At 46.3% G+C, this 115,343-nt stretch carries 103 protein-coding genes and 1 riboswitch (2 of these 104 running past the window's edge); of the genes, 58 read left to right on the top strand and 45 right to left on the bottom strand.

The window, feature by feature from the left end; genetic code table 11:
- Nucleotides 1-650, bottom strand: partial view of an aspartate kinase gene (locus GV030_RS19435; protein ID WP_159585018.1) — the 5' portion only. Its footprint begins 601 nt before the window's first position; 650 of the gene's 1,251 nt are visible here — the first part of the coding sequence; its start codon is at nt 648-650; the stop codon falls past the left edge of the window.
- A 71-nt stretch (nt 651-721) separates the two neighbouring features.
- Here GV030_RS19435 and fbp point away from each other — a divergent pair, with 71 nt between their 5' ends.
- Nucleotides 722-1,726, top strand: a complete 1,005-nt coding sequence (gene fbp, locus GV030_RS19440) for a class 1 fructose-bisphosphatase (protein ID WP_159585019.1) — start codon at nt 722-724, stop codon at nt 1,724-1,726.
- Nucleotides 1,727-1,843: 117 nt separating this feature from the next.
- Here the strand turns inward: fbp and GV030_RS19445 are convergent, their stop codons facing one another.
- The 5 genes from GV030_RS19445 to yihA all read right to left on the bottom strand — a co-directional run bounded on the left by GV030_RS19445 (nt 1,844) and on the right by yihA (nt 4,575).
- A complete protein-coding gene (locus tag GV030_RS19445; protein ID WP_159585020.1) occupies nt 1,844-2,203 on the bottom strand; it encodes a hypothetical protein in 360 nt (119 codons plus the stop codon).
- A complete protein-coding gene (locus GV030_RS19450; RefSeq protein WP_159585021.1) occupies nt 2,200-2,859 on the bottom strand; it encodes an alpha/beta family hydrolase in 660 nt (219 codons plus the stop codon). The genes GV030_RS19445 and GV030_RS19450 overlap by 4 nt, the downstream gene beginning before the upstream one ends.
- A 109-nt stretch (nt 2,860-2,968) precedes the next feature.
- Nucleotides 2,969-3,379 (bottom strand): thioesterase family protein, encoded by a 411-nt coding sequence (locus GV030_RS19455; protein WP_255465619.1) that lies wholly within the window; start codon nt 3,377-3,379, stop codon nt 2,969-2,971.
- Between the two features lie 29 nt (nt 3,380-3,408).
- On the bottom strand, nt 3,409-3,909 hold the full coding sequence (locus GV030_RS19460; RefSeq protein ID WP_159585023.1) for a DUF5606 domain-containing protein: 501 nt from the start codon (nt 3,907-3,909) through the stop codon (nt 3,409-3,411).
- 60 nt (nt 3,910-3,969) lie between these two features.
- Nucleotides 3,970-4,575, bottom strand: coding sequence for a ribosome biogenesis GTP-binding protein YihA/YsxC (gene yihA, locus GV030_RS19465; protein ID WP_159585024.1), 606 nt, complete (start codon nt 4,573-4,575; stop codon nt 3,970-3,972).
- 59 nt (nt 4,576-4,634) lie between these two features.
- Between yihA and ubiE the strand changes: the two genes are divergently transcribed.
- The 4 genes from ubiE (at nt 4,635) to GV030_RS19485 (ending at nt 8,231) form a co-directional block, all read left to right on the top strand.
- Nucleotides 4,635-5,357 carry a bifunctional demethylmenaquinone methyltransferase/2-methoxy-6-polyprenyl-1,4-benzoquinol methylase UbiE gene (gene ubiE, locus GV030_RS19470; protein WP_159585025.1) on the top strand — a complete coding sequence of 241 codons (723 nt, stop codon included), beginning with the start codon at nt 4,635-4,637 and terminating at the stop codon, nt 5,355-5,357.
- Nucleotides 5,306-6,079 (top strand): porin family protein, encoded by a 774-nt coding sequence (locus tag GV030_RS19475; protein WP_159585026.1) that lies wholly within the window; start codon nt 5,306-5,308, stop codon nt 6,077-6,079. The genes ubiE and GV030_RS19475 overlap by 52 nt, the downstream gene beginning before the upstream one ends.
- Nucleotides 6,076-6,831 carry an SDR family NAD(P)-dependent oxidoreductase gene (locus GV030_RS19480; protein ID WP_159585027.1) on the top strand — a complete coding sequence of 252 codons (756 nt, stop codon included), beginning with the start codon at nt 6,076-6,078 and terminating at the stop codon, nt 6,829-6,831. Before GV030_RS19475 ends, GV030_RS19480 begins: the two co-directional genes overlap by 4 nt.
- Before the next feature lie 71 nt (nt 6,832-6,902).
- The gene (locus tag GV030_RS19485) at nt 6,903-8,231 is read left to right on the top strand and encodes a saccharopine dehydrogenase family protein (protein ID WP_159585028.1); all 1,329 of its coding nucleotides are present in this window, start codon (nt 6,903-6,905) and stop codon (nt 8,229-8,231) included.
- Here the strand turns inward: GV030_RS19485 and GV030_RS19490 are convergent, their stop codons facing one another.
- From GV030_RS19490 to GV030_RS19500, 3 genes are read right to left on the bottom strand one after another with little or no spacing between them, the layout of a single operon-like run.
- Nucleotides 8,232-8,888 (bottom strand): tRNA1(Val) (adenine(37)-N6)-methyltransferase, encoded by a 657-nt coding sequence (locus GV030_RS19490; RefSeq protein WP_159585029.1) that lies wholly within the window; start codon nt 8,886-8,888, stop codon nt 8,232-8,234.
- Between the two features lie 49 nt (nt 8,889-8,937).
- Complete coding sequence (gene rnhA, locus GV030_RS19495; protein ID WP_159585030.1) at nt 8,938-9,396, bottom strand: ribonuclease HI; 459 nt, start codon at nt 9,394-9,396, stop codon at nt 8,938-8,940.
- A complete protein-coding gene (locus GV030_RS19500; RefSeq protein WP_159585031.1) occupies nt 9,393-9,965 on the bottom strand; it encodes a MarC family protein in 573 nt (190 codons plus the stop codon). The genes rnhA and GV030_RS19500 overlap by 4 nt, the downstream gene beginning before the upstream one ends.
- A 91-nt stretch (nt 9,966-10,056) precedes the next feature.
- On the opposite strand from GV030_RS19500, the gene GV030_RS19505 reads away from it, so the two are divergent.
- On the top strand, nt 10,057-11,370 hold the full coding sequence (locus tag GV030_RS19505) for a tol-pal system YbgF family protein (RefSeq protein ID WP_159585032.1): 1,314 nt from the start codon (nt 10,057-10,059) through the stop codon (nt 11,368-11,370).
- On the opposite strand, the gene GV030_RS19510 is transcribed toward GV030_RS19505, so the two are convergent.
- Nucleotides 11,348-12,412, bottom strand: a complete 1,065-nt coding sequence (locus GV030_RS19510) for an aminotransferase class V-fold PLP-dependent enzyme (RefSeq protein ID WP_159585033.1) — start codon at nt 12,410-12,412, stop codon at nt 11,348-11,350. The genes GV030_RS19505 and GV030_RS19510 overlap by 23 nt on opposite strands.
- Nucleotides 12,409-12,828, bottom strand: coding sequence for a type II 3-dehydroquinate dehydratase (gene aroQ, locus GV030_RS19515; protein WP_159585034.1), 420 nt, complete (start codon nt 12,826-12,828; stop codon nt 12,409-12,411). The genes GV030_RS19510 and aroQ overlap by 4 nt, the downstream gene beginning before the upstream one ends.
- Here aroQ and xerD point away from each other — a divergent pair.
- From xerD to GV030_RS19565, 10 genes are all read left to right on the top strand, one after another.
- On the top strand, nt 12,812-13,759 hold the full coding sequence (gene xerD, locus GV030_RS19520; protein ID WP_370519085.1) for a site-specific tyrosine recombinase XerD: 948 nt from the start codon (nt 12,812-12,814) through the stop codon (nt 13,757-13,759). The two genes, aroQ and xerD, sit on opposite strands and share 17 nt — an antisense overlap.
- On the top strand, nt 13,759-14,787 hold the full coding sequence (locus GV030_RS19525; protein ID WP_159585035.1) for a quinone-dependent dihydroorotate dehydrogenase: 1,029 nt from the start codon (nt 13,759-13,761) through the stop codon (nt 14,785-14,787). The genes xerD and GV030_RS19525 overlap by 1 nt, the downstream gene beginning before the upstream one ends.
- A gap of 37 nt (nt 14,788-14,824) precedes the next feature.
- On the top strand, nt 14,825-17,371 hold the full coding sequence (locus GV030_RS19530; RefSeq protein ID WP_159585036.1) for a DNA translocase FtsK: 2,547 nt from the start codon (nt 14,825-14,827) through the stop codon (nt 17,369-17,371).
- A 41-nt stretch (nt 17,372-17,412) separates the two neighbouring features.
- On the top strand, nt 17,413-18,042 hold the full coding sequence (locus GV030_RS19535; RefSeq protein ID WP_159585037.1) for an outer membrane lipoprotein carrier protein LolA: 630 nt from the start codon (nt 17,413-17,415) through the stop codon (nt 18,040-18,042).
- A 92-nt stretch (nt 18,043-18,134) separates the two neighbouring features.
- Nucleotides 18,135-18,956, top strand: coding sequence for an orotidine-5'-phosphate decarboxylase (gene pyrF, locus GV030_RS19540; protein WP_159585038.1), 822 nt, complete (start codon nt 18,135-18,137; stop codon nt 18,954-18,956).
- 57 nt (nt 18,957-19,013) lie between these two features.
- Nucleotides 19,014-20,285, top strand: coding sequence for a DUF2851 family protein (locus tag GV030_RS19545; protein WP_159585039.1), 1,272 nt, complete (start codon nt 19,014-19,016; stop codon nt 20,283-20,285).
- On the top strand, nt 20,282-21,487 hold the full coding sequence (locus GV030_RS19550; RefSeq protein ID WP_159585040.1) for a hypothetical protein: 1,206 nt from the start codon (nt 20,282-20,284) through the stop codon (nt 21,485-21,487). The genes GV030_RS19545 and GV030_RS19550 overlap by 4 nt, the downstream gene beginning before the upstream one ends.
- Nucleotides 21,488-21,523: 36 nt before the next feature.
- Nucleotides 21,524-22,165, top strand: coding sequence for an acetyltransferase (locus tag GV030_RS19555; RefSeq protein WP_159585041.1), 642 nt, complete (start codon nt 21,524-21,526; stop codon nt 22,163-22,165).
- Between the two features lie 94 nt (nt 22,166-22,259).
- Complete coding sequence (locus tag GV030_RS19560; protein WP_159585042.1) at nt 22,260-23,225, top strand: rhodanese-related sulfurtransferase; 966 nt, start codon at nt 22,260-22,262, stop codon at nt 23,223-23,225.
- 21 nt (nt 23,226-23,246) lie between these two features.
- Complete coding sequence (locus GV030_RS19565) at nt 23,247-24,104, top strand: nucleoside phosphorylase (protein ID WP_159585043.1); 858 nt, start codon at nt 23,247-23,249, stop codon at nt 24,102-24,104.
- 3 nt (nt 24,105-24,107) lie between these two features.
- On the opposite strand, the gene GV030_RS19570 is transcribed toward GV030_RS19565, so the two are convergent.
- Nucleotides 24,108-24,398 carry a hypothetical protein gene (locus GV030_RS19570; RefSeq protein ID WP_159585044.1) on the bottom strand — a complete coding sequence of 97 codons (291 nt, stop codon included), beginning with the start codon at nt 24,396-24,398 and terminating at the stop codon, nt 24,108-24,110.
- A gap of 95 nt (nt 24,399-24,493) precedes the next feature.
- Between GV030_RS19570 and GV030_RS19575 the strand changes: the two genes are divergently transcribed.
- The 6 genes from GV030_RS19575 (at nt 24,494) to GV030_RS19600 (ending at nt 29,713) form a co-directional block, all read left to right on the top strand.
- Nucleotides 24,494-26,059: a cell wall metabolism sensor histidine kinase WalK gene (locus GV030_RS19575; protein WP_159585045.1), complete on the top strand. Its 1,566-nt coding sequence runs from the start codon at nt 24,494-24,496 to the stop codon at nt 26,057-26,059.
- Complete coding sequence (locus GV030_RS19580; RefSeq protein WP_159585046.1) at nt 26,037-26,735, top strand: response regulator transcription factor; 699 nt, start codon at nt 26,037-26,039, stop codon at nt 26,733-26,735. Before GV030_RS19575 ends, GV030_RS19580 begins: the two co-directional genes overlap by 23 nt.
- A 98-nt stretch (nt 26,736-26,833) precedes the next feature.
- The gene (locus GV030_RS19585; RefSeq protein ID WP_159585047.1) at nt 26,834-27,181 is read left to right on the top strand and encodes a hypothetical protein; all 348 of its coding nucleotides are present in this window, start codon (nt 26,834-26,836) and stop codon (nt 27,179-27,181) included.
- On the top strand, nt 27,174-27,761 hold the full coding sequence (locus GV030_RS19590; protein ID WP_221413414.1) for a superoxide dismutase family protein: 588 nt from the start codon (nt 27,174-27,176) through the stop codon (nt 27,759-27,761). The genes GV030_RS19585 and GV030_RS19590 overlap by 8 nt, the downstream gene beginning before the upstream one ends.
- A gap of 240 nt (nt 27,762-28,001) precedes the next feature.
- A complete protein-coding gene (locus GV030_RS19595; RefSeq protein ID WP_159585049.1) occupies nt 28,002-28,574 on the top strand; it encodes a hypothetical protein in 573 nt (190 codons plus the stop codon).
- A 146-nt stretch (nt 28,575-28,720) separates the two neighbouring features.
- A complete protein-coding gene (locus tag GV030_RS19600; protein ID WP_159585050.1) occupies nt 28,721-29,713 on the top strand; it encodes a beta galactosidase jelly roll domain-containing protein in 993 nt (330 codons plus the stop codon).
- On the opposite strand, the gene GV030_RS19605 is transcribed toward GV030_RS19600, so the two are convergent.
- Nucleotides 29,710-30,738, bottom strand: a complete 1,029-nt coding sequence (locus tag GV030_RS19605) for a hypothetical protein (RefSeq protein ID WP_159585051.1) — start codon at nt 30,736-30,738, stop codon at nt 29,710-29,712. The genes GV030_RS19600 and GV030_RS19605 overlap by 4 nt on opposite strands.
- Before the next feature lie 50 nt (nt 30,739-30,788).
- Here GV030_RS19605 and GV030_RS19610 point away from each other — a divergent pair, with 50 nt between their 5' ends.
- Both GV030_RS19610 and GV030_RS19615 read left to right on the top strand, forming a co-directional pair.
- Nucleotides 30,789-31,337, top strand: a complete 549-nt coding sequence (locus GV030_RS19610; RefSeq protein ID WP_159585052.1) for an RNA polymerase sigma factor — start codon at nt 30,789-30,791, stop codon at nt 31,335-31,337.
- A complete protein-coding gene (locus tag GV030_RS19615) occupies nt 31,330-32,106 on the top strand; it encodes an anti-sigma factor domain-containing protein (protein ID WP_159585053.1) in 777 nt (258 codons plus the stop codon). Before GV030_RS19610 ends, GV030_RS19615 begins: the two co-directional genes overlap by 8 nt.
- Before the next feature lie 264 nt (nt 32,107-32,370).
- On the opposite strand, the gene murA is transcribed toward GV030_RS19615, so the two are convergent.
- The 6 genes from murA to GV030_RS19645 form a co-directional block, all read right to left on the bottom strand.
- Nucleotides 32,371-33,672 carry a UDP-N-acetylglucosamine 1-carboxyvinyltransferase gene (gene murA / locus GV030_RS19620; RefSeq protein ID WP_159585054.1) on the bottom strand — a complete coding sequence of 434 codons (1,302 nt, stop codon included), beginning with the start codon at nt 33,670-33,672 and terminating at the stop codon, nt 32,371-32,373.
- A complete protein-coding gene (locus GV030_RS19625) occupies nt 33,673-34,368 on the bottom strand; it encodes a DUF4290 domain-containing protein (protein ID WP_159585055.1) in 696 nt (231 codons plus the stop codon).
- 115 nt (nt 34,369-34,483) lie between these two features.
- Nucleotides 34,484-34,900 (bottom strand): RidA family protein, encoded by a 417-nt coding sequence (locus GV030_RS19630; protein WP_159585056.1) that lies wholly within the window; start codon nt 34,898-34,900, stop codon nt 34,484-34,486.
- A complete protein-coding gene (locus tag GV030_RS19635; RefSeq protein WP_159585057.1) occupies nt 34,897-35,337 on the bottom strand; it encodes a GNAT family N-acetyltransferase in 441 nt (146 codons plus the stop codon). Before GV030_RS19635 ends, GV030_RS19630 begins: the two co-directional genes overlap by 4 nt.
- Nucleotides 35,337-36,638, bottom strand: coding sequence for an aminopeptidase P N-terminal domain-containing protein (locus GV030_RS19640; protein WP_159585058.1), 1,302 nt, complete (start codon nt 36,636-36,638; stop codon nt 35,337-35,339). The genes GV030_RS19635 and GV030_RS19640 overlap by 1 nt, the downstream gene beginning before the upstream one ends.
- A gap of 207 nt (nt 36,639-36,845) precedes the next feature.
- Nucleotides 36,846-38,651: a hypothetical protein gene (locus tag GV030_RS19645; RefSeq protein ID WP_159585059.1), complete on the bottom strand. Its 1,806-nt coding sequence runs from the start codon at nt 38,649-38,651 to the stop codon at nt 36,846-36,848.
- Nucleotides 38,652-38,837: 186 nt separating this feature from the next.
- Here GV030_RS19645 and GV030_RS19650 point away from each other — a divergent pair, with 186 nt between their 5' ends.
- From GV030_RS19650 to GV030_RS19685, 8 genes are all read left to right on the top strand, one after another.
- Nucleotides 38,838-40,241, top strand: coding sequence for a S8 family serine peptidase (locus GV030_RS19650; RefSeq protein ID WP_159585060.1), 1,404 nt, complete (start codon nt 38,838-38,840; stop codon nt 40,239-40,241).
- 299 nt (nt 40,242-40,540) lie between these two features.
- Entirely contained in the window at nt 40,541-40,882 is a 342-nt protein-coding gene (locus GV030_RS19655) for a YciI family protein (RefSeq protein ID WP_159585061.1), read from the top strand.
- A 51-nt stretch (nt 40,883-40,933) separates the two neighbouring features.
- A complete protein-coding gene (locus GV030_RS19660; RefSeq protein ID WP_159585062.1) occupies nt 40,934-42,178 on the top strand; it encodes an RNA polymerase sigma factor in 1,245 nt (414 codons plus the stop codon).
- Nucleotides 42,179-42,257: 79 nt separating this feature from the next.
- On the top strand, nt 42,258-43,490 hold the full coding sequence (locus tag GV030_RS19665; protein ID WP_159585063.1) for a pitrilysin family protein: 1,233 nt from the start codon (nt 42,258-42,260) through the stop codon (nt 43,488-43,490).
- A 33-nt stretch (nt 43,491-43,523) separates the two neighbouring features.
- Nucleotides 43,524-44,162: an O-methyltransferase gene (locus GV030_RS19670; protein WP_159585064.1), complete on the top strand. Its 639-nt coding sequence runs from the start codon at nt 43,524-43,526 to the stop codon at nt 44,160-44,162.
- Complete coding sequence (locus GV030_RS19675) at nt 44,159-46,207, top strand: LysM peptidoglycan-binding domain-containing protein (RefSeq protein WP_159585065.1); 2,049 nt, start codon at nt 44,159-44,161, stop codon at nt 46,205-46,207. Before GV030_RS19670 ends, GV030_RS19675 begins: the two co-directional genes overlap by 4 nt.
- A 38-nt stretch (nt 46,208-46,245) precedes the next feature.
- Complete coding sequence (locus GV030_RS19680; protein ID WP_159585066.1) at nt 46,246-48,090, top strand: DUF3857 domain-containing protein; 1,845 nt, start codon at nt 46,246-46,248, stop codon at nt 48,088-48,090.
- The gene (locus tag GV030_RS19685; RefSeq protein ID WP_159585067.1) at nt 48,056-50,041 is read left to right on the top strand and encodes a DUF3857 and transglutaminase domain-containing protein; all 1,986 of its coding nucleotides are present in this window, start codon (nt 48,056-48,058) and stop codon (nt 50,039-50,041) included. Before GV030_RS19680 ends, GV030_RS19685 begins: the two co-directional genes overlap by 35 nt.
- A 4-nt stretch (nt 50,042-50,045) precedes the next feature.
- On the opposite strand, the gene GV030_RS19690 is transcribed toward GV030_RS19685, so the two are convergent.
- From GV030_RS19690 to GV030_RS19705, 4 genes are all read right to left on the bottom strand, one after another.
- A complete protein-coding gene (locus tag GV030_RS19690; protein WP_159585068.1) occupies nt 50,046-50,417 on the bottom strand; it encodes a LytTR family DNA-binding domain-containing protein in 372 nt (123 codons plus the stop codon).
- Nucleotides 50,418-50,537: 120 nt separating this feature from the next.
- The gene (locus tag GV030_RS19695; RefSeq protein ID WP_159585069.1) at nt 50,538-51,068 is read right to left on the bottom strand and encodes a hypothetical protein; all 531 of its coding nucleotides are present in this window, start codon (nt 51,066-51,068) and stop codon (nt 50,538-50,540) included.
- 62 nt (nt 51,069-51,130) lie between these two features.
- Nucleotides 51,131-52,243 (bottom strand): DNA polymerase III subunit gamma/tau, encoded by a 1,113-nt coding sequence (gene dnaX / locus GV030_RS19700; RefSeq protein WP_159585070.1) that lies wholly within the window; start codon nt 52,241-52,243, stop codon nt 51,131-51,133.
- A 100-nt stretch (nt 52,244-52,343) separates the two neighbouring features.
- Nucleotides 52,344-52,817, bottom strand: coding sequence for a hypothetical protein (locus tag GV030_RS19705; protein WP_159585071.1), 474 nt, complete (start codon nt 52,815-52,817; stop codon nt 52,344-52,346).
- Between the two features lie 90 nt (nt 52,818-52,907).
- On the opposite strand from GV030_RS19705, the gene GV030_RS19710 reads away from it, so the two are divergent.
- From GV030_RS19710 to GV030_RS19720, 3 genes are read left to right on the top strand one after another with little or no spacing between them, the layout of a single operon-like run.
- A complete protein-coding gene (locus GV030_RS19710) occupies nt 52,908-53,504 on the top strand; it encodes an RNA polymerase sigma factor (RefSeq protein ID WP_255465602.1) in 597 nt (198 codons plus the stop codon).
- Nucleotides 53,494-54,144, top strand: a complete 651-nt coding sequence (locus GV030_RS19715; RefSeq protein ID WP_159585072.1) for a hypothetical protein — start codon at nt 53,494-53,496, stop codon at nt 54,142-54,144. The genes GV030_RS19710 and GV030_RS19715 overlap by 11 nt, the downstream gene beginning before the upstream one ends.
- Before the next feature lie 26 nt (nt 54,145-54,170).
- Nucleotides 54,171-55,268, top strand: coding sequence for a hypothetical protein (locus GV030_RS19720; protein WP_159585073.1), 1,098 nt, complete (start codon nt 54,171-54,173; stop codon nt 55,266-55,268).
- Nucleotides 55,269-55,349: 81 nt separating this feature from the next.
- Here the strand turns inward: GV030_RS19720 and GV030_RS19725 are convergent, their stop codons facing one another.
- The 3 genes from GV030_RS19725 to GV030_RS19735 form a co-directional block, all read right to left on the bottom strand.
- Nucleotides 55,350-62,996 carry a cadherin domain-containing protein gene (locus GV030_RS19725; RefSeq protein ID WP_159585074.1) on the bottom strand — a complete coding sequence of 2,549 codons (7,647 nt, stop codon included), beginning with the start codon at nt 62,994-62,996 and terminating at the stop codon, nt 55,350-55,352.
- Nucleotides 62,997-63,140: 144 nt separating this feature from the next.
- A complete protein-coding gene (locus tag GV030_RS19730) occupies nt 63,141-63,482 on the bottom strand; it encodes a hypothetical protein (RefSeq protein WP_159585075.1) in 342 nt (113 codons plus the stop codon).
- Between the two features lie 3 nt (nt 63,483-63,485).
- Nucleotides 63,486-63,998, bottom strand: coding sequence for a hypothetical protein (locus GV030_RS19735; RefSeq protein ID WP_159585076.1), 513 nt, complete (start codon nt 63,996-63,998; stop codon nt 63,486-63,488).
- Between the two features lie 121 nt (nt 63,999-64,119).
- On the opposite strand from GV030_RS19735, the gene GV030_RS19740 reads away from it, so the two are divergent.
- From GV030_RS19740 to GV030_RS19750, 3 genes are read left to right on the top strand one after another with little or no spacing between them, the layout of a single operon-like run.
- Entirely contained in the window at nt 64,120-64,977 is an 858-nt protein-coding gene (locus GV030_RS19740; protein ID WP_159585077.1) for an SPFH domain-containing protein, read from the top strand.
- Between the two features lie 4 nt (nt 64,978-64,981).
- Nucleotides 64,982-65,521 carry a hypothetical protein gene (locus tag GV030_RS19745; protein WP_159585078.1) on the top strand — a complete coding sequence of 180 codons (540 nt, stop codon included), beginning with the start codon at nt 64,982-64,984 and terminating at the stop codon, nt 65,519-65,521.
- A 3-nt stretch (nt 65,522-65,524) separates the two neighbouring features.
- Nucleotides 65,525-65,689, top strand: a complete 165-nt coding sequence (locus GV030_RS19750; protein ID WP_159585079.1) for an Arc family DNA binding domain-containing protein — start codon at nt 65,525-65,527, stop codon at nt 65,687-65,689.
- Here GV030_RS19750 and GV030_RS19755 read toward each other — a convergent pair.
- Together GV030_RS19755 and GV030_RS19760 are read right to left on the bottom strand one after the other, a co-directional pair.
- On the bottom strand, nt 65,686-67,194 hold the full coding sequence (locus GV030_RS19755) for an alkaline phosphatase (RefSeq protein ID WP_159585080.1): 1,509 nt from the start codon (nt 67,192-67,194) through the stop codon (nt 65,686-65,688). The genes GV030_RS19750 and GV030_RS19755 overlap by 4 nt on opposite strands.
- A gap of 77 nt (nt 67,195-67,271) precedes the next feature.
- On the bottom strand, nt 67,272-68,366 hold the full coding sequence (locus GV030_RS19760) for a ferredoxin--NADP reductase (RefSeq protein ID WP_159585081.1): 1,095 nt from the start codon (nt 68,364-68,366) through the stop codon (nt 67,272-67,274).
- Between the two features lie 103 nt (nt 68,367-68,469).
- Between GV030_RS19760 and purB the strand changes: the two genes are divergently transcribed.
- Entirely contained in the window at nt 68,470-69,813 is a 1,344-nt protein-coding gene (gene purB / locus GV030_RS19765) for an adenylosuccinate lyase (RefSeq protein ID WP_185155842.1), read from the top strand.
- 175 nt (nt 69,814-69,988) lie between these two features.
- Nucleotides 69,989-71,722 carry a PAS domain-containing hybrid sensor histidine kinase/response regulator gene (locus GV030_RS19770; RefSeq protein ID WP_159585082.1) on the top strand — a complete coding sequence of 578 codons (1,734 nt, stop codon included), beginning with the start codon at nt 69,989-69,991 and terminating at the stop codon, nt 71,720-71,722.
- Here the strand turns inward: GV030_RS19770 and GV030_RS19775 are convergent.
- Nucleotides 71,719-74,154, bottom strand: coding sequence for a bifunctional aminotransferase class I/II-fold pyridoxal phosphate-dependent enzyme/GNAT family N-acetyltransferase (locus GV030_RS19775; RefSeq protein ID WP_159585083.1), 2,436 nt, complete (start codon nt 74,152-74,154; stop codon nt 71,719-71,721). The two genes, GV030_RS19770 and GV030_RS19775, sit on opposite strands and share 4 nt — an antisense overlap.
- Nucleotides 74,155-74,298: 144 nt before the next feature.
- Between GV030_RS19775 and GV030_RS19780 the strand changes: the two genes are divergently transcribed.
- A complete protein-coding gene (locus GV030_RS19780) occupies nt 74,299-74,673 on the top strand; it encodes a hypothetical protein (RefSeq protein WP_159585084.1) in 375 nt (124 codons plus the stop codon).
- 15 nt (nt 74,674-74,688) lie between these two features.
- On the opposite strand, the gene GV030_RS19785 is transcribed toward GV030_RS19780, so the two are convergent.
- The 3 genes from GV030_RS19785 to GV030_RS19795 form a co-directional block, all read right to left on the bottom strand.
- Complete coding sequence (locus GV030_RS19785; RefSeq protein ID WP_159585085.1) at nt 74,689-75,615, bottom strand: aspartate carbamoyltransferase catalytic subunit; 927 nt, start codon at nt 75,613-75,615, stop codon at nt 74,689-74,691.
- Complete coding sequence (gene pyrR, locus GV030_RS19790; protein ID WP_185155838.1) at nt 75,612-76,154, bottom strand: bifunctional pyr operon transcriptional regulator/uracil phosphoribosyltransferase PyrR; 543 nt, start codon at nt 76,152-76,154, stop codon at nt 75,612-75,614. The genes GV030_RS19785 and pyrR overlap by 4 nt, the downstream gene beginning before the upstream one ends.
- Before the next feature lie 84 nt (nt 76,155-76,238).
- Nucleotides 76,239-77,792: a hypothetical protein gene (locus GV030_RS19795; RefSeq protein ID WP_159585086.1), complete on the bottom strand. Its 1,554-nt coding sequence runs from the start codon at nt 77,790-77,792 to the stop codon at nt 76,239-76,241.
- Between the two features lie 154 nt (nt 77,793-77,946).
- Here GV030_RS19795 and GV030_RS19800 point away from each other — a divergent pair, with 154 nt between their 5' ends.
- Genes GV030_RS19800 through GV030_RS19810 form a run of 3 tightly spaced genes read left to right on the top strand, consistent with a single transcriptional unit; the run spans nt 77,947 to nt 80,298 of the window.
- Complete coding sequence (locus GV030_RS19800; protein ID WP_159585087.1) at nt 77,947-78,957, top strand: glycosyltransferase family 9 protein; 1,011 nt, start codon at nt 77,947-77,949, stop codon at nt 78,955-78,957.
- Between the two features lie 10 nt (nt 78,958-78,967).
- Nucleotides 78,968-79,459 (top strand): histidine phosphatase family protein, encoded by a 492-nt coding sequence (locus tag GV030_RS19805; protein ID WP_159585088.1) that lies wholly within the window; start codon nt 78,968-78,970, stop codon nt 79,457-79,459.
- A gap of 53 nt (nt 79,460-79,512) precedes the next feature.
- Nucleotides 79,513-80,298 (top strand): sterol desaturase family protein, encoded by a 786-nt coding sequence (locus tag GV030_RS19810; RefSeq protein WP_159585089.1) that lies wholly within the window; start codon nt 79,513-79,515, stop codon nt 80,296-80,298.
- Here the strand turns inward: GV030_RS19810 and hslU are convergent.
- The 3 genes from hslU to lon are packed head-to-tail and all read right to left on the bottom strand — an operon-like array spanning nt 80,293 to nt 85,144.
- Nucleotides 80,293-81,672, bottom strand: a complete 1,380-nt coding sequence (gene hslU / locus GV030_RS19815; RefSeq protein WP_159585090.1) for an ATP-dependent protease ATPase subunit HslU — start codon at nt 81,670-81,672, stop codon at nt 80,293-80,295. The genes GV030_RS19810 and hslU overlap by 6 nt on opposite strands.
- Nucleotides 81,673-81,676: 4 nt before the next feature.
- Complete coding sequence (gene porQ / locus GV030_RS19820; protein ID WP_159585091.1) at nt 81,677-82,672, bottom strand: type IX secretion system protein PorQ; 996 nt, start codon at nt 82,670-82,672, stop codon at nt 81,677-81,679.
- Nucleotides 82,673-85,144, bottom strand: coding sequence for an endopeptidase La (lon, locus tag GV030_RS19825; protein ID WP_159585092.1), 2,472 nt, complete (start codon nt 85,142-85,144; stop codon nt 82,673-82,675). It abuts the gene before it with no gap.
- A 158-nt stretch (nt 85,145-85,302) separates the two neighbouring features.
- On the opposite strand from lon, the gene GV030_RS19830 reads away from it, so the two are divergent.
- Nucleotides 85,303-87,285 (top strand): OmpA family protein, encoded by a 1,983-nt coding sequence (locus tag GV030_RS19830; RefSeq protein WP_159585093.1) that lies wholly within the window; start codon nt 85,303-85,305, stop codon nt 87,283-87,285.
- 8 nt (nt 87,286-87,293) lie between these two features.
- Here GV030_RS19830 and rseP read toward each other — a convergent pair whose 3' ends face one another.
- From rseP to GV030_RS19845, 3 genes are read right to left on the bottom strand one after another with little or no spacing between them, the layout of a single operon-like run.
- Nucleotides 87,294-88,601 (bottom strand): RIP metalloprotease RseP, encoded by a 1,308-nt coding sequence (gene rseP / locus GV030_RS19835; protein ID WP_159585094.1) that lies wholly within the window; start codon nt 88,599-88,601, stop codon nt 87,294-87,296.
- Nucleotides 88,602-89,768, bottom strand: a complete 1,167-nt coding sequence (locus GV030_RS19840) for a 1-deoxy-D-xylulose-5-phosphate reductoisomerase (protein WP_159585095.1) — start codon at nt 89,766-89,768, stop codon at nt 88,602-88,604.
- Nucleotides 89,768-91,264, bottom strand: a complete 1,497-nt coding sequence (locus GV030_RS19845) for a GH3 auxin-responsive promoter family protein (RefSeq protein WP_159585096.1) — start codon at nt 91,262-91,264, stop codon at nt 89,768-89,770. The genes GV030_RS19840 and GV030_RS19845 overlap by 1 nt, the downstream gene beginning before the upstream one ends.
- A gap of 200 nt (nt 91,265-91,464) precedes the next feature.
- Here GV030_RS19845 and GV030_RS19850 point away from each other — a divergent pair, with 200 nt between their 5' ends.
- Nucleotides 91,465-92,922, top strand: coding sequence for a trypsin-like peptidase domain-containing protein (locus GV030_RS19850; RefSeq protein ID WP_159585097.1), 1,458 nt, complete (start codon nt 91,465-91,467; stop codon nt 92,920-92,922).
- On the opposite strand, the gene dnaA is transcribed toward GV030_RS19850, so the two are convergent.
- The gene (dnaA, locus tag GV030_RS19855) at nt 92,919-94,325 is read right to left on the bottom strand and encodes a chromosomal replication initiator protein DnaA (RefSeq protein ID WP_159585098.1); all 1,407 of its coding nucleotides are present in this window, start codon (nt 94,323-94,325) and stop codon (nt 92,919-92,921) included. The genes GV030_RS19850 and dnaA overlap by 4 nt on opposite strands.
- Nucleotides 94,326-94,572: 247 nt before the next feature.
- Here dnaA and scpA point away from each other — a divergent pair, with 247 nt between their 5' ends.
- Complete coding sequence (scpA, locus tag GV030_RS19860) at nt 94,573-97,626, top strand: methylmalonyl-CoA mutase (RefSeq protein WP_159585099.1); 3,054 nt, start codon at nt 94,573-94,575, stop codon at nt 97,624-97,626.
- A 70-nt stretch (nt 97,627-97,696) separates the two neighbouring features.
- On the opposite strand, the gene GV030_RS19865 is transcribed toward scpA, so the two are convergent.
- Together GV030_RS19865 and GV030_RS19870 are read right to left on the bottom strand one after the other, a co-directional pair.
- Nucleotides 97,697-98,623 carry a hypothetical protein gene (locus tag GV030_RS19865; protein ID WP_159585100.1) on the bottom strand — a complete coding sequence of 309 codons (927 nt, stop codon included), beginning with the start codon at nt 98,621-98,623 and terminating at the stop codon, nt 97,697-97,699.
- 35 nt (nt 98,624-98,658) lie between these two features.
- Nucleotides 98,659-99,906, bottom strand: coding sequence for a CHASE2 domain-containing protein (locus GV030_RS19870; RefSeq protein WP_159585101.1), 1,248 nt, complete (start codon nt 99,904-99,906; stop codon nt 98,659-98,661).
- A gap of 143 nt (nt 99,907-100,049) precedes the next feature.
- Between GV030_RS19870 and meaB the strand changes: the two genes are divergently transcribed.
- Nucleotides 100,050-101,033: a methylmalonyl Co-A mutase-associated GTPase MeaB gene (gene meaB / locus GV030_RS19875; protein ID WP_159585102.1), complete on the top strand. Its 984-nt coding sequence runs from the start codon at nt 100,050-100,052 to the stop codon at nt 101,031-101,033.
- Here the strand turns inward: meaB and GV030_RS19880 are convergent.
- Entirely contained in the window at nt 101,026-102,063 is a 1,038-nt protein-coding gene (locus GV030_RS19880; protein ID WP_159585103.1) for a DUF5074 domain-containing protein, read from the bottom strand. The two genes, meaB and GV030_RS19880, sit on opposite strands and share 8 nt — an antisense overlap.
- 8 nt (nt 102,064-102,071) lie before the next feature.
- Nucleotides 102,072-103,931: a TonB-dependent receptor gene (locus GV030_RS19885; RefSeq protein WP_159585104.1), complete on the bottom strand. Its 1,860-nt coding sequence runs from the start codon at nt 103,929-103,931 to the stop codon at nt 102,072-102,074.
- Between the two features lie 98 nt (nt 103,932-104,029).
- Nucleotides 104,030-104,228, bottom strand: a riboswitch (cobalamin riboswitch).
- Between the two features lie 55 nt (nt 104,229-104,283).
- Here GV030_RS19885 and GV030_RS19890 point away from each other — a divergent pair.
- The 5 genes from GV030_RS19890 (at nt 104,284) to GV030_RS19910 (ending at nt 109,620) form a co-directional block, all read left to right on the top strand.
- Complete coding sequence (locus GV030_RS19890) at nt 104,284-105,354, top strand: ABC transporter substrate-binding protein (protein WP_159585105.1); 1,071 nt, start codon at nt 104,284-104,286, stop codon at nt 105,352-105,354.
- A complete protein-coding gene (locus tag GV030_RS19895) occupies nt 105,351-106,415 on the top strand; it encodes an iron ABC transporter permease (protein ID WP_159585106.1) in 1,065 nt (354 codons plus the stop codon). The genes GV030_RS19890 and GV030_RS19895 overlap by 4 nt, the downstream gene beginning before the upstream one ends.
- On the top strand, nt 106,412-107,392 hold the full coding sequence (locus GV030_RS19900; protein WP_159585107.1) for an ABC transporter ATP-binding protein: 981 nt from the start codon (nt 106,412-106,414) through the stop codon (nt 107,390-107,392). Before GV030_RS19895 ends, GV030_RS19900 begins: the two co-directional genes overlap by 4 nt.
- A gap of 144 nt (nt 107,393-107,536) precedes the next feature.
- Nucleotides 107,537-108,259 (top strand): DUF547 domain-containing protein, encoded by a 723-nt coding sequence (locus GV030_RS19905; protein WP_159585108.1) that lies wholly within the window; start codon nt 107,537-107,539, stop codon nt 108,257-108,259.
- A gap of 80 nt (nt 108,260-108,339) precedes the next feature.
- Entirely contained in the window at nt 108,340-109,620 is a 1,281-nt protein-coding gene (locus GV030_RS19910) for a carboxypeptidase-like regulatory domain-containing protein (protein ID WP_159585109.1), read from the top strand.
- Between the two features lie 129 nt (nt 109,621-109,749).
- Here GV030_RS19910 and GV030_RS19915 read toward each other — a convergent pair whose 3' ends face one another.
- Complete coding sequence (locus tag GV030_RS19915) at nt 109,750-110,454, bottom strand: DUF547 domain-containing protein (protein WP_159585110.1); 705 nt, start codon at nt 110,452-110,454, stop codon at nt 109,750-109,752.
- A 146-nt stretch (nt 110,455-110,600) separates the two neighbouring features.
- On the opposite strand from GV030_RS19915, the gene GV030_RS19920 reads away from it, so the two are divergent.
- Genes GV030_RS19920 through GV030_RS19940 form a run of 5 tightly spaced genes read left to right on the top strand, consistent with a single transcriptional unit; the run spans nt 110,601 to nt 114,817 of the window.
- Nucleotides 110,601-111,932, top strand: a complete 1,332-nt coding sequence (locus GV030_RS19920) for an NAD(P)/FAD-dependent oxidoreductase (protein ID WP_159585111.1) — start codon at nt 110,601-110,603, stop codon at nt 111,930-111,932.
- A gap of 1 nt (nt 111,933) precedes the next feature.
- The gene (locus GV030_RS19925) at nt 111,934-113,487 is read left to right on the top strand and encodes a 4Fe-4S dicluster domain-containing protein (RefSeq protein WP_159585112.1); all 1,554 of its coding nucleotides are present in this window, start codon (nt 111,934-111,936) and stop codon (nt 113,485-113,487) included.
- 19 nt (nt 113,488-113,506) lie between these two features.
- Nucleotides 113,507-113,944, top strand: a complete 438-nt coding sequence (locus tag GV030_RS19930) for a GNAT family N-acetyltransferase (protein WP_159585113.1) — start codon at nt 113,507-113,509, stop codon at nt 113,942-113,944.
- 8 nt (nt 113,945-113,952) lie between these two features.
- On the top strand, nt 113,953-114,279 hold the full coding sequence (locus GV030_RS19935) for a TfoX/Sxy family protein (protein WP_159585114.1): 327 nt from the start codon (nt 113,953-113,955) through the stop codon (nt 114,277-114,279).
- Between the two features lie 49 nt (nt 114,280-114,328).
- Nucleotides 114,329-114,817, top strand: coding sequence for a tetratricopeptide repeat protein (locus GV030_RS19940; RefSeq protein WP_159585115.1), 489 nt, complete (start codon nt 114,329-114,331; stop codon nt 114,815-114,817).
- Nucleotides 114,818-114,863: 46 nt separating this feature from the next.
- On the opposite strand, the gene GV030_RS19945 is transcribed toward GV030_RS19940, so the two are convergent.
- Nucleotides 114,864-115,343: the final stretch of a RagB/SusD family nutrient uptake outer membrane protein gene (locus GV030_RS19945; RefSeq protein ID WP_159585116.1), read on the bottom strand. 825 nt of this gene lie beyond the right edge of the window; 480 of the gene's 1,305 nt are visible here — the last part of the coding sequence; the start codon falls outside the window, past its right edge; it ends in the stop codon at nt 114,864-114,866.

Below are 115,343 nucleotides of genomic sequence, written 5' to 3' on the forward strand. Positions count from 1 at the left end.
TCTTTCCAAACAGTGAGGCTCTCTGCCTTCAGACAGTAGGCGAAAATAGCGCCGGTATAGTCAGATCCCTCTCGCCCGAGCGTGGTAGATTTTCCCGTGAGGTCTGAACCGATAAAACCCTGTGTGATCACAGGACCTTTTTTTAGTAACTCAGGAATCTCTCGCTCTATAAAATGCTCAGTGAGTTGCCACTCCACATTGGCCTCTGTGAAAATGCTGTTCGTTTTCACATATTTTCGAGCATCCGTCCAGGAACATTCCATTTGGCTCTGCAGCTGATGGTAAACAATGGAAGTAGACAACAACTCACCGTATGGGATCACACTGTCGTAAAACTGCCCCCAGGATGCTGTGCGATTTTCCAGAGATCTTTCCAGCTGAATGAGCCAATTGTTCACGTCATCCGGCACCGTACCGAATAGCTCCTGAGAAAGGGACTGATGAGAAGAAATAAACTCCCTCAACCCTTCTTCATAAGACTCCCCAGCAAATGCCTGTCTGGCAATATTTTCAAGTTGGTTGGTGGATTTTCCCATGGCCGAAACGACCACCACTAAGGGCCGATCCATGTATTTTTTAACAATCTCCACCAGGTTTTTCACGCCCTGACCGTCCCTTACTGAAGCACCACCAAATTTGAAGATTCGCATCCTTGCAAACGATTTAAATGAATAAAAAAGCCTATTTTTGCCAAATCGCTCAAAACGAATTGTACCAAAAGATGAACAAAAATAGTTTAGGTCTTCCGATCGGCACTACACTTGACCGCTTTATCAAAAAAAAGCAGGATGAATTTGAATTTGCCACGGGAGAACTCTCCCAATTGCTGCGGGATATTGCCCTTGCAGGAAAGATTATTAACCGTGAGGTCAACAAGTCCGGGCTGCTGGATATCACCGGTGCCTATGGATCCAAAAACGTGCAGGGAGAAGACCAGCAAAAACTGGATGTGATTGCCAACATTCGATTTATCAGGGCACTCAGAAATGGCGGGCAGGTATGCGCTGTAGTGAGCGAAGAAGACGAGGAGATCGTTCATCTCAATCCACATTGCCGCTACATTGTAGCCATTGATCCACTGGATGGCTCCTCTAATATCGATGTGAATGTGTCTATTGGTACTATATTTTCCATCTACCGACGCACCTCACCCATAGGAGGGCCTGTGACGGAAAAAGACATACTGCAGCCCGGCACCGAACAGGTGGCAGCAGGCTACATACTCTATGGCTCCTCTACCATGCTAGTGTACACCACCGGTCATGGAGTCAATGGCTTTACCCTGGAGCCGTCGTTGGGAGAGTTCGTGCTCTCACACACCAACATGACATGCCCTGAAGATGGTGAGATCTATTCTATCAATGAGGGAAGCTTTCACCAGTTTGACAAGAGCATCCAGGACTACACCAACTGGTGTAAGGATCAGGGAATGACGGCCAGATATATTGGATCATTGGTAGCAGATTACCACAGAAATATGCTCAAAGGCGGAGTGTACCTCTACCCAAACACCAAAAAGGCACGCGAAGGGAAGTTACGTTTGCTATATGAGTGCAATGCCCTGGCTTTTATCGCTGAGCAAGCAGGAGGTATGGCCACTAATGGCTCCAAAAGGATATTGGAAATAGCGCCGACAACCTTTCATCAGAGAACCCCCTTCTATATAGGATCTAAAAACATGGTAGAAAAAGTGGTGGAGTTTGTAGCGGAAAAAGCAGAGGCCTAGAAAAAAAGAAACCCCGCAACCTTTTGAGCTACGGGGCATTCACCGCCATAATGATTAACTAATGACCCAAATGTAATATCCGATGATGAAAATACCCAATTCTGGGTATAAGTTTTTTCACATTTTTTTATTACCTGAATACATCATTCGGGTCTTCATTTTCATTTTCTCCCGAGCAATCACCCTTTCAGCAATATCAGAGGCGATTTGTCCGGGTTTTGAGTGTTCTAAAATTTCTTTTAAAACCTCCTCAGAAATATCAATTCTGTACATCGCATTGATCAAATACCCAAAATCATGGTCTAACAGGTGCTGAATTCTGGGGGTCAGGAAAGCATGTAGTTGCCCAAAAGGATCTTCTCCCGGGTCAAAGTCCAGTTCATCGGCTATTCCGAGATCTTTTTGGATGAGGTCATAACTGCCACTGGCCAACTTCACCGCACTTGACTGCTCGTCGTGGTTATCTGAGGTATTCATTTGAGTACAGTATCTATCCACTCTGTGGTCACCTCCACCAATTGATGCATGACTTCTTTACTCGTGCGCCCACTTGCTTTTGGTACTTTGAAGGAATGATCCGCAAACTCCACCTCCAGCATTCGTGCGGCAGGCAAGGAAGAGAGCACCTCGCGCATCAAGTCAATATTGGCTAGCTGATCATTGATCCCCTGGAGGAAAAGTTGTGGCACCTGTACCGCATTCAGATGAGTAGCACGTGCCTTGGAATTCTTACCTGGCGCATGGAGTGGGAACCCCAAATAAAAAATCCCTTTCACAGGGGCAGGTGATTGATCGGCCAGCAGGTGTGAGGCCATTCGCCCGCCATAGGATTTCCCTGAAATAATGATTGGAAGGTCTGGATAAGTGACGCACAGATAATCGATCACCAAGCCCCATGTTTCAATATTGGGTTTTGGTGCTCCGGGAAACTTCTTGCCACTTTCCATGTAGGGAAAATTGAATCTGGCCACATGAAAACCCCGAGCCACAAATAATCCGGAAATGCTGGTCATGAAGGGGTGGTGCATCCCTGCTCCTGCCCCATGAGCAATGATGATCACTGCTCTGGCGTTGTCCGCTTCTTCCACTTCAAGAGTGATTTGACCCAGACTGTCATTCAAGAATAGCTCCATAAGGTAAATTTAACATTCTTGATGAAATCCAATCTGGCAAGAGTCGCCACTGTCTATTCAAATTTGACCTGATCAGGCAATGCTTCCCAAGTACTCCTACTAGTACAGGCTATTCCATCCAGCCAAAGTCTTCCGTTTTAGGAATCCTCTCCAGCATGTCTATGATTTTCTGAGGTGGCACTACCACCTTTCGCTCCTTCAGACTCATGAAAGCTCCTGTGGCAATAATCACACAGGCCAGCTCACCATTCTGCTTCCAGACCTGCTGGCGGAATTTCCAGATTTTCAAATCCTTTCGGAAAGCTACAGCCGCACAGTCTACAGTGATTCGCTCATTCATGAAAACCTCTCTTTTGAAGGTAGTGTCCTCATGAAAAAGTACCGGCCCATAACCTGAAGCCACTAACTCCGCCAGAGGCAGGCTCAACTCATCAAAAAGCCCTACACGCACCTGAGCCGCATAATCATTGTATGCAGTATGGCGCATGTGCGCATTTGGGTCAAGGTCGGCCCATATCACCTGAAACTGTTGTTTGAAAGGCTCCAAAACTATTTCTCGGATTTGGTTTTAGCTGCCGCTTTTTTAGCCTTTGGGGCTGCTTCCTTCTTTTCTTTTTCAGCTGGCTTTTCCTCTGCCTGCTCTTGCTCTTCTTTTTTCTCCAGCAACTCAGGAAGGGTTTTGGCCATGGTGTTATACCAGGTTACCAGCTTCTTGATATCAGAAACATACACCCTGGACTCATCATACTCAGGCAATATGAATTTGAGGAAAGATTTCAGTTCATCAGGATCCGAAGAAGAAGTAAGTCCGGTATCACCTTTGAACTCGACATGGATTTTTCTAAGAACATCCTGAAGAGGCACTGCGCCTTCTTCATCAGTGGTGTAAATAGAGATATCTGATAAAATGGAAACCTTAGCCTGGATATTGGCAATAATTTTCTTTCCTGAGCCGTCGAGCGCTTCTAATATTACGCCGGTCCGTGTTGGGGATACAACTTTGAAAAGTCCTCCTTTTCCCGATACTGCGGCTACTTCATTGAAATCCATATCTATTATTTGTGGTTAGAGCATGCAAAAATAGGTATTGCAGCACAATACCAAAATGGATTACTCCTTTATCCCCTCATTTATTTCCCTGATGTAACCAATAATATCATCCTTGCCCTGTCCTGTCACTGTGGAAGTCATAAAATGGAGCGGAAGTTCCTCCCATTCCTTCTTGAGAATTTTGCGAAAAGCCGCAATGTTTGACTGGGCCTTATTCGCACCTCGCTTATCCACTTTGGTGAAAATAAGGGTGATGGGCATGCCCGCCTGCCCTAGAGAGGTCACAAACTCCAGATCGATGCGCTGTGGCTCTAACCTGGAATCTATCAGTACAAATACATTGGTAAGGTTCTCCCGGGTTTCAAAATAACCCGCTATCATTTTTTTCCAGCTAGCCTTCTGAGACTTACTCACTTTAGCCCATCCGTAGCCTGGCAAATCCACGAGGTACCAGCTATCATCTATCAAAAAGTGGTTGATTAGCTGCGTTTTTCCGGGCTTGGATGAAACTTTGGCCAACTTACTGTGATTGGTCAGCAGGTTGATCAGAGAGGATTTCCCTACATTGGATCGTCCTATGAAAGCATACTCAGGCTTGTCTCCTGCCGGGCACTCTCCTACTTCTGCACTACTTTTAATAAACTCAGCTGATTTGATTGGCTTCATGGAATAATTTTTAACAATAGGGGCAAACGCACGGTTTATGGTTAATATTGCAAGCGAATATGAGCGTAGTACCGTACAAAGATAAGCAGGGGAGTAAGAAAGAACAGGTTGCCACTATGTTTGATAACATCAGCGGCAATTATGACTTCCTCAATCACTTTCTCAGTCTGGGCATAGATATAGCCTGGAGAAAAAAGGCCATCCGGCAGCTAAAGGATCTCCAGCCCAAGCAAATACTGGACATAGCCACCGGAACGGGCGATTTTGCCATAGAGGCACTAGCACTGAAACCGGATAAAGTCACCGGTGTAGACATCTCAGAAGGGATGTTGGCGGTGGGTCGGCAAAAAATGAAGAAAAAAGGCCTGGATCAAAAAATCGAATTGTTATCGGGAGATTCTGAGGCACTGCAGTTTGAAGACAATAAGTTTGACGCTGTGATCGTTTCATTTGGCGTACGGAATTTCGAACATCTGGAAAAAGGTCTGGCGGATATGTATCGGGTATTAAAGCCCGGAGGGAGAACAGTTATTTTAGAGTTTTCAAAACCAAAATCCTTCCCCTTCAAGCAACTGTATCATTTTTATTTTAAGTGGATTTTACCTAAAATAGGCAATACTATTTCCAAAGATCAGGCCGCTTATACTTACTTACCAGAGTCTGTAAGGGCATTTCCTGATGGCCAGAATTTTTTAGAGATTTTAGAAAAAGTCGGCTTTAAAAACACTCAATGCAAACCACTAACCCTGGGCATCAGCTCCATCTACATAGGTACAAAATAATTGTATTCGCACTTATTTTGATGATGGCCCTACCCGGGTACACTCAGAATGAGGCCAGCGAAAACCTCTTAGACTATGATGCTCAGTGGATTCACTATGGTTTTCAAATAGGCCTCCACAGCTCCAAATATAAGATCAGGTACTCCGACGCTTATGCCACTGATGAGCTGGACTCCCTACACTCTATAGTACCTGGCAACCTGCCAGGCTGGAAGGTGGGTTTCGTGGTGGATATGAACTTACACAAGTACCTTAGTTTTCGAATACTACCCACCGTCGGTTTTTATGAGTACGACCTTACCTACAGGTACACAGACGGGCGAGAGCTACGTGAACTGAAGCCTGCTACCATGGTGGAGCTACCCATGCTCCTCAAATACAAATCTTCCAGAAGAGGCAATGTGGCCATGTACGTGGTGGGTGGCCTTAGCCCCGCATTTGAAGCGGCCGGCAAAGGGGACCAACTGGACACCCGTGAGCGACTGGAACTCCGCGACTGGAACGTGTCGGTGGATGCCGGCGTAGGATTTGACTTGTTTTTCCCCTTATTTAAATTTTCCCCGGAAGTACGCTATTCGTGGGGGCTAAGAGACATGCTGACCGACGGTACCAACACCTATGATGTAGCTCTGAAAAGGCTGAGTTATCAGAACATCGCATTCTACGTCACCTTCGAAGGAGGCCCAACGTACCTGCGGGAAGCCAAAAAACGTCGACGATGAGTAAACCCATAGCATTGATCACCGGCGCCACCAGTGGAATTGGTGAAGCTACCGCCAGATGCCTGGCCAAAGATTATCGATTAATTATCTGTGGCCGGCGCCAGGATCGGTTAACCAAGTTAGAAAAAGAGCTTGCCGAAGAAACTGAAGTCACAACCCTTTCATTTGACGTTCGGGACAGACTGGCGGCAGAGACTGCAATAAGCGGTTTACCAGCCAAATGGCAATCGGTGGATGTGCTGATCAATAACGCAGGGAATGCCCATGGGCTCAGTGCGATCCAGGATGGACAAGTCGCCGACTGGGATGCCATGATCGACATCAACGTGAAGGGTCTGCTCTATGTAAGCAATGCCGTCATCCCTGGCATGGTGAGCCGACAAAAAGGACACATCATAAACATAGGATCCGTAGCAGGTATAGAAGTATATCCTAAGGGAAATGTCTACAATGCGTCAAAATATGCTGTGGATGCCATATCCAAAGGGATGCGACAAGACCTAATCACTGAGGGGATCAAAGTATCTGAAATCAAGCCAGGCCTGGTCCAAACTGAATTTTCAGCCGTCAGGTTCAAGGGCGATCAGGAGCGCGCAGAAAAAGTCTATGTAGGATTTGACCCCTTGCAAGCTCAGGACATAGCAGAGACCGTGACCTTTATCCTATCCCGGCCCGCCCATGTAAATATTGCCGACATGCTGGTGCTGGCAGGTGCCCAGGCCTCGGCTACCATGGTGCACAAGAAAAATTAAAAGGGCCTTGCAATGGCTCACGCTTCCATTAGGTTTGCGGTAACAACATTACCCTAAAACCCTGATTTTTTATGAAGCATATTTTGGTTCTGGGAGCCGGGCGCTCCTCTACCTCACTGATCAATTACCTCCTGGAAAACGCTAAGGAAAACGACTGGAAAGTGGTGATTGGCGAAAAGGATACCTCCATTGCCAGAAAGAAATTTAAGGATGCGGATGTCATCGAGTTTGATATCAATGACAAAGCCCTGGCCACGGCGCAAATCACCAATGCTCAGCTAGTCATCAGCATGCTACCCGCCAGCCTACACCCCATCGTGGCAGGCATTTGCGCTGAAATAGGCCGGGACATGCTCACCGCCTCTTACATCTCTCCTGAAATCAAAGCCCTTTCGGATCAATTTGCAGCCTCGGGAAATCAATGCATCATGGAACTGGGGCTAGACCCGGGTATTGATCACATGTCTGCCATGAGGGTACTGGATCGCATCAAAGCTGCGGGGCACACGCTTACCTCATTTGAAACCTTCACAGGAGGTCTGCTGGCAGAAGACAAACTCAAGGAAAACCCCTGGGCCTATAAGTTTACCTGGAATCCCCGAAATGTCGTTTTAGCCGGAACTGGCAATGTGAAATTCCTTCAGGAATCCCGTTTCAAATACATTCCCTATCACAAACTTTTCAAGCGGACTGAAATCATTCACATACCGGGATATGGCCATTTCGAAGGCTACGCCAACCGTGACTCGCTCAAGTACCTTGATCTATACAAGCTGCGGGGCATTCAGACCCTCTACCGAGGTACCCTGAGAAGACCGGGGTTCTGCAAAGCCTGGGACATTTTTGTGCAGCTAGGGGCTACAGATGATACTTATGAGATGGAAAATGTGTCTGAAATGACCCACCGGCAGTTCATCAACTCCTTTTTGATGTTTAACCCGCACGATTCGGTGGAGCTCAAGCTGGCCCATTACCTGAATATCGGGTTGGAATCTGATGAGATGTATAAACTCAACTGGCTGAATATCTTCTCTGAAGAACCAGTGGGGCTGGACAAAGGAACCCCCGCACAAATACTGGAGCACATCCTCAAGAAGAAATGGACACTTGACGATACTGACAAAGACATGATTGTGATGTGGCACAAGTTCAGCTATCTGGACAATGGCCGACCTAAAGAGATACAGGCGCACATGATCGCGCTGGGTGATGACCCGGTGAACACTGCCATGTCCAAGACCGTGGGACTGCCCCTGGCGATCGCCGCAAAAATGATTCTTCAGGGAAAAATTAAAACAACAGGAGTCTCTATCCCCACTCAGCAGGAAATCTACGAACCCATCCTGGATGAGCTGGAGAACATGGGCTTTGAGTTTTCTGAGAGAGAAACGGTCTCCTAGCTACAGATGGAGATAAAAATCTCTTAACAACTTCACAAAGCCGGAGGTGTAACCACCATCTCCGGTTTTAATATAAAAATCCTCCACTACCGGATCCACCTTCTGGTAGGCGTATTGACCCATCACTCGAAAAGGTAATGCCCCAGGGCTGTCGTACACTTGCAGTGCCCTTTGGAGAAAAAGTCCTGATCCCATAGCCAGGTCTGCAAATTGCTTAGCCTCCCTAACAGGATAGAGTACAAATGCCTCTCCTTCCTCATGCAGCAGCCGGCAAAGAGCATCAATTAAATCCGGCTGGCTCAGTTCGGCATCATGCCTTGCCCTGTTGATGGATTTGGAATCGGATCGTTGTGATTGGCTGTAAAAGGGGGGATTAACGATGATCAGGTCATACCGCTGAGAATTTGTAAAGGACTGAACATCAGTAATGATCATCTGAATGCGCTCGTGCCATGGACAGGCCTCAAAGTTCGCCTGAGCCTCGGTGGCTGCCGGCCCATCCACCTCCACGGCATCTATCTGGGCTGTTGAGTTTGCCTGAGCCAGCATCAGGCTAAGCAGACCAGTGCCCGTACCTACATCCAAAACCGTGCGTGGAGCCTTGCAAACAGTGCCCACCCAGGCTCCAAACAGACACCCCTCGGTGGTTACCTTCATGGCTGATGCCGACTGGTCAATTCGAAATTGCTTGAATTGAAAATAGGAATTAGGCACTTTGCACTTCCTCGAAAAACTTATCCACTTTCAGTCCGGCTCCTTCCGCTGCCTGCACCGCCAGCTCATCGCAGCGTTCATTTTCAGGATGTCCGGCATGCCCCTTCACCCATTGAAACTTCACTTTGTGCTGCCTGTATATCTTCAGAAAGCGCTGCCACAGGTCCGGGTTCTTTTTTCCTTTGAAACCCTTCTTTTCCCATCCAAAAACCCAACCTTTCTCTACTGCATCTACCACATATTTGGAGTCAGAGATGATGAGCACCTCCCATCCGGGCTTCTTAATGGACTCTAAACCGGCGATCACTGCCAAAAGCTCCATTCGGTTATTGGTGGTCATCCGAAAGCCTTCGGACAGCTCCTTTCTCTTGCCCCGAAAGTCCAGAATGGCTCCGTAGCCTCCGGGTCCGGGGTTGCCCTTGGCTGCTCCATCTGTGTATATTTTGATCATAGAGTCAATAAGTGGGTCTTGAATATTTTGATCGCAATAGAGAGCAAGATAATTCCAAAAACCTTTCTAAGAATATTAAAACCACCCGCACCTATCTTTCGCTCCAGCCAATTGGAAGACTTAAGCACCAGGTACACGAAAATCAGGTTGAGGACTATACCCACCAGAATATTGGTGGTGGCATAGACGGCCTTGAGTGAAATGAGGGTGGTCAGTGTTCCGGCACCAGCTATGAGCGGGAAAGCCAGGGGCACGATGGAGGAAGACGACAAATCCTCATGATCCGATCTGAAAAAATGAATCCCCAACACCATTTCCAGACCTATAAAAAACATAATCAGCGCTCCGGCAATAGCGAAAGAACCTATATCAATGCCGAAAAGATTGAGGATTCCCTCTCCCAGGAAAAGAAAAAGAATCATCAGCGCCCCGGAGGCTATGGTAGCCTTTTCAGATTGAACATGCCCGGCCTTTTTACGTAAGTCTATGATGATTGGCACACTCCCCAGAATGTCTATCACTGAAAAAAGAATCAGCGAAACAGAAATAATTTCCTTAAAATTGAACATCCGTACTAAAATTTTCAGGCAAAGCTAAGTTGGATTTCAACGAACACAGACTTTTTTTATCAATTTGGTTAAAAATTAATATGGCGCTCCTATGCAAAAAATAATCGTTCTCTTGGCCCTTGTAAGTATCGGATTTTCAGCCTCCTCGCAAGCCGGATGGAACTGGCCTGAAGATGAGACCATGAATGCAGCAACCAAAGAGAAGCAGGCCTACTATAAAGTACTGATGCAAACAGATAAGTATCAGGAAGCCTTCACCACGATCAACTGGCTCTACAAAAACACCCCCAACCTGCACGAATCCATCTATCAGGATGGCTCCAAAATCATTGACGAGCTATTGGAATTGCCAGACCTCTCAGACAACCGCAAAGCTGCGCTGGAGGATTCACTACTCTGGACCTATGACATGCGAATGAAGTACTTCAACGACAAAGCTTCAGTGCTTGACCGGAAGGCTTATACGGCTTTTAAACTCTACTATCGCAATGCCTCCAAATATGCCATGCTGAGGGAGCTGTATAAAGAGCTCTATACATTTAGTGCCTCTGATATCTCAGACTTCAACCTGACTCCATATATGACCCTGGCTACTTACTACTACAAACAAAAGCCAGCTGAACTCTCCGCTACAGACGTACTGGACATCCATGGCAAGATCACCTCGGTGATCGATGAGAAGATCATGCAAGGGGGAAACAAGGAAAAGCTACAAAAAGAGCAGGACAAGATCGATGCCTTTCTGAATTCCCTTGGGGACATTATTAGTTGCGAATTTATCGAAGAGCAGCTGGTTCCCAAGTTTAAATCCAGCCCCGAAGATCTGAACCTGGCTAAAAAAATATTTTCATATTCCCTCTCTGCCAAATGTACAGATCAGCCTTATTTCATTTCCGCCGGAGAAGTGTTCTTTCAGTCGGCACCCTCCTATTCTCTGGCCAAAGCACTGGCGGACAAATACTACTTTGCTGGAAAATATGACAAATCCATGTACTACTATCAGCAAATGGAAGACCTGGCACTGGACAATGAACAAAAATTTGATGCTTTGATGGGGCAAGCCTCCACAGAAGTAAAGCTTGGCAATAAGAAAAAGGCTCGATCAGTAGCCTACGAAGCATTGAGTGTGAAACCTGGTGCCAGCGCGGCTTTCAACCTGATTGGAAACCTATACTTTCTAAGTTTCGAAGAATGCAAAGCCGGAGAGAGCAAAGTAAAGGATCGTGCGGTGTATTTGGCGGCTTATGAAATGTATCAGAAAGCAGGTAACACCGAGCAAATGAATGCTTGCAAAGAACAATTCCCCTCAATAGAGGACATTTTCAATGAAAGCAGGGAAGAAGGCTCTAAAATCACCGTAGACTGCTGGATCAACGAGTCAGTTACCTTGCAGAGACGCCAGTAAAACTCCTGAGAAACTCCATCAACTTCTCTACCTCTTTGTTCTTGATAGCAGGGAAGTTAGCAACCCGAAAAGTAGAAGATTTCCAGGGGCCATAGCCATTGCCTAAAATGATACTTTGCTCTTTGGCTCCGGATTTCAATTCTTCCATTCGGCTGGTTTCGAGTGCCAGTACCGTTCTGGAGCGCACTTTCTCATTGGTAATCAAATAGTTGATTTGATCCTGAGCATCCACAAAAGACACATATTCTTCCATACGCTTCTCCAGTTTGCTCTCAATGTAGTCAATCCCTTTGGTGGCCTGCTGTGTTTTGTAGAGCAGATAGATCCCCAGCACATTGGGTGTATACTGCGTTTGGTTCTTCCTGGTATTTTCCAGGATATTCAACAAACTGTTATAGTGATCCCGCTCCCCAATTTTCTCGGCAGTCTGTACGGCAAAAGGAGAAAGAATCATGACACCCATACCTGCTGGCAATCCCAGGCATTTCTGCACTGAAGCATACCACACATCAGCCAGCGTAAAGTCAAGTTTAACCCCACCAAGCGATGACGTGACATCTACGGCAATGATTTTCCCGACATTTTCTTCCCGCAACATTTTCAGGCTTTTCATAGACACCTGAGTAGCGTTGGATGTTTCGTTTTGTGTCACACAGAGCACATCGGCCTTTTTGGCGATATCCCCGGTAGGTAGCTCCTCATTGATCCCAAAATGGGTATTGATGGTAGAGGTGAGTTTACCGGCATAACTTGCCCATTTTTCTCCAAAGGCTCCATTGTAAAAATGCTGGCTGGCCTTTTGCGTAAGCGACTGTGCGATGATCTCCCAGTTTTCAGTAGCTGAGGATATAAAAGCGATTTCGTAGTCTGCGGGAATTTGAAGTTTTTCACGCAACTCCTTCTTGGTGAGCTCCATCAGATTCATGAAATCCTCACTTCGATGATTCACGGACATGATGCCGTCCATGTAGGCCTCGTAAATGTATTCCGTGATATTAGAGTAGACCCGAGAAGGCCCGGGATAAAAATTGGCTACTTTCATTGCTCCACAAAGTATTTGATGGCCAGGTCGTACCCTTTCAATCCCAAACCTGTAATAATTCCCTTTGCATTTGTTCCGGTCTGGGTATGTGTTCGGAAAGCCTCCCTTGCGTGGATATTGCTGATGTGTACCTCCACCACAGGTGATTTGATGGCTGCTATGGCATCTGCCAGTGCCACGGAGGTGTGCGTATAGCCCCCCAGATTGACAATAATACCATCATAATCAAACCCCACCTCATGTAATTTGTCGATCAGCGCCCCCTCATGATTGGATTGGAAATACTCCAGTGTAATATCCTTATGAGCCGACTGAAGGTCTGCAAAGTAGTCTTCGAACTTCTGACTTCCGTAAATATCTGGCTCGCGCTTGCCCAGTAGGTTCAAATTGGGTCCGTTGATGATGATTATTTTCATGTTCACAGTTTCTCAGACTAAATTCGCCATGGTGAGTTGGGACGTTTATATCAAGCAATTTCGTAATTATCTAAAACTGGAACGGTCGCTTGCCGGCAATTCCATAGAAGCATACGTGCGAGACATCACGAAATTACGTGAGTTTTTCGAAATCAAAAACTTAGAGGTCTCCCCATTGAAAGTTTCTCAAGCGAATTTGGTGGATTTCATCGAGTTTCTCAATGAGCTAGGCATGTCTCCATACACCCAGGCCAGAATGTTGTCCGGGGTAAAAGGGTTCTTCAGATTTCTACTTTACGAGCAGTTGATAGACAAAGACCCCTCTGAGCTTTTGGAATCTCCCAAAATAGGCCGAAAGCTACCCGACACGCTGGAGTTTCACGAAATAGAGGCCCTTCTTGCAGAAATCGATCTGTCTACTGATGGGGGCACCCGAAACCGGGCCATGCTGGAGACCCTCTATAGCTCGGGCCTGCGTGTAACGGAACTCATCGAACTGCGGATCTCCAACATTTACGTGGAAGAGGGATTTGTCCGGGTCATCGGAAAAGGCAGTAAAGAACGCCTCGTGCCCATCGGGCGGGAAGCCCTCAAGTACATCAGGCTTTATAAAGATCACGTGCGGGTCCACCTGGACATCAAGAAAGGTCATGAGGACTTTCTCTTTCTCAATATGCGGGGATCACACATCTCCCGCATTAGTGTTTTCACCATCATCAAAGACCTGGCACTCAAGGCCGGCATCAATAAGAGTATCAGCCCACACACTTTCCGACACTCCTTTGCTACACATCTGATAGAGGGCGGAGCGGATTTACGAGCCGTACAGGAAATGCTGGGTCACGAGTCCATCACCACCACAGAGATTTATACTCACCTTGACAGAGACTATTTAAAACAAATCATCAACGAATTTCATCCGAGAAGCTAATGTATCAACTCGCCAAGAAGTTTTTATTCAGCATGCCAGCAGAAAAGGCCCACCATTTCACCACCAAGACAATGCGGGCATCCTTCAAAATTCCTTTGGTCAAAGCCATTTTCAAATCCATCTATCAACTGGAGCACCACAAGCTTGAACGAAAGCTTTTCGGACTTACCTTTAAAAACCCAGTAGGGTTGGCTGCCGGATTCGACAAAAACGCCGAGTTCATTCATGAGTTTGCAGCCATGGGTTTTGGCTTCATCGAAATAGGAACGGTGACTCCCCTAGCCCAGCCCGGAAACCCGGAGCCACGGCTCTTTCGCCTGCCCGGGGATCATGCACTCATCAACCGGATGGGCTTCAATAACAAAGGCATGCATGCCGCCAAGGAAAACCTCCAGCGCAAGCCCAAAGGGATCATCATTGGTGGAAACATTGGCAAAAACAAAGTAACCCCCAACGAACAAGCCACTGATGATTACCTGAAGTGTTTTGATGTGCTCTACCCAGAGGTGGATTACTTCGTGGTGAATGTGAGCTCCCCCAATACTCCTGATTTGCGTAAGCTTCAGGACAAGGAGCCCCTGGAGGCGCTGCTCCGGTCGCTGCAAAAAGCCAACAGGAAAAAGCCCAATCAGAAGCCCATTTTGCTGAAGATCGCACCAGATCTGACCAACTCACAACTGGATGACATCATAGAGATCGCGGGCAATATAAACCTGGACGGCATCATCGCCACCAATACCACCATAGACAGAAGTGGCCTGCAGGAATCTGCCGAAAACCTGGAGTCCATAGGTGCTGGTGGATTGAGTGGAGCACCTGTTTTCAAAAGATCCACTGAAATCATACAATATCTGCGAGCCCAAAATCGTGATATACCTATCATTGCAGTGGGGGGAATATTAAGTGGTGCCGATGCCCTTGAAAAACTAGCCGCTGGGGCCAATCTGGTACAGGTATATACCGGACTGGTATATAAAGGACCTGCACTCATCAAGGAAATCAATCAGGCAATCCTGGCAAATGCTTGATGAAGGGGGGATTCTCCATTACTTTTGTACGATTCACATGGCACAAAACACCTATAAAAAACAAAATCAGTCGTCTTCCAAGTCATTCAATTTCAAATTGGATTTTTTGAATGACCGCAAACTTCATCTTGCAGTTGGCTTCTTTTTGTTGCTCACGGCTTTCTTTCTGTTTGTTTCCTTTATCTCTTACCTGAGTACGGGCAAGGCCGATCAGAGTGTGGTAGAAGCATTTCTGCATACCAACATCAAAGAATCGGGCCAGGAGGCACAAAACTGGTTTGGCAGCATAGGGGCCATTACTGCACACTTCTTTATTTTCCTATGGTTTGGGCTGTCGGCGCTACTCATCCCGCCATTCCTCTTTTTAGTTGGCCATAGAATCATTTGGAAAAAACGAATTGTCTCCCTCACCAAAGCCTTTTCCTTTTCCCTTTTCTACCTGCTCTGGCTGAGTATTTTCATTGGCTACTTCATGCTCAGCTCAGACGAAGTGAGTGAGTGGGGCTTTCTTAGTGGCGGCACCGGTTTTGAGCTGGCCATCATCCTTGACGGGCTCATGGGATGGGGTGCACTCCTTTTTCTGATTTTTCTCTTTCTGGTATTCAATATGTACTTCTTTGACATCACTCAGGTGCCGGTGGTGGATGATCTGGTGCTCAACCTGAAAGAAAAAGCGGCTGGCATCTTCAGGAAACCTGAACCCATAGCGAATGACGCTGAAGACGAATACAGCGAGGATGAGGACGAGCCATCCGACGAAACAGACAACTCACTTGACTTCATCCTGAAAAAAGTAAAAGAAGAAGTAGAAAAAGAGGAAAAGTCACAGCAACCAGCTCCTGCGCCACCTGAAGAGGAGGAAGAGCCAGAGGATGAAGAGGTGGCCGAAGTAGAAACCTGGACATTGGAAGACAAGCCAAAGCCCAAAAAACCGACCCCTAAGGAAGAACCGGAATTTCATATTGAGCTACCGGAAGACCTCATAGAGAAGCCCAAAAAAGAAGAAGAATTCAGCATAGAGGTAGAAATCCCGGAAGACCATGAAGTGCGCGTGGATCATACCGAAAACTATGACCCTACACTGGACCTGCCAAAATACCGATACCCTACTCCCGAGCTGCTGATTGATTATCCGCAGCGCGATGTTCAGGTATCCAAAGACGAGCTGGAGCAGAATAAGGACAAGATTGTAGAGACCCTGATCAACTTCAAGATTGGCATTTCCAGTATCAAAGCCACCATTGGTCCTACTGTTACCCTCTATGAGATTGTGCCGGAAGCGGGAGTGAAAATCTCCAAAATCAAGAACCTGGAAGATGATATTGCACTAAGTCTGGCAGCGCTTGGCATTCGTATCATAGCACCTATACCAGGGCGTGGTACCATAGGGATAGAGGTGCCTAACAAAAACCGGGAAATGGTGGATGTGAAATCCGTCATCACCACCGAGAAGTTCATGAAGAGCACCATGGACCTGCCCATCGTCTTGGGTAAGACCATTTCCAACGAGGTGTTCGTGACCGACCTGGCAAAAATGCCGCACCTTCTCATGGCTGGAGCTACCGGACAGGGAAAATCTGTCGGGCTCAACCTGATCATCACCTCGCTGATCTACAAAAAGCACCCCTCTCAGCTCAAGTTCGTGATGGTGGATCCGAAGAAAGTGGAACTCACACTTTTCAATAAACTGGAACGCCACTTCCTGGCCAAACTTCCGGATAGTGATGAAGCCATCATCACTGATACGACCAAAGTGGTGAACACCCTGAACTCGCTCTGCATGGAAATGGATCACCGCTACGACCTGCTGAAAGATGCGGGCTGCAGAAACCTAAAAGAGTACAACAAGAAATTTGTTGGGAGAAGGCTCAATCCACAAAAAGGACACCGCTACCTCCCTTACATCGTACTGGTGATCGATGAGCTGGCTGACCTGATGATGACTGCCGGCAAAGAAATCGAAACCCCCATTGCACGTCTGGCGCAGCTGGCCCGTGCCATAGGCATACACCTCATTGTGGCTACTCAACGGCCTTCTGTCAATGTGATTACAGGTATCATCAAAGCCAACTTCCCCGCCCGTCTGTCATTTCGGGTAACCTCTAAAATTGACTCCAGAACCATCCTGGACACAGGCGGAGCTGATCAGTTGATCGGGCAAGGTGATATGCTGCTCTCCATGGGATCGGACCTTATCCGTCTGCAGTGTGCTTTTGTGGACACACCGGAAGTGGATGGAATTTGTGAGTTTGTGGGTGACCAGCGTGGGTATGACGATGCCTATCTCCTGCCAGAGTATGTTGGTGACAATGAGGGCTCCTCGGAAGTAGGCTCTGTGGACCTTTCTGAGCGTGATTCCCTATTTGATGATGCCGCCCGACTGATCGTCATGCACCAGCAGGGGAGCACCTCTCTCATTCAGAGAAAAATGAAACTCGGCTACAACAGGGCCGGCAGACTGATTGATCAATTAGAAGCCGCCGGGATCGTGGGATCCTTTGAAGGTAGCAAGGCCAGAGAAGTTTTAGTGCAGGATGAGTACGCTTTGGAACAGTTATTGAATGACATCAACCAAAAGCATTAAAAATAACCAAATTGCGAAAGCATAATTAGACAAGAAAGGACATGAGAAAATTGATTTATCTAATAGCGGCAGTCTGTTTCGCCTTCAACACACAGGCTCAGTATGACCCTGATGCGTTGGCCGTACTCAATGCAATGAGTGCCAAATACAAAAAAATAGGCGCTTACTCTGCTGACTTTTCGCAAGAGCTCATCAATGAAAGCGCTGAGATCAATGATAAAATATCTGGAAACATCCTGGTAAAAGATGATAAGTACGTGCTAAAAGTGGCCGGTCAGGAGATATATAACAATGGCACCGATGTATACAGCTACAGTGCAGAGCTTGACGAGGTAACGGTGAACACCTACCAACCAGAAGATGAGGAGATCACTTTGGGCAACATCTATGATTTGTACAAAGACGGGTTCAAATACGTACTGATGTCTGTGAATAAAGATGGTTCCAGAATCGTGGAACTAGATCCTGTAAGCAAGGATAAAAGCTACTACAAGATCCGACTCCAGATTGACAAGAATGATGACCTCAAGAAATTTACCGTCATGGAGCGATCAGGAAACAAATACATCTACACCATTGAAAAATTTCAGGTGAAAAATGATGTGAAAGACTCCTTTTTTACTTTCGATGAAAGTAAATACCCTGGCGTGGAAGTCATCGACTTCCGATAAGAACCTAAATAGAAATTGGCATGAATACATGCCAATTTCCATTTTCACCCCTCACAATAATGTTTAAATTGCCTTAAATTTTCTCCTAAGGCATGACCCGGCAACAACTATTTGACAAGATCAAGGAAAAAGAATCTTTCCTGTGTGTAGGACTGGACACAGATCTGGAAAAAATCCCTAAGCATTTACTAGCGGCGGAAGATCCCATCTTTGAATTCAACAAACAGATCATAGATGCCACCTATCCGTATGCCATTGCCTACAAGCCCAACCTGGCCTTTTACGAAGCCCTCGGCAGCAGAGGTCTGGCCTCTTTGGAGAAAACCATGGAGTATATGCCTGATGATGTCTTTACCATCGCAGATGCCAAGCGCGGCGACATAGGGAATACCTCAAACATGTATGCCAAAGCTTTTTTTGAAAACATGAATTTTGACTCAGTCACGGTAACCCCCTACATGGGCGAAGACTCGGTCACACCTTATCTCAATTATTCCAGAAAGTGGGTCATCTTATTGGCAGCCACCTCCAACAGCGGTTCTTTCGACTTTCAGGAAGTGCTCATAGAAAACTCAAGTGAAAAGCTCTATGAACGCGTGATTCGCACCAGTGCCACCTGGAGCAACCCTAACAACATGATGTATGTGGTAGGTGCCACCCGGCCCGAATCGCTGGTAGGAGTACGGGCACTTGTCCCGGATCACTTTCTACTCATACCTGGTGTAGGTGCTCAGGGGGGCAGTCTCTCCCAGGTTTGTAAGTACGGAATGAACCGGCAGTGTGGGCTCATAGTCAACTCCTCCAGAGGTATTATCTATGCCGGAAACGGAGAGGATTTTGCACAGAAAGCCGCTAAAGCTGCCCAGGAAGTACAGGTACAAATGGCCGCCGAGCTTCAGAAGCATTTTGGCTAAGAAGGGCTCAAGAAAGCCACAATAGCACTATATTAGGGTTCATCAAACCGCCCGTCTATGGATGAATACTTTCTGCAGTTTCTCTGGAAATTTCAAAAGTTCGAGTCAAAGGAGCTGATTCTCTCCAAAGGAAGCAGTCTGACCGTTTTCCAGACAGGGCATCAGAATCATCACTCTGGGCCCGATTTTCTGGAAGCCAAAATCAAAATAGATGACCTCACCTGGTCTGGCTCTGTGGAAATACACTACAAGTCCTCTGACTGGAACCGACACAAACATCAAACTGACAGGGCCTATGAGAACGTCATCCTTCATGTAGTTTGGATCAATGATGGTGATATTCTGATCAATGAAGAACCCCTCCCTACCCTGGAAATGTCTCAATATGTGGCCACCAATCTGGAACAGGAGTACCGCAGATACATCAACCAGCCAGAGGTGATTCGCTGCGGCCCCAAACTTGGGGATATCCCACAGATCCAGATCAGCGCAATGATCGATCGGGCGGTTGCCTCACGTCTGCAGGAGAAGAGCGTGCGTGTGCTGGATACGCTTGAACAACTAGGGGGCGACTGGGAAGAAACAGTCTACCAGACGTTGGCTCGAAATTTTGGATTCAAAACCAATGCAGAAGCTTTTCTGAAGCTGGCCTCTTCCCTACCTTATCATGTCATCCGCAAACATGCCGGCAAGGAACAGCAGATCTACGCCCTTATTTTCGGAATGGCAGGCTTTCTGGAGGATCCTGTGGATGAGTATCAGGCCAGTTTGAGTACTGAGTTTAGCTACCTGGCCAAAAAGTTTCAACTCCACCGAATGCTGGATAGGCACCATTGGAAACATGCCAAAATGCGACCTGCCAATTTTCCCTCTGTGAGGCTGAGTCAGTTTGCAGCTTTTCTTACACAGGAAAATCAACTCCTGGCCAACCTTCTGAACATTTCAGGTCGGAAAGAGGCCGTTGGCTTTCTCCAAAAAAGCCTGCCGGACTACTGGAGCTCACATTTCGATTTCGGAAAACCCACAACCAAAAGTCCGAGAATAGGCACAAAATCCATTGAAAACATCATTATCAATTCACTGGCCCCTGTTTTGGGTGCTTACTCCAAATACCTGGATGAAGTCATTTATCTGGAGCGTGCCCAGCACATCCTGGAGCAACTCCCCCCTGAGTCCAATCACATCATACAAAAGTGGATAGACCGGGGCATAACCCCCGGCAATGGGGCAGAGACTCAGGGTCTGATCTATCAATACCAGTCGTTTTGTACACCAAAGAAATGCTTAAGGTGTAATATTGGGATGTTTATACTTAACCCACCCAAATGATTCAGCTTTTGAGCATCTTGTTTCTGGCTGGACTGGCCTATCTCCTACAGCCCGGTGCTACCCTCCGGCTAGTTTACTGGAGCGGGTTGGTCTTTAGACTGTGCTGTGGACTAGCGCTTGGGTGGTTCTATCTGGTTCACTTAGGTGCTGGCGACACGGTTTACTTCCACGAGCAGGCCACCGCCCTCTTTCAGCTCTCCATTGATTCTTTTTCAGAATATACCCGCTCTCTCCTCACCGCGCAACATCCGGTCTATATGGGAGAAGCCAGAAACGAGTTTTTTGTTAAAATCCTGAGCATTCTGTACCTAATTACCGGTGGAAACTACTGGATGAGTGGACTTTATCTTTCGTTTGCCGGATTTTATGGCAGCTGGTATCTGGTGACTCGCATTCATCAGCATCATCCCAGGTACTTTTTAGCGGCTGTTGTTGCCTTTCTCTTTCTCCCCACGGCCATGTTCTGGTCCTCCGGTGTGCTGAAAGATCCCATCGTCAACGGTGCGCTGTGTATGCTGGCAGGCTTCTGCATCCGCTATTGGCACCAGACCACCAACCGGTTGAGAGAATACTTTCTGGTCGGGAGTGGGTTGTTGGTACTCTTTTATCTAAAATTCTACCTGGTGGCCATAGCCGCCCTGTTTATGGGGGTTTTGGCATGGGCCAAAGTGCTGAATGCTTTGGTATCCCGAAAAACATATAAACTACTCTTGACTTTGGGCTGGATTGTTTTGATGGGGGCGCTGGTGACACAGGTCAACAAAAACCTCCACTTTGACCAACTGCCCTCTGCGGTGTACAATACTCATCAGATAATTTACAGTGATTCGGATCCTGACAAAACCCTCCATTTCCCTGATCTGGAACCCACTTACACCAGTTTGATTCAGCACTTACCCAAAGGTTTTATTGCCGGGCTGTTCAGACCTTTCATGTGGGAAGTCAGGGGACCTTTGATGGTAGGAGCAATCCAAAGCCTTGTTTTTCTACTCTTATTTTTCTACAGCCTCTTTCATTCGCATCGCTATCGATTTACCGCTTTGAGTTGGATAGCAGTAGGCTACATTGCTGCTCTGGCCACCTTTCTACCTCTGGTATCTCCAAACCTGGGGTCACTGGAGCGCTACAAGGCCGCTTACCTGCCCTTCCTGCTCTTTATTCTGCTCATCATTCCTGTGAAGAGATTCCTTTCTAAAGAATAGGCTTTTCACTACCTTTGCAGCCTGATTTTCAGGACTATGGAGAAACCAGTTATCATTTTCGGAGCAAAGGGTATCGGCAAAGCCGCACTAGAGATTTTCAAAAGCAACCGCGTGGTTGTCTATGGGTTTCTGGAAGATGACGCAGAGATGCACGGCCAGGAGATAGATGATGTGACCGTATTAGGCAAAACAGACGATCACGGCTTTATCAAACTGATTGGTCAAAAAACAGAGGCCTTTGTAGCCACGGATGACAATGCCCTTCGCAAAAGACAGGTGAAGATGCTCATGGACACCCGCAAGGTGATGCCCACCAACGCCATCCATGATGCTGCGATCATTTCCAACTCTGCCGTCATTGGACATGGTAATTTTATCAATGCCCGTGTGACCCTGGGTGCCAATGCGGTCATTGGCCAGCATTGCCTTATTCACACTGGGGCCACCATTGAGCATGAGGTGAAAATGGGTGATTTTGTGCAAGTGGGAGCAGGCACCACCATCAACTCTGGAGTAGAGATCGCCAACGAAGCCTTTATTGGTAGCGGCTCTCTGATTGTAGCCGGAGTGAAAATTGGTAAAAAAGCCCGGATCGGTGCAGGATCGGTGGTCATCGCTGATGTGGCAGATGGCAAAACCGTTTTTGGTAACCCGGCCACCGTCATCGACTCAAAATAATCTTTTATAATGCCTTTTTGAGGCTCATTCGTTTAATTTGCTGTTTTAAACCACTATTCCTTTTTCAAACACCTTGCCGAAACAAGGCTCAGTTATGGAAGCAGAATACTTAAACCTACTTTACTATTGCTATTCGAGGATCGAGGATCCCGAATTATTCAGAGAGCAACATCACCTCAAATGTCTGGAACTCAATCTTAAAGGCCGCATTATTGTGGCCTCAGAAGGGCTCAACGGCACTGTTTCTGGCTTGCGAGCGGATTGTGAGCAGTACATGAAAGATGTACAATCAGACCCGAGGTTCAGCCACGTGGAGTTTAAAGTGGAGTCTGTGCCAGATCACACCTTCACCAAATTGCACGTGCGAGTGAAGCCCGAGATCGTGCACGCCAGCCTCCCTCACATTGACCCTACCAAACGAACCGGTGCCTATGTGGAACCGGACGAATTCAGGAAAATCTTGAAAGAGCAGCCCGAAGACACGGTCATTCTGGATGTACGCTCCAACTATGAGCACGAAGTAGGCAAATTCAAAAACGCCATTACACTGGACATTGAAAATTTCAGAGACTTTCCTGAAAAAGTAAAGGAGCTGGAATCGCTCAAAGATAAAAAAGTGATCACCTACTGCACCGGCGGTATTAAATGTGAAAAAGCCAGTGCATACCTCCTGGAGCAGGGATTCAAAGACGTACATCAGCTCCATGGTGGCATTATCAAATATGGCATAGAAGCAGAAGGGGAAGATTTTGAGGGAAAATGCTATGTTTTTGACAATCGGATCGTCAAAGACCTCAATAAGGTGAATCCAAAAATCATTTCCAGGTGCTATGTGACGGGAGTTCCCAGTGACCGAATGGTCAACTGCGCCAATCCGCACTGTAACAAGCACATCCCTATGAGCGAAGAGGGCGCCCGTGTATACAATGGCTGCTGCTCTGAGGAGTGTGCTAAAAATCCGGATGTGAGGCCTTATGATGGCACCGGGTTTTACCAAAAGGAAATGAACGGATATAACCCATATCGAGGGCTAAAGCGCCAAAAAAGTACCAGCTCTTAACATCTTAGAAAAATACTCCCTATGGCCAAATTTTCTGAAACAGATCTCATCATCAATCCGGATGGGAGTATTTATCACCTCAACTTAAAACCTGAGAACGTTTCTGACAAAATCATCACGGTGGGTGACCCCAGCAGGGTTCACCGTGTATCGCGCCATTTCGACAAAATAGAGTTTGAAATGAACAAACGTGAGTTCATCACGCATACAGGCACTTACAAAGGCAAAAGACTCACCGTCATCAGTACCGGAATGGGCACGGACAATGTAGAGATCCTGATGAATGAGCTGGATGCGGTATTCAATATTAACCTGAAGACCAGGGAGCCAAAGCCTAACCCTACACGCCTGAAAATCATCAGGATCGGTACGTCGGCAAGTATACAGAACGACATCCGACTGGGGAGTCATGTGATGAGTGAATACGGGATAGGTATGGACCCGATGGTTCATTTTTATCAAATGGAAATGGAGGGTCTGGAGCTTGAAGTGAGTCAGGCCTTACAAAAAGAAATAGGACTGCCCTACCTGCCCTATTGCGTACGGGGCTCCGATGAACTCATCGAGCAGTTTCGGGACAAAACCGTACTGGGCAACACCGTAACCTGTCATGGATTCTATGCGCCACAGGGCAGGTCACTCAGAGTGCCCATCCGTTACCCAGACCTGGTGGACAAGCTCAATTATTTTCATGTAGGTAATTTCTGGCTGACCAACCTCGAAATGGAAACAGCCGGGTACTACGCCCTGGCCAAACTGTTGGGCCATGAAATGATCAGCATGAATGCCATTATTGCCAACAGGATCAGGAATAAGTTTTCGAAAGACCCCAACAAAGTGGTGGACTCCCTTATCCGAAAAGTACTGGAAACAATCTAGAAATTATTTGGATGCTGAGTTATCCTTGAACATCGCCTCGATGGCCTTTTTCAACTCCTGTATGGCACTGGACAAATGAGACTTGGCATCCTGCCATTTGCCTTCATTTTTTCCCTTGTAGCTCTCAAAGTCCTTCTCCAGTTTCTCCTTTTTCTTCTTTAGCTCCTGGATCTTCTTCTCCACATCCTCGCGCACATCACCACTGGCATTTTTGGTTTCTACAATGAGTTGATCAATCTTTTTGCCAAGTTCAGCTAATATTTTCTCTACTTGTCCTTTAGTGTCGTTTGCCATTGGTTTGTTATCTGGTTCGTTAAGGAAATTAAAGATAAGGTCAATTATTTCCAACCATTGAGTTATACATTTATATCTTAGGCCCTTTAGACCCCATGAAATCCGCTGCAAACAGGCTCATCATCACTGTCATTGGCACCATTCTGCTGCCAATTATCGTGTATTCGGTATACGAGATTTCTTCCATCACAGAAGATGAAGAGGTCATTGAAAAAGTGTATCATGAACAACTCAATGCCATTATTTTTTCCGTAAATCAGTTTTCTGATGATAATCTCAGCAGCATTCTGAATAAACTGGAAGACAACCTGAGTGACTCTCTCACCCTCTCTGATGCCGAGCCTTTTCTGGCATTCAGTAATTTCAATGTGCTACTCCTTAAAGCTGCAGATTCCTCTCAGGCCAGGGCTGTGGTATTAAATGACCGACTCAAACCAAGAAACTGGCTGGCACTGCAAGACTCCCTGCTAGCCGCCAATCCCGAACTGAGTGAGCAGCTCCTGAGGTACAAAGCTGGAGGTTACCGCAAAATAGAACCCATAGGCACCATTAGGCTTGATGGTGAAAACCAACAGATCATCCGGGCAGTGCTCGATACTAAAATGGGCGAAATCCAGCTCACGGGTCTCCTCAGCATTGAAGGCTTTGCCAATAATGTACTGGCTCCAAAACTCCAGCAAATAGCAGAGGGTGAGCTGGTCATCACTCTGGGTTATTCGGCCACCAACCAACTCGTTTACCTGACCGACTCTCTCACCAATGATGTCATCCTTCGGAAAAGCATGTGGCTATTTCCTGACCTGGAAGTAGGGATCAGCTCCAGTAGCAAAACAGTGAAAGAACTGGTGGAAGAGCGAATGTATTATAATCTCGGCTCCTCTCTCCTGCTCATTTCCCTGCTCATCTTTGGCTTCAGTCTCGTGGTAAGAAACTTCAGAAGGGAAATGCACCTGGCTCAGACCAAGTCTGATTTTGTGTCCAACGTTTCGCACGAACTCCGAACACCGCTCTCACTCATCAGTATGTTTGCCGAAACTTTGTTTTTGGATCGGGTGCCCAGCCAGGCAAAGCGCAAAGAATACGAAGAAATCATTCTCAAGGAAACCAATCGTCTGACCAATATTGTCAATAAGATCCTGAACTTCTCGCAGATAGAAGCCAACAAACGCACTTACACCCCCACCCGCACTGACATCAATGAACTGCTTCGGGAGGTCATCCACGACTATGCCTATCACATCGAAAAAAACGGATTCACGCATAGTTGTGAACTCACAGAACCCCTTCCTCAACCCCTTGTGGACCGGGAGGGCCTATATGAGGCATTGGTCAACCTGGTGGACAATGCCATCAAATACAGTGACCAGGAAAAAAACCTGGTATTCAGAACTGGTCAAAAGGGCAATGCCGTGTACCTGGAGGTGGAAGACAAGGGCATCGGTATTGCCACAGACAAGGTGAAGCAGATCTTTGAGAAGTTCTACCGGGTGACGGACGGCAATGTGTACACCACACAGGGCGCCGGGCTTGGACTGGCATTGGTGAGCCACATCATGGATGCGCACAATGGGGACGTTGAGGTGGAGAGCACCCTCGGAAAAGGCAGTACGTTTAGATTAGTATTTTATCTTGAAAATCATGGCGAAAATATTAGTAGTTGAGGATGAACCCAACCTCCGGATTGGCCTAAAGGACAATCTGGAGTATGAACAATTTGAGGTAGTATTGGCCCGAGATGGCGTGGAAGCACTCCATCATCTGGACGGAGACCTTTTTGATCTCATTTTACTGGATGTGATGATGCCCAAAATGTCTGGTTTTGATGTGTGTAAAACAGCCAGAAAAAACGGTGTAGTGACCCCCATCATCTTTCTGACAGCCAAGGGAGAAGAGATAGACAAAGTGCTGGGCCTGGAATTGGGTGCGGATGACTATATCACCAAACCTTTCAGCATCAGAGAATTAATTGCCAGGGTGAAGGCCGTATTGCGCCGTGCACCGGGTGCCGTCAGTCCGGAAAAGGAAGCAATCCCTGAACAGCTACAGATTGGATGCCTCACCGTAGACTTCACCCACTATGAAGCCCGGCACACGACTCAGGGTCAGATGAAAATGTCACATAAGGAATACGAGGTACTTCTCTATCTCTACCAACACAAGAATGAAATCGTAAGCAGGTACCAGCTTCTGGAAGATGTCTGGGGGTATGACACCCAGCCCACCACACGCACGGTAGATAACTTTATTTTGAAATTAAGACAGAAAATAGAACTCAACCCGAATGACCCCAAACACATTCTGACCGTGCACGGAGCAGGTTACAAAATGCTTGTTTGAGATGAATCTGATTCTATTTTGTAAAAAAACAAAAATGTTGAAGTGGGGAACTTTTGATTTTATAAAACGTCTATTACCTTTCGACCAAAATTCGAACAATGCAACCTTCTAAACCACGTGTAATTAAAGACTTTGAAAAGTTGGATGAGAATCTGCAGGAGCAGATCAAGCTGGCCTATCCCTATGGTTTTTACGATTCTTTGATACATTTCTACAATAAGGACGGTAAGAAGGTATCGGCTTTGCCCTTTGAAACCGACGACAGGTATTACATGGTGCGCATGACCGTGGCAGAAGCCAAAGCAATCATCGAAGACGATGAGGATTTTGATGACGATGGTAACCTTAAAGACGAGATCAAGGACGACTATGAGAGCAAATACTCAGATGTGAGCTACATGAGTGACTACATTTCTGATGATGAGCCCACAGATGACGATGATTAAATTCATCCCGTTGATCACGTTACTTTTGCTGCTCGTCAGCTGCAAAGAAGATACCCAGACACCAGATCAGCCTGACACAACAGCGACAGCTTATTTATATGGTATGCTCTCTGTCACCGACTCTACCTATCTGATCGGTGAAGCGCCCTATGGACAAGCGACTTTCAGCCAGAAAGACAGTGTGGTCACCATCACTATAGCGCTGGAGCACTTTCCCCCCAACACCATTCATGCAGTACACCTACATCAGGGTGGCTGCGAAATGCCAGGCATGCACTGGAATCTTGGAGAACCCATGACCACCCGATTCTGTAATGAAACCAGCCTAGGCATCCCCTGGGCCAAACCCATGGCCGGCGATGTGGGTAATGTGAGCGTCGGCTATGATGGATCCGGGGTTTTCACCATCAAAACCGATCTTTGGAGACTGGGTAGCCAGGACCATCGAGACATCCTTGGGTTGTCCATCATTATCCATGAAGCTTATGAGGATTTTATCACCGAGTGCGATCCTTCACACACCCATAATCACACACATCCAAACGCCAAAGTGGCTTGCGGAATCATCACCCTGGACTGACAGCAGCCCCCCATCCTCTTATATCCCTTTTTAACCATCAAATATTCAGATTAATAAAAAACAAACGATATCATATTCAATATTCGCAACGTTTATCTACTTTTACTGAACATATATATACAAAACGGTGACATTTCGTGACAATCGTTGACTGAAGAGTGACAAACTTGGCTGGATTAGCCCGTATGATTGTATTGTAAAACAAGAACAATCGAACCAACAGGTCAAAACTCCAAAATCATGAAAAAACTAACAATGTCAGCAGCCGTACTCCTAACAGTTATGAGTGTGGCCTTTGCAGCCGGGGATGGCACAAATGAAAACAGGGCAAGAGTAATTGCCAGCAAGAGTGATATATTCAAAGTATTGTATGTAAACAGTGAATCTTCGGTGGTCAAAATACGACTCAGAGATCATGAGGGTAAGCTAATCCACACTGATCGGGTGAAGAATGAAGGTGGTTTTATGAAGCCATACGATCTCTCAAAACTCGAAAACGGAACCTACTATTTGGAACTAACAGATCAGTATGGCGTATTCAGTGAAAAAATAGAGCTACTACCTGAAAAAGAAAGTAGCACCCTTTCAGTAAAAGCACTGGAAAACAAAAAATATGAACTGTCTGTAGAACAAAATGAAAAACTACCTTTGCTCCTGACTATCTACAACTCTAATGAGGAGGTGTTATACAAGGAGAGGTATCAGGATATGAAAAACTTCTCACGAGTGTATGATCTATCCCAATTTGATTCTCAAAACTTTGTATTTGAACTCACAGACCATAACTCTACAAGAATTGTCTCTGTAGATTAAAAATATACTTCTTTATACTATTACAAATGCCTTCCTGATTCAGGAAGGTTTTTGTTTTTTATGACAACCAGTGACAATCATTTACAGCCAGATGACCACCAATAATTCTAAAGACAGTATAATTGAATAGACATTTTAACGATTAAATGAAATCCTTCATAACACTACTCATTTTCATTTTACCGCTGGTTGGCATCTCCGATGATCTACGCCGGGTGGTGGACCTTCGTGGAGAATGGCGCTTTTCCATAGGCGACAATCCCAGGTGGGCCAACCCAGACTTTGATGACCATAACTGGGAGAAAATCTTCGTGCCATCTGCATGGGAAAATGAGGGGTTTAGTGGGTTTGATGGCTATGCCTGGTATAGAATCACCATAGACCTTCGCGGGCTATCCGAAAACAATCTATATCTCGTGCTCGGCTACATCGATGATGTAGATCAGGTATTTCTCAATGGTGAAATGATTGGTTTTTCAGGATCTTTCCCTCCCAGATTTTATACTGCTTACCAGTCTTTCAGGCGATACCGCATTCCACCTGAGCTACTCAATAAGGATGGTAAAAATGTCATCGCGGTGAGGGTATATGATACCGTACTGGATGGCGGCATCATCAAAGGCGATGTGGGCATCTACACCAACAGAAATGAACCCGAAAAAACCCTGCTCCTCGAAGGACTGTGGCGCTTTCAGGAGGGAGACAATGAGCGTTGGAAAGAAAACGACTATGACATCAGTGATTGGGAGTACATGATGGTGCCCAGCTTCTGGAAGAGCATGAAATACTCACGCTTAGAGGGGGTTATTTGGTACAAAAAAGAATTCGTCTTACCTCCGCAGCTACAGGAAGAATCCATGCTCATGCTGGTACTTGGCAAAATAGACGACTTTGACCATACGTATCTGAATGGCGTACTCATAGGCTCCACCAACGACGGAAAGCCACTGGGATACTCCAACTCCTGGCATCAGTACAGGGTGTACCCCATCCCCAATGAGCTTCTGAACAGGAAGGGCAAAAACATTATCTCAGTGCGGGTAAAAGACATTGGGGGAAACGCCGGAATCTACGAAGGACCATTGGGCATCGTTCCCTTCTCCAACTACAGGCAACTACTCAACGCCCGGGACTACTAATTACCTGTACCATACCACCGGGCAATCACCGCCTCGGCAGGTTTGCCCTGAGGAGTAAAAGACAGGTCCTGAGGTCCTCCATGACGTTCGTCAAAATGCCACTTCCAGAAGAAGCCTCCGGCAAACCAGGGCTCCTTCCAAAGCACTTCATAAAGCGCCTGGTAAGCCCGCGCTTGTAGCTCCATATTCACCTGGTCAGCCGATTGTGAAACTTCCCAATGATTACCTACTGCTCCATTGGCACTCTGATATCCATACTCTGCAAAAAGGATCGGCTTATGGTAGAGGGCCCCAAACGATCGTAGCTTCCTGACCAATGGTGCCCATGCCCTTTTGATAGTGGCAACATCCGGGTCCTTCTCATGCACCAGTGGAAAATAGGCATCCACTCCGATATAGTCCATTTGATCCCAAAACGGGACATTTTCATAGTTATCCCAATTGGCTGCATACGTGAGCTGACCATGGTACTCCCTTTTAATGTCCTGAATAAGCTGACTCCAATATGCCGGCCGTTTCACCACTGCCACCTTATACTCTGTGGCAATACAAAACAGCTCTACCTGCATTTTCTCAGCCAGCCTGGCATAGGCCATGGCGTATTCCCTATAGTGTGCTTCCCAAATTTTCCATTTTTCTTCACTGTCCAGGTCAAATTCACCAATCCAACTACCCCGCTGCCATACATGTGGCTTCAGCATTACTTTGAGACCGCAGGCATGTGCCAGCCGTATCAGCTCCTCCGCTCCCTCCAGCCGCTCCCCCCACCATTGTCGCTCATGGTTGAAATGCACCTCCGGCTCATTTTCCCGGCTAAAACCAAAAGGGATCACTGCCACCCAGTCCCCATTCACCCTCCGAACTGCATTCATTTGTGTCGAATCGATCACGAAATGTGGATTAACAAGACTCACCCCATTGATCCTTGATGATAACAGCACAGTAGATTCATCTGAGCTCATCACCATCAAAGCGCTCAGGGCGATGATCAATACGAGCAGGAAAACAAAAACCTTTCGGAACATTAAGATTGAATCTAAGTTTTGATAACTTAAACGTTAAATTATTCAAAATTTTGACCAAAAGTATCGACTTCAACACCCTACTGGTAAAGCGGCTGAGAAACAGAGATGTAACAGCCATGGATTATCTCTACGAACACTACTCTGACGCTCTCTACGGGATCATCTATCGCACACTCAAGCACACAGAAATAGCTGAAGAAACCCTACACGATGTATTCATTAAGATTTGGGATCAAATAGAAAGCTATGATGCCAGCAAGGGCACTCTTTTCACCTGGATGTATCGCATTGCCAGAAACCGGGCCATAGATGCACGCCGGTCTAAGGACTTTAAAACCGCCGATAAATCTGATGACATCACAGGCTTCGTAGATATGTTTGAATCTTCGTCAAACGCTGAAGAAGACTACATTGGATTGTCAGGAGTTTTAAGTGAAATAGGTGAGATGTGTAAGAAGCTCATTCAGCTGAACTTCTTCATGGGGTACTCCCATGCAGAAATCTCCAAGAATGAGGACATGGCCTTGGGAACCGTAAAAACCAGGCTTAGAAACTGTTTGAAAGACATCAAATTAAAACTGAGTAAAGATTTTGAATAAGCAAGAAATATTAACGGGCGGGTACCTGGCAGCCTACATCACTGGTGAACTCAGCGCGGATGAGGAACAAGAGATAGAAACGCACATCGCTTCCGATCAGCAGGTCAGACGTGAATATTTCGACCTGCAAAAAACGTTGGAGTTGGTGGCGTTTCACCATTCCATCGCCCCCTCACCAGTGGTCAAAAAGTTCGTCATGCAAAATGAGTCTGTGATCAAAAACATACACAGTCCGGGAGAAAGCAGTGGCGGCTCCAGATACCTGATGGCAGCGAGCATCACCGTAGCCTTAATATCAGCCCTCTCAGCTTTCTATTTTTGGAATCAGTGGAAAGACACAGACAGTCGCCTTGCACTGCTCACCGCACGGAATATAGAAATGGCAGAAAGCTATCAGCGCGTAAACCAGGAGCTTACGGGCATTCGGGGAGACCTTGCGGTACTGGTAAGTCCAGAATTCAGTCGGATCATCCTGAACGGAACCGACAATGCAACTGATGCCAAAGCAGTTATCTACTGGAACCCTACAGAGGAGGAAGTGTATCTGAATTCAGCCAATCTGGCTCAACTCCCTCAAAACCAGCAGTATCAACTATGGGCCCTCATAGATGGGGTGCCGGTGGATGCTGGTGTGTTTGATGCTTCAGATGGCACCTTCCAGATCATGAAAAACATTGCCAGAGCGGATGCCTTTGCCGTGACGATCGAACAGTCGGGAGGATCTGAAAGCCCTACACTATCTACCATGCAGGTGTATGGAGAGTCCTGATCGGTAGACATATAGCATTGAAAAACGATACCCTGAATGGATCAACCTTCAGGGTATTTTTTTGCTTTATGAAATGGATTCTGTGATAAGCCGAAGAAGACTCGGGTAAACTTCTGACAGAAATGTCAATATTTTATCCATCCAAGAAATCCAGAAGACACAGGCTTTACGTAAGTACTTCAGTTTCTGTTCAGAAACTTGCTTAAAGCTGGTTGATTAGCGCCGTGAGGGGACTCACGGCGTTTTTTGTATGCATTAGGATTTTTAGAACCGTTCTATATCTGCACCCAGTGCCTTCAATCGCTTGTCGATAAACTGGTAGCCTCTGTCTATCTGCTCCACATTGTGGATAGTGGATGTACCATCCGCCGACAAAGCAGCAATCAGCAATGATACTCCGGCCCTGATGTCGGGTGAGGTCATGCTAATGCCCTTGAGGTCAAATGCCCGGTCCAGACCGATCACTGTGGCTCGGTGTGGGTCACAAAGTATAATCTGAGCCCCCATATCGATCAATTTATCAACAAAAAAGAGTCGGCTTTCGAACATTTTCTGATGGATAAGTACCGTTCCCTTAGCCTGAGTGGCTGTCACCAGCACAATACTGAGCAGATCAGGAGTGAAGCCAGGCCATATGGCATCGGCTATGGTCAGGATGGATCCATCTATGAAAGACTCGATCTCATAATGCTCCTGTGCAGGCACGTAGATATCATCTCCTCTGAATTCCAGTTTAATTCCTAATCTTCTAAAGGTGTCAGGGATAATCCCCAGCATATCGATTCTGGCATCCTTGATGGTGATTTCTGACCTGGTCATTGCTGCCAGACCAATGAAACTCCCTATCTCGATCATATCCGGGAGCATGGTGTGATCCGTGCCACCCAAAGATTCCACTCCTTCTATTTTCAGGAGATTACTTCCAATTCCCTCAATCCTGGCTCCCATGCGTACCAGCATGTTGCATAGCTGCTGAATATAGGGCTCGCATGCGGCATTGTAGATGGTAGTAAGTCCCTCAGCCAGCACAGCCGCCATGATGATATTGGCTGTACCGGTGACAGATGCTTCATCCAGGTGCATGTAGGTACCCTTGAGCTTCCCGCTTACCGTATAAAATGAGTTTTTTGCGTCATAATCAAACTGAGCACCCAGCTTCTGAAAGCCCACAAAGTGAGTGTCCAGTCTCCTTCGGCCAATTTTGTCTCCGCCCGGACGTGGCATCTTGCCAGTGCCATATCTGGCTAGCAGTGGCCCCAGAATCATGATCGATCCCCTGAGTGATGACGCCTTTTCCTTAAAGTCTTCAGTATCCAAAAACTTCAGGTTCACGTCTTTGGCTGTGAACCGATAAGACTCTTCGTCAGTCTTTTCTATCTGCACACCCAAGTCTGCCAGCAGATCTATGAGCTTGATGACATCCCGAATATTAGGAATCTTATGAATATGTACTGGCTCTGAGGTGAGCAATACAGCCGAAATAATCTGTAGGGCTTCGTTTTTGGCTCCTTGTGGAACGATGCTTCCTTTGAGGCGGTTGCCTCCCTTCACTCTAAATGAAGCCATTTAGTTGTTGTTTCTTCTGCGTTTGTTGGAGAAATTTCTTTTACCGCCTTTGTTGTTATTGTTGCGGTTTCTGTTTTGGTTTTGGCCCTGGTGCTGACCTCTATTGTTATTATCAAATGATCGCTCCTTGCGCTCACTGCTATCGAAAAGACCATTGGCCTTCACCTTTTCTATATCGATATCCAACTGATCTTTAGACAGTTGTTTGATGTTTTTCAGCACTTGCTCATCCTCAATATTGTCTCTGTTCCAGGTCAGGTAGAAAGACTTCATGAGTTTACCAATGGCCACGATGGCCGCTTCTTTTTCTTCGGGGTCTTCCAATGCGATAGCATTGTTGATCAGAATTTCAATATTTCTGCCATAGTGGCGAAACTTGATCTCATTGGACTGATAACGCATGCGATCCGGCTTACGCTCCAGGATGGTTGATTCTGGAATCGGGAAAGGGCTTTCCACATCCAGGTCAAACTTAGATATGATGAATAGATCATCCCACACCTTCTGCGTGTATTCGCTGGCATCTTTGCTAAACTCCGGATTGATCATTTTCATCAATTCCACAATCAGGGCAGCATATTTGTTGCGCTTTTCTTTATCGTCGGTCGCTTTCAGATGCTTCACCAGGTTCTGCACGTTTCGGCCGTACTCTCTCAACGTAAGATGAGGACGCTGGGTATTGTATTCTAAACTCATTGATTTTTGATTTTGCTCAAAACTAAAGTAAATCCAACATTAGGCCGCACATGCAGGGGATAATTCATGCAGTTTCGGCAGCCAACAGGTATAAAAAGGGAAAAAATGCAAATTTTCAGAAGTCCAATGCTGCTATACACTTCAGCTCTATGGCTATGGGTGTAGGCAGGGCGTTTACCTCCACTGTAGTGCGGCAGGGCTGCACATCTTCAAAGTACTCTGCGTAAATTCGGTTAAAGGTACCGAAATCATCCTTCATATTGGTAAGAAAAACGGTAACATCCACCAAATGTCTCCACCCAGCACCGGATGCTTCCAGAATGTCTTTCACATTGTTGAAAACAGAATGACATTGGGCTTCTATGTCATACGCTACAATTTCACCCTGATCATTGAGGGTAACACCCGGAATTTCCTTCTTCCCTTTCACTCTGGGGCCTACACCAGATAAAAACAGGAGGTTGCCCACTCTGCGAGCATGGGGATACAGGCCTACAGGCTCGGGCGCTTTGTCTGATTGATAAATGCTCATAACTCTTTTGAAAAATAAATTTTAGAATCATCAGGATTTGGCTGTGGTTCAAAGTCCACTACATCAAAGCCCTGGTGTATGGCAAAATGAATCATAGACCGGTGACTGTTACGCGCTTTGAACTTTAAAGATCTATACCCCTTCAGCTTACACCAAACCTCCATTTTCTGTAGCAGGATCTTGGCAACGCCCCGCCCCCGAAATGCAGGCACTACACCACCCATCCAGCTATAAAAGACCTTTCCATCTAAAAACCGGTCATAGCCCACCTTGAATCCCGCCAACTTCCCGGCGATCTCAGCGATCAGAATGACGGACTCGCCGCCCAAAAGCCTGTTGGTATATTCTGCTGCGGTATATCCATTTTCAAACTCAGGAATCTGCTCCTGAATCTGAATGGCCTCCTCTATCGTACCAGAGCGAACCACCACCTGCATCAGCTCTTTCGGCTTTCGTTCATCAAATCCTCAATTTCCTCAGCGTGGATAGGAATATTTCTCATCAGGTTTTTATGCCCGTTTTCGGTGATAAGAATATCATCTTCCAGCCTGATACCAATCCCCTCTTCGCGGATATAAATACCAGGCTCCACGGTAAAGACCATGCCCGGCTCAAATTTCTTATATATAGATGCCACATCATGTACATCCAGGCCCAGGTGGTGAGATGTACCATGCATGAAATACTTCTTATAAGCTGGCCAGTCAGGGTTCTGATTCTTCACATCAGTCTTATCTATCAGACCAAGTTCTATTAACTCCACTTCCATGAGAGCCCCCACAGCCTTATGATACTCAGGAATAGCGCTGCCCGGAGTGAGCAGCTCAGTAGCCTGATTTTTCACCCTGAGCACTGCATCATACACCTGCCGCTGCCTCTTGGTGAAGCGTCCGTTCACAGGAATGGTGCGGGTCATATCAGCATTATAGTTGGCATATTCAGCGCCCACGTCCATCAGCATCAGGTCCCCGTCTTTCAACTGTTGGTTGTTTTCAATGTAATGAAGCACACAGGCATTGGCTCCTCCAGCGATAATTGGTGTGTAGGCAAACCCCCGTGAACGGTTAGAAAGAAAAACATGGGCGTACTCCGCCTCTACCTCATACTCCCACACTCCGGGGCTCACCGTTTCCAAAATTCTCCTGAATCCCTGCTCCGTAATGTGGCAGGCATGCTCTATCAGCTTAGTCTCTATGCCAGACTTGATGGTGCGCAAGTCATAGATGATGGGTGCCAACCGCTCATATTTATAAAGTGGGAACCGGGACATGCACTGCTTGATGAACCGGTCGTTGGCCGTCTCTACCAGCGAAGCATTCCTGATGTGCTCATTGGTTGGTAAATAGATATGTTCAGTCTCAGCCAAAATGGTATAGAGCATTTTTTCAAAATCCTGATTCCATTTGATGTTCTGAATGCCCGAAATCTCCTGACCCTCTTCTTTGGTCAGTTTATGCCCTTCCCAAATGGCTATTTCCTCGTTTGTCTCTCTCAGGAAGAGAAGTTCACGCATTTTTTCATCCGGAAAATCCGGAGCCAGAATACAGATAGACTCTTCCTGATCCACTCCTGTGAGGTAAAAGAGATCCGAGTTTTGCTTAAAACTCATCGTACCATCTGCATTGGTGGGCATGACGTCATTGGAGTGGATGATCACCACAGAATGTGGCTTTAGCCTTGAAACAAGTCTCTTCCGGTTCTCTACAAAAAGCTGTTGATCTATTTGGCCGTATCTCATGGGTTTTTCTTTAGTAAGTCTGTTGCTAACAAAGAGGCACCAAGCTGAAATCAGGGGTTGCCACATGCTCAAGGTGGGTGCCGCTCCTCAGCCCTAAAGTTAGTATTTCTTTTTCGGCTCAGGAGACTTCACCCCATGGAGCACGAAAAAAAGGACTACATTTTGTAGTCCTTTTTGCACAACGTAATCCTAAAACCAACCTATTCTTTAGAGGGCGGTAAATGACACTACTACCACATCTGAATTAAACACTTCAGGACCATCTCCGTTATCCGGAAAACCATATTCACCATCAGCGGGGCTTTCTATGTGAAGCATTGGAAACAGCTTATCACCAGCAGCTACTGTGGCACTGCCCAGATCCACCATCACATCACTTGTGCTTCCTGCATTGACAAATGTCTGACCGAGTACCGGCCCTGGTGCTCCATTGCCATTGTCTTCGTGGATCACAATCCAACCATCTACTCCAGCCTTCACCTCATCTATTGTCACCATATTGTTCATGACAATCTGATCAGACACCATAACTGATGGAGCTTCTATGTCTATGGAACTAAATGTGATCGGCAAGTCAAAACCATTTGCTCCGTCAAATTCGTAGGCACCAATGGTTCCGCTTTCATTGTGAAGCATGATCCATAGGGTTTCACCATCAGATAGGGGCTCATCATCCTTAAAGGTGATGGCTACATTTTCTGTGGTACCAGCATCTATAGCTACAGGATTAGAAATAATCCCCGGTGCTACGAATGAACCGGCACCATTGTCTCTATGTACCACCACCCAGGAGGGTTGCCCCACTGTAATGCTCTCCACCATCAGTGTGTTTTGAGATACCACCTGATTGCTGGCCATGAACGAACCCGAAGGAGCTTCCAAAGTCATCGGAGCTGTAGTGATAGGGCCATCAAAGCCATTGGCTCCATCAAACTCATATTCACCAATAACTCCATTCTCAGTATGGAGCATAATGTAAATCACATCTCCGGCACTTAGCGCAAAATCACTATTCAGTTCTATGGCCACATCTGAGTTAGTTCCAGCCGGGAGCTGTACCGGAGTGGAAATTATCCCTGGTACTTCCGGACCATCCTTAGTAGCATTGCTAGCATGCACCACTACCCAACCAGTGGCATTAAGCGTCAGCTCACTGGCCGTAATCATATTTCCCTGTACAACCTGCCCCACTGCTGAAATACTTCCAGTAGGGGCGAGAGTTTCTATTCCTATAACTACTACGTCATTGGCAAAAACCTCCGGATCATCACCATTTTCTGGAAAACCGTACATCCCGTCAGCAGGACTTTCTATATGGAGCATTGGGAAAAGCATTTCACCACCAGCGAATACCGCATCCCCCAAATCGATGGCAACATCACTGTTCATACCAGCCGAAACCATGGTCTGACCCAAAACCGGCCCGGGTGCACCACTGCCATTGTCGGCATGAATGACCAACCAGCCATCTACAGCCGCTTTCACCTCACCTATTGTTACCCAGTTTTCGTTCACCACCTGATTTGATGCGGTGATACCCGGAGCAGATACTGTAATGTCAGTCATGACTATGTTTCCATCGGATAGTATGGGTCCATCAAAGCCATTGGCTCCATCAAACTCATAAGTGCCTTCAATACCGTCGTCTGTATGAAGCATTACCCATAGTTTGTCGCCATCCATGAGATCATCCACCTCTGTAAGCGTAAGCTCCAGATCATTCTGTGATCCGGCCTCCACGAGGAGTGGCTCAGATATGATACCAGGTACCACTGGAGTACCATCTTCATTACTGGCATGCACTACCACCCATCCTTTACTGTCAAAATTGACATTGGACACCCTGATAGTATTCTGAGAAATTGTCTGACTGGAGACTGTCAGCATACCGGAGGGCATTTGCTCTTCAGGCTCCATATCTGTGGTATCATCATCCCCACATCCGGCAAACAAGAATGCTCCCGCCAGGAATAATAATGAACTGTGATTGAATAATCTTTTAGTACGTCTCATTTTGAATAATTTATGTTGGATTAATTCTTTACAATGCCCTACCTACGACCGAATAGATGTCTCTGGATTTTATTAATTCAATATTTTCTCAAAAAAGTACAAATACAGGTGTCACTATGGAGTTCACCCATCATTCAGAGCTTCACGTAATAGAGCTTTATTCATGGCTATTCCGTATTATTGAAGATGACTCGCCTGATCGGCCTATATGTACTTTCTATTCTACTTTTTGCTGGTAGTACTGCCAGTGGTCAGCATAAATATTGGCTTGACCATACCTCTCTGGCTACACTCAGCGTGATCCTCCCGGAGCCAGACCGATGCTCCGAATGGATCAATGCCTGCACCTATACACTTACTGCGGATCAAACGTCTGCCGTCATCGCTGCAGGAGGTGTACTCACTCCAATGCTTTCCTTTGCCCCGGCTGCACTCGCACACAAAGACCCTATCCTGAGCTTTGCATTAGAGCAGATTCAGGCCAACTATTTTCTGAAAATGGGCCTCACTGGTAAAGGGGTGAAAATTGGGATTATCGATGGGGGTTTTTTGAGGGCTGACAGGGATCCCACATTGAGTCATCTTTTTCAGAAAGGATTGGTTAAATCCTACAAAGACTACATCACTCCTGAGATGGAGGCTTATGGCGGGGCCATCGGACTGGATGACAATCACGGCACTGAAGTATGGCAGCTCATTGGCGGATATGACAAAGAAAAGAACATCCTCTATGGACTGGCCCAGGAAGCTGAGTATTACCTGGCCAGGACTGATCATGGTGCCTATGAAAAAAGAATAGAAGAAGATCTCCTCATTTTAGCACTCGAGGATATGCAGCGACAAGGGATCCGGTTAGTCAATGTTTCGCTGGGCTATAATCTGGGTTACTCTGATGCATCAGAAAACTACCGACCCAGCCAGATGGATGGTAAATCCACAGCCATCGCCCGGGCGGTGGAAATAGCCGCCACCCAGAAGGGGATGCTGATCGTGGTGGCAGCTGGCAATGAAGCCCGGGATGCCTGGCAGACCCTTTCGACACCTGGTGATGCTCAGCATGCCCTCACTGTAGGTGCCAGCAAATTTGACATCTGGGACAAAATGGACTACAGCAGCATCGGACCTGACTATACCGACTTTGTAAAACCGGATATCTCGGTGTATTCCACCCTTGGCACGTCCTACTCTACCCCTGTCGTAACGGGCCTTGTGGCATGCATCTGGCAAATGGACTCCACACTCACTAATCTCGAAATCATCGATATCCTGAAGCAGGCGGGAAATTTCTATCCCTACCCCAATAACTACCTGGGATACGGGGTACCCACCTGCCCGAATATCATTAAGATCATGAGTGGTGAGACCATCAAGCGACCACAAAAGGTCAAAACATCAAAAGAAAGCTACAAACTCACCCGTGATTTTGACACAAAGTATCTCGTAGCCTTTCATAAAAAAGATGAGCGAAATGTGATGGCCAGAGTGGTGTACCGACCTATGGGAAATAAGGTGAAAATAAAAAGGATAACCATGGCCCGACAAACCAGTCTGCTGATAGGCACTGAGGTAATAGAGATCTTTTGGGAGTAAAACAAAACCGGAAGGGCTGCGCCAATATGATTTCCATTTTGCCCTTCCGATTTTTGTTTTTAGGTAACTAGAATTCTCCAACAAAACCGCTATTGTGATTACTGGAGAGGAAAACACCAACCGTCTGTTGGCATTACAATATTAGAGGACTCTGAAGATGATCAACCTCTCCATTTTTCGGTAATGTGCGTTAGGTATTTCTACCGACTGATAAAAAATTCATGGGTATTGTCCATTTGACACCTGTTTGTTCGTCAAAGGGTAAAGAGTTTAAATTTTTACTAACCAATTTTAACGTTATGAAACAATTCTTGTATTTATTCAGAGGGGGCGATGAGGAATATGCCCGGCAATCACCAGAGCAAATGCAGGCTCACATGGCCAAATGGGGTGAGTGGATGCTTAAAATAAGTCAGAATGACCAGCCAGTGCCCGGTCTTCCGCTTCAGGCCGAAGGAAAGGTGGTCTACAATGGAGGTGAAACGATCACAGACGGCCCATTCATGGAAGGCAAAGAACTAGTGGGTGGTTATGTGCTGGTAGAAGCCAATGACCTGGACCATGCCGTAGAGCTATCCAAAGACTGCCCGATTTTTGAGTTTGGTGGGTCTCTGGAGGTGCGGGAAGCTGTAGAGATGTAAATAATTTCCAGGAACACCCCAAACGATGATGGGGTGTTCTATTTTTATCCAATGGCAGGAAACCAACAAGCCACTCAGGTCATCGATCATCTGTTTCGCAATGAGTTTGGGAAGGCCGTGGCCTATCTCACAGGTAAATTTGGCCCAAGCCACCTGAGTGCAGCTGAAGATGCCGTGCAGGATGCCTTGATGAAAGCCATGCAATCATGGCCGTTTGGGACGATTCCTGACAATCCCACTGCATGGATCATCAGGGTGGCCAACAACAAACTCATCGATCAGCTCCGCCGCCAGCAGAAAGTATACTATGCCACGCAACTGCCTGAAACTCCGGAAGCGCCTCCTATCATTTCAGATGACCTTTTCAAGGATGAAATGGTGAAAATGATGTTTGCCTGCTGCAATCCGGCTATGAGTACGGAGCACCAGCTGATCCTCACCTTGAAAATCCTTGGGGGTCTTTCCATCAGGGAAATCGCCTCCTCCCTCCTCAAAAAGGAAGAAACTATTGCCAAAGCATACACACGAGCCAAAAAGAAATTCAAGGAAGAAAACCCGACACTTGAAATCCCCACCGCAGGAGAGATTCAAAACCGACTGGTGGTAGTATTGAAAGTCCTGTACCTCCTATTCAATGAAGGCTACAAATGCACTGAGGGTGATCAGCTGATCCGCAAAGAACTCTGCGAGGAAGCGATGAGGCTCAATCACATCCTTTTGGACAAACCCGAAACCAACAACGAATGGACCCGGGCACATATGGCACTGATGCACTACCATGTAGCTCGATTCGCCGCACGAACCGACGAGTCCGGGGAGGCGATCTCATTGGAACTTCAGGATCGATCCAAATGGGACGCACAACACATCGAACTGGGCAATCGCTACCTAAATACCATACCTGAGGGCTATCACAACGAATATTTTATTCAGGCAGCCATCAGCGGCATTCATGTCAATGCCAGATCGTATGAACAAACCAATTGGGCCGGAATTCTCACCTTGTACAATCATCTTTATTCACTAAAGCCCAACCCACTGATCGCACTTTATCGCATCATCCCTGTGGCGATGACTCATGGTCCTGAAGTGGCCCTTTCAGAACTCTCCAAACTGGAAAATGAACCTCTGCTCAAGCACAACCACCTTCTGTCTGCCACCCGGGCAGAACTCTACTGCCAGTTGGCAGATTGGCCGAAAGCCAAAACTGCGCTGCATGAAGCCATCCAAAAAGCCGAAAACGACAAAGAGAAGGCCTTTCTCAATCGTAAATTAGTTTCCATTCCCGGCAATTGACGTAATACCACTCTCACCATAAGACTATGTTGAGACATTATACATCAAGTACATAAATCAGTAGTAAATTTGCGCCCCTATGGAGGAGCACGAAATGATAGAGCTGTCAAATGGCATCAGGATAATCCACAAGCAAATCACCAATACCAGGATTGCGCATGTGGGCATCATGCTGGACATAGGCAGTCGTGATGAAGCGCAAAATGAGCAAGGAATCGCTCATTTCTGGGAGCATATGGCCTTTAAAGGCACCAAAAAGAGAAAATCCTTCCACATCATCAACCGTCTGGACTCCCTAGGTGGAGAACTCAATGCCTACACCACAAGAGAGAAAATTTGCTTCTATGCCTCTTTGCTGGACAATCACCTGGACAAAGCCGTGGAGCTGCTGGCAGACATCACTTTCAACTCTACCTTCCCGATGGCTCAAATTGAGCGTGAGCGCATGGTCATTCTGGAGGAAATGTCCATGTACCTGGATACGCCCGAAGATGCCATACAGGACGATTTTGATGAGTTGATCTTCAAAGATCACCCCTTGGGCAAAAACATTCTGGGCACACAGGACACGGTAAACTCCTTCAAGCAAAAGGACTTTCTGGATTTTCTGGACAGAAACCTCAATACGGAAAAAATCATCCTCTCGAGCGTGGGCAATTACTCAGCCAAAAAGCTTCAGAAGATGGCCGAAAAGTACCTCGTGGCAGTCCCTCACAAAAATCACACGCCAAAAAGAAACTTTTTCGAGGGATATCGCCCCCTGATCGAAACTGTGAACAAGCCCATTTCCCAGGCGCATGTTGCCATGGGGAGTACTTCTTATGGTCTCCTGGATGAGCGACGCATTCCATTTTTTCTCCTGATCAATATTTTGGGTGGACCGAGCATGAACTCGCGCCTGAATATGTCGCTAAGAGAAAAGCATGGGTTTGTCTATGGTGTAGAGGCCAGCTACACCCCATATTACGAAACCGGGCAGCTCGGCATTTACTTTGCCACTGATCCCAAAAATCTCAAAAAGAGTCTGAGACTGGTAGAAAAGGAACTCGACCTCATGAAGAAGCAGCCAATGGGTCATCTACAACTTCACAAAGCCAAGCAGCAGATCAAAGGTCAACTGGCCATGTCTGAAGAAAATAACAACTCGATGATGCTGATGATGGCCAAAAGTATCCTTGACCTGGGCCGGATACCGGACATCAATGAGCTCTTCAAAAAAATAGACCAAACCACAGCCAGTCAATTACTGGAGCTGGCCCGTGAAAATTTCCAGACGGACAAAATGAGTCAATTAACTTATTTGCCTGAATAGGTTTGCACGCTGAAAATCTCTTAATTTTACCCCATGGATTTTCTGCCAACCGAGCTCCAAAAGTATGTAGAAGCGCACACCAGTCCGGAGACTGAGCTGCTTCGTCGCATTAATCGGGAAACACATCTCAATATTCTTAAACCCAGAATGCTCTCTGGCCACCTTCAGGGCAGGGTGCTCGCCATGCTCACTCAGATGATTCGCCCAAGGTATGTCCTGGAGATTGGCACCTACACGGGGTACTCGGCACTTTGTATGGCAGAAGGCATGCAGCCGGGCGGAAAACTGGTGACCATAGAAGTAAATGAGGAGCTAGCCACACTCACACAGGGGTACTTTGCAGAGTCCCCTTTTGATGAACTGATCGATTTTCGCATTGGCGATGCACAAGAAATCATCCCCACACTGAGTTATACCTGGGACATGGTTTTTGTGGATGCCAATAAGGAAACTTACCCACAGTATTTCGAATTGATCCTTCCTCAGCTTCGCAAGGGAGGGTTTATGATCATAGACAATGTGCTCTGGAGCGGCAAGGTGACTACCGATGATCAAAAAGACAAGGCCACTGCTTCCATCAAAGCGTTTAACCAGATGGTGCATGATCACCCGGAAGTAGAAAACGTATTATTTCCCATCAGAGATGGCTTAATGGTATTGAGAAAAATATGAGGATTGTACTTTTAGGACTGCTTCTTTCTATTCATACTTTTTCATTTGGTCATGTAGGTGGCGTACCCGTGGTACCGGCCAGTATAGAAATCGCTGGGATAAAACTCAAACTCACTCCAGATGCACGCGAAGAAATCCAAAAAGATGTGAATGCCCTCAGGGCCAGTGAAAAATACTTTCAAATCAAACTGGATCGTGTCAACTTGTATTTTCCCATCATAGAACGGGTACTGAAAGAAGAAGGTGTGCCCGACGAGATCAAATACCTCTCCATACAGGAAAGTGCGCTCATTTCTGATGCTGTGTCGTCCGCAGATGCCGTAGGATACTGGCAGTTCAAAGATTTTACCGCACGAGAAGTGGGCCTGAGGGTAGACTCCAAGATAGATGAACGGAAAAATATCGTATCAGCCACACGTGGGGCTGCCAAATATTTCAAACGCAATAATTTTTACTTCAAAAACTGGATCTACGCGGTAAGTGCTTACCAGGCTGGAGCTGCTGGTGCCAAGAAATATGTGGATAAGGAGAATTTCGGGTCGGACAAGCTCACCATTACCAGCAAAACACACTGGTATGTACTGCGCTTCATTGCACATGTCATTGCATTTCAGGATGAAGTGGGTGATCCACACAGCGAAGGCCTCCGCCTTCTGGAGCATGATAAGGGTGCTGGCAAAACCCTTGATCAGATTGCCAATGAGTTTAAGGCGGACCAGGCCATAGTGACTGACTACAACAAATGGTTGTCTCACGGAAAAATCCCAGATGACAAAGTATATACCGTCATCATTCCCATCAAAGGCAAAGCACCTAAGGGTTTGGAAAAAGAAAGCGATCAAAGGCCTCTGACCCGGTCCATTGAAGCAATTGAGCCTGTCAAGTATCCGGATCAAATTGCCTCAGGTATTACCAAAAACCAAAAAGCCATATTCTTTAAGGTTAATGGGCTGGAGGCTGTAATGGCTGGTGCAGAGGATAATATCGTGAGCTTAGCTCTGAAATGTGGGATCAGCAGCACTCAACTTATCAAAAACAATGATCTCAATCCGGGTGAAGAAGTGCGATCCGGGGAGATTTACTATGTAAGCAGTAAGCGAAACCGTTCTGCCATCAGGTTTCATGTGGCACAATACGGTGAGTCTCTCTGGGACATTTCTCAAAAATATGGGGTAAAACTCAAGAAGCTGGCTCAGAAAAACCGAATGGGTATGGCCGATAGCGTGAAACCCGGAAGGCTCATCTGGCTCAGGAAAACCCGGCCAGAGCACACTTCTGTTGAATATCACGAGGTAAGGAAACCTGAGCCTATTCAAAAAGCGAAGCCCAAGCCGGTGGTAGTCAAAGAGGAAGTGAAAGAAAATCCTCCTGAAGAAAAGGTGGTACCAGAAACGGAAAAGCCAGAAAAAAAGCCCGTGGTAGAGGAAAAGGTCGTCTCGAAAGCGCCCGAAACCTCAACCAATAAAGAAACCTCAATAAACAAATCTGCCACGTATACACCCCCTTCGGGTGATCGCCTCATCCATGTAGTGCAGCCAGGTGAAACCCTCTGGGGGATTTCCAGACTTTATGAGGTCAGTGTGAGTGACATCAATACCTGGAATAACCTGGGCGCCGGCCTCCCACTGAGTCTGGGGCAGGAACTACTCATCTACAACCCCGTGCGTGACAAGTCGCCGGTGGTGGAAGAAAAACCAACAGAGGAAGCCAAACCAAAATCAACGGCGGATTTTCATGAGGTAGAACCTGGAGAGTCCCTATGGGGGATTTCCAGAAAATACAACCTGACAGTGGAGGAGCTCAGAAGCTGGAATGGACTTACTGCGGAGAGCACGATCAATGCAGGTCAGAAGCTGCTTATCAAACCCCTGGAAAAAGAACGCGCACCCTCAGAGCCATTCATTATTCATGTGGTCAAGGGAGGGGACAGCCTGTACAAAATCGCCAATACCTACGGCATGACTGTACAAGAGCTCATGGAGCTCAATAGCATGAAATCCACTGCCATTTCCGTGGGCGACGAACTGAAGGTGAAGAAAAGGTAGATTATGGTTATAATTGCCTAAACCGACCTCTGCAATTATTGACAACACCTACAAGAACACCGCTTTTCCTGATTAGTTTCTTCCTTTTTCAATATGCTCTCGCTCAGGTGGGTAGTGGTATTCTGGAGTATAACATCGATCTTGAGGTTAACAAAGGGTCACTGGTGGAAACTAAGTCCTACCTCATCAAGATAGGAGACAGAGAAGCCAACTGGCTGGGGGATATATCCATTCATCACCAAGCCACAGACAAATTCAAACTCATAGAAGCAGTCTTGCTTGACCAATCTTTCAATGTAGTGAGAAAGGTGAAAGCGAAGGATGTTTACACTAAGAACATGAATTTAACAAGCACCTTTTTTGATGACCATCTTGAAGATAAATTTTCACTCAAGCACAATCAATTTCCTTATTATATTAAATATTCATACCGGGTCATCAAGCGGGATTTCCTTTTCCTGGCCTACTGGATACCCCAGTACTATTCCAATGTCAGCACTATTTCTTCATCGCTTTCATTGACCCGTCCTCTGGACTATGAAATACACTTAGACTCGATAGGAGAATTCACTTACTCATCAACAGAGGCAGAAGGTCTGATCACCGAAAAATGGTCTATTAAGCACCCGAAGAAAATTGGTAAAGAAGATTTTTCTCCACCTGCCACAGAAAGCCTCCAACAAATTTCCATTGTTCCATCTGATATCAATTATGGAGTAAAAGGAAGTCAAGCAAGCTGGGAAGACTTTGGAGAGTGGGTAGCCAATCTCAATAGTGAACTGGATGTTCTCCCTGAGGAAGAAATCACCATTCTCAGAAAGAAATTTGGTCACCTGGAAAACCAGGATACTTTAATAAAAGAACTATATCATTATCTTCAGGATAACACCAGGTATATCAATGTCTCCCTTGATATCGGGGGAATGAAGCCCTACCCCGCAGAGTATGTTTTGATCAACAAATACGGAGATTGTAAGGCTTTAACCATTTACATGAAAGCTTTGCTCAACGCCTTCCACATTCCCTCTTTTTATACTTTGGTAGAGTCTGGGCTCAACCCAAAAGCCATCAGGGAAAATTTCCCTTCTCAACAATTTGACCATGTCATTCTTTGTGTGCCGACCAAATCTGACACCATATGGCTGGAAAACACAGCATCTTATCTCCCATACAATTACCTGGGTTCATTCACACAAAACCGCAAAACGCTCTTGATAAATAAGGGAGGTAGCCAACTTGTAAGAACTCCTGCACTCACTCATACAGATGTCCACCAAACAAACAACTACCATCTGACTTTTGATGAAGACAGGCTCACGGGTACCCTCCATTCTAAATTGAGAGGAGAGGATTATGAAAAGATTGCTTATGTAGAAACCAATCTCTCCAGTCAGGAGAAGAGAAAATATTACAACAAATACTTTAACAATCAGGGATTTGAGTTAATCGATCTGACCATTCATCAGAACAACCGATCGCTTCCGGAGGTGGAGCTTAATGCTCAAATAGATCTGCCCAAGCATCTGAGACAGGTGGGTCCGCTACGGATAATTTCACTACCAGCCTCTCCTATGCCAGCCAGTGAGGTCTTCAAAAACAGAACGAGACCCGTCCGACTGATGATGCCCATTGATGCTCATGACAAGGTTATCATTGACTCCTCTCAAAATTGGACATGGAAATTACCCAAAGACTTTAGCCTGATCAGTGAATTTGGAACATACCAAATCACCTATGAGCTCGTGAACAATAGCCCGGTGATCAATAGGCACATCAGCCTCAGATCAGGGGACATCCCCATTGAAAATACAGGAGAATTATACACCTTCCTTTTAGAAATTGAAACATATGAATCGAGTGCTCCAATCATCCCAACCCATTAGACTTCTTATAGTCCTCTTTTTCGTGGCTCTGGCCGGTGCGTCCACGGCCCAAAGATATTCTCAGGAGTTTGGGGTAATCGCCAAAGATGAGTTTGACCTTGAACTATACTCGGATGACCCGGAGGCAGAGGCGCTGATCTTATTTGATGTAGGAGATTCTTATTTTCTGGAAGGAAATACCGGTTTTGATATCAAGTTTACACATTCCAAAAGACTCAAAATCTTTACCTCGGCGGGATTTGACTATGCCGAAATAGAAATCCCCTACTATGTAGAAGGAAATAAGAGAGAGCGTGTTGAAGAAATAGAAGCTTTCACCTACAACCAATTGGAGAATGGGACCATGGAAAGAATCAGTCTCAATCAGCAAGACATATTTGATGAAGTAAAGAACAAATACTACCGGGTCAAAAAGTTCGCCTTTCCCGGAGTGAAGGCAGGCTCTATTATAGAATACAGATACAAACTCATTTCGCCATTCAAATTCAACCTTCCCGATTGGGCATTTCAAAGTACAATCCCCACACTTTACAGCAAGTACACTGTGCGTATGGTGCCGTTTTACGAGTATATTTATTTAATGCAGGGTGGAAAATTTGATTCTCACAGATCTTACACGTCATCCGAGCTGCCTAGATACTTCGGCTCTGTCAAGTACAATGATTTTGTGCATGAATTTACCAAGAAAAACATCCCCGCCTTTAAAGATGAAACATTCATCTCCTCCACCGATGATTACATCATCAAAATGGACTTTCAATTGACACAGGTCAATAACCCAAACGGCCTCAAAACTGAGATCATAACCACCTGGCCCAAACTCATTGAAGAGCTCAATGACCATGAAAATTTTGGGAAATACATTAAAAAGGCACAGAAATTCTCAGAAAAGACCATCCTTCCTTCTCTCAACCTCAGTAACAAAACTCAAACAGAGAAGGCTGGCCTACTAGTTGATTACGTTAAAAACGACTTCTCCTGGGATAGGTATTATGCGAAGTATGCCAACCAGTCAGTCAAAGAGTTTTATGCCGCAAAACAAGGAAATGCAGCCGAAATCAACCTGTTTACTATCGGGCTGTTGAATGCTGCCGGTATAAAGGCCAAACCCGTATTAATAAGTACACGAGATCATGGAAAAATCACCATGGATTACCCTTTTAGTCACTTTTTCAATTATGTAGTGATCATTATTGAGCTGGAATCCGGTAAAATCCTAACAGATGCCACGGAGCCGCTATTAACTTTTGATAGATTACCACCTTTTTGCTTCAATGATAATGGACTCATAATAGACGAGGCTGGAGTTGGATGGGTTGGGTTAGAGTCACCTAAAGCTTCCCTGAATAATTATACGATCTCTCAAAAACCAGACCCCGATTCATTGAAATCAACCATTCTCGTAAGCAGCCAGATGACAGAGTTCGAAGGGCTAAAAATGCATAAGAATTATGGCACTGATGATAGGCTATTGACCGAATCGTTGGAAAAAGGTGAATACCTTGACGTTCACAAAGTCTCCTTCCCAGGAAGAAGTCAGAATAGTCAGTATTCATTTGCTTTTACAGGCGCGTGCCAACTAGAGCGGGTAGATGGGAAATTTTTGATTAGTCCTTTTCTTAACTTACCCATTGACGAAAACCCTCTCAAATACCCATCGAGAACGTATCCCGTAGACTTCACTTATAAAACCACAGATCACTATCAGAGCATCATTGAAATACCAGAGGGTTATCGAGTAACCTATCTTCCTTCCAACCAAAATATTGATGATCACCTAATGACAATCAAGTATAACATCATTTCTACCGATAAGTCACTCACCGTAGACGGACAAATAGAATACAAAAAAGCCGTTTACAGTTCTGGTGAGTACTTACGTATCAAGAATCGTCTGGACACCATCGTTAAAACATTCAACGATCAGATAGTGCTTGAAAAAATAGATTGACGCTTTATGCCTCCACCTCTAACAGATGAGCACGTACCTTATTCACGGCCATATTAAACTCTTCCTCTTGTGGTGGCTTGGAAATAAAGGCTACTGCGTCCAATTCAAGAGCCTGGGACTGAAAAAGTGGGTTTCCTGAAATCACAATGATTTTGGGCGGCTTCACCAGGGTACTCATAATATCGATGCCATTAAACTCAGGCATTTCAATATCCAAAAACAGAATATCCGGCCGATCCAAAATGATACCTGCTGCCCCTTCTATCGGGGATTCATAAGTGTTCACCAATTCCAGATCATCGATCTTGGAGGCTAGTTTTTGTACCATTAAGATAGAGGTAGGATCATCATCAATGGCAATAGCTCTTAGTTTCATAGTGTGGTTATTATGGTTGTTCAGACAAATGACCAATAAACTAAGGTAAATAAAAAGTTAATATCGGTGAACCCAGAAAAAAGGTCGGTGAACAGATATACACACCGAATCAATAGCCAATTAATATTCGAAATCCAGGCCAAGTCGGTCCTTAAGCTCTCTCAATACCGGGTTTTGCTGAGCCATGTATTCAAATTTCTCTTTGGAGGTATAGAGGTTACGGGTAGACTCCTGCTCGGTAACTTCCTTTTCTATCTGCACAAAGGTGTTGTCCAGCGTTTTTCTAAGGTGCTGGATAAGATCCTGCTCAAACTTATCTAGAATGCTGATCTCCAGTTGACTTTCCATAAACAGTGTTACCTGAGTATCGCCGGTCTTCTCCAGTCGCCGGTCCAGCACCAGCTTCTCAGTGTCCGAAGCACCCGCCTCCAGCCTCCTCTTTCTGAAGGCCTTCCATGCATCGATCACCTGGCTTTCGTCAAATGGCGTGCTGCGCTCTTCCAGTAGTGGTTTTTTCACTTCCTCCTCCTGCACCACTGGGGTCTTGGGTCTCAGCAGACTTGGGGTTTCCTTTTTAGCAGGATCCTTTAGGGCTGTAGGAATTTTAATTTTGGGGGTTTGGGGAACAACTCTCGCAGAAGGAGTAGCCACCGGATGTTCTTTCGTAGGTAGAGCAGGAGACGGCTTCTTCTCAGAAGGCTGCCTGGTTTCCTCTAGGCTGTCACTGCTTTTTTTTTTACCCCGTTCTCTGCGCTGAGTTTGATAGCCCGGTTCAGCTGAGAAAGCTTCATCAGGCAAAGTTCAATATGCAATCGCTGATTCTTACTTTGTTTGTAGTTCAGGTCCACCTGATTCATCAGGTTAAGCCCAGTGAGTAAATAAGAAGTACTCAGTGCATTGGCTTGCTCCTGGTATTTTCCTTTGAGATTTTCCGGCACCTCCATCAGCTTGAGAGTCTCAGGATTTTTACAGACCAGCAGGTTTCGGAAGTGTTCTTCCAGACCAATCAGGAAATTATGACCATCAAATCCATTTCTCAGGATATCATCATACAGCAGCAACGCCCCGGAGAGGTCTTCTGCCTGAAAGAAGTCTGCCAGCTTAAAGTAATAATCGTAATCTAGGATGTGCAGATTCTTGATTGCATTTTGATAAGTCACCTTATTATCTGAAGAAAAGGTAACTATGAGGTCGAAGATGGACAGTGCGTCACGCATTGCTCCATCTGCTTTCTGAGCAATCAGATGCAGTGCCTCAGGTTCGGCATCCACGCCTTCCTTTTCAGCGATCTGCTGAAGCTGCACCACCATGTCATTGATCTCTATCCTATTGAAGTCATAAATCTGACACCTGGATAGGATGGTAGGGATGACTTTATGCTTTTCTGTAGTGGCTAGTATGAAAATGGCATACGAAGGAGGCTCCTCCAGAGTCTTCAAAAAAGCATTGAAGGCCTGAGTAGAGAGCATGTGCACCTCATCTATGATGTACACCTTAAATTTCCCCTGCTGCGGTGGGTAGCGTACCTGATCGATCAGGTTTCTGATGTCGTCCACAGAGTTATTAGAGGCCGCATCCAGTTCGTAAATATTGAAATTGTTGGTGGCTGCGTCACCCGATTCTGCTTCGAAACCATTGACCATACGCGCCAAAATACGCGCACAAGTAGTTTTACCCACTCCTCTGGGGCCACAAAAAAGCAAGGCCTGCGCCAGGTGATCATTGTCGATGGCATTCTTAAGTGTGGTAGTGATATGGCCCTGGCCCACTACCTCCTCAAACCCTAACGGGCGATACTTCCTGGCCGATACAACGAAACTTTCCACAGCGGAAAATTAAGACAATTGGGTAGAACTCCGGCAAGAATCAAGATGAAACTTTGAACAAAATGAGCGATCCTACAAGATGACCAGGAAAGGCCCCTGCTTAGTCGTATCGCTCAAAATAATAGTTGGGTAAATCCATGTAGCCAAACGAGATGACCATGCGGTCCGCTCCTATGCTGAGGTACCCTTTCTCACCATCCATAAAAATAATGGGTACAAGCCTGCCATTCGGACTTTGTGGATCCACCGGCTCCAGAGCAAGCTGATATTGCGTGCCATTGGTTTTCGAATCCCGGTAAATTACCTTGCTGGCCACGTCTACCTTCCAGATGACTTCCCCCGGATTGAAATTCTTTATCAGGGATTTATCACTGACAAACAGTGTGGTGTATCGCAGTGACCATTCGCCCTCCATCAGCGCATTCAGTGCGGGGATGGACAGGCCATCACTATCAAGTTCCCATTCGCGTGCATCGAAAGTAGTGGAATCTTTAAACTCTTCCCGGCTACAGGAGCAGAGCACGCAAACCAGAATAAAGGCCCATGAAGAGGTTTTGAATAAAATATTCACCATTGTAATGACGATACGTAAAGAAAAGAAGTTTAATTCACTATATTTTTTTAATAGCCACGCAACCTCGAAGCAACTATCCGCATCTACCCAATGAACACCAACCTAACCATGTTGCGAATCGATAAATCCAACTCTGAGCAAAAGTTACTGCATGACTGCAAGAAAGGCAGACCCAGTGCGCAAAAAGAGTTGTATGACCGATTTGCGTCCAGAATGTTGGGGGTATGTATCCGATACATTCACGACAGAGAAGAAGCAGAGCATGTAATGATTGGTGGAATGGTGAAAGTGTTTGACAAATTGGAACAATATCAGGGTGAAGGTAGCCTGGAAGGCTGGGTACGGCGCATCATGGTGAATGAAAGTCTGATGTATATCAGAAAACACAAAAACATGTCGCTGGAAGTGGAGGTGGAAAAAGCAGAATCTGAACCGGACTATTCCACGCTGGAAAATAGCCTGGAAGCCGCAGATCTCATGGCACTGATAGCAGAGCTCCCGGTGGGCTATCGCACAGTGTTTAACCTCTATGCCATAGAAGGATATAATCATAAGGAAATAGCCGAAACGCTGGGAATCAATGAAAATACTTCGAAATCTCAGCTCAGTAGAGCACGAAAATATTTACAAAACCGCCTGGCAACGATCCAGGAGAAGGAATTAAAACAAGATGGCAATGGCAAATAATTTGGACAGACTATTCAGGGAGAACATTGATCAGTTCGAGGTGACACCTCAGGCCTCCAGCTGGGAGCAGGTGCAAGGCCAGATTGCAGGTAAAAAAGGATTTTGGGTTACCCCCATGAAAATAGCCGCGGCCATAGTGGTCCTCCTTGCAGCTACCATAGTGGTAATCAATCTTTCAGAAAAAGAACAACAGGGGGACTACCTCTCGGCGATCGATCATCCTGAGTATCAGGATCGATATTCTTTTCGGCTGGAGCTGCCTTCTGTGAATCTTGAAAATACTGTAGCTCCAGTGGTAGCCACTCAACCAAAAATTAAGGCCCAGAAGGCTTCACAGACGATCACGGAAAAAGCTGATTTTGAAGAAATCACTTATGAAGCCATCTCGGTAGCTTCTCTTAAAAACTTCCAATTGGAGGCAGAATTGCCGGTGAGGAATCAGCTCAAAATCCCAGGACTACCCAAACAGGAAACTCCTGCGGTGAAAATCACCTACATAGCTACCCATCAGCCTCAAACTGACAGCCTAAAGGTGAACAAGTTCAATACATTGATCGCGTATTTTTCCAATGATGTATCTCCTACCGAGATCCTGGCAGATATAAGAGAGGTGAAGGACAATTTATTTAGCAAAAACTAAGTCAAAAACTCAAAATAAAAGAAACGATGAAAAAGGCAATACTGGCAATGACGGCACTCCTGCTGCTCATGCATCCGGAAAGAGGAAGGGCTTCTACAGGAGATACTGTAGTCATAGAGCTCAACAACAAAAGCAAGATTCTTGTCTACACCGAAGATCGTGTGGCGCTCAAAGACCTGGAGCAATACGACCTCAACAAGATGATCAAAGACCTGAATTCAGCACTGAGGTCCAGCAAAATAGAGAAAATAGAACTGCAGGATGACAATGGCAAAAAATACCTCAAGGACACCACGATCATCTTCGGAGAAGGCAGCAGCGCCAAAACGAAAATCAAAATTGGTAACATGGAGCTCTTGGTAGATGCTGATGAGTGGGAGGACCTGGATGACGAATGGGATGATGACCTCCCTGTACGAAAATATCACTACGAAGAAGAATCCATTGACCGCACCAGACATTATTTCAATATCGACTTTGGTCTGAACAACTGGATGGAAGGCAACTCCTTCCCAGACGAAAACAATGCTCCATATGCCGTAAAACCTTGGGGAAGCTGGTACTTTGGGCTGAACAGTGTCAACCGAACCTGGGTTACAGGCCCGCTCTTCCTGGACTGGGGCATGGGCGTGAGTTGGTACAACTGGAAGATGCAGGAAGCCGCTACGCTGATAGAAAAAGGGGATACCCGCATCGAATTTAATGCCCCGCCAGCCAGCTACAGCAGTATCAAAAGTAAACTTTCAGCACCCTATCTGAATGTAACCATGGTACCGATGCTGGACTTTGCTAAAGGCAGAAGGAAAGTCAAAAACCTGGAAAGAGGCAGCATCAGCTTCCGTACTTACAAGAAGCAGGGCATTCGATTTGGAGCCGGAGGTTACGCCGGCTACCGACTAGGTGGCAGTACCAAATATGTCTATACTGAAAACAACAAGAGAGAAAAAGACAAGAACTCAGGTAACTACTACCTCACCAATTTCCGATATGGCATCAGAGCACAAGTGGGCTACAAGGGACTTGATCTCTTTGCCATGTATGATCTCAACGAAGTGTTTGCATCCGGTCGGGGGCCGGCTGGTAGCCAGGGCATGAATGCCATCACCTTCGGTATCACGTTATAAGTTTCCAGTTTTGTCTAGTCCACAAGGCCAGAAATAAAAAATGCTCCCAATTGGGAGCATTTTTTTTGTTTCGAGCGATACTCACTTCTTCAAAAGCTTGCCAATGACTTCTTCGTCTTCCAACTGAAACTTCATCACGTAAGCCCCTCTGGCCAATCCCGACAAGTCCAGCCGGTCTTTCAGAATGTCTGCCTGCTTCTCCCAAGAACTTTGGTGGACCCTCCGCCCCTCCAAATCATAAATGGCCAGAGCTACCTTGCCCCTGCTACTATTATCCATTTTCACACCCATCCACTCCTGTACCGGATTTGGGAAAATAGAGATGCCTTTACCTGCAAGGTGTACCAACCCAAGAATCTCCTCTACAGTAAGGTCAAATGGTGCAACGGCAAATCCACCGCGGGCGTCAGACGCCTCCACCAGAATGTGGAAGATCTCTTCCGGGTCGTTGATGGTCAATCCGCTGGTCTGGAGCTTGGTTCCCACAATGGTGAAATTGAGGTTGTGATCATCACCAGAACCCGTGGCCAGCTCAAAGGTGAGTTCATCGTTATCCTGATCTTCAGCATCAAGCACGCCAACTTCATAACCATCTATCTGATTGGATGGGATCACATCATTGCTCAAAGTGAGATCTGTTGGAGCATCATTTGCATCCAGAATTTCTATGGGAAGTATCTGCTCAAACTTTGCACCGCCTTCATCCTCCACTAATAAGCGCACTGAGTAAGTAGACTTCACCTCAAAATCAAAAACTTCATTGGTGACCAGCGTAGCATCCTCCACCAGAAAGCTAGCATTGTCTTCATCTCCAGACCCACTCACCATTGCAAAGGTGAACACCTCTCCTTCATCCTGATCAGATACCAACAGAGTACCTACAAGTGTTCCCTTCTCCTGATTTTCATTGACCGTGGAAGTGGTCAGCGAAAGGGCTTCAGGCGCTTCATTGACATCCAATACTTGAATAGAAAATGCACTTTGAAATGATTGACCAGCGCCATCGGTTACCGCCACAAGGATGGAGTAGCTTGACTGGGTTTCGAAATCGAAAGGTCCTGACGTGACCAAAGCACTGCCATCCAGAGTAAAATCAGCATTGTTCTCATCACCTTCACCTTCTACAAAACTGAAAGAAAAACTTTCTGACAGGTCTTCATCCACCGGCAGGAAGTCCCCTACCTTGGTGCCCACGGGTGCATTTTCCTCCACACTGGATGCGCTTAATTCCAAACCGTAGGGCGCTTCATTGACATCCGTCACCCCAATGGTAAACGCCTGCTGATAGATAGCCCCTTCTGCATCTGTGGAGTTCACTAAAATATGGAACTCAGATTGCTCTTCGAAATCAAATACCTGTGCCGACAGCAAAGCATCACCCAGGATAGAAAATGAAGCATTATCATCTCCTCCGTTGCCAGCCACCAGCTGATAGGTAAAGACTTCAGATGCATCATTATCCATGGTGGAGAATTGACCTATTTCCTTACCTACGGCCTCATTCTCAGCTATCACATCCTGACTGAGCATAATGGCTGATGGGGCATCATTGATGTTGGAGATCTCTATTGTGAATGGCTCTTCATAATACTCCCCTCCGATATCCATTACCCTCACACGAATGCTATAGGTCGATTGCTCCTCAAAATCAAAAACTACGGCACTTTGCAGCTGCGATCCATCGATACTAAAACTGGAATTATCTTCATCTCCATCTCCCGAGACAAGTAAAAAAGTAAAAGTCTCTGACGCATCCACATCCTCTGCATCAAAATCACCAATCACTGTCCCTGCCAGCTCATTTTCCACAATCACATTGCTGCTCAAAGCAATATCCGTGGGTGCCTCATTGACATTCAAAATTTCGATGGTAAAAGACTGCTCCAGCGTTTGTCCTCCCCCATCAGTGGTCTTCACTCGAAGTGTGTAGCTGCTCTGGGTTTCAAAATCAAAAACCTCATCTGACACTAACTTATCTCCAACTATTGCAAACCGCGTGTTATCATCATCTCCATCCCCGGCTACCAGGTCGTAGGTGTGGGTGTCGTCCACATCTTCATCCGTGGTTTCCAGTACGCCTATTTCAGATCCAGATGCCGCATTTTCGGAGAGCTCCGAAGCACTCAAAACAATAGCCGTGGGAGGGTCATTGGCATCTTCGGTGGTGATGATAAAGGATTGTTCGAAGCTTGCCAGATCACTATCAGTAACCCTTAGCCGGATACTGTGAGACATTTGGGTCTCATAATCAAACACTCCGGCACTTAACAGATTGGAGCCGTCCACCAAAAAGTCTGAATTATCAGTATCACCATCACCACTGACCAGAGAAAAGGTAAAAGACTCCTCGTCATCTTCATCAGTAGCAGCCAAAGTAGCAAGAGCAGTTCCTGATGACATATTTTCTGAGATCGTTACACTGCTTAATGAAATGGCCGTGGGGAGATCATTCGCATCCAACACCTGAATACTTAACACCTGCTGAAACGAGGCATTTTCACTGTCGACCACTTCCACCCTGATGCTAAATTCACTGGCTGTTTCAAAATTGAATTCCTCCAAGGAATAAAGGCTGGATTCCTCTAAAAGAAAGCGAGCATTATCATCCGCCCCATCGCCGGACACCATCGAAAAAGTAAAGCTTTCTCCAGAATCCTGATCCTCCCCGGACAGTGCCCCGATGAAAGTACCTGCCTCCTCATTCTCAGAAATTTCATTGTCAGAAAGAAATACTCCGGTAGGGACATCATTCACATCCAACACCTCTATCTCCAGTGGCGCCATAAAAACACCGCCATCAGACACCTGCACTTGCACCCGCATCTTCAAAGTAGATTTTTCTTCATAATCAAATACAGCCGCACTCTTAAGTGTAGACTCCTCTATGGAAAAAAGATCGTTATCATCGTCACCCACACCCGACACCAGCGTGTAAATGTATGGTTCGGAAATACCTGTACCTTCCACTGAAAAATTCCCAATAGTGGATCCAGAGGAAACATTTTCGTTGATTTGATTATCCGAAATGAGAATCCCCGTCACATTTTCTTCTATGTCAAGAATATCTATGTCAAATGACTTCTGCAGTACTTCCCCACCACCATCAGTCACTTGCACCCTCACGCTGTAGCTGCTCTTCGTTTCAAAATCAAACTCCTCGGCACTGACCAGGTCGGCCCCATTAATGGAGAAACTGGTATTGTCATCAGCACCATCTCCGGCTACTAAAGCATAGGTATAGGTATCTGCGAGATCTTCATCCACGGCAGACAGGGTGCCCACTACCGACCCCACATCACTACGCTCCATGATGTCACTATTGCTAAGTAAAATATCCGTCGGGAGTTCGTTTACATTAGTCACCTCAATAGTCAAAGCCTCCTCTAAACTGAGATCATAATTATCTGTTACTCTCACCCTAATGGAATATTGAGTTTTGGATTCATAATCAAAAATGGCTGCTGAGAGTAGATTCCCTCCATCCAGCGCAAAACTGGTATTATCGGTACTCCCTTCTCCTGATACCAACTCGTAATCAAAAGATTCATCTTCATCCTCATCCTCTGTGGAGAGGCTACCAACCAGCGTCCCGGTCGATTCATTTTCAGCTATTTCACTTCCAGTCAAAGAAAGACCTGTGGGTACTTCTCCTACATTCGTTACCGAAACCTCAAATACCTCCTCATACGACTCCTCTCCACTATCCGTGACACGGACACGGATACTGTAAGTCTTTTTGGTTTCATAATCAAATGGCTCGGCACTCAGTAGGCTCTCACCTTCAATGCTAAAATCAGTGTTATCGGTACTGCCCTCTCCTTCAACCAATGCATAAGTGAAGGTTTCTTCAAGATCTTCGTCCTCAGCTGAAAAAGTACCAATCAGGGTTTCCGATTCCTCATTTTCCGGAAGCTCTGAATTAGACAGGTTAAGTACTGTTGGAGCCTCCTCTTCGTCTGTAATGCTGATGTTAAAAACCTCTTCCAGGATTTCTCCTCCAGCGTCTGTTACTTTCACCCGTATGCTGTAGGATGACTGGGTTTCAAAATCAAAAACTTCCCCAGTCTTCAGTGCGTCATCATCAATAGAAAAACTGCTATTGTCATCATCTCCGTCTCCCACCACCAAAGCAAATGTGAAAGATTCGGATGCATCCTGATCAGTCGCAGAGAAAGTTCCGACCTCAGTACCTACAACCTCGTTTTCTGAAACTGTGGCCGAGGACAAAGACAATGTGCCAGGGGCCTCATTGAGATCATTGATGGTAATGGAAAATTCTCCGGTAACGCTCCCAAAAGAGGCGGTCTCAGCTTCCACCCTAATTTCATATGTTGATTGCGTTTCGAAATCAAAAACTTCAGACGCATAAAGCACCCCATCGGTAATGGAAAAAGCATCATTATCTGTATCTCCGCTACCAGCCACCAAAGTATAGCTGGCTTCATATCCTTCGCTCAGCGAGAAAGTCCCTATTTCCTCACCGTTTTCGTTATTCTCATCAATAGCTTCAGCGGTGAGTTCTATGCTCCCCAGATCATAGATTGGGGTAATCACAAACTCATCAATAGCCACCCCCTCATCACCCACTGTATAATCCGAAATCAGGTAAAAAGCCAATTGAACGATGGGCTCACCGGCCAGAAAGCTGAGGTCTGTGGCAGCCGTGAGGTATCCACCGGAAGACCCATTCCACCCACTGACACCCAGTGCATCAAAAACACCGTTGTACCAGTTGGCAGTGCCCGATTCGATAATGGTATAATCCTCCGAAAGATCCGTGCGATAAGCCAGGATTACCCCATCATAGTCCGCTTCTGTTTGGTAGAATATGTCAAAGCTCAACTCGGCACCATCCATGGCACTCAAATCAAAAACAGGTGACTCGGCAACATCATACAGGTCAGTGCCGTAGTTAGCATCCAAATCCGTCATGATCACTCCCGATCCGGATGAAGCTGAAGAGATATTGGTCTGAGCGGGAGTGCCCTGTTCCCAGACGCCACTGAGTGTCCACTGATGTGTCCCATCCTCAAAGCCTTCGGTATATGGGTAATCACTGATCGTAGTGACGCTCTCCACGGATGCAGTGAGGGTATTGTTAGAAGAAATCTCATCATCAGCTACAGATACACTTGCTGAAATACTGTAAGTACCAGGGGCGGAAAAATCATAAGTTGCAGTAAAAGTGTGCTGGTAAGTGGCCCCGGAAATCAATGATGAATTCACGGTTTCGGTCTGCTGCAGGACATCATTGATGGAATAAGATACCTCATAGGTACTTTGGGTGGCCGTACCATTGTTGCTCACAGTTACCACTACAGATTCCGTTCCCAGCACACCACCAGCAGGCCCATCGATAGATGAAATGGCCAGGTCAATAGGAGCTGCCGGCATATAAGCTGAATATACACCATTGCCATGCGTACCAGCTACCACCAGATTGTCTGAATTTCGAACCACAATGTGATCTACCACCACAGCACCCAATTGATCAATATCCTCCTGCTCCCAGGATGTGTCATCTCCATCCAGATCCTGGGTGGTAAACATCCCCACACTGGTGCCCACCAGATAGAGCCTGCCATCGCCCAGTATTCTGGCGGTTCTCACAGAAGGACCGCTCCCTGATCCATCTGTATTTTCCTCCAGGTTACCACTGACATGGGTCCAGTTGGCTCCACCATCTGTTGTATGATAGATACTCTTGACAGAGTAATTGGACACCACTGCCAACAATTCGTCAGCATTTTCTTCATTGACGCCTATTCCTGACACATACCCCGACAGACCCGAAGGGCTAATATTGCTTACCACAGGGGTGGCAGCAGTCACGTCCTCTACTTTGTAGATCTGACCTCCTGATGTACCCAGATAGGTGGTGCCGGAACCCACCACACCAAATTCTGATACCACACCGCTTATTCCTGATAATGAGATGGTCTTCCACCCAGTAGAGGCTGTACCCGTACTTGCTGAGGTATTTACCCATAGGGCGTTGGTTCCTCCCAGGTAAAAAATGTCATCGTCATTGGGATCGAGATAAAATGGGGTGATGAAAAGGCTTGTGGAATAAGAATTCGGAGTAAATAGTGTGTATGAGTTAGGAGTTGGATCATCGGCATCCGTATGTCCGATCCTATAGATATTTGCGTTTTGTGAAGACATATACCGCGTAGCCCCATCACTTGCAAAAGCACTATACGCCCCATCTCCACTAAAAGGTGACGTCCAGTCTACTTCAGAATCTGTACTCAGAGTTAGCCAGGTGCCATTGTCCTGCAGACCAGCCAAAATCTGATCTTGCGGACCCACTGAAACCGCATAAACCTGCGTGGTAAGATAACCATTGTTAAGGGGAGTCCAGGTAATGGGGTAGGTAGCATTATCAGTAGACTGTACATCTGCGGTGTACTGAAGGCCTCCGTCATTTCCGGAGATCACCTGATCAGGATCAGAGGGATAAAAAACAAAAGAATGCTGATCCGGATGATGATCGGTGTATAGAGCGTAGCTATTATTAGCGGGGGTATACCCTCCTATCCAGTCAGTATTAGTAGTCGTAGCAAAGCCATCGGACGAACGGTAAAGGTTGGTGCCCCCAATAATGACAAAATTAGGATCATCGGGTTTCACTTTAATCAATAAATCATACCCCCCTTGTGATGAGAAGTCTCCTGTTTGTCCGCCCTCCTGGGGAATCGATGCGCTTCTGTCTGCCCACAAACCCGTATCATCGTCGTATACCCAAAGTGCATGCCCGGAGGTGTTAGCCGAAGCCTCCGCCAGCAAATAAACAATGTCCTCATTGGAAGCAGCCATTGCCAACTCTCCTCTACCAAAAGAGGGGAAACCAGAATCTGAGATGTCTGTCCAATTAGCACCATTATCGGTGGATTTATAAACTCCCGAAGTATTGTGGGCATAGACATTTCCACCAGTCCCTATCACTACATCGGACCAACCTGTGGAGTTCAGCGTCCGAGTCCAATTTGTCCCTCCATTGGCAGAAACGTGAATTCCTCCATAGTTGGCTACAATTACGTTGCCATTGTCAGGACTCACCACCACCTCGTGATTGTAATCGAAATACTGATCAAAAGTCTGTGGCATCTCCGTAGAGGTAGATGACAACAAGGTCCATGTGAGCCCGCCATCAGTTGACTTATACACTCCATCTCCTCTGTAAGAAGCTCCGGTGGCTCCAGCGGAGTTGCCAGCATACTCCCCGGTGATGTAATACCAGGTATCGGTCTGCCCGGAGCGGGTATCCTGAGCGATTCCGGTCACACTTTGTAGCTCGTTACTTCCAGTGGTCTTGGACCAGGTAGCTCCCCCATCCGCAGACCTCCAGACTCCACCAGACACTCCTCCGGCCAAAATCACCTCTTCGTCACTCACATCTATGGCCAGTGCCCGGGTTCTCCCGCCCACGTTGAATGGTCCTCTGCTAGACCAGCTAATCAGATTATCAGCCATGAAACGCCTTCCCTGGGGCTTAAGGGTTTCATTGTAGTAAGTGAGTTGTTTCTCGTAGATCTGCGAAGGAATCTCTCCGGTAACGGGATCTTGGGTTCTTAGTACTTCAAACGCCATCCGATCATTCGGATTATCCTCCTGGCCATGAAAAACGGGCTTTTTGATGAGTTTCCCGATTGACCGATTTTGTGCTGAAACAGCACCGCTTATCAGGGTGCATAAGGCCAGGTATAAAATTCTCTTAGACAGCATGTTAGGGTTATGTTTTGGTGATTGTCTGAAATACCATCAGACTGTTTTGAATTCATAAAGTGTAACGGGCACCTTCTCAAAAACCCCCAATAGGTTCTTAATAAAACCAGTACCGCGGTAATAAGCTTTAAATTTACACAAACCTCAATTACCAGAATTTCCTGGTCCAATAAGGTATTTCCCACCACCCATCTGGGGTCTAAAATCTAAAACCAAAGTGTCAACACCTGGCTGAGTTTCTCCTTCGGCCGAAATGGTATCGCCGGCATTTAGATTTTCTTTAAAGCCAAAGCCCCGCCCCAAAATCTCCTCAATCACTAAAACAGATGAGTTACCCTCCGACGAAAGTGCATGAGCAAAGACCAGGCACTGATCCGGATGGAGACGATAATCAGGGGAGCTTTGAGTTCTTTCGATGGGGACGGATTTCTGAGGTCTGGATTGGCATTGGAATAATATGATAAGAATAAGGCTCCAATATTTCATCGCTCAGCTTTTATCGTCACTTTCAACAGAGCCACGTCCCCACTCCTGGAGGTCCTTCGATCCTACCCCAATTTCCGCAGACACTCGATCAAAAGTGGGTCTGACCAAAGAAAAAACGAACAGAACCACTACAAAAACAAAGGAAAACAATTGATCCTTGGTCAGGTATAACCCTAGTAGTCCAGCCACGGCCGCACCCGCCAGTATACCATACTGAATCAACTTCTTCGAGAGATACAGATCGAGCTTCTCCTTGATATCACTGAGCGCCTGCACCTCACTGATTACCGTCTTCCTATAGCTCTGAGCCAAAAAAATCAACACACCGGCCAGTACGACCAAAAGCATCTTTATGACCATGCTCTCCATGCCTTCTATCAATGGAGCATCCGGAAACTCCTTTTGGGTTTCGAGAAAGACAAAGGCAAACGGGAGTAGAGACCCCGCAATGATTCCATGAAAGATCAAATTGAAACGATGATAAAATCGCTCCCAGTTATTGTAGGGTTCAGACATCCTTATCCAATAAGTTATTTTCCAAAGTTAAAAACAAAGATTCATAGAACCTTTCTTCATTCTTCTCGTATTTATAATGATATCAATATGATATCATATTAAATTCACCAAACTAAAAACCATGGACTCACAAGAAAAACTTTACTCCCCCATCTCTGGATACACCATTCTGGCCCTTTGCCTGATCGTGCTGTTCTCGTCCATCCTATTATTGATTGGACTCCGCATTCCTCACTTTGTTTTTGGGGTAGTACTTGGCATTGCTTTTATTCCCGGATTTTTCTTTGTCAACCCCAATGGATCCAGAGTCTTAGTGCTCTTTGGGAAATATGTCGGTACGGTCAAGGAAAACGGCTTTTTCTGGGTCAATCCCTTTTATACCAGAAAAAAAATTTCACTGCGAGCCAGGAATTTTGATAGCGAACGAGTGAAAGTAAACGACAACATCGGTAACCCGATTATGATCTCGGTCATTCTGGTATGGAGGGTGCGAGATACGTTTGCTGCGGCTTTTGAGGTGGATGATTACGAGAATTTTGTACGAGTACAGACCGATGCTGCAGTGAGAAAGCTGGCTGGAAGTTACCCTTACGACAATTTTGATGATGAGCAAGCAGAAATCACGCTGCGTTCTGGTCTGGACAGTGTGAATGAACACCTGGAGAAAGAGATTGAGGAGCGGCTTTCGATAGCAGGGATAGAAATACTGGAAGCCCGTATTGGTTACCTGGCCTATGCTGAAGAAATCGCCGGGGCCATGCTCAGAAGGCAGCAAGCCACCGCCATCGTAGCAGCCAGGCATAAAATAGTGGAAGGCGCCGTGAGCATGGTAGAAATGGCCATTGCGGAAATCGGTAAAAAAGAGATCGTAGACCTGGACGATGAACGAAAGGCCGCTATGGTCAGCAACCTAATGGTGGTACTCTGCGCAGACAAGGACATTACTCCCGTGGTAAACTCCGGCACCTTACACCACTAGTGGCATGAGAGGCAAGGTTACCTTTCGGGAGGAGCAATATTTTAAATACACCTGGTCATGGTGGGTACTGCTTATTTGCACCCTAATCATGGTCGGTGGCATATTGTATGCTTTTTATATTCAGCTTTACCTGGGAGAGCCATTTGGCGCTCACCCGGCCAGTGATACGGGGTTGCTCATCATTGGCGTATCGACCAGCGTACTGATGATAGGATTGATGTGGTTGTTCCAATTCATGAAATTGACGGTGGAAATAGACGAAGGAAGCATCCGGTACTCCTTTTTTCCATTCATCAGATCATTCCGATCACTACAAAAGTGGGATGTCCGCAAGGTGGTGGTAAGAAAGTATCATCCTATCGCCGAATATGGTGGTTGGGGCTACCGATTTAGATTTCGCAGCGGGCGAGCCCTTACTGTAAGTGGAAAATGGGGGCTACAGCTTGAATTGGCAAACGGAAAGCAGTTACTTTTGGGCACACAAAAGCCTGATCAAATGCAGGAAGTAGTGGATAGACTAAAGCAAAATTGGGGAAGTGAGTAGGATATGGCCAAGAAGAAACCCTTTGTATTAAGAATAGATGAAGAGACTTTCAAGGCCATTGAAAAATGGGCTGCTGATGAGTTTCGCAGCACTAATGGGCAGCTGGAATGGATGATTCACAAAGCCCTCAAAGACGCTGGCCGACTCAAAAAAGAAGACCCTTCTTAAAAACCGTATACATTATACTGCTTGATCACCGGAGCCCCATCATTCACCCAAAACTCCTTCGGCCTACCTTCCGCGGCATTCGGCACTCGAATGTTTTCTACGAAGTAATACCTGGCTGTGGCGCGCTCCTTTTGCAAGGTCAAAAGGAAATATCCGTGCTCTGTCAGGTTGGCATATTTAATATGAGGATTAAAATTCTGAAAGAGATTCTCGTACATCCTGGCGGTATCCAATCCTGAATACTCATCATAATTGGCCGAACTAATACTGGGTGTACCGAATTCGACGCCTAGTGGAGCCAGCGATACATCTGCTACTATGGTTTCCATCACCCAGCTGGCATGGGTATCCCCAGTCACCCACAGGATGTTGTCAAAGTCTTTGATAAACCTGGCCACCTCTTTCTTTTCCGCCGGATAGCCATCCCAGCTATCCAGGTTTTTGGGGTTATCCGGAAACACCATTGTCTGGTTGATGTCAGAAAAGATCACCTGATTGCCTATTACCTTCCACCTGGCCTCACTACCCTCAATGGTGCTTTTCAGCCACGATAGCTGATCCGCCCCCAGCATGCTGCGGTCCGGAGAGTTAAAATTCTCGTCAGAGATACTTGCAACAGGTGCCGTACGGCCCTCCAGGCGTTCATCCAGCATGATGAGCTCGGCCAGCTCACCAAACTCAAAAGACCGGTAAAGTTTATCAGCCTCTCTGATCGGCATCCACTCATAGTACGTTTGTACTGCGGCTCTTTTTCTTTCTTCAAAACTCCCTTCATGCTCCTGGTGGTTTTGAGCTCCAGAGGTGTACACATCATTCGCGATTTCATGGTCATCCCATATGGCAATGAAGGGATGGCTCGCATGCATGGCCTGCAAGTCCGGGTCTGACCGATACTGCGCATACCGGGTACGGTAGTCACTGAGGGTAAGCAGTTCATGCGGCGGCTCGTGCTTTCTGCCAATAGTAGTATCTCCATACCCTCCAGGGGCATATTCATAAATATAATCCCCAAGGTGCACCACTGCATCCAGCAGTTCCTTCTCAGCGATCTTCTGGTAGGCCGTAAAATAACCCCACTCATAGTTGGAGCAACTGACCACAGCAAACCTCAGTGAATCGGCATTTTGTGCGGCTGTTTTGGTGCGGCCAATGGGCGAAAAGCTTCCCGCTGATTTAAATCTGTAATAGTATGGAGTCCCTGATTGAAGGTTGGCCACATCTACCTTGACGGTGAAGTCTCTACCTGCATCAGTCACTACCTGACCTGAAATCAGCGATGACTTAAACCATTGATCTTCAGATACTTCCCAAGAGACCACCACACTGTCCGCAGGAGATTCAGGGGTCACCCGAGTCCAGATAATCACACGATCATACAAGGGGTCACCGGAAGCCACCCCATGAAGAAACGGTCCTGAATCCGTTTGTTCTTTTACATCAGTAGATTTTGGACTGCACCCTATCAGCACAGCCAGGACAATTAGAAAGGATGAGAGACTTTTCATGAAAATTACTATTTCGTACTGAAGTTACTCAGTCAGCTATGGTTTGACAAAAAAGTCAGGTGATGAAATTATGAAGATCAACCTACTTCCACTTTCACGGTATCGCTCATTGGCTTACCGATACAAAGCAGCACATATCCCTCTGCTGTTTCGCTCTCAGATAGACCTTCTGCATTTTCCTGATCTATTTTACCTTCCAGACACATCGCCCTGCATGCGGTACAGAGGCCACTCTGGCAAGAATATGGCATATCGATATTCTGATCGAGGGCAGCATCCAATATGGCCTCTCCTTTATTTACGTTCACCACATGCTCCTCGCCATCCAGCAGGATCGTCACTTCGCTGGAACCCGCAGGTGCCTCTGGTGCAATAATGTCTGCAGGAGAAGTCTTGCCCGCCTCAAAGCTTTCTTTTCGAATCTTCTCTTCCCTGATCCCGATTTCGAGCAATCCTTCATTGGCAATCTCCATCATGGGGGCAGGACCACAGATAAAAAACTCAGTATTATCGTTTGTCCCCAATCCCTTGGTGATTTCACCAATCATAGATGCGGTGGGTCTTCCCGTATATTGAGCGAATCCATTGGCATCTTCTTCCAGGATATGCACCAACTCAAAACGATGGCCATACTGCGCTTTCAATGCATTGAGCTGATCCTTGAAAACCACATATTCTTCACTCCTGTTGCCATAGATGAGAGCCACACTACTGGAGGGTTCTTTGATAAGTACAGATCTCATCAAAGAATAGAGCGGAGTGATCCCACTTCCTCCTCCAAGAAAAACAACCTTTCGGGAAGTAGAGGCGCTGTATTCGGTCGTGAACATCCCCATGGGCTCCATGATCTCCACAGGATCGCCGGCTTTGAAGTGATCATTGATGTGATTAGACATCAACCCACCCGGGACTCTTTTTACGGTGACGGCAGGGTATTCATCTTCGAATGGGGTGGTGCAAAGCGAATAAGCTCTTCTGATTTTTTTACCCCCTACTTCTTTAATGATGGTAATAAACTGACCTGGCTTGTACTGAAAACCGGCTTCTGGTTTTTCAAAAACCACGTTTACAGCCTCTTTAGCCACTTCTATTACTTCTTTTATTTTGAGCGTCTGAAAACGCGTATCTGCTGCTACTTCTTTTTTCTTCTTCTTGAATAATCCAAACGCCATATTTGAGTCCCTTTTTTAAAGTCCCGCAAAGGTAAATCCTACAGGTTTCCTCCACAAGTTTATATGAATGACCTATTTTTGCACCTTCAAAAAAATCATGACCATGGAGCTGAACGATCTGACTGCTATATCCCCCATTGATGGAAGGTACCGAAACAAGGTAGCTTCCCTGGCTCCCTATTTTTCGGAATATGCCCTGATCTATTATCGGGTGAAAGTGGAGATTCTGTATTTTATCTCTCTTTGTGAGATTCCTCTCCCGCAGTTAACCAAAGTAGATCACGGAAAGTTTGCAGATCTGAAGGCGATCTATGAAAATTTTTCAGAAGCCGATGCCCTCAAGATAAAAGACATAGAAAAGGTGACCAACCACGATGTGAAAGCAGTGGAGTACTTCATCAAAGAGAAATTTGACCTGCTTGGGCTGGGGTCATTCAAAGAGTTTATTCACTTTGGCCTTACCTCTCAGGACATCAACAACACCTCCATTCCACTTTCTACCAAGGAGGCACTCAAAGACGTTTTTATCCCTTACCTGAAGGAAACCATCGCGCTAATAGACAAAGTGGCGCAAGAATGGAAAGACATTCCCATGCTGGCCAAGACGCATGGTCAGCCAGCCTCTCCTACCCGGTTGGGCAAAGAGATAGCGGTATTTGTGAGCAGACTAAACGAGCAGCTGTCTGGGCTTGAGCAGGTGCCATATGCCGCCAAGTTTGGGGGAGCCACTGGTAACTTCAATGCGCACTATGTGGCCTACCCGGATAACGACTGGCATACCTTCGGAAATGATTTCGTAGGTCAGAAACTGGGGCTAAAGCGCAGCTACCCAACCACCCAGATAGAGCACTATGACTATTTTGCAGCTCTTTTTGATGCCATCAAACGGGTGAATACCATCCTGCTCGACTTTAGCAAAGATGTATGGCAGTATGTGGCCATGAACTACTTCAAACAGCGCATCAATCCCAACGAAGTAGGTTCTTCCGCGATGCCTCACAAGGTCAACCCTATCGACTTTGAGAATGCGGAGGGTAACCTGGGCATTGCCAATGCAATGTTTGAGCACCTCAGCTCCAAACTGCCTGTCTCCAGACTGCAGCGAGACCTCACTGACTCCACTGTACTTAGAAACATTGGTGTGCCGGTAGCCCACACCCTGCTAGCGCTGTCTTCTTTAAAGAAAGGCTTAGGTAAACTGGAGGTTAATAAGGAGGCCATCCATAAAGATCTGGATGACAACTGGGCTGTGGCTGCTGAAGCCATTCAAACCATTTTGAGACGAGAAGCTTTTCCTAACCCCTATGAAGCACTCAAAGCACTGACCAGAACCGGCGACAAGATCACCAAAGACACCTTACATGCTTTTATTACGCAACTGGAAGTGTCTGATGAGATCAAAGCGGAACTGATGCAAATCACTCCTTTCAACTACACTGGGAGGTAATCAGGGATTCATACAGGAAATTTTTCGAGCAAAATTTGAGGTAGACTAAATGTTATTGAGCAGGGCATTTTGCCTATTCATCGAGCCAGAACTACTCTCAGTAGGAAAAAAGCTTTTTAAAATTGTGAATGCCTTATATTAGAGCAAAATGAGTCACTGGATGACCCCATGACCTATGCCAGCGAAGGACAACACCAATGATGAGTATGTAAGAAAAAGAGTTGATGACATCAGCAAGCTCATCTATGAGGTAGCTGCGGGCAATTTCGACTACAAACTCAAACAACGTGACGTAGAGGGTGAACTGGAAGGCCTCATCGGGGGGATCAATATGCTGGGTGAAGAACTGAAAGCCAGCACAGTCTCCAGAGACTTTATGGAGAGCATCTATAAGGGTGTGGTGGATATCCTGATCATTATCACCCCGGATCAAACCATTGATAGGGTCAATGATGCGGTCGTTGACCACCTGGGCTACTCACCCCAGGACCTGATAGGCCGTGATTTCAAAACACTCCTTTCTACAGAAGATTTCTCCTTTCTTCAGGACATACAGCAGCACCTCGCCTCCAACGGGGCATATCATAACGCTGAACTCAGGCTGCTCCGAAAGGATAAATCGCTCCTGGAAACTTCGGCTTCCTTTTCTTCCCTGTTTGACAACCAAAAGAATCACCTTGGCACCATCGTCATAGCCAAAGACATCACACATATAAAGGAAACTGAGCGGGAACTCAAAAAGGCCAAGGAAAAAGCTGAGGCGGCAAACAAGGCCAAATCGCACTTCCTGGCCAATATGAGTCACGAAATTCGAACTCCGTTGAACGGAATGCTCGGTTTTCTGGAGTTACTCGGCGGCACTTCGCTTGATACTAACCAGACAGAGTACCTGGATATGATCAAAACCTCCGGGCAATCCCTCGCCAAACTACTGAACGACATTTTGGATCTGAGCAAGGTGGAAAATGGCAAACTGAACATTGAGCATGTGCCTTTCAACCTTAAAAGCTCCATCCAACCCAGTTTTCAAACCTATAGCTATCTGGCCAGAGAAAAAGGCCTGGACTTTATTCTGGACTTTGAGCCAGACCTACCTGAAATAGTCATTGGAGATCCCTCACGGCTGACCCAGATCCTGACTAACCTGATAGGCAACGCACTCAAATTTACCCAGGAAGGCAGTGTATTCATCAGAGTATCAGGAAGTAGGAAGGATAATCACCACCTGGATCTATTACTTGAGGTCACAGATACTGGAGTTGGGATTCCCGAGCAGATGCGAGCATCTATTTTTGATAGTTTCACGCAGGCAGATACCTCCACCACTCGAAAATTTGGAGGTGCCGGACTTGGACTGGCCATTACCAAACACCTGGTGGCCCTCATGGGTGGCACCATCAAATTCGAATGTCCTCCGATATCCAAAAATCAGGACAATGGTACCTCCTTCTTTGTGGAGCTACCCCTGAAAGTACCTACCTCCACCGGGCGTTCCGAGCATGATCCTGCTGCCACCAAAGAAACACCGGCCTTTCCCAGGGGTTTCAGGGTGCTCCTTGTGGATGACAATGAAATCAATATCCTATTGGCGCAGAAAGTACTGGAAAAGCTAAATGCCAATGTGTCTTTGGCCCGTGATGGAAAACAAGCCCACGATCTGGCCCTGGAGCAAAAGTTTGATGTCATTCTGATGGATATACAGATGCCCGTGATGGATGGATTTGAAGCCTCCACTGCGCTTCGGAAAGCTGGATATCAGGCACCCATCATTGCTCTATCGGCCAATGTTTACCCCGAAGAAATCAAAACCTGCTTCGAAAATGGAATGAACGGACATATTGGGAAACCATTTACCGTGGATGGCATTTTCAACAAAATCACCTCTGTAATCAACGAAAGTCCGGATTAGGAACTAATCGTTTCATTCTGGACCACCTCCATCATTTCCATAGCAAAGTTATCCTTCGCCTGTATGTAGGCGATCTTCTGTATAGATTCGGCCCCTACCTTCCGTTTCTCAAAAGACGCAGAAAAACCAAAATCAATTCGTTTAAAATCAAGTGCTCTCGCCCTCAATACAGTCTGAAACAACATCTGGCGGTACACCGAAAACTCATCCGAATAATCGTAATCCAACCCGATGAGTGAAGGCACATAGGTCAAATTCAGGTTCTTGTAAGAAAACATCACACCTATGAGTCGCTCAGGGCTTTTCTCTCCCCCAGCAGGGTACATTTTGATGAATTCCCAATTTGAATCCGCATTCATCACCTCAAAGACAGATTGAGGATAAGCAAATGTGTTCATATCGAAATTCTTGTCCCAGACATTACGGTAAAGCGAATAGGCTTTGCTAAGTTCTCCCTCATCTAAGTCATTGGTCACTTCCACCTGAACCCGATCTGTGAACTTCTCTATATCCTGACGGAAATGCTTTCTGGATTTGGACGATAAACGCTGTAGATAATCATCTTGCGTGGACCATGACAAGTCCTCCATCACACAAGAATCAGGCAAAGCAGCCTTTACATAGCCCTGACCATCGCAATGTGCTTTAAGAAAATCATCGGAAAGAGTGAAATCCCGTAAGGCAATCACATCCGGCTGAAGCTCCTCATCAATTTTGGTGAGCGTCTGGAAAAATAAATTCAGAATGGCGTCTTTGTCCGGGTGCTCCTGATCCAGATACAAATGATCCCCCTCTGTAAACAATGACCCCATGGCCAGCACCTGACTAGAGTGGTACAGCGGGTCACTGAGCCTCTTTTTCTCCAAAGCCATAGAAACGGAAGCCGGTGCCAACATGTCATCCTTCCAAAGTGTTTTGGTCAAAAAGGTGGCCAGCACAATCTTATCAGCCTTGTCTCTGATCAGCACAAACCTGAAATCCCACTGATGTTCTGGTGCCTGCGAAGCACCAAAGGCCTGCTCCAGAAATTGCAGCCCTGCAAAATCAAAGACGTTTCTCCCTTTGAAAATATCATCCCATTCCTTGGCTGGCAACTCATCGGTGTTCATATATACGGATACCCGAAAGGATGCTGGCATTTTGATTGGTGCTGATTGCCCTTTGTCCAACAGAGGCAACCCAAATGTTTTCCTGACTTGATTTTTGGTGGTGGTTTCCTCTGCCAGAGCCACAGGATACAACCTATCCATGGCCTCTACCAGGGCCTTGATATCTTCCTTTTGGTTATGCCTGGACACCGTGAACCTCACTCCAGTGCGCTTCACCGCGACTGCAGGGAAAACCCCCATATTCACATAAAAGCCCGCATCCATGAGCTTTTTCACAAAATTGTAACCTACCGCTGGTGCGCCTGTTCCAATATAAAATACAGGGCAGTTATTTTCTTCAATCAAAGGCAGGTCGGTTTTCGCAAGACACGCATTACAATAAGCTACCTTATCGGCCAGCTCCTTCTGCATGTCATAGATCTCATCTGACAGGTGGATATCTGCCGATGCAATGGCTGCAGCCACCGAGCTGGGTTCCAGCTGAGCAGAAAATGTAAGCGGCCCTCCAAAGCGCTTCACCCTTGTATAAAAATCTTTATTGGCCGTGACCATGGTAGCACCACTGGCTCCAAAGGTTTTGCTCAATGTGGTAAAAACAATGACATTTTGAGGTAATTCCCCGTATTGACTAATCACATAGCCAGTGCCATTCTTACCCACCCAGCTCATACCGTGCACATCGTCATAGTAGAGGCATAGCTGAGGGTACTTGGCAGATAGTTCCTTTAATCTCCCTATGGGCGCTTCATCGCCATACATAGAATACACTCCGTCAGCAAAATACCATATCTTATCCGCCACGGAGCTGAGGTCTTTGATCTTCGCCTCCAGCATTTCCATGTTATTGTGCTTGATCATTTCTACCGGAATACCGCGAGTCCTGGCTATCTGACAGCTATTCTGTACACTCCAGTGCACTTGCTGATCCAGAATAATCGCATCTTCATCCCGCACCACTGTGGGGATAGTACCCAGGTGTCCCAGGGTGCTATTTTTGGTGACCACCACAGGATAGCCGTACATTTTTTCCAGCTTATCCTCGAGTTCACTATAGGCCGAATGTGAGATAAAGGTTTTGGAAAGAGGAAACTGCGTACCATATCGCATGATCGCGTCTACTGCGGCTTTCTTTATCCTGATGTCCTGCTCAAGCCCCAGGTATCCTGTAGTGCCAAAGTGACAAAGGTCCTTCCCGTTGACTTTAATGTGACGACCGGTAAAGTGATCATCCTCAGTGTACAAATCCACCACACCCTTCTCCGATGCATTTCGCGAAATTTCAACAACTGTATCGATATAATTATTGTGTCGGATTTTTGCCATACTTATCAAAAATACTCTTCTTAGCGCGCCGAAAATTCGATTGGAAGAACTTATCGACGAATCACTCCGTTGCACCTATCTATGATTGTTTTATACAGATGACTATCTTTGATTAACTATCCATTTAATCAGAGGTTTTCAGAAATGAACTTTTCATCCATAGAAAATGATTTTGCTCAGTTTCACATCAGGGATGGAGTGATGTTCTTTACCTACAAGCCTGATATAGAGATTGACCTGGATGGTGCCAAACGCATAGTCGCTGATCGACTCAAACTCCAGGGAGAAGAAACCTACCCCGTAGTATGCGACATTCGGGGGCTCAAGGGTGCCAATAAGGCGGCAAGGGATTATCTGGCTAATGAAGGGTCTGAAAAAGTGAAAGTAGTGGCGCTGATTGTGGCTTCACCGGGTCTGAAAATCATGACAGACTTCTATCTCATGGTAAATAAACCCACGGTTCCTACCAAAATTTTCACCTCGGAAGATCAGGCTGTTAAGTTTATAGAATCCCTTTAGACCGGAGGAGCCTTTTTAATCCACTTTCCCAGCCAGCAGATAAAGCACGGCCATTCTGATGGCTACCCCGTTTTCCACCTGATCCAGTATGATGGAATGCTCCGAATCTGCCACATCACTGGTAATCTCCACGCCACGATTGATAGGGCCCGGATGCATGATGACAATTTCTTTATTCAGAGAATCGAGCAGCTCTTTGTTGATGCCATAGTAAAGTGAATACTCCCGTAGTGAGGGAAAGTAGCGCATTTTCTGGCGCTCCAGCTGGATGCGGAGTACATTGGCAATGTCGCACCACTCCAGCGCCTTTCGGATATCCAGCTCCACTTTCACCCCCAGGGAGGCGATATGCTTTGGCAACAGCGTGGCAGGTCCGCAGACCATCACTTCAGCTCCCAGTTTCTGCAAGGCAAAGATATTGGACAGGGCCACACGTGAGTGAAGAATATCTCCAACGATCACCACTTTCTTACCCTCCACTCCACCGGTCTTTTCTCGGATGGAAAAAGTATCGAGTAATGCCTGAGTAGGATGCTCATGGGTACCATCTCCCGCATTGATGATGTTGGCCTTAATGTGGCGGGCCAAGAAATGAGGTGCCCCAGGGCTGCTATGGCGCATGACCACCATGTCCACTTTCATGGCCAGAATGTTATTGACCGTATCCAGTAGTGTCTCGCCCTTTTTCACAGAAGAAGAGGAAGAGGAAAAGTTAATTACATCAGCTGAGAGGCGTTTTTCTGCCAATTCAAAGGAAAGACGGGTACGGGTAGAATTCTCAAAAAAAACATTGGCCACAGTGACGTCCCTCAGAGAGGGCACTTTTTTGATCGGCCGGTTCAAAACATCTTTAAAATTATCAGCAGTTTCAAAAATCAATTCGATTTCATCACGATCGAGGTTCTTGATACCCAGGAGATGCTTTGTCTTTAATTGGCTCATTCAGTTTCGTTGATTAACCAGATGTTGTCTTTTTTGCCCTGCTCCTCCAGCTCTACAAGCACCCGCTGAGAAGTCATGGTATTCACCCTGCGCCCCACGTAGTTAGCTTCTACGGGTATGTGCCGGGTATACATTCTATCTATGAGCACCAGTAGCTCCACCTTTGCCGGCCTGCCAAACATGGTCATAGCGTCCAGGGCTGCCCGTACCGATCTGCCAGTGAAAAGCACGTCATCTATCAGTATTACCTTCTTATCTTCAATAATGAAAGGCACCTTGGTTTGATTGGGGGTCTTGGGGTTCTCCCGCCTCCTGAAATCATCTCTATGAAACGTGGTATCGAGGTAGCCAAGCTGGATTTTGGTGTTGAGCATTTCTTCCAGGCGCTTGCGAATGCGCTCGGCAAGATAGATTCCTCGAGGCTGCATGCCCAAAATCACAGAATCAGAAAAATCACCATGGTTCTCGATGAGATGCTGACACAACCGGCTGATTGTGATCTGAAGGAGCTTACTGTTGAACAGGAGTCTTTTTTGCATGATCAGGCTTCCTGCAAATATAAGATCATCTCCCTTAACCCAAATAATCCGTCAGATAATAAAATAGAAATAACAGGTTAGACCTTAATTAGACTTATCATCCAGGTGGTACTGGATTTTATTAATATAAAAAACCCGTCTGCTAATTTTGCCCCCAGTGCCATTCTCGTTGCGGATGCGCTGCTCACCAAAGGCATACATGGCACGATCATACCATACTTTTAGGCCTTCCACTTCCGGGTTTTTGGTTTTCACTTCGTCATCCACATAGGCCAGACGAACAGGGTTAAAGGTCTTCCCCTCATAAATCTCATTGCCTTGAATGATTTTTGAGCGAATGGTATTTTCTTCCAGATACATCAATACTGTCTTATCCTCATAGTTACTTACCGCCACGAATTCCTCCAGGGAAAAAGTCTCTATATCATTGATTTCAAAGCTATTGTCCCAAATAATATTTCCATTTCGATCAAATGACACCACCACCGCGTGGGTATACTGGTAGCCCATGAAACTTGGATTAAACCTGGCAGGACTATTCCATCCATATCTACCCACATTGGAAGAATAGTTGGAATACCGGGGATAATAGGCTTCAGCAATCATCAGGTATTCATCTCCCCGCTGGATTATATCATGCACCAACAAACGGTAACTAAACTGGGTATTCTTCCCTTTAGAACGCTTCCGCTCTATTCTTTCTCTGATGCGCTGCTGTCGGCGCTCATTCATGTATCCAAAAAAATTATCCAAATCGGCATACTCATGATACTTAACAAACTGCTGACGACCGTTGACAAACTTGGAGAGATACAGTCCACGACTGTATTGCGAAGCTTTCTTGGAATACGTACCAGCCATGTATTGAAACCCACCATAAAAGATGGTGCTGGCCCCATCGATCAGATTCTTCTTATCTCCTGGAGTAATCACATTGGTCTGGATGAGATCTCCTGCCGCTGTGAAGGTTTTGGCCCTTATGGTGTATTTTCTATTGGGCATCCGATCTTGCTGAATCACCGTAAACATCAACGCCTCGTCATCAATGATGATGTCCAAAATATCACTGTTGTTGTCATAAAAACCAGGAACTACACGGGGTTTTTGCTCCTCCAAATCAAAGGTGAGCAAAACAGGCCGAAGGTTCGTGTAGCCGGCAAAAACTATGTTATGATCGATCACTTCGAAAAAAGTCAGCTGGATCGGGAAAACGGTGTTGATCTCAATTCGCCGATGCGTGGCAGTGAGGGCATCAATCTCCACAAGCAAAAACTCCTGACTCCTGTATCTGGATACATTGAACAGAAGGTAGTATTTACCATTGTGATACTCCGTACCGGCCAGGTAGCTATCAAAAGGAATGGAATAGATACGCGTCCAGACGATATCCAGTAGCGTATCCAGGCTATGAAAGGTCCAATTAAACCCCTCTGGTGTCCTTTTTTCGGTCTCCACGGCCACCAGCAGGCCTGCTTCTTCCCCATTGATCAGGTTGAAGTCCATGCCATAATCATCCATTTCAAATTCTATCCGATTTGGCTGATCGATCCGCGAACTTGTATCGGGAGCCTTTTTCTGGGCCATCGCCAGAAAGGACATCAACAGGAAGCAGACAAAAAAGGAGCCTTTCATTGACATGAGCATATTTGTTTTGAACACTCCATAGTTATACGGCTGGTCTTTCCGTTAAGATGGTAAATAAAAAATTAGTTCATGAGTTTAAAACAATTCAAGGCCTCATGTCCTTTAAATTTACTAAAACTATTACAGCCAGTACTATCGGCTTACTCCTATGAAAATTTTGATTTTGCGCTTTTCTTCGATTGGAGATATCGTGCTTACTACCCCCGTCATACGTACGCTCAAAACCCAACTAAACGAGGTGGAGTTACATTTCGCCACCAAAAAGGAGTATTTGCCCGTACTTGAGGAAAACCCATACCTGGATCAGATCCATCTTTTGGAAGGCGGGCTTTCACCTTTCATTTCTCAATTGAAAAAAGAAAAATTCGACTTCATTGTAGACCTGCACCACAACCTGCGCACGCTGGCCATCAAAAATCAATTGGGTGTGAAATCTTTTTCATTCAATAAGCTCAATCTGCAGAAGTGGCTCTATACCAACCTGAAAATCAACAAACTGCCCAATACGCATCTGGTAGATCGGTACATGGATACCGTGGCCACCCTGGGAGTGAAAATGGATAACCTGGGGCTGGACTACTTCATTGCGGATAAAGACGAGGTGGAACTGAACTGGCTCCCGGAGGCCTATCAGGGGGGCTTTGTAGCTTTCGCCATAGGCGGGAAATTTGCCACCAAAAAGCTACCGAAAGATCGGATCATAGAACTCTGTGACCGCATCAATAAGCCAATAGTGCTGCTTGGCGGGAAAGAGGACGCCGAAACCGGTGAAAGCGTAGAGCGTTTTTTCCAAAGAAGCGAAAAAGAGAATGAATTCACAGAAGGTCTTGAAGCACTGGGCAAAAAGGCCATTGTATTCAATGCCTGCGGTAAATTTAACCTGAATCAATCGGCATCTTTAATCCGCCAGTCCCGTTGGGTATTTACGCACGATACCGGGCTCATGCACATAGCGGCGGCATATAAGAAGGAAATCTTTTGTATCTGGGGCAGTACAGTGCCGGAATTTGGCATGTATCCCTATCGCACAAAATTCACTATTTTCGAAAATAAAAAATTGGACTGTCGACCTTGCTCGAAACTCGGCTTTGACAAATGCCCAAAGGGACATTTCAAATGCATGAATGAAGTTTCGTTTGATTTTTACTTACCCGATTAACTCATAAAAAATGAAGACCCTATACATCATCCGACATGCCAAATCGTCATGGAGCTTTGATCTCCCTGATCATGACCGCCCCCTGGGCAGAAGAGGCCGGCGGGATGTGCTTATTATCGCCAAGCATTTGAGCGAAAATGAATTGACCCCAGATCTGATGATTAGCAGCACGGCCAGCCGGGCACTCAACACGGCCCTGTATATCGCTGATGACTGGGGCTATCCCGAAGAGCAAATCCGACTGGATGAATCACTTTTTCATGCCACCAGTGAGCACCTCCTGGAGGTACTTTCCAATATCAAGGAGGCGGACTCAGTGGCCATTGTTGGACATAATCCAGGGTTCACTGATCTGGTCAATCACTTTGCAGAGGACTATGTAGACAATCTCCCCACCTGTGGCATCTATGCATTGGAGCTCAATATTGACAACTGGAAAGACCTAAAATCCGCTGATGCCACTAAGAAATTTCTACTGATCCCTAAAAGGTTGCATCGATAACTTTCCCAGTCCAAGGGGATTGTTTTTCTTTCTATTAACTTTATGAGAGGACTATGGAGGCTGTTTTAGAAAGATTTCCTTTTGCTTATTATCACATTGCGCTGCGCTATTTCGTAGCTGCGGGGCTGGCTTTTTTGGTGTTCTATGTGATTTTTAGGAAAAGAATGCCCCTCAGGAAAATACAGGAGCGATTTCCAAAAGCCAAGGACTACCTGAGAGATGCGGGCTATTCGCTCATTACGGTGGCCATTTTTGCGGTTATTTCCATTTGGTCTTTTAAGGTGCTCAAGCCTTACCATCTGCTTTTCGATTCGTTTGAGTCCATGCCAGCATGGTACTGGCCCCTTACGGTGATCCCTATGTTTTTCATTCACGATTTTTATTTCTACTGGGCGCATAGACTCATGCACCACCCCAAACTCTTCAAGCAGGTGCATAAAGTACATCATCTGTCTACCAACCCCTCACCTTGGACTGCCTACGCATTCCATCCGTTTGAGGCGGTGATCGAAGCTTTGATCATCACGATCCTATGCTTTACGGTACCCACGCATGCAGCTATAATCGTACTATTTATGATTTTCCAGATTTTTTACAACGTATATGGTCATCTGGGCTATGAGCTTTACCCCAGAGGATTCAATAAGACCTGGATCGGCAAGTATGTGAATACCTCAGTGGCTCACAATCAGCACCATCACAAGTTTCAGGGCAATTATGGCCTTTACACCCTCATATGGGATCGGGTCTTTGGCACCCTGCGCACCGACTATAATGACGCATATGACCAGGCTGCCACTCGTCGGGTGCCAGCTAAAGAAACTGTCCTGAATTTATAAAATATAGTGACTGAGGTCTTTGTTTTTGACCAGTCCGGCAAGCTTCTCCTCTACCAGCGCCTTATCTATCACGATCCTGGCATTCTGCCCTATGGTATCGGGAATCTCAAAAAGAATCTCGTTTAGCAGCTTGCTCATGACCGTGTGTAACCTCCTGGCACCGATGTTTTCAACCTCCTCATTGATCTGAAAAGCTATCTCAGCCAATCGTTCCAGAGCATCATCCTGGAAACTCAATGACACATCTTCGGCACCCACCAGGGCGATGTACTGCTTGGTCAATGCATTCTTAGGCTCTTTGAGTATACTCAGGAAATCCTCCTTGGTGAGGTTATCAAGCTCTACACGGATGGGAAATCTACCCTGAAGCTCCGGAATCAAATCCGAAGGCTTGCTAAAATGAAAGGCCCCCGCGGCAATGAACAGAATATGATCTGTGTGCACAATTCCATATTTGGTATTGACGGCACTCCCCTCCACAATGGGTAGCAGATCACGCTGCACCCCTTCACGACTCACATCCGGACCGCCCTGACCACCTCTGCTACCACCGGCTATCTTATCCACTTCGTCTATGAATACGATGCCCGTATTCTGGGCTTTCTGAAGGGCCTCTTCCTTCACCTCATCCATATCAATGAGCTTCGAGGACTCCTCTTCCAGGAGAATTTTTCTAGCTTCCGCGATCGTTACTTTGCGCTTTTTGGTCTTCTTAGGCATCATGCTTCCCAGCATCTCCTGAATATTGATCATAGAAGCCTCATCCATGCCCCCGCCAATCATTCCCATGCCTGGAGTACTGTTCTGCTTCACATCGATCTCAATCTTTCGCTCATCCATTTCCCCATCTCTGATCTTCTCCCGAAAACGGTCTCTGGTTTTCTCGTTCAACTCACGCTCATCCTCTGGCTGATCCTTGCCCATGCCTGTAGCATGAGGAGTTGGCGAACCTTTGAGCGGAGGGATCAACGCATCGAGGATTATCCCTTCTACTATTTCCTTTGCACGCTCCTTCACTTCCTCCTTCTTGGTGGTCTTCACCATGTCCACCGCCTGCTCTACCAGATCCCTGATCATACTCTCCACATCGCGGCCCACGTAGCCCACTTCCGTAAACTTAGAAGCCTCCACCTTGGTAAAGGGAGCTTCTGCCAAATGAGCCAGCCTTCGGGCTATTTCAGTTTTACCTACCCCGGTTGCCCCTATCATCAGAATGTTATTTGGGACGATTTCTCCCTGAATTTCTTCCTTTACATTCATTCGGCGCCACCTGTTTCTCAAGGCAATTGCCACATTGCGTTTAGCATCGTTTTGGCCAATGATGTATTTATCTAACTCGGCAACAATCTGCCTTGGTGTCAAATTCTTATTCATAGTGCTATAAAATCTTCTTAAACGAATTTAGATTGGATTGGATGGTAAAGAAATCCGTCCCGCCGGCGGCATGATAGGTGGCATGGGAATACCTGATCTGAAATTGCCTGATTCCAAGTGCCAGTCCGTAGCTCAAACCTGCGCCGTAGGCTTCTTCGCCTACTTTTAACTCCTGATGCATCAGGTGGCTATAACCAAACAAAAACTGAACGTTTTGGTGAATGATAAACTCAGCACCCACATTCACATGACGAAATATTCGATCGGCGATCTCAATGGTTTTTGATTTACTGATCCCTTCATCCAATGAAAAATACATACTATTCTGCACAAGGTTATAAGCAGAGATGCTAAACCTGAAAGGCATATAAGTTGGCTTCACCGATGTGCTGATCTGCACGTCGAATGGAACCTGATTGGCGCCCGATCCTGTATAATCCGCAAGAACAAAACCGAAATTTCTAAAGACCAACCCCACAGTGAAATCGGTATCAGGGGCGCGGTACACTCCACCCAAGTCTCCCAGTAAAAGCGAGGAACCATAACCAGCAATGCCATTGGAGGCATACTTTATATTACCTCCCAGGGCAAAAGATCCGATGCGATGGCTCTTCCCTACTGTCAAAACAAGATCCTGCGCCTGAAAACTCCCGGTTACCGTACCATCAGGATCGGTCTCTACAAAGTCTCCATAATCGAGGTAGTTCACCCCAAAAGCAAGCCTACCCACTTTAGAAAATTCCGCAGCATAGGCTCCTGAAAAGGAATACACCCCCGCAAACATTGGACTGAAATTGATGGCGACATCAGTGAGTGCCACAGAGTCCAAAACTGCCGGATTGTGTACAAACTGCATCAGGTCACCATCAGCCAAGGACACTACTTTCCCACCCAGTGCAGCATTGCGAGCGCCAAACGGAGTCTGCAAACTCTGATACTGATCAAACTGAGCAGAAGCAGAAAAGGTCAGAAGGGTCAATATGGCTATCAACCACTTCAATTAATCCCTGGCTGTTTCGGGTAGGATGAAATTCATAGGCTCCTTGGGTTTTTGCGACAATAACGCAATTTCTGTCACCTCTTGTACAGTCTTTACAAAATGAATTTTCAGGTCTTTGATATAAAGTTCGTTGATCTCCTCCAGATCCTTCTGATTTCGCTCGCACATGATGATCTCTCTAATCCCGGCCCGCTTGGCAGCCAGAATTTTTTCTTTGATCCCGCCTACAGGAAGCACCTTACCTCTCAGGGTGATTTCACCCGTCATGGCCAGTTTACTTCGGATCAGGCGCTGCGTATACACAGACGCCAGTGCAGTGAGCATGGTGATCCCTGCCGAAGGCCCATCTTTCGGGATGGCACCGGCCGGTACGTGCACATGCAGATCATAATGCTCAAACACACGATAATCTATATCCAGTGATGCGGCATTGGTCTTGAGATAAGAAAGGGCAGTCATGGCGGACTCTTTCATCACATCTCCCAGCTGACCGGAAAGCGTCAACTTGCCCTTTCCACGACTCAGGCTGGCCTCAATAAAGAGAATATCCCCACCAGAAGGCGTCCAGGCAAGACCCGTGGCCACACCCGGCAGCTTGTTGTCTTCATAAGCATCCTTGTCAAAGTCCTCCGGCCCCAGAATTTTTCTTACCTCACCCTCTGTTATTTTGGGCTGGTACTCCTCCTCCATGGCAATGGATTTGGCCACATTTCGAATCACCGCTGCCAACTTGCGCTCCAGGCTCCTGACTCCCGACTCGCGGGTATAGTCATTGATTAGCTTGGCAATGGCCGACTTGTCAAAAGTGATCTGCTTGGCTTTCAAACCGTGCTCCGTTCGCTGCTTGGGAATAAGGTGCTTTTTAGCGATCTCTACCTTCTCTTCCAGGGTATACCCCGTCACATCGATGATTTCCATTCGGTCACGAAGTGGTGCCTGAATGGTATCCAGAGAATTGGCCGTAGCGATAAAAAGCACTTTTGACAGGTCATAGTCCACTTCAAGATAGTTATCCTTAAACGTGCTATTCTGCTCAGGATCCAATACCTCCAGCAGGGCAGAAGAAGGATCTCCACGAAAGTCGGAGCTTACCTTATCTATTTCATCCAATATAAATACCGGATTAGAACTTTTAGCTTTATTGATGTTCTGAATGATCTTACCTGGCATAGCGCCAATGTAAGTTTTTCTATGTCCTCTGATTTCAGCCTCGTCATGCACTCCTCCCAAAGACATGCGCACATACTTTCGACCCAGAGCATCGGCTATAGACCGGCCCAGAGAAGTCTTACCTACACCGGGAGGGCCATAGAGACACAAAATAGGCCCTTTGAGGTCATTCTTTAGTTTCCTCACCGCCAGGTATTCGAGGATTCTCTCCTTCACTTTGTCCAATCCAAAATGATCCTTATCCAGGATTTTCTTGGCATTTTTCAGGTCAAAATTATCCTCAGTGCCCTCCTCCCATGGCAGATCCACCAGAAGTTCGGCATAGTTCATAGCCACGGGATACTCCGCTGCGGCCGGATTCATTCGGCCTATCTTATCCAATTCCTTCAAAAAGTGCTTCTTGACTTCATCAGGCCATTTCTTATCTTTTGCTTTGTCCCTAAGAGCATTCACCTCCTGATCAGGACCATCCTGCCCCAACTCATCCTGGAGTACTTTCATCTGCTGTCGCAAATAATAATCCCGCTGCTGCTGGTCAATGTCAGAATGTACCTTGCTGGCGATTTCATGCTTCAGCTCAAGCATCTGAATGTCCTTCAGCATGTATTTCAGCAAAAGCTCCGCACGCTCCTTCGGATTGTTGGTTTCCAGCAGCTTCTGTTTATCACTCACCTCAGCATTAATATTGGACGAAAGAAAATGAGTCAGAAATGTATAACTCTGGATATTCTCCAGTGCCACCTGAGCTTCTTTCGGAATCTCGGGATTCAGCTTCAGTACCTTATAGGCAGCTTCTTTCAGTGATGAAGTGATCGCGTTAATTTCATCCTCGCTCATCTCGTCACTTTCCTTGAGTATTCGGAAGGTCGCTTTCAAAAATGGTTCTTCCTTCACAGGCTCTCCCAGTTCGAAACGCTGCTGTCCCTGTATAATGATCGTCGTATTCCCATCAGGAAGCACCAGCATTTTCAGGATTTTGGCTACTGTACCAATCTTATAAAGGTCATTGAAAACCGGCTCCTCTTTCTTAGTATTGTTTTGTGCCACCACCCCTATGATTCGGTCACCTTTATAGGCCTTTTTCACCAGACGAATAGATTTGGTCCTGCCAACAGTAATCGGCAAAACCACTCCTGGGAACAGTACGGTGTTTTTAATGGGCAAAATAGGAAGCTCATCCGGCAAATTATCGTCGGTCATCTCCTCTCCGTCCTCATCAGCCACCAGCTGAATAAGCTCTCCAGATTCATCCTCTAAAAACTCTGAAAAATATAAACGGTTGGTAATATTATCTTCAAACATAAATATCGTGTCAATATGGCAGTAACTACCTCAAAAATCTACTTTCAAAAGAATCAGGTAGACAAATGTCAATAGCTGTGCCAAATTAGCTACTGTGCCAGAAATGGTATTATCTTTAACCTGATTTGTTTGAGAGTCTGTCGAAAAGACATGCTTATATGAATGGGGAAAAAATCCGCCTTTTTTGTTTATTCTTTATCCTCGTTTACGGCACATCGCCGTTAAACGCCCAGCGTATAACCACTAAGCGTATCAGTACCGACTCGGTACCAGAAGATGTGCACTTAAATATCTATGATTTTAAGAACATCAATAAGCTACCGGACTATTATAACGCTGAGCAGCTCAAAAGGATCAACAAACTGGACCAGGAGGAAGATTGGGAAGGGCTCTACAAAGCCCTCAAGGCTTATGTAAGCAAATTCGGCATTCAAAATTTCTACAAAGACACCAAACTCATTTGGCGCCTGGCCAAACTCACAGAACTTTTTGGGGATGATGAAGAGGCCAAAAACCTTTATCGGTTGGTATTGAGGCATCATCACTCCGGCATCAATATGAAGGAGATTGAGCTCTACTATGACTCTCTCAATGACCAGGAAGCTGCCCAGTATGTACCTCTGGACTACTACTATGAACTGGTAGAATACCGAACGCTGATCGATACACTGCGACCCCCGAGGGGTATTCTGCTCAATATGGGACAGGAAATTAACAGTGCCAAGGCGGACTATGCTCCTTCGCTGAATGTACAAAATGATGTACTAATCTTCACATCGCAACGTAATGACCTGGACCTGAGCATTCGACGTACATTCAACGAAGATCTCTTTTTTAGCCGAAAAGATGAATATGGCTCATGGAGCAAGGCAGAGGAATTCAAGGAAATTAATTCCCGATATAAGGAAGGGTCGGCCATTCTCACCCGTGATGGAAAAACCCTCTACTTTTCGAGGTGTGATTGTCTGGACTGCTTTGGAGATTGTGACCTCTTTTCAGCCAAGCTACAGTCAGACAGCACCTGGGGCGAAGTGAAAAACCTCGGTACCCGTGTCAATAGCCTGAGCTGGGATTCGCACCCCTCGCTTTCACACAGTGAAGATACCCTCTACTTTGCATCGGATCGGCTGGGTGGATTCGGCTTATCAGACATTTACTATACCTACAAACTGAAAAACGGAGAGTGGTCTTCTGCCAAAAACCTGGGACCCGTAATCAACACCCGAAACAATGACGTAAGTCCTTTTTATCATCCAGTGTACAATGTGCTTTACTTTGGATCCAATGGACAGCTGTATAATTTCGGGGAATACGACATCTACAAGTCTTATCAGGTAGGCGGCAACTGGTCTGAACCTTACAATATAGGTCCGCTGGTGAATGGAAAAGGGAGCGAATACTACTTTACCATTGACTCCAAATCAGAGCTGCTTTTCTATGCCAGGTCTATTAGCCGGGACCTGAATAAGCAGGACATCTACTCATTCCCGCTACCAATGAATGCACAACCTCTGGCCACCACCAAAGTCACGGGCTCCCTGACCGACTCACTGACGGGCAAAGCCTTCCGGGGCATCGTATCCATCATAGATCTGGATGAGGGTGTGGAAGTGGCCCCACGGTATTTGCGACCAGATGGAAGTTTCGAGTTTGATCTGATTGACCAGAGAAATTACTTGCTGGTGATACAGGGGGATGACTTTTTCAGAATCGAGGATTCTTTCTTTCTGGATGGCACCAGGGAGCTCAAAAAAGTGACTGAGCCACTGGCCAGCCGTGTGAAATTTGAATCCATAGAATTTGATAACGGAAAGTCTGCCCTGAAAAAGGAAATGTACAGTGACCTCAATAAGATCGTGAACTTCCTCTACGACAACCCGGACTTCAAGCTTAAAATATCGGGCCACACGGACTCCTACGGATCTGATGAGCACAATTTGCGGCTGTCTCAGGAACGCGCACGCAACATCAGGGATTACATGGTGGATTTTGCCGGGCTAGCGTCGGAACGAGTAGATTGGGAGGGGTATGGGAGCTCCCGCCCCATCGTGGAAGAGATCAACGAAGAAGCCAAGGCCATCAACCGGCGGGTAGAGTTTGAAATCTACCGCCCGGCGCCTCAGCCTCCATCAGAAGATTAAGTTGATTCTTAAAACAGTTTGTATACGTCGTTGAAGATGGCGTAGCTCATCAGCCCCAAAAGCAAGACCATTCCTACTTTCTGAGCGTTCTCCAAAAACTTATCGCTAGGCTTCCTGCCAGTCACAATTTCCCAGGTCAGGAAAACCACGTGTCCACCGTCCAAAGCCGGAATAGGAAGCAGGTTCATAAAGGCCAACACCATGGAGATCAACCCTGTGATCCTCCAGAAATTATTCCAATCCCAGGTGCCCCCAAAAAACTGAGCAATGCCTATCGGTCCGGAAAGTGATTTTGATGGAGATACATCTCCCGAGAACATCTTTCCGAAAGCTTTTACATTATAAAACACCACATTGAATGCCTGACTGGTGCCATTCACCACAGCCTCACCAAAAGTGAAATCACGATGTGAATAGTTCAATTCCATGCTTGGGTAGAAACCAATGGTAGCATCCTCGGCAATATCAAACGTCAGGGCCAATTCTTGTCCATCCCGTAGCACAGTAGCATTGAGCTGACCACCTGGTACGGAATCCAGGGCGGTTTTGAACTCATCAAAGTACTTTACCGGCACACCAGCCACTGCCACGATCCGGTCACCTTCTTTCAGGCCTCCTTTATCAGCATTGCTACCTTCTCGCACCTGCCCTACACTAAAGGATTCTCTAGGTCTGAAAAATGCCGCTTTTTTATCAGAAAACTTATCAATAAAGTCATTGGGAATAGGAATGGTAATGGTTTTACCTCCACGATCCACTGTGTAAAATCCGTCAGTTCCCAACAGTACATTGGGGCTCCTCAGGTCACTGAATGTTTCGTAATCCTTACCATTGATATTAAGAATGCGGTCTCCGGTTTGTAGTCCGAGCTGCTGACCAAGGTCATAAGCCACGATTCCATGCTTGTTCAGCTCCTCTTTGGAAAGAAAATCTTCACCATTGGAGTACACAAGTGCGATGAAAATAACAATCCCGGTGATTACATTCACTATAATACCGCCGAGCATCACTATCAGGCGCTGCCATGCCGGCTTGGCTCTGAACTCCCATGGCTCAGGCTCCTCACTCAGGGTTTTGGTATCGAGTGACTCATCGATCATACCAGATATTTTCACAAAACCGCCCAATGGGATCGCCCCAATGGAATACTCCGTCTCACCAAATTTCTTTCCCCATATTTTGGGTGGAAAACCGATAGAGTACTTTTCTACCCGCATTCCAAATGCCTTGGCCGCCAACAAATGTCCCAACTCGTGCAACCCAACTAAAATTGATAAGCCCAGCAGAAGCTGAGCCGTCATGATTAAACCTTCCATCTATTTGATTAATTCTTTTGCTATGATCCTTGTTTCTATGTCTGTATTAATATAATCGTCCAACTCGGGCTCGCTAATGTAGCTCACCTTTTGCATGCAAGCCGCTATGACGTCTGATATTTCTAAAAAACCGATGTTATCCTGTAAAAATTCCGCCACCGCTATTTCATTGGCCGCATTCAGTATGCAGGGAGTGTTGCCTCCTTTATCAATGGCATCAAAGGCGAGCTGTAAGTTACGAAAAGTCTTGGTGTCAGGTTTTTCAAATGTGAGTTCCGGGTAATTAATAAAGTCGAACCGGGGAAAATCGGATTTGAACCGCTCGGGGAAACTCAGCGCATATTGTATGGGCAACCTCATATCGGGAAGTCCAAGTTGAGCTTTAATAGAACCATCCTCAAACTGCACCATGCTATGAATAATGCTCTGAGGGTGCACCACCACCTCTATCTGATCCAGCTTCACACCAAACAACCATTTGGCCTCAATGACCTCCAACCCTTTGTTCATGAGGGTGGCTGAGTCGATGGTGATTTTAGCCCCCATATCCCAATTAGGATGTTTGAGCGCCTGTTCTTTTTTGATCTGCAGAAGCTGATCTCGCACCTGACCTCTGAACGGCCCTCCCGAGGCGGTTAGGATGATTTTTTCAATGGGGTTATTCAACTCTCCCACAATGCATTGGAAAATGGCAGAGTGCTCAGAGTCTACCGGTAGGATATTGCATCGGTGCTCCATCGCCAGTCTGGTCACCAGCTGACCAGCCACCACCAGGGTTTCTTTATTGGCAAGGGCAATGTCCTTCCCTGCCTTGATGGCGTTGATGGTAGGCACCAACCCGGAGTAGCCTACCAAAGCGGTGAGGACAATATCGATACTCTCCATTTTCACCACATCTGCCAGTGCATTCTGACCGGCATACACTTTGATATCGGCAGAATCCAGGGCCTCAAAAACCTGATCGTAAAGAGATTCGTTACCAATAACAACCGTATTGGGCTTGTATTTTAGTGCCTGCCGGATGAGCAGGTCCGCATTGTTTTGTGCGGTAAGCACCTCCACTTCGAATTTGTCCGTGTGACGATCGATCACCTCCAGTGTCTGAGTTCCGATGGAGCCAGTAGACCCCAGTACGGCAATTCCTCTTTTCTTTTGCTCCTCTCCCATTATCCTCTGAACTGCTGCATCGCATCGGCTATCTGCCTGTCGTTTGACAACCTCGGCACTTTATTCTGGCCTCCCAGCTTCCCTATAGACCTCATATATTCTATAAATGCGTTTTGCTTTAAGTCAATCACCTCCAGCGGTCGTAAAATTGATCCTGAAATCAGATCATCGTAGTAGGTGTTTCTTTTGCGAAGTTGCAAATCTAACTCTTTTTGAAAACCCAGCTTGTCCTTTGGAGGAGTAGCAAACTCCACATACCATTCGTGCAGGGGCAGGCCTTCCGCCGGTGTTACATTGGGGGCCACACTAAACTCCACCAACTCTACCTCTGGGAATAGCGCGCAGGTAGCCTTCATCGCCTGCTCCACTTCCTCACCAATCACATGCTCACCAAACGCAGAGATGAAATGCTTGATGCGCCCGGTTACTAAAAGTCGGTAGGGGTTCTTATTGATAAACTTCACAGTATCGCCAATGGAGTATCCCCAAAGTCCAGCATTGCTATTGAGTATGAGTGCATAATTTACCCCCAACTCAATCTGATCAATTTTCAAGCGGGTAGGGTTTTCGTTGAAGTATTCATCGGCAGGAATAAATTCAAAAAAGATCCCGCTATTGGCAAGAAGTAGCAAGCCCGGCTCTTTCTGACTATCCTGATAGGCGATAAACCCTTCGGATGCCGGATATGTTTCTATGGAAGGGATCTCTTTTCCGATGGTTTCAAAAAGTTTGGCTCTGTAGGGCTCAAAATTCACGCCCCCGTATACGAACATTTCAAAATTTGGAAAAATATCCTTGATGGGCTTGCCTGTTTTGGCCTTGAGCCGATCAAAGTACATCTGTACCCACGGGGGAATACCCGAAATCAGGGTCATATCCTGATCGAAGGTCTCTTCTACGATCTGATCCACCTTTTTCTCCCAATCCTCCATGCAATTGGTTTCATAAGAAGGCATCTGATTGGTACGCAAATAGCCGGGCACGTGGTGATTCACAATTCCCGAAAGGCGTCCTGTATTGATCCCGGCCTTTTGATCCAGCGTGGGCGCACCCGAAAGAAAGATGAGTTTACCATCCAGGAACCGACCATTCCCGGTCTCATGCACATAGGATAGTAGTGCATTTCTGGCTGAATTGATGTGATTGGGAATGGAATCTTTGGTAATGGGGATGTACTTGGTACCGCTGGTAGTACCGGAAGTTTTGGCGAAGTAAGCAGGTTTGCCCGGCCACAGGACATCCGACTCACCGGCCAGGATCTTTTTCACATAAGGTGAAAGTCCTTCGTAATCTCGGATGGGAACCTGTTTTTTGAAATCCTCATAATTTTCTATTTCTCCGAACCCATGATCCTTGCCAAATTGAGTGTCCCGCGCTTTGGTCACTATTTCCTTCAGGATTTTGTCCTGAAACGCCCCTGCAGAACCCGTCCATTTCTTAGTCTCTCTGGCAATGTAAGCGGCAAATGGCTTACTCAGTATTGATCGTATACCCATAATCTGTTTATATCCAGACCAAAGTAAATTAAAGCAGTTCCGAAATCCTAAATTCCAAAAACTACTTTCAGCGCCTCCTTGCCCTTCTGAGCAAACCGCACTGAATCAGGTGAATTTTTTAGGTTTTTTAACAAAACTTTTTTCCACCAAATACATATTATAGTGTAGTTATTGCATTGCAAAAATCAGACTCAAAAGCCATGAAAAAGACCATCGTTATTGTGGGTTGTGTAAGTATCTTGTCGGGGATCATCGGAAGCCTGCTCACCTTTACGCTCCTGAAAAAGGAGGGTTTTCTGAGCACTGAGCATGCATCTCTGATCTCGCTCAATCACGAAACACCCGATCTGGGCTTCACGCCTCAGTATTCTGAGATTCGACCAGAGGTGATCAATGCAGAGGATAACTTTGTATTTGCATCTGAGCAGAGCAAATCAAGCGTCGTGTTTATCCAGACCCTTAGCGAGTATGAATACCGCACCGGGAGCTGGTTGGATTGGTTTTTTGAGCCACGTGCTTCTCAGCAGATCAGTAGCGGGTCGGGTGTGATCCTCTCCGAAGATGGATATATCATCACCAACAATCACGTGGTGGATGATGCGGACATAATCAAAGTAGTACATGGCAAAAAAACCTATGACGGGAAGCTCATGGGTACCGACCCCAGCACGGACCTGGCAGTAATCAAGGTCAATCAGCAAAATCTGCCTGCCATCAAATTTGGAAATTCGGATGACGTAAACGTGGGTGAATGGGTGCTGGCAGTGGGCAATCCCTTCAACCTGACCTCCACTGTGACTGCCGGTATAGTGAGTGCCAAGGGCCGGAATATTAATATTCTGAGGGATAAATTTCCGATTGAATCCTTCATCCAAACGGATGCCGCCATCAACCCTGGAAACAGTGGTGGCGCTCTTGTCAATACTCAAGGGAACCTCATTGGGATCAATACCGCTATTTTATCACGGACAGGCTCTTACACGGGCTATGGATTTGCGGTTCCTTCCAATATTGTCAAGAAGGTATTTGAAGACATTAAGAATTATGGTGAGGTACAAAAGGCATTTATTGGAGCCGAATTCATTGACATCAACAGTGAGCTTGCCACTAAAATGAACCTGGAAGACCTGTCAGGGGTCATTGTGGCCAATGTACAGCGGGAAGGTGCTGCCGCCAAAGGCAACCTCGAAAAAGGTGATGTCATCAGGGAAATTAATGGTAGGAAGATAGACAGTAAGGCGTTTCTGGAAGAGTATATGGGCAACATGTATCCGGGAGAGGAGATCAAAGTCCTCATAGAACGTGAGGGTACCAAAAAAGAAAAGAAGCTGACCCTTACGAACAGAGAAGGTACAACCGGTATTATCCGCAGGGATGTGTACGCCTCAGAATGGCTGGACGCCACCTTTGAATCCGTACCCAAAGTAGAGCGTGATCTATTGGGAATCAAAAGCGGAGTGAAAGTAGTCGATTACAAAAAGACAGGTATTTTCGCCAAGCTGGGAATCGCAGAGGGATTCATCATTACCCACATCAACAACACAACCGTGGAAAGTCCAGCGGAATTCTCAGAAATTCTGGAGCGTATCAAGGGCAGGGTAATCATTTCCGGCATTGACAAGCATGGCAGAAACGTCTACTACCCCTACTTCTTTTAAGCTACAGCTGTTCTGATTTTGAGCTTCTTTTTGAGCTCGTCAATAGAGAACCTAAACTTGGAATTGGTGTCGATCATATCATTCACTGATTGCACTGCGTGGATGACTGTGGAGTGATCCCGGCCTCCAAAATGGTAACCAATTGACTTCAGTGAGTGATTAGTGTAGTCTTTTGAGAAATACATAGCCACCTGACGTGCGATCACAATCTCTTTCTTCCTTGTTTTGGCTTTCAGGTCATCCTGAGCCACATTGAAATAATCAGAAACCGTCTTTTGTATGTAGTCTATCCCTACCTCAGAATCTATATCGGTGACAATGTTCTTAAGGATCTGCTTAGCCAGCTCCAGATCCATCTCTTTTTTGGTGAGAGATGCATGAGCGATCAGCGAAATCACCACACCTTCCAACTCTCTGATGTTAGTATCTACAGTATACGCAATATATTCTATCACCTGCTCAGGGATATCAATCCCATCTGCCTGCATTTTGGTCTGTATAATGGCCATTCTGGTCTCAAAATCCGGTGCCTGAAGATCAGCGGTAAGGCCCCACTTGAACCTGGATACCAGACGTTCCTGTAGTCCTTTGAGATCCTTAGGAGCACAGTCAGAGGTCATGATAATCTGCTTGCCACTCTGATGTAGATGATTGAAAATATGGAAGAAGATTTCCTGAGTCTTTTCCTTTTCTTTCAGAAACTGCACGTCATCCAGAATGAGCACATCTACTTCTTTATAGTAGTTGATGAAGTCCTGAAGATTGTTGTTCTTAAGTGCCTCGATGAATTGATTGGTAAATTTCTCAGACGCCACATAGATGATTTTCTTAGAATTATCCGCGCTGATCACCTCATTGCCTATGGCCTGCACCAAATGCGTTTTGCCCAGTCCTACCCCACCATAAAACATCAGTGGGTTAAATGAAGTGATCCCCGGCTTTTGAGCCACGGCATAACCTGCAGATCTTGCCAATCGATTACAATCACCTTCAATGAAATTTTCAAATCGATAAGAAGGATTAAGGTTGGAGTTGCGCTTCAACTCCTGATGAAAATCAGGGTTTTTATAAGCATCATATCCATTCACCCTATTCTTATTCTGGCTGTGACTAGCCCCTGAGACATTCACCGTTACCGGCTTGGTCTGCTCATCTCCACGATCCACCACAACAGAATATTCCAATCTGCCGCCTTCTCCAATTTCTGACTTAATCGCCTGTTTGAGCAAGTGCACGTAGTTTTCCTCCAACCACTCATAAAAAAACTGACTGGGCACTTGGATGGTCAAAACCTGATTATTCATACTCAATGGAGTAATAGGTTCAAACCATGTGGAAAAACTCTGAGCAGGAATGCGCTCCTTAATAAACAGGAGGCATTTTTCCCATGTTTCTACATGCATCGGCGATTTATATTTTATTTGGAAATTAGACCCAAAAAGAGACTCCCCGAAAAAAGAGGGACATCAAAATTGAGGATAAAATTTTTAAGAAAAAAATGACATTTGCTCTTGACTTTTTGAAATCCTTGAATACTCACAGAATTAACCCCTTCGATGGAAATATTCTTTAAAAAATACAAACCAATTATTCTGAAGTATCTCCATCGTGCTACTATTTCAAAGTTATAAAAAGTACCTTTGAACACCCATGAATAAACATAAGCCCAACTTCACAGAATTTAACAAAACCAGCTACGCGGATTGGCATGCCGAAGCGACCAAACTGCTTAAAGGGAAAGACCCGGATGACGCTCTCAAGTGGCATTCCGAAAGTGATCTCCCCCTGAATGCTTATTATGACCCATCCACGTCTGACCACCTGAAGTATCTAAGGACCTTCAATCTACACAATATTAACGGAAGAAAGACCTGGACTCAATTTGAGCAGATTGAAGTAGTCACTGAAAAAGAAGCCAATTCACAGGCCAAAACTGCACTACTATCCGGATGTGAAGGGGTGCTGTTTGAGATCACCTCACTCCCTGACCTGAATTTACTTTTGGAGGGCATTCATACCGATCATTGCTACATTGGTTTCATTAATCACTCTCAGGAGATTCTTCCTGTGAACGTTTCAGGAATCAAAGGTTTTGGACAACGGGTAAAGTGTGAAGCTCCCGCATTCAAAAACCATCTACTCATCGGCACGAATGAGGACCATACCATCATTGGTAGTTCTGTTTCGCTTCTCCGCTCCGTACTAAAGGAATTATCCGGTGCCAACACCAGGGAATACCTGCAAAACCTTCAGGTGGCCGTGAATATAGGTCCAGACTTTTTTCATGAAATAGCCCGCATCAGAGCTCTGAAGCTGCTCATTCAGGCATGTGCTGAAACACTGGGCGTCAAAAACTATGCTTTACCGATACATGCCTTCCCTTTGCCAGGACAGAATGAAGGCGATCACCTACTGAAACAGACTACACAGGGACTCGCTGCGATTATTGCAGGAGCTGATAGCATTTCATTTCATCAAGGAAAACCGGAATGGGCCGCTGGAGCATCACACAGGATCAGTAGAAACATCGGCAACCTCATTCGGCACGAGTCCAAGTTGGAAGAGATCCAGAGTGCCGCCAACGGATCCTACTTTATAGACCACCTCACAGACCGTCTTGCCAGAATTATTTGGGAAGGGGTGAAAGAAGACTTCAGGAATATTTCTTTCGATGAACTGATCCAAACTCAAAAAAAGGTAGTTACTGAGCAACCACCTGAGCATATCGGATTTGGTGCCGGTGTACCCCCCTTTCTGCGCGGACCCTATGCCACCATGTACGCAGTACGCCCGTGGACCATTCGCCAGTATGCGGGATTTTCTACTGCGGAAGAATCCAATGCTTTCTACAGAAGAAACCTGGCCGCCGGTCAAAAAGGCCTTTCTATTGCCTTCGATCTCGCTACTCACAGAGGCTATGACAGTGACCACCCAAGGGTATCTGGAGATGTGGGCAAGGCCGGGGTAGCCATTGACACTGTGGAGGACATGAAGATCCTGTTCGATCAGATCCCATTGGATGAGATGTCGGTCTCTATGACCATGAATGGAGCTGTGATCCCAATTATGGCCTTCTACATAGTGGCCGCGGAGGAACAAGGTGTTGAGCCGGCACAGCTCACCGGAACCATCCAAAATGACATTCTCAAGGAGTTTATGGTACGCAATACCTATATCTATCCTCCGGCGCCTTCTATGCGCATCATTGCGGACATCTTTCGATATACATCGCAAAACATGCCCCGGTTCAATTCCATTAGCATTAGTGGCTACCACATGCATGAGGCCGGTGCCACGGCCGGGCTGGAGTTGGCCTTTACCCTGGCAGACGGACTGGAATACATCCGCAAAGGTCTGGAAGCGGGTATTCCTATCGACTCTCTGGCGCCGAGGCTTTCGTTTTTCTGGGGTATCGGTATGAACTTCTTCAATGAAATCGCCAAAATGCGAGCAGGAAGAATTCTGTGGGCTAAGCTGGTCAAACAATTTGACCCGAAAGACCCCAAATCAATGGCGCTAAGAACGCATAGCCAAACCTCCGGATACAGCCTCACTGCGCAGGATCCATACAACAACGTTGGTCGAACGGCCATAGAAGCGCTTGCAGCAGCGTTTGGACACACTCAATCCCTACACACCAACGCACTGGATGAGGCCATTGCGCTGCCTACAGACTACTCTGCGGCCATTGCCAGGGAAACACAGAAGTATCTGCAAAATGATATCAACATCACGCAGGTGGTAGACCCCTGGGGAGGTTCGGAGGTGGTAGAAAAACTCACGGATGAACTGATTCAGGAAGCTTGGGCCATCATACAGGAAGTGGAAGAAATGGGTGGAATGGCCAAGGCGATAGAAGAAGGGTTCCCTAAAATGAAAATAGAGGAAGCAGCCGCTCGCAAACAGGCCAGAATAGATGCCGGACAAGAGGTGATCGTGGGCGTAAACAGGTACACCACTGAAGAAAAAACAGTCATAGACCTTCTTGAGGTTGATAATGAAGCGGTCAGAAACTCACAGATAGAACGTTTGAAATCTGTGAAAGGAAAGCGTGATTATCAAAAAGTAGAAAACGCGCTGGAAGCTTTGGCCATGTGCGCCAAAACGAATCAGGGTAATTTATTAGCTTTAGCTGTGGACGCTGCCAGAGAACGAGCTACTTTGGGTGAAATTTCCATCGCCATGGAAGAAGTTTTCGGCAGGTACCAGGCAACAAACCAAACTATTTCAGGAGTGTATTCTTCAGAGATCAAACAAAATCCAGACTTCCTACAGGCCAGAAAACTTGCCGATCAGTTTGATGAAGCAGAGGGCCGAAGGCCCAGGATTCTTGTGGCCAAAATGGGACAAGATGGCCATGACCGGGGCGCCAAAGTAATCGCCACGGCCTTCGCTGATCTGGGCTTTGACGTGGACATAGGCCCGCTGTTCCAAACTCCCCAGGAAGTAGCCAAACAAGCTGCTGAAAATGATGTACACATGGTGGGAGCTTCGTCACTAGCTGGTGGCCACAAGACCCTCGTTCCACAACTAGTCGAAGAACTTCGCAAAATCGGCAGAAGTGATATCCTGGTAATCGCGGGGGGGATCATTCCTGAGAACGATCACACATACCTGAGAGCTCATGGTGTTTCGTTTATCTTTGGCCCGGGCACAGTCATCGCCAAAGCCGCCTCTGAGATACTTACCGAGCTTTTAAAGTAAGGAGAGGGTAACAAAAAAAGGGGCTGAATCTTAGATTCAGCCCCTTTTTTATGTTGATTAAAAGCTCTTATTATTCTGCCAAACCATTTTTGATCAGGAAGTTTTGGTAAAGCTCCTGAAAATCATCAATGTCTGGAGACATTTTGATGGCCTCCTCGTATTTGGTCAAAGCATCCAGAATCAATCCGTTCTCCTCATAAAAAGAGGCATAGATGATCTTGTTCAATGGAGAATCGTCAGAAACCTCGCTCTTCAGATTGGCAAGATTTTCCTGCACTTCCACTTTATCACCTGATTTTACTTTCTTAATTCCTACTTCACCTGAAGCGATCTCATCATCACCTTTCTTGTAGATTTTCACAAGATAAAGGCCCATGTCATATGCCAAATCTTCGTCAGAGAAATCAAGAGCTACTGATGTTTTCTTGGTCTCCTCTGAGTAAATCTCCTCGTTGAATATGTTCTCAATTTTTACAACGTAAGAATCGTCCTCAGTAAATCCTTCTGGAGCATCCCATCTAAGGATCGCCAAATCACCCAAAAGATCTGCCTGACTTGGGGCCATCACATTGATAGCTGCAGAACCCGTAGCCCGCGACACAGCTCCTGTAGCATTCAGTCGTGATCTGTTATTGGTGTTCTCCTCCTCATTCATCTTGTTCATCACAAAACTGGCATACCTGCTGGCAATACTGCTACTACCTGTATTGATGTTTTTTTCCAGTTCAGACACCTTCTTGGTCCCTGCACCTCGTATTTCCGTAGTTTTCCCGGATTTGTGCATTAAACCAATATATGCATCATCAGATGCGATAATTTCATCGCCTGAACTCAGTTTTGCTCCGGTTTTCAGGACCTCAGCCTGGCCAGCTCCTGCTTTTTTTACTTGGTTTGTGCCTTTGTTTGCAAGCACTCTAAATGCGTAATCCTGTGCACCCACAGAACCACACGAGAGTATCATTGCAACCACAAAAGCATAAGAAATAAACTTTCTCATAATCATATAGCGTTTATTGAAGTTATACTGCAAAGTTATAATTTATCGACTTTAAATAATGATTTTCGTCCTTCTTTGGTGAATGAATTTTTCACTACACCATAATAAACCTCCAGCGCATCTCCCGCCAGAGCCACCGCAACCATCCCTACGGCTATGTCAGCTTTGAAACTATACAGTTCCAAAATGTAAATGACCCCAAATACCAAAACTCCAATTTCCAACAACTGGAAAAGCTTGGTAATCCCATCATACCACTTAGGTATCTTTTTATAAACGAGCGAAAACAGTGCCACATTAAAAAAGCAGATCAAAATGGCAAAAACATACCCCATGTTCTCGCTCATAGAGTTGATGTAATCCCTGTTCAAAATCATGGAGATGATATTGGCATGAACTACTCCTCCATACATGTCAGGGAACGCCCTGCCTATATATTTTTGATTTAATGGCGTATAGAATTTATCCTCAAAAGACTCCCTGTCACCCAAGTGCTTGCCCAGATAGCAAAACATGACAATCTTTCCTTCTATCATGTCAGGGACAAAGTTTTCCCCAAAAACATCCGGCACGTCCAATGCAAAATATTTATTACCAAACTTCGTGGCTCCATAATCCAGCACATTTCCGCGGTAGTTGATGACCTCAGTCTCATTGTTACGAGCCAAAAAGTCAGCGGCTGCCGCAGAATCCAGATAACTGGCCAACTGCACCGCAAAAGCAATCTGCTGCTCACCACCAATATCAAACTTCGGGTAAAACTCCCGGCACATTTTCAAATCTTCCTGAACTTCCGCATCTGTCACCAGATTTACAAAAGCTGTTCGTTCTGCAAACGAGTTGAACAACTCCCAGGAGTACTCAATAGTGTCCTTTGTAGGGTCTGTTGGATCTGGCAATAGTTTGGAGGCGAGTACCAGGTGCTCCACACTGGCCATGCCTTCCATCAGCATCATATCACCCAAAGTATCTTCCTTAGGTGTATAAAAAAAGGAGTCAATACCAATAACTGCCGGGTTATGCTGGCTAATGATTTGCAGCATCATGCCAATTTCGCCTCGTTGAAGGTTACTGAGATTGACCAGAACTACCCGATCATCTCCCACAGGATCATCTCTGAGCTGAGAGAATACAATATCTGTAAACTCCATATCTCCAAATGCCTGCCCGATAGGGTCAAATACGTCAAAGACCTTAAATGCGGTGAAACTTTGAAATACTCCCATCATACCAAATATGAAAGCAGTACCTAAAATTACGTCCAGCCAGAATTTTCTAAACATGACTTTGTTTTTAGCGGGTGAATAAAAAAGATTTTACTTTACCCGCAAGTAATAAGCATTCAGCCACACATCAAATGTAATATAAGTAAAATGTAATTTTTTATTGAAATTAATCAATTTTTCAACTAATCCTAAACTAATCAATGAAAGATCGATCAATTAAGCGACCTTCATTAGACGAACTTACCCGTGGAATCGACCAATCGGATCGGATGATGCTAAGCCGGGCCATTACGATCGTAGAAAGTAAATTGGCCTCTGATCAGCAGTTGGCTGCTAAACTACTGGATTCGGTGATTCATAAAACGGGAAAAAGCGTGCGGATTGGGATCACCGGAGTGCCCGGAGTTGGAAAAAGTACTTTCATAGAATCTTTTGGAACTCACCTGACTGCTCTCGGGAAAAAACTTGCCGTTTTATCCATAGACCCGAGCAGTACTTTGACCAAGGGAAGTATCCTGGGAGATAAAACCAGGATGACTCACCTCTCTCAAAACAGCAATGCTTTTATACGCCCCTCTCCTGCCGGCACTTCATTGGGCGGTGTGGCTCAGAAAACCCGCGAATCCATTCTGCTTTGTGAGGCGGCGGGGTTTGATGTAATCCTGGTAGAAACCGTGGGTGTGGGACAATCAGAGACTGCCGTGAGGGATATGGTGGATTTTTTTCTGCTTCTGATGATCGCTGGAGGTGGAGATGAACTGCAGGGCATCAAGCGGGGAATAATGGAGATGGCCGATGCATTGGTGATCAACAAGGCAGATGGAAACAACCTCAAACCCGCCAACCAGGCCAAAAAAGCCTATGAAAATGCCCTTCATCTGTTTCCTCCTCACGAATCTGGCTGGACCGTACCTGTAAAAACCTGCTCTGCCATAAAAAATGAAGGCATCCTTGAAATTTGGTCTACCATAGAAACCTACGTATCTACTTCGACCGAGAGTGGATATCTAACCAGACAAAGAGAGTCCCAAAATGTAAAATGGATGCATGAGCTCATTCGTGCGAGATTAGAAACTAATTTCTTCGGAGACCCTGCCATGAAAGATAAAATCACCCAAATAACGAAAAAGGTAGCTGCGGGCGAACTGGGCGTCCGCCACGCAGTGAACTCATTGTTTAGTTAAAAGCAAAACCATTGGGCCCGCGCCCCACGGTGTATTTGTTTTGTAATTCACCTGCCGGATTATAGACAAACACTTCCCCGTTTTCGGCAAACCCTTTGGCATCAGCCGCATATACATTGCCGGACTGATCCACACCTATCCCATAAAAAGATACTGCTGCCGCCTCCTCTTTCCACACTTGCCCTGCTTCCGGAGCATCTGTAGACAACGAATAGACCTGATTGCCCATGAGGTAATAGATGGTTTGCCCGGATGGAGCAACAGCTATTTTGCCTGATAAATTGGCATTCAAATCCGTTTCTGATTTCACCTCATATGATGCAGGGTTCAGCTCTACCAATTTCCCATCATTGAGCGGCGCATAGTTGGCATCATATCCACCAGAGCAGACTACCCACACATCACCATCGGCATCCAGCACCATACCAGCCGGGCTATTGCCCACCTGTATAGAAGCCACCACCTCCTCAGAGGACAGGTCGATCACACTGACTGTAGTGGTGAAATTATTGGTAACAAAAAGCCTCCCTTGGGTGATGATCAGGCCCTCTGCCCCATAGTCGGTGGTGATGGACTTATCGACCGTTCCGGTTTCCAAATCAAAAAGAGTGACCCTACCCAGATCACTAAAACTGACCCACTCAGAGACATAGCCCACTCCATCGTGTGAAACCATGTACCTGGGCAGGGAAACATCCGTGATGGTGTAGGCAGACTTCAGGCTATCCAAAGTCATCGCTTCTACCTTATTGCTATTGTTTACCACAGCAAAAAGCTGGTCAGCACCTACATGAAGCGACTGCACCACATCACCCAAAGCACCGCCATTCACAGTGGAAAAGAGATTATTGGACACCACCCCCGCTGAGCTGATAAACGAAAGTGAGCCATCCCCTTCTCCAAAATTTCCTTCGTTGGAGATAAAAACTCCGGAATCAAACTGACCGACCACCTGAGGTTCGGCATCCTCTTCACATGACGCCAAAATAAAAGGCAACATCAATAGCAGGCACTTTAAATAATTTTTCATGGTTGTTTTCAATTGTATTTGATTAAAAGGTTGAATTGATAATTTTTTCCGGGCATGGCCCGATTGATAAGGTTTTCGTAAGGCTGATCGAAGACGTTCTTGACAGCAACGCTTACCTCCAGATCAAATCCGTCCGATACCGCAAGCGTCTTTCCCATATGGACATCAATCAACAGGTATCCATCGACAGACTGGATTTCCGTATTATCCAGGGTGGTAAACCTCTTCCCCGTAAAATCTCCCATTGCTTTCCCAAACCACCCCTTGTCCGAGCTGGTCTTCAAGGACAAGTTGGCGTTGTGAAGCGGGGTATATGGCAGTTGCTTCCCTTGATTGGTTCCCTCCTTGTTTTGTGACTGAGTGTAGGAATAGGCTGAACCAACCTCATGAAGGAGTCCGATCCACTTTCCGCTCATCTTCGCGCTGAACTCCATTCCCGTGATTTCCACTGCACGGAAGTTTCGTGGGGACCAGATGCCAGATCCATCTGGCAGCCAGATGATCCAGTTGTCGGACCATGTATTAAATGCTGTCAAATCCAAACTAGAAGAGAAAGCTGGCCCAGTATGTGCCCAGCCTACGCCACCTTCCAGGTTGAAACTTTCCTCGGGTTTCAAGTCGGGGTTACCGCCAGGGGACCAGTGGAGATCATTGAGTGTAGGGTAGCGAAATCCCCAGGCCAACTGACTATTGATGGCTACCCGGTTCTTTTCCGTATTTAAGACTGAAAATTTCTGATTAAAAGAGGGTGTAAACGGGCGATTCTCCTGATAAAATGACCGCCTCAAGTTGATGGTTCCCGTCCACCAGGTGGTTGGCTTGATCTCAAGCGAACCAAAAAGTGCTGTCTGGCGATCAACAAAATGGCTTACATAGTTGTCTGAGCGGGCAGTGAAAAAATTGGTATTGCCGCCCAAACGAACAGCCAGAACCTCCGAAAGTTCTCCCCAATACGCCACCAAAGCCGAATACTGATTGGAAACAGTGCGATCATCCTGATTATACTGCTGGTCATTTTGAAGAAAGGCCAGAGTACTGGTAAGACTGCCTTTGGGAAGCTCCAATTGATAACCCGCCGCCAGCCTAACATTCCCTGTTTGAAGCTCATCCTGCAGATTTGGGCTCACTTTGGAGGGCTGTACCTCCCGATCATTGCGAGTATACTGCGCATCGAGGGTCACCTTCTGATTCGGACTAACCTCATAACTCAGTTGCTGCTGCACTCCATAGTTGAGCACAGAAGCATTCTTTTGACGCGCTTGTTTTCCCGCGTATTCATAAGGGAAATCATTCTGAAGAAAACTTCGAAATATTTTAGTAGCACCCCTCCATTGGCCCTGACTATAGGCACTTCTAATTCCTGTAAAGAGGTACCCAAAGCTCCCAACACTCATTTTTCCCTCTAGCAAAGGGCTTTCGGTCAGGTTCATCTCAGAATCGATGAGTACTGTCCCACCAATGGCTCCACCTCCATAAAGCGCTCCGCCACTGCCCGGCTGAATAGCCACCCTCTCCATCAACCACGCTGGCCATTGAGAAAAATCCAACTGGCCTAGTGTGGGATAATTAGCCGGAATACCATGCCAAAGCACACTGGTCTGACTCGCCGAAGTACCTCTGAATGAAATACTGGACAATTGCTGATTGCCGTAAGATTTGAAGTAAATGGAGTTTTCATCTGACAAGGCCTCCTCCAGAGAGGAAGAACTATTGGTGAGGGCAATGCTTCGGTATCCAGTGCCGGTAGTGAAGCGCTGAAACGAATCGCCAACTACTGGCAGCTCCTCCAGGTACACGGTATCCTCCTGTGCCATTGCCCAGAGGGAAATGGTGCCCGTCAGCACATACATTAATATTCTCGAGACCATGAATTAAATTTCAAATTCAATTCAAAGCCATCGGAAAAAGTAAGAAGCATGGTAAACCAAAAGGTTATCAAATTTCTCTGCTTTCCACCGAAGCTTGGAACTATTCAACATGATTTGGCAGGTCTCCTGGCTCTTCCTGACTTGTCGCCTTCCCATCCCGATGTTCGGAACAGTGGCAAGATGTGACAAGCCTTTGAATGGAATTACAGTTGCGGGGACAGCTCTCGTTTCTCACGAGATTCCCTTTTAATCCTGATGCACGCGGTGCATTCAGAAACCACAATCGTGAGCAAATATAGTATCTCTCCGGTAATTCCCGTCCGTCTGATTTTTTTTAATCAATTTTGAACACATGAAAGGATCACGCTTCTATTTTCTGGCAATACTCATCATCGCTGGCTGCACACCTCCTCAAGAAAAAGAGCAGTCAACGGGACGGACACTCAATACTCAGGTGAAATTTGCGGAAAAATTCACAGTGGAAGAGAATGCCATCATTGTAAAGGAGCCCTGGCCGGGAGCAGTTGCTCCCATCTCTTACGCACCGGATACCCCACCACAGCGTGTAGTGGTCACCTCCACCACACACCTCGCTTATCTGGAAATGCTAGATGTTGAAGATCGGATTGTTGGATTTCCCAGCACCCAATACATCAGCTCTCCGGTCATCCGGAAACTGGTGAATGATGGTAAAATCACAGACCTGGGGCCGGATGGCAGCATGAACCTGGAGCTCCTGATTTCACTTGCACCAGATGCTGTTTTTGCGTTTGACATGGGTAGTGAGTCCACTACTCTGGACAAAATAGAAGAGTCGGGAATTCCGGTCTTTTACAATGCTGATTTCCTTGAAACTTCTTCTCTTGGAAGAGCTGAGTGGATCAAGTTTTTCGGAGCCTTCTTTGATAAAGAAAAAGAAGCGGATTCCATTTTCACCAGCATCGTACAGCGGTATGATTCTTTGAAGACTCTGGCTGCTGATGCTCAAAATCAGCCCTCCATTGTCAGTGGCGTAATGTATGGAGATACCTGGTTTTTGCCTGGAGGGCAAAACTGGGCTGCGGAATTCTACCGGGACGCTGGTGGGCGGTACCTTTGGGAAAATGACTCCACGAGTGGGTGGCTGGAAATAAGCTTTGAGTCTGTCTTCGAAAAAGCGGGCGAAGCAGACTTCTGGATAGGAACTAGTACCTTCAACACCAAAAAAGAACTTGCGGGACAGGATACCCGCTATACCCATTTCAAAGCATTCAAAGTGGATGAAGTGTATAATTACAATAAGCGTCTGGGCCCTACTGGTGGATATGATTTCTTTGAATCTGCCTACACCAGACCAGACAGGGTCCTGGCCGATTTGATTTTTATTTTGCATCCGGAGCTGCTACCGGATTACGATACCTACTATTTCCAAAAACTACCATGATCACTCAATTCCTGGAGGCTTCGCAAAATAAATGGACCAAAGTGCTAATAGGCCTTGCTGTAGTCCTGGTACTTTGCTTCCTGATCAACGTGGCCCTGGGATCCGTCACCATTCCCTTCGAAAGCCTGATTAGTTTTATCACCAGCGGCAGTTCGGGTCAGGCTTCCTGGGATATGATTTTGAGTAACTTCAGGTTACCAAAAGCCATTACAGCCATGCTCGTAGGAAGTGCACTTGGTGTGAGCGGTCTCCAGATGCAAACACTCTTCCGCAACCCACTTGCCGGGCCTTACATTCTCGGAATCAGCTCGGGTGCTGGCCTGGGAGTAGCCATTGCCATCTTTCTGGGGTTTTATCTGGGTGGGTTTCTGGAGCTCTCCGGAATAGGTCGAAGCTGGCTGCTGGTGGCCTCTGCAGGGGCAGGCTCGTTTCTGGTTTTGCTCATCATCTCACTGGCAGCCACCCGGCTCAAAGACAGCATCACGCTGCTTATTATCGGTTTGATGTTTGGCGCAGCAGCGGGCGCTTTGGTCAGCATTTTACAGTTTTTCAGCCAGGCAGAAAACATCCAGGCTTATGTCATCTGGTCATTTGGTAGTCTGGGCAGTCTGAGTTGGAGCGAGCTCTACGTTTTTATCCCGGTAATCCTCATAGGACTCATCGGTTCGGTGCTGCTTTCCAAACCCTTAAACACCCTCCTTCTGGGGGAAAATTACGCCATAAGCCTTGGTCTCAACATCAAAAAAATTCGCTTGCTAATTATCATCAATACGGCCATCCTTGCAGGAACAGTCACTGCCTTCTGCGGACCAATCGCATTCTTCGGTGTGGCCCTACCACACCTCACCCGGATGCTTTTCAATACCTCCAACCACCTGCTGCTCACCCCACTGATCATTCTCTTCGGGTCTGCCCTTATGCTCATCTTTGACTTTATCGCCCAACTGCCTGGCATGGAGGCGACGCTCCCGATCAATGCCGTAACCGCACTTTTCGGAGCTCCTTTTGTGATTTACATTTTACTCAGGAAGAAGAACCTCAACTACGCCTATCAATCATGAGCTTGCTGGAAACCAGGTCATTATCCATAGGTTACTCACAAAAGACAGCTCCTCAGAAGGTGTTGCAAAAAGACGTGAATCTGAGCATCAATCCGGGAGAGATCATCTCACTGATGGGGCAAAATGGCGTGGGTAAAACCACCTTTGTCAAAACCATTTCGGGGCTTATCCCCAAGCTAGGGGGAGAGGTCTATTATCAAAATGATCAACTGGAGGATCTGAGTGCAAATGATCTGGCCAGAAGGTTAAGTATTGTCCTAACCGAAAAGCCATACTCCCACAACATCTCTGTGCTGGAGCTGATTGCCATTGGCCGTCACCCATACTCCAACTGGATGGGGGTGCTCCGCGCCCAGGATAAAGATGCGATCGACTGGGCCATTAATGAAACCCACATCAACTACCTGGCGGACAAAAAGCTCTATGAGCTCAGCGACGGTCAGTTGCAAAAAGTGATGATCGCCAGGGCGCTGGCTCAGGAAACAGACCTGATCATTCTGGATGAACCTGCCGCCCACCTGGACTTGTATAATAAGATAGAAGTGATGACCCTGCTCCGCAACATTGCACAAAAGGGAAAGGGCATTTTGATCTCCACTCATGACATGCAGATCAGTACACAGCTCTCAGACAAGTTGTGGTTGTTCAATTTTAATGAGCCCGTACAGCAGGGTGCACCCGAGGATCTGATTCTGGATGGCACTTTGGAAAAAACCCTCTATCTACAGGATTATGGGTACGACATGATCCATGGCTCCATCCATATCGGTATGCCTGAAAATGGAACTTCAGTAGCACTGGAAGGGCCGGAAGATGTGCTATTTTGGACGACCCAGGCCCTGAGACGAAATGGAATCAAAATATCCCAATCGGCAGATACGACCATTTCCTGTTCTCAAAGAGAGTGGATTGTTCGCAGCTCAGAAAGCAGCCAACATTACACAAGCATCGGAGAGTTACTCACCTACTTCCGATAGGCTTTCCATCCAAATCCCTATCCAAGATCGTAAGTACTTCCGGAAAGTAACTCACAGGACAATTGCCTTAATATTCAGGCTGAAAACTGTCTTTAGGATTGTTTCTTCCTTAGTTTTTACGGGAATAATTTCTTAATATAAAACATGAAAATCTTAATCGCCTCCGCTCTCCTTTTATGTTCCTCCGGCTTACTGGGTCAGCCAAAAGATTTTTTCAGCGATGCTCAGGCTTTCTTTGAGGGCTATGTATCCAGTGGGCTGATCAATTATGACAGCCTCAAAAACAATCCGGTGCCACTTGATGGTCTGGTGCGTCAGATTGGAAATTACCGAATAGCTGGTAAAACACTGGATGAACAAAAGGCCTTTTACACCAATGCCTATAACCTGCTGGTGATCAAACAAATTGTGGAAAACTACCCAACTGACGGACCGATGACCATTCCGGGTTTTTTCAATCAGAAAACTTATCGGGTAGCCGGGAGAAATGTAACATTGGACGAACTGGAAAAAGAAATTCTTTTCGCAGCATTCCCAGACCCGAGGCTTCATTTTGTGCTCGTTTGTGCGGCCATCGGTTGCCCACCCATAGCGGATTATGCTTACATGCCTGACTCGCTCGAGACCCAAATAGAAACCAAAACCCGTGAGGTGCTCAACATCAGCTGGTATGTACGTATTTACAAAGACCGGACGCTCGTCTCTAAAGTATTCGACTGGTACCTGCCTGACTTTGTGAATGATGCCGGCAGTGTCAAGACTTTTATCAATAAGTACAGAATCATCCAGATCCCCGACAATCACGACATAGCCACCTATGATTACGACTGGTCACTCAATGACTCAAAGAACGCTTTCAGGTACTAGCCTGAAAAATTATTTTACAACACCTGAAACTTAAGGCCTGTTTTGTGCATCATAGAGCAGAAGTAAATATTCTGCTGACTATGAAAAGATTGACCGTGCTTTGGACCCTTGTACTCTTCACCCTGCTGGAAGCCAATGGACAGATGGTAAAGGGCCTGGTAAAAGATGCTGAAACCAAAGATCCATTGCCATTTGCCACCATTAATTTTGCCGGCACGTCCATCGGCACGGTATCTAACAATGACGGGTACTTTGAACTCAATATTCCGGCTAGCTGTGTGGGTAAGGATGTCCAAATCAGCTATATGGGCTATGCCTCTGCTGTCATGCCTGTCCGGAGCGACAGTGACTCACCCAAAACTATCCTCCTCAAGCCCGCTACGCTCACTCTGGCAGAATTAGTATTTCGCCCCCTTTCACCAGAGGATTATATCCGGCGAGTGGTCAAAAACATGGGCAAATCCTTACCTAAAGAACCATTTTCCTCCATGTCTTACTACCGTGAAAAATTTCTTGAAAACGGCGGATACCTGGCATTTACCGAAGGGGTCTTCAAATCCTATTATACATCTTACCAGGACACCATTCCCAACCAATATCAACTGGTGCTCTATGAAACCGCTGAAAATCCGCAAGAGGTGCAATTCATGAAATCTCCTTTTGACAAAAAGGACGACCGCAGAAAGCGCAAGGCTCAGAAAAAAGGTGAGGAAATAGAGGCAGGTGATGAAAGTGGTATAGGCATTATAGAAGGAACCTTTAGCGGGCCTGACGAAATCCTCTCCATGGACCTGAGTAAAAAACTGGAGCCTTTTTTGGACAGCACCCAGTTCAAAAAATTTAAATACCGGTTTGACGACCCAGTGATTTATCAGGGCCGGGAACTCCTGGTCATCAGCTTCCAATCCAAAGGAACAGTGGATCACCTCAAAACCAAAGGGCGAATTTATATTGACCTGCAATCAGATGCATTTGCCTCTATTGATTACACCGGCAAGTTTGTCATTCCGTTTGCTATTGAACCGGTGCTGCTGGCATTTGGGCTCACCGTGAGCAATCCCAACATCACCAAAACGCTCCGCTATCAATACCTCAATGGTGCGTGGTATCCGGAGTATTTTCACATCGATGTGGACCTGGAACTCACTAAAATTCATTTTTTCGAGAAGAATGAAAAGTCTCTTTTTGAAATAGAGCAGGTACTCAAAGTAAGCGACATACGTGAAAATTCTGAAAAGCAGATCCCGGCAGCCAAACGACTCGACCCTAAGAAGAACCCGAAAGATCAGGTCTTTAATGATGATAACGCTCGCTGGGCTGATTTCAATCGATTGGTCGATGAAGCTTATACCTGGATGTAAGTTTTGAGCCGCCCATATGAAATGAGTCCGTACAAAAAATTAAAGCCCCGCTGATCCGTGCGGGGCTTCTTTATTGATGGGATTTTAAAACCTAACCTAACCTTATTTATCAGTAACCCACCAATGTCTTTATTGCTCATTCAACGCCCAGTCATACTCATATGACCCGAGCTTCATATTCTCTTCTATTGCTGGCTTCCTGTATTGGTTAATAAAGGTCTTTACACTTTCTCCATCCTTCTCAAAATCCCCCTTATACCATTCAAAAATCTGAGAGACCTGTACCTTTCCATTATTAACCCGAATAAACCAATCTAAGTTCAAAACCTCTCTGGTTCTGGTAGTTAACTGCCTGTCGAGCCCTGCTGGTTTATAACTATAACTCGCCAGCGGGGGACAACCCTTAGCCGCACACACCAAAACAAAATGCAGCCGTGGGTCTGGAAACTGTTTATATAACGTGCCCTTCTCCAATTCGTCCAGGGTCATCTCCTGCCCCATCACCGTATGCTTAATCCCATTGAAAAATCCCTCCACCTTCAGTGGACCGGCAATGGGATACCGGTCCACCACCTGCTTGATCACCAGGATATTGTAAGCATTGATATAAAATGATTTCAGGTAATCCGCTGTGACACGCTTATTAGACAAATCCAACTCAGCGATTTCTTTCACCAGCGCATTCAGTGTGCGAGGCTCCTTCCTGATCAACGCATAGTTCACATTCCCTTCGTCCACATATTGTGAGAAAAAAGCATCTGCGCGATCAAAAAAAGTTTGTGCCGAAGCTTCAAAAAAACTCATACAAATAGTCAATATCAGGAAGTATCTCATTGCGAATGTTTTATCTTCAATACGTGATATAGTGGCACTTGTTCAAAGTCAAGTGTCAACAAATTGACATAGGCCGGCTAATTATAGAGAAGATATATCCGGGCATCAACCGAACAGCGTACTTTTAGACCGCAACACACTCAACTATGCAGCATATCGTAATCCTTGGTAACGGCATAGCCGGCATTACAGCAGCCCGGCACATCAGAAAACGGAGCGATGATCGAATCACCGTGATCAGCGGTGAAACGGACCACTTCTTTAGCCGCACAGCCCTTATGTACATCTACATGGGGCATATGAAGTATGAGCACACCAAGCCCTATGAAGATTGGTTTTGGATGAAAAACCGGATTGATCTTAAAAAAGGCTGGGTATCAAGTATTGATTTTGTGCAGAAAAGCCTTCACTTCGACTCAGCGGAATCCATGACCTACGATAAGCTCATCATCGCTACCGGAAGTGTCTCGAATAAATTCGGCTGGCCGGGTCAGGACCTAAAGGGGGTCCAGGGGCTTTACAGTAAGCAGGACCTGGACCTTATGGAGGAAAACACCAAAGGAATCAAACATGCGGTGATTCTGGGTGGTGGGCTCATCGGGGTAGAAATGGCGGAGATGCTACACTCCAGGCACATTCCAGTCACTTACCTCATCCGGGAAAAGCACTTTTGGGACAACATGCTCCCACAGGAGGAAGCAATGCTCATAGACCATCACCTGGCAGAGCAGGGGATCGACCTGAGACCTGAAACAGAACTGGATGAAATACTGGACGATGGTCAGGGCCAGGTAAAAGGTGTAAAAACTAAATCTGGTGAAATAATAGATTGTCAGTTTGTAGGCCTCACTGTGGGTGTAAGCCCCAACATCAGCCTTTTTAAAGACGCTGCCATCGATACAGACAGAGGCATTTTGGTGGATGAATTCCTGCAAACCAACATCCCCGACGTGTATGCTATTGGGGATTGTGCACAACTAAAGCATCCGCTCCCCCATCGACGAGCCATAGAGGCCGTATGGTACGCCGGAAGAATGATGGGTGAAACCATAGCCCAAACCATTACTGGCACCAAGACCAGCTATCAGCCCGGAGTGTGGTTCAATTCGGCCAAATTTTTTGACATAGAATTTCAAAACTACGGGGTGGTACCACCGCAATGTCCGGCTGATTGTACCGCTTTCTACTGGGAAGCCAGTGACAAAAAGAAATGCATCAAGGTCATTTTCGAAACCGATACCAAAGCCGTGAAAGGTGTGAATATTTTTGGCATCAGAAACCGACATGAAGTTTGGGACGATTGGATCAGCAAAGAGAAATCCATCCAATTTGTAATGGAAAACCTACCCAAAGCCAATTTTGATCCGGAGTTTTTCACCCATTGGGAAGGTGATATCCAGCAAAAGTTTAATGCAGAGTTTCCCAACCTCAGAGTCAGCGTGAGGAAGAAGTCATTTCTAGAAAAAATCTTAAGTTAAAATGAAAGCAATCAGATATACAGGCCTCATTCTATTCCTTTTTTCATTTGGGCTTTTTCTCTCGCTCTTTTTTATGTCTTCTTACCAACTCTCAGAGGGCACGTTTGCAGAAAAAGTGAAACCGGAGCACCAGGCCTTATTGAAAGCCAGTTTTGAGCCGCTCTTCGGCCAAGCATACCATTTTAGCATTCCCTTTGTCAATGCCATCAATGGGGCCATTGAAACCGTGAATGATGAAAACCGAGCGCTGCAAAAATGGGATGAAATCATTTACGATGACTATGCCGGGGCGCTCACCAGAGCCTCCACCAGCGGACTCATAACCACTCACACCTCATTGCTGCTCGCCTTAATCTTTGGGATAGGTACCCTGGGCGCATTGATGTTTATCCTCCCCCAGGTCACCCTGGCTGGACCTGCCGGCATCAAAAACAATGGGATTTTCCACCACGCACTGAATAACCGGGGCTGGATGGGCGTACTCATAGGATCCTTGCTCATTCTGTTTTACATCGCGCTGTACTTTTATCCTGCCTATGTTACCAACTGGATCATTCTGGTGGATCCCATACAGAAGCTTATCAATCCAGGTGGAGAGTCGAGCCAGTGGTTTCTTTATGGATTTCTCTACTCTTTCGCAGTGCTGGTCATGGGCATACGCATGATCATCAAATACCGCCACAGCAAGTACCAGATCGTCAGGACCTGTTCGGTTATGTTTTTCCAGCTGGCCATTGCTTTTCTCCTTCCCGAAATTCTGGTGCGTCTCAATCAGCCCTATTTTGATTTCAAAAACATGTGGCCACTGGATTATGACTTCTTCGATGCCTGGCACATCAATACGCTTACGTCAGCCGGCGGATTGGGCATCTTCATGTTTGCCTGGGGGATCACCCTTTTTGTGATCGGCGTCCCGGTTTTTGTATTCTTTTTCGGAAAGCGGTGGTACTGCTCCTGGGTATGCGGCTGTGGGGGTCTGGCCGAAACCGCAGGCGACTCCTTTCGGCAGCTTTCGGACAAATCACTCAAAGCGTGGAAAATAGAACGCTGGCTGGTACATGGTGTACTTGTCTTTGCAGTCATTATGACCATCGGGGTGTTGTATACTTTCATGACCGGATCCAACACACTCCTGGGACTTGATACCTATACTTTTCTGAGAAAGCCCTATGGATTCGCCATTGGGTCTATCTTTTCCGGAGTGATAGGCACGGGATTTTACCCGTTGATGGGCAACAGGGTCTGGTGTCGTTTTGGCTGCCCTCTGGCGGCCTATCTGGGTCTGGTGCAGCGATTCAAATCTAAATTCCGAATCACCACCAATGGAGGTCAGTGCATCTCATGCGGCAATTGCTCCACTTACTGTGAAATGGGCATAGACGTACGCTGGTATGCCCAGCGGGGACAAAACATCGTTCGCTCCAGCTGTGTAGGCTGTGGAGTCTGCTCGTCCGTATGTCCAAGAGGAGTGCTCAACCTGGAAAACAGGGATGAAGACGGCCGCTTCAATGAGCCAATTTTGATTGGAAACAACAGCCTTAAAATCAAAAGTTAAAAGCTTTGTACCTTTAAGTATGAAGCTCAGAATGGTCATAGCCGAAGAGAAGAATGATCTCGATCGGGCATTAAAAATCCGGTCAGAGGTTTTCGTGAAAGAGCAGGGCATCCCTCCGCACCTGGACCATGATGCCGATGACGCATCCAGCATCCATTTGCTCGCATATGCCGACAAAGAACTGATAGGTACTGGTCGGTTAACTGAGGTACCCGCCTCGGGCTGGCAGTTGGCGCGAATTGCCGTCATAAAATCCTACCGGGGATTGGGGATTGGCCGTATGATCATCGAAAACCTAGAAAACATTGCCCGATCCAAAAATGCCAGACGCGTTTTCCTGAGACCCCATAAACATTTGCAATCCTTCTATGAACAATTAGGCTACCAACTAATAAATGATGAAGTCATCCGGATTCAAAGTTTTGAATTGGTCATCATGGAAAAGCATCTTAACTAACCTTACTCATGGCATACAGCGAATCTGACCTCAACTTTATTCTTGATCAACTCTCCGGAATCCCAGAAATCAGTCATAAACGCATGTTTGGAGGTATAGGCTTCTTTCATCAGGACAGAATGTTTGGAATGATCGGAGGGGGCACTTTTAGACTCAAGGTGGATGAAAGCAACCTGGCTGACTATAAAACGAGAGGTATGACACCTTTCACGATGGGCAGCCAAGGCAAAGAACTCCCCTATTGGGAGGTACCATTGGATGTGCTGGAAGACAGATCATTACTTACAGAGTGGGCCATGAAATCTGTCGCAGTAGCCCACAAGTCCAAAAAATAGGGATTTCCTCGAACTTTAGGCAGCTTCTGCCGTTCGGTAATTTTGACATATGAAAGCACTGACGATCATTTTTCTTTTTTTGACGCATCTATCCCTGGCCCAGGACCCCGAGGAATACCTCAATGCGGGATACGACAAGTACCTGGAGGAAGACTATAAGGGTGCTATTTTGGACTTCAACAAGGCCGCAGCTTACAATCCTGATAATGCCGAAATCTATTATCTGCGTGGAGTGTGTAGATCCTTGCTGGGAGAGAAAAAATCCGCAATCAATGATCTCGATATGGCCACTAGTCTCAATCCTGACTATGCAGACGCCTATTATGAAAAAGGATACATTTTTCTTTCTGATCAAAATGCCCAAAAAGCCATCGAGGAGTTTGATAAAACCCTGGCGCTAAAGCCCAACTTTGCAGAAGCCTATGTAAGCCGGGGAACAGCTAAATGTATGCTGGAGAATCGGGAAGGTGCAGCCCGGGACTGGGAAAAAGCCAAGGAACTCGGCATAGGATACACCGAATACATGATCTGTGAATAAAAAAGGGGTGTTCTGATGAACACCCCTTTTCTCTACTTCATTTATACTATTCTTTCTCACTCACTGGTCTTGGCAGCTGAGTCCACACATCGTCTCCGGCCCTATCCTTGGGCAGTGTCTGAAGCATGTCATACCTGCGCAGATCAATCCAACGGTGCGCTTCGCCAAACAACGAATAGCGGCGATTGTAAAGTAGTTCGTTACGAACATCGGCATCAGTAAATCCACCGGTGTACACACCAAGGCCGTGCGCATCACGTATCACTTCAAGGGCATCTATTGCCTCAATGTTATCCGTTCCGATGTTAGCTTCTGCATAGATCAGGATGAGTTCTTCATTGCGTATGATCGGAATGGGTGACGCATTGGAAGGATAAACAGTCACATCATAATCACCACTCAGCCCATCCAGTACGGCGGTCTCGGTGCGCTCAGTCACTTTGGACATTCTTGTGTCTCCGGCTCTGATATCGGTAACGAAAGATGGATGAGCTATCAAAGCTTCACTTTGATCCGGAGCACGGAA

The organism is Marinoscillum sp. 108, from assembly GCF_902506655.1.
Taxonomy (GTDB): Bacteria; Bacteroidota; Bacteroidia; order Cytophagales; family Cyclobacteriaceae; genus Marinoscillum; species Marinoscillum luteum.

Excerpts from the sequence above, each read along its gene's own strand:
- ubiE (WP_159585025.1), top strand. The coding sequence starts at position 4,635 with ATGAGCGTAGTACCGTACAAAGATAAGCAGGGGAGTAAGAAAGAACAG.
- GV030_RS19800 (WP_159585087.1), top strand. The coding sequence starts at position 77,947 with ATGAAAATTTTGATTTTGCGCTTTTCTTCGATTGGAGATATCGTGCTT.
- GV030_RS19460 (WP_159585023.1), bottom strand. The coding sequence starts at position 3,909 with ATGGATTTCAATGAAGTAGCCGCAGTATCGGGAAAAGGAGGACTTTTC.
- GV030_RS19935 (WP_159585114.1), top strand. The coding sequence starts at position 113,953 with ATGGCATACAGCGAATCTGACCTCAACTTTATTCTTGATCAACTCTCC.
- GV030_RS19585 (WP_159585047.1), top strand. The coding sequence starts at position 26,834 with ATGCAACCTTCTAAACCACGTGTAATTAAAGACTTTGAAAAGTTGGAT.
- GV030_RS19645 (WP_159585059.1), bottom strand. The coding sequence starts at position 38,651 with ATGAGACGTACTAAAAGATTATTCAATCACAGTTCATTATTATTCCTG.
- yihA (WP_159585024.1), bottom strand. The coding sequence starts at position 4,575 with ATGAAGCCAATCAAATCAGCTGAGTTTATTAAAAGTAGTGCAGAAGTA.
- GV030_RS19720 (WP_159585073.1), top strand. The coding sequence starts at position 54,171 with ATGAAAAAGGCAATACTGGCAATGACGGCACTCCTGCTGCTCATGCAT.
- GV030_RS19745 (WP_159585078.1), top strand. The coding sequence starts at position 64,982 with ATGAGAGGCAAGGTTACCTTTCGGGAGGAGCAATATTTTAAATACACC.
- GV030_RS19850 (WP_159585097.1), top strand. The coding sequence starts at position 91,465 with ATGAAAAAGACCATCGTTATTGTGGGTTGTGTAAGTATCTTGTCGGGG.
- GV030_RS19775 (WP_159585083.1), bottom strand. The coding sequence starts at position 74,154 with ATGGCAAAAATCCGACACAATAATTATATCGATACAGTTGTTGAAATT.
- GV030_RS19910 (WP_159585109.1), top strand. The coding sequence starts at position 108,340 with ATGAAAAGATTGACCGTGCTTTGGACCCTTGTACTCTTCACCCTGCTG.
- hslU (WP_159585090.1), bottom strand. The coding sequence starts at position 81,672 with ATGAATAAGAATTTGACACCAAGGCAGATTGTTGCCGAGTTAGATAAA.
- GV030_RS19510 (WP_159585033.1), bottom strand. The coding sequence starts at position 12,412 with ATGAAAGTAGCCAATTTTTATCCCGGGCCTTCTCGGGTCTACTCTAAT.
- GV030_RS19485 (WP_159585028.1), top strand. The coding sequence starts at position 6,903 with ATGAAGCATATTTTGGTTCTGGGAGCCGGGCGCTCCTCTACCTCACTG.
- GV030_RS19940 (WP_159585115.1), top strand. The coding sequence starts at position 114,329 with ATGAAAGCACTGACGATCATTTTTCTTTTTTTGACGCATCTATCCCTG.
- GV030_RS19625 (WP_159585055.1), bottom strand. The coding sequence starts at position 34,368 with ATGAGTTTAGAATACAATACCCAGCGTCCTCATCTTACGTTGAGAGAG.
- GV030_RS19630 (WP_159585056.1), bottom strand. The coding sequence starts at position 34,900 with ATGAGCATTTATCAATCAGACAAAGCGCCCGAGCCTGTAGGCCTGTAT.
- GV030_RS19830 (WP_159585093.1), top strand. The coding sequence starts at position 85,303 with ATGAATGGGGAAAAAATCCGCCTTTTTTGTTTATTCTTTATCCTCGTT.
- GV030_RS19635 (WP_159585057.1), bottom strand. The coding sequence starts at position 35,337 with ATGCAGGTGGTGGTTCGCTCTGGTACGATAGAGGAGGCCATTCAGATT.
- GV030_RS19885 (WP_159585104.1), bottom strand. The coding sequence starts at position 103,931 with ATGGTCTCGAGAATATTAATGTATGTGCTGACGGGCACCATTTCCCTC.
- GV030_RS19920 (WP_159585111.1), top strand. The coding sequence starts at position 110,601 with ATGCAGCATATCGTAATCCTTGGTAACGGCATAGCCGGCATTACAGCA.
- GV030_RS19550 (WP_159585040.1), top strand. The coding sequence starts at position 20,282 with ATGATTCAGCTTTTGAGCATCTTGTTTCTGGCTGGACTGGCCTATCTC.
- purB (WP_185155842.1), top strand. The coding sequence starts at position 68,470 with ATGGAGCTGAACGATCTGACTGCTATATCCCCCATTGATGGAAGGTAC.
- GV030_RS19690 (WP_159585068.1), bottom strand. The coding sequence starts at position 50,417 with ATGAAACTAAGAGCTATTGCCATTGATGATGATCCTACCTCTATCTTA.
- GV030_RS19915 (WP_159585110.1), bottom strand. The coding sequence starts at position 110,454 with ATGAGATACTTCCTGATATTGACTATTTGTATGAGTTTTTTTGAAGCT.
- meaB (WP_159585102.1), top strand. The coding sequence starts at position 100,050 with ATGAAAGATCGATCAATTAAGCGACCTTCATTAGACGAACTTACCCGT.
- GV030_RS19730 (WP_159585075.1), bottom strand. The coding sequence starts at position 63,482 with ATGAAATATTGGAGCCTTATTCTTATCATATTATTCCAATGCCAATCC.
- GV030_RS19845 (WP_159585096.1), bottom strand. The coding sequence starts at position 91,264 with ATGGGTATACGATCAATACTGAGTAAGCCATTTGCCGCTTACATTGCC.
- GV030_RS19480 (WP_159585027.1), top strand. The coding sequence starts at position 6,076 with ATGAGTAAACCCATAGCATTGATCACCGGCGCCACCAGTGGAATTGGT.
- GV030_RS19870 (WP_159585101.1), bottom strand. The coding sequence starts at position 99,906 with ATGTTTAGAAAATTCTGGCTGGACGTAATTTTAGGTACTGCTTTCATA.
- GV030_RS19770 (WP_159585082.1), top strand. The coding sequence starts at position 69,989 with ATGCCAGCGAAGGACAACACCAATGATGAGTATGTAAGAAAAAGAGTT.
- GV030_RS19865 (WP_159585100.1), bottom strand. The coding sequence starts at position 98,623 with ATGAGAAAGTTTATTTCTTATGCTTTTGTGGTTGCAATGATACTCTCG.
- GV030_RS19795 (WP_159585086.1), bottom strand. The coding sequence starts at position 77,792 with ATGTCAATGAAAGGCTCCTTTTTTGTCTGCTTCCTGTTGATGTCCTTT.
- GV030_RS19445 (WP_159585020.1), bottom strand. The coding sequence starts at position 2,203 with ATGAATACCTCAGATAACCACGACGAGCAGTCAAGTGCGGTGAAGTTG.
- GV030_RS19640 (WP_159585058.1), bottom strand. The coding sequence starts at position 36,638 with ATGAGATACGGCCAAATAGATCAACAGCTTTTTGTAGAGAACCGGAAG.
- GV030_RS19890 (WP_159585105.1), top strand. The coding sequence starts at position 104,284 with ATGAAAGGATCACGCTTCTATTTTCTGGCAATACTCATCATCGCTGGC.
- GV030_RS19605 (WP_159585051.1), bottom strand. The coding sequence starts at position 30,738 with ATGTTCCGAAAGGTTTTTGTTTTCCTGCTCGTATTGATCATCGCCCTG.
- GV030_RS19735 (WP_159585076.1), bottom strand. The coding sequence starts at position 63,998 with ATGTCTGAACCCTACAATAACTGGGAGCGATTTTATCATCGTTTCAAT.
- GV030_RS19665 (WP_159585063.1), top strand. The coding sequence starts at position 42,258 with ATGGAGGAGCACGAAATGATAGAGCTGTCAAATGGCATCAGGATAATC.
- GV030_RS19535 (WP_159585037.1), top strand. The coding sequence starts at position 17,413 with ATGAGAAAATTGATTTATCTAATAGCGGCAGTCTGTTTCGCCTTCAAC.
- GV030_RS19600 (WP_159585050.1), top strand. The coding sequence starts at position 28,721 with ATGAAATCCTTCATAACACTACTCATTTTCATTTTACCGCTGGTTGGC.
- lon (WP_159585092.1), bottom strand. The coding sequence starts at position 85,144 with ATGTTTGAAGATAATATTACCAACCGTTTATATTTTTCAGAGTTTTTA.
- xerD (WP_370519085.1), top strand. The coding sequence starts at position 12,812 with ATGATGATTATTTTCATGTTCACAGTTTCTCAGACTAAATTCGCCATG.
- GV030_RS19715 (WP_159585072.1), top strand. The coding sequence starts at position 53,494 with ATGGCAAATAATTTGGACAGACTATTCAGGGAGAACATTGATCAGTTC.
- pyrR (WP_185155838.1), bottom strand. The coding sequence starts at position 76,154 with ATGCAAAAAAGACTCCTGTTCAACAGTAAGCTCCTTCAGATCACAATC.
- GV030_RS19900 (WP_159585107.1), top strand. The coding sequence starts at position 106,412 with ATGAGCTTGCTGGAAACCAGGTCATTATCCATAGGTTACTCACAAAAG.
- GV030_RS19575 (WP_159585045.1), top strand. The coding sequence starts at position 24,494 with ATGAAATCCGCTGCAAACAGGCTCATCATCACTGTCATTGGCACCATT.
- GV030_RS19655 (WP_159585061.1), top strand. The coding sequence starts at position 40,541 with ATGAAACAATTCTTGTATTTATTCAGAGGGGGCGATGAGGAATATGCC.
- GV030_RS19675 (WP_159585065.1), top strand. The coding sequence starts at position 44,159 with ATGAGGATTGTACTTTTAGGACTGCTTCTTTCTATTCATACTTTTTCA.
- GV030_RS19710 (WP_255465602.1), top strand. The coding sequence starts at position 52,908 with ATGAACACCAACCTAACCATGTTGCGAATCGATAAATCCAACTCTGAG.
- GV030_RS19895 (WP_159585106.1), top strand. The coding sequence starts at position 105,351 with ATGATCACTCAATTCCTGGAGGCTTCGCAAAATAAATGGACCAAAGTG.
- GV030_RS19545 (WP_159585039.1), top strand. The coding sequence starts at position 19,014 with ATGGATGAATACTTTCTGCAGTTTCTCTGGAAATTTCAAAAGTTCGAG.
- GV030_RS19925 (WP_159585112.1), top strand. The coding sequence starts at position 111,934 with ATGAAAGCAATCAGATATACAGGCCTCATTCTATTCCTTTTTTCATTT.
- GV030_RS19685 (WP_159585067.1), top strand. The coding sequence starts at position 48,056 with ATGAATCGAGTGCTCCAATCATCCCAACCCATTAGACTTCTTATAGTC.
- GV030_RS19880 (WP_159585103.1), bottom strand. The coding sequence starts at position 102,063 with ATGAAAAATTATTTAAAGTGCCTGCTATTGATGTTGCCTTTTATTTTG.
- GV030_RS19525 (WP_159585035.1), top strand. The coding sequence starts at position 13,759 with ATGTATCAACTCGCCAAGAAGTTTTTATTCAGCATGCCAGCAGAAAAG.
- GV030_RS19570 (WP_159585044.1), bottom strand. The coding sequence starts at position 24,398 with ATGGCAAACGACACTAAAGGACAAGTAGAGAAAATATTAGCTGAACTT.
- GV030_RS19805 (WP_159585088.1), top strand. The coding sequence starts at position 78,968 with ATGAAGACCCTATACATCATCCGACATGCCAAATCGTCATGGAGCTTT.
- GV030_RS19475 (WP_159585026.1), top strand. The coding sequence starts at position 5,306 with ATGCAAACCACTAACCCTGGGCATCAGCTCCATCTACATAGGTACAAA.
- GV030_RS19660 (WP_159585062.1), top strand. The coding sequence starts at position 40,934 with ATGGCAGGAAACCAACAAGCCACTCAGGTCATCGATCATCTGTTTCGC.
- GV030_RS19750 (WP_159585079.1), top strand. The coding sequence starts at position 65,525 with ATGGCCAAGAAGAAACCCTTTGTATTAAGAATAGATGAAGAGACTTTC.
- aroQ (WP_159585034.1), bottom strand. The coding sequence starts at position 12,828 with ATGAAAATAATCATCATCAACGGACCCAATTTGAACCTACTGGGCAAG.
- GV030_RS19500 (WP_159585031.1), bottom strand. The coding sequence starts at position 9,965 with ATGTTCAATTTTAAGGAAATTATTTCTGTTTCGCTGATTCTTTTTTCA.
- GV030_RS19670 (WP_159585064.1), top strand. The coding sequence starts at position 43,524 with ATGGATTTTCTGCCAACCGAGCTCCAAAAGTATGTAGAAGCGCACACC.
- GV030_RS19840 (WP_159585095.1), bottom strand. The coding sequence starts at position 89,768 with ATGGGAGAGGAGCAAAAGAAAAGAGGAATTGCCGTACTGGGGTCTACT.
- GV030_RS19565 (WP_159585043.1), top strand. The coding sequence starts at position 23,247 with ATGGCCAAATTTTCTGAAACAGATCTCATCATCAATCCGGATGGGAGT.
- rnhA (WP_159585030.1), bottom strand. The coding sequence starts at position 9,396 with ATGATCAAAATATACACAGATGGAGCAGCCAAGGGCAACCCCGGACCC.
- GV030_RS19755 (WP_159585080.1), bottom strand. The coding sequence starts at position 67,194 with ATGAAAAGTCTCTCATCCTTTCTAATTGTCCTGGCTGTGCTGATAGGG.
- GV030_RS19930 (WP_159585113.1), top strand. The coding sequence starts at position 113,507 with ATGAAGCTCAGAATGGTCATAGCCGAAGAGAAGAATGATCTCGATCGG.
- GV030_RS19650 (WP_159585060.1), top strand. The coding sequence starts at position 38,838 with ATGACTCGCCTGATCGGCCTATATGTACTTTCTATTCTACTTTTTGCT.
- GV030_RS19595 (WP_159585049.1), top strand. The coding sequence starts at position 28,002 with ATGAAAAAACTAACAATGTCAGCAGCCGTACTCCTAACAGTTATGAGT.
- fbp (WP_159585019.1), top strand. The coding sequence starts at position 722 with ATGAACAAAAATAGTTTAGGTCTTCCGATCGGCACTACACTTGACCGC.
- scpA (WP_159585099.1), top strand. The coding sequence starts at position 94,573 with ATGAATAAACATAAGCCCAACTTCACAGAATTTAACAAAACCAGCTAC.
- GV030_RS19725 (WP_159585074.1), bottom strand. The coding sequence starts at position 62,996 with ATGCTGTCTAAGAGAATTTTATACCTGGCCTTATGCACCCTGATAAGC.
- GV030_RS19785 (WP_159585085.1), bottom strand. The coding sequence starts at position 75,615 with ATGAGCCAATTAAAGACAAAGCATCTCCTGGGTATCAAGAACCTCGAT.
- GV030_RS19780 (WP_159585084.1), top strand. The coding sequence starts at position 74,299 with ATGAACTTTTCATCCATAGAAAATGATTTTGCTCAGTTTCACATCAGG.
- GV030_RS19450 (WP_159585021.1), bottom strand. The coding sequence starts at position 2,859 with ATGGAGCTATTCTTGAATGACAGTCTGGGTCAAATCACTCTTGAAGTG.
- pyrF (WP_159585038.1), top strand. The coding sequence starts at position 18,135 with ATGACCCGGCAACAACTATTTGACAAGATCAAGGAAAAAGAATCTTTC.
- GV030_RS19810 (WP_159585089.1), top strand. The coding sequence starts at position 79,513 with ATGGAGGCTGTTTTAGAAAGATTTCCTTTTGCTTATTATCACATTGCG.
- GV030_RS19530 (WP_159585036.1), top strand. The coding sequence starts at position 14,825 with ATGGCACAAAACACCTATAAAAAACAAAATCAGTCGTCTTCCAAGTCA.
- dnaA (WP_159585098.1), bottom strand. The coding sequence starts at position 94,325 with ATGCATGTAGAAACATGGGAAAAATGCCTCCTGTTTATTAAGGAGCGC.
- GV030_RS19590 (WP_221413414.1), top strand. The coding sequence starts at position 27,174 with ATGATTAAATTCATCCCGTTGATCACGTTACTTTTGCTGCTCGTCAGC.
- GV030_RS19905 (WP_159585108.1), top strand. The coding sequence starts at position 107,537 with ATGAAAATCTTAATCGCCTCCGCTCTCCTTTTATGTTCCTCCGGCTTA.
- murA (WP_159585054.1), bottom strand. The coding sequence starts at position 33,672 with ATGGCTTCATTTAGAGTGAAGGGAGGCAACCGCCTCAAAGGAAGCATC.
- GV030_RS19760 (WP_159585081.1), bottom strand. The coding sequence starts at position 68,366 with ATGGCGTTTGGATTATTCAAGAAGAAGAAAAAAGAAGTAGCAGCAGAT.
- rseP (WP_159585094.1), bottom strand. The coding sequence starts at position 88,601 with ATGGAAGGTTTAATCATGACGGCTCAGCTTCTGCTGGGCTTATCAATT.
- GV030_RS19580 (WP_159585046.1), top strand. The coding sequence starts at position 26,037 with ATGGCGAAAATATTAGTAGTTGAGGATGAACCCAACCTCCGGATTGGC.
- GV030_RS19490 (WP_159585029.1), bottom strand. The coding sequence starts at position 8,888 with ATGAAGGTAACCACCGAGGGGTGTCTGTTTGGAGCCTGGGTGGGCACT.
- GV030_RS19705 (WP_159585071.1), bottom strand. The coding sequence starts at position 52,817 with ATGGTGAATATTTTATTCAAAACCTCTTCATGGGCCTTTATTCTGGTT.
- GV030_RS19560 (WP_159585042.1), top strand. The coding sequence starts at position 22,260 with ATGGAAGCAGAATACTTAAACCTACTTTACTATTGCTATTCGAGGATC.
- GV030_RS19555 (WP_159585041.1), top strand. The coding sequence starts at position 21,524 with ATGGAGAAACCAGTTATCATTTTCGGAGCAAAGGGTATCGGCAAAGCC.
- GV030_RS19505 (WP_159585032.1), top strand. The coding sequence starts at position 10,057 with ATGCAAAAAATAATCGTTCTCTTGGCCCTTGTAAGTATCGGATTTTCA.
- GV030_RS19740 (WP_159585077.1), top strand. The coding sequence starts at position 64,120 with ATGGACTCACAAGAAAAACTTTACTCCCCCATCTCTGGATACACCATT.